Origin of the sequence: Streptomyces sp. NPDC020983 (assembly GCF_044333485.1) — a bacterium.
Taxonomy (GTDB): Bacteria; Actinomycetota; Actinomycetes; order Streptomycetales; family Streptomycetaceae; genus Actinacidiphila.
Genome location: NZ_JBIRRA010000010.1, coordinates 199,325 through 312,371, shown reverse-complemented (window position 1 = coordinate 312,371; position 113,047 = coordinate 199,325). Strand labels below are relative to the sequence as shown.

Below are 113,047 nucleotides of genomic sequence, written 5' to 3'. Positions count from 1 at the left end.
GCGCTTCCTGCAGACCAAAGAGGGCTTCTGCATCCACTTCGCCTTCACCATGGCGGCGATGGCCCGCACCCTCCACATCCCCGCGCGCGTCGCCGTCGGCTTCACCCCCGGCACGCTGACCACCAACGGCAGCATGTCGGTCGGCATCAAGGACGCCCACGCCTGGCCCGAGCTGTACTTCGAGGGCATCGGCTGGACACGCTTCGAGCCCACCCCCTACCGCGGCACCGCGCCCGACTACACCCTGCCCACCAGCCCCAGCAGCGGCGGCGAGACCGCCGACCCGGGCCAGCACGGCCAGGGCAGCACGGCGCAGCCGCGGCCCTCCGCCTCCTCCGACTGCGGCCCCGGCTCCGCCTCCGGCGGCACCTGCGCCCCGGCGGCAGCCGCCGGCGGCGGAGGCTCCGGCGGCAGCTCGGACGCCTTCCGCTACGCCGGGCTCGCCCTGCTCGCCCTGCTGCTGCTCGCCCTGCCGGCCCTGCCGATGCTGTGGCGCGGCCGGGTACGCGCCCGGCGCCTCGGCGGCGGCCGCGAGACCCGTGAGGAGTACGGCGGGCCCGTGCTCGCCGCGTGGCGCGAGGTGCTCGACACCGGCTGGGACTACGGCATCGCGCCGGACGAGTCCGAGACGCCCCGCCGGGCGATGGCCCGGCTCGTGGCCGAGGGCGGCCTCGGCGGCCCCGCCGCGGAAGGGGCGACACGGCTGGGCGGCGCCGTGGAGCGCACGCTGTACGCGCCGCAGGCGCCGCCCGCCGCCGGGCTCGCCGCGGACGTCCACGCCGTACGCGCCGGGCTGCACGCGGGAGCCGGGCGGGGCGGGCGCTTCCGGGCGCGCTTCCTGCCGCGCTCCTTCGCGCGCGTGCTGTGGGGGGCCTCCGCGCGCAGCGCGGCGCTCTCCGCCCGCCTCTCCGCGGCCACGGACCGCCTGGCGGCCCCCCTGCGCCGCCGCCTTTCCCGCGGCGCGGGGTGAATGAGCCGCCGACACCCCGCCGGACGAGCGTTTCCCGCCGCCCGGCGGGGGTCGGCGTTCTCCCGCCCCCGGCGGGGGTGGGTGTTCTTCCGCCGCCCGGCGGGGGTGGGTGTTCTTCCGCCCCCGGCGGGGGTGGGTGTTCTTCCGCCCCCGACGGGGATCGGCGTTTCTTCCGCCGCCCGGTGCGGCTGGGCGCTCGCGCCGCCGCGGGGCGGGGCCAGGGTGCGCCCGCCGGGCCGGGCGGCCCTCAGGGGCGCGGGGAACCGCGCGACCGGCCCACCACCGGCCGATGGCCCGGGAACGACGGCAACTGCCCCTTGCGGCCGGGGGCGACCGCGGGTGACGGGTGGCTGAGCGCGCCCCCCGAGAAGGCTCCCCGCCCCGCGGGCACGCGCGGCCCCGCGAACGCCCGCTCGGCCGCCGGGGGGGAACGGGCCCGGCCGTCAAGAAACCCCGCCGGGATCGCGTGCCCGGCGGGGCGGAAGTTCGGTGGCAGGTGGTCCGACCGGGGCTAACGCCCGCCCTGCTGTTCGTCGCGGCGCCGCTGCCACCGCTCCTCGATGCGGTCCATGACCGTCCCCCGGCGCGGCTCACGCCGCCCGACACGGCCTCGACGGCCGCCGGGGCCGAGCGCGGGAGGCTGCTCCAGCGGCCTGCCCGACTTGCGCCAGCCGGTCACCGCGAGCACCGCGAAGACCAGCATCACGACGAAGCCCGCCACTCCGAGCACGGTCAGCTCGGCGATCATGCCGCCGACGAGCAGCGCCACACCGGCCAGGAAGCCCGCGACCGACAGATACACGCGGCGCCGGGTGAAGGTGTGCAGCCCGGTACCCTCGAGCGCCGACGCGAACTTGGGATCTTCGGCGTAGAGCGCTCGCTCCATCTGCTCGAGCATGCGCTGCTCGTGCTCCGAGAGCGGCACGGAGACCTCCTCTTCGACGGCCGCGGAGGCGACCGGTCCGACCCTTTCAGGATAGGCAGGGAATCGCCCCCGTGACACCCGCCCCTGTGCGCCAACCCGACGGGTCCTTCATTCCCCGTCCGCTGCCGCGTCATGCCAGCATACGGTGAGGAAACGCGCCGTGGGCGGGGCTGTGACCGACTCCCCCTGTGCCGTCCCGCACGCGCGAGGGGGCGCGGGCCTCGGAGCCGCCGGGCGGTGGCCGCCAGGCGGACGTCCGCGCGGCGGCCGCGTGGCCGTCAGGCCCGCTCGGCGAGAACGTGCAGCTGGGTCGCGACGGCGTGGAAGCCCGGGTCCTCGGCCGCGGCGAGCTCCAGCCGCAGCAGCGCCTCGGCGGCGCCCGGCTCGGTGTCGACGAGCACCCCGGGGACGAGGTCGGCGAAGATCCGCACGCCGTGCACGGAGGCGGTGCGCAGACCGGCCTCGGCGACCAGGCGGGTCAGCTCCTGGGCGGTGAAGCGGCGGGGCAGCGAGTCGCCGGCGCCCCAGCGGCCGTCCGGGTCGCCGAGGGCGTGCTGCGCCTCGGCGAAGTGCCCGGCGAGCGCCCTGGCGAGGACGGCGCCGCCGCGGCCCGCGGCGAGCAGGCTGAGCGCACCGCCCGGGCGCAGGGCGGCGGCGACATGGCGGACGCCCTCGGCCGGGTCGTCGACGTACTCGAGCACGCCGTGGCACAGGACCATGTCGTAGCCGTCCGGGGTGACGACGTCCGGCAGGCCCTGGGCGTCGCCCTGGACGCCGCTGACGCGGTCGGTGACGCCCGCCTCCGCGGCGCGCCGCTCCAGTGCGAACAGGGCGTCGGGGCTGGGGTCGACGACGGTGACCCGGTGGCCGAGGCGGGCCACCGGCACCGCGAAGTTGCCCGTGCCGCCGCCGGTGTCCAGGACGTCGAGGACGGGGCTGTCCGCGGCCTTGGCGCGCCGCTCGAGCGCCTCGCGCAGCACCTCCCAGACCACGGCGGTGCGCAGGGCGGCTCGGGGGCGCAGCGGGTCCACCCCTGCTTGACGGGACATGGCGGACGGCTCCTTGCGGCGCGGGCGACGGTGGCGTCGGCATTGGCGTGGGCAGCCCAGGCGACGTTGGCGTTCCGGGCCTGCGCACCCCACTGTAGGCCCTGCACGCCGCCCGCAGCGGGGCGCGCGCCCGTCACTCGGCCCCGGGCGGCTCCGGGGCGACGACCGGCGGGGCGGAGCCGTCCAGCGCGGGGCGCAGCAGCAGCATGCGCTCCACCAGGCGCAGGAACATCGTCACGGCACGGACCAGGTCGTCCGCCTCGCGGGGCCCGGCCGCGGTGGCTATACCGGCCTCGGCCCTCGCCCGGCGGTCGGCGCCGCCGGCGAAGAAGGCGCTCCATTCGGACAGCTCCGGGGCGATCTCCGGGAGCACCTCCCACACGCTGCGGATCCTGCGGCGGCGGCGCGGGTCGGCCTCGGGGCGGCCGCGGGCGGCGAGCACCGCGGCCGCGGTGCGCAGGGCGGCGAGATGAGCGGTGGCGTACCGCTCGTGCGGGGCGTCGAGCCCGGCGGCCTCCGTGAGTCCGAGGTGGGCCTGGGTGAGCAGGTCGAGGGCGGCGGGTGATGCGGTGGCGCGGCGCAGCACAGGGTGGACGTCGCTGACCGGAAGTGCCATGGCGAGCCTCACTTTCTCCGTACGTGTGTCCGTACGCCCCATAGTGGGGCCCACCACTGACAATGCGTGTTGACCTGCGGATATCGCCGCCCCCGTGGGGATTTCACTGCTGTTGCCGGGGGTTTTCCGGCAAGATCACCCCACGCCGCCCCCGTTGCTGCGGGCAGAATCGGGCCATGACCACCGCACGACGCCAGGCCACCCGCCGCAAGCTCTACGCGGCGGCCGTCACGCTCATCGCCGAGCAGGGCTTCTCCGCCACGACCGTCGACGAGATCGCCGAGCGCGCGGGCGTGGCGAAGGGCACCGTCTACTACAACTTCGCGAGCAAGAACGACCTGTTCGAGGAGCTGCTGCGGGACGGCGTGGGGCGCCTGCGGGACGCGCTGCGGCAGGCCGCCGGTGCGGCGCGGGAGCGCGGCGGCAGCGGGGTGGACGCGCTGGACGCGATGATCCTGGCCGGGCTGACCTTCATCGTCCGCCACCCGTCCTTCACGCAGCTGTACGTGGCCGAGCTGTGGCGTACGAACAGGGCCTGGCAGGACACGCTGGCGCTGGTGCGCACCGAGGCGGTGTCGGTGGTCGAGGAGGTGCTGGCCGCGGCGGTCGCGGACGGGGAGCTGAGCGACGAGATCGACGTGCCGCTCACGGCGTCCGCGCTGTTCGGCATGGTGCTGGTGGCGGCACTGGACTGGCAGGCCTTCCAGCCCGAGCGCAGTGTCGAGGACGTGCACGCGGCGCTGTCGCGGCTGCTCCAGGGCCGGGTCGGCGGGGCGCTGGGCGGGCCGTCCCGCCGCGCCTGAGGCCGGGGCCGTCCGCCGGGGCCGCCGCTGCGCCGTTCCGGCCCGGTCCGCCCCCCAGCGCGGACCGGGCCGGAACGGCGCCCCCCATGACAACCCCCGTTGCCGGCGGGCGCCCGTCCCTACCGCCGCCCCGTGCCGGCGGTGTGTCTGGGGTGCCTGCCCGCCGCCCACTCTTCCGCGCCGCGCGCCCGGCGCCATCCGTACGGCTACTCATCCCGGCGCCTAGGTAGCCGTACTCACCCGGGGCCTCCCCCGTCCGCGGCCGGGTCCGGCCAACTCCGGGCGGGCGGCGGCCGGTCTGGTTAGAGTCCCGGTCATGTCCGCACTTCCGCTGATCTTCACCAGCGGCTGGGCGAGCGGGATCAACGCCTACGCCGTCGTCCTGCTGCTCGGCCTGATGGGTGCCACCGGGGCCACCGACGAGGTGCCGCTGTCACTGCAGCGCACCGACGTGCTGGTGGTCGCCGCCGTGCTGTTCCTGTGCGAGGCGGTGGCCGACAAGGTGCCGTACCTCGACTCGGTGTGGGACGTGGTGCACACCGTGATCCGTCCGGTGGCGGGGGCGGTGGTGGCCGCGCTGCTCGCGGGGCACGACGGCTCGCTGCCGCAGCTCGCGGCGGCCGCGGTGGGCGGCACCACGGCGCTGCTGACGCATCTGGTCAAGGCCGGCACGCGGATGGCCGTCAACACCTCGCCGGAGCCGGTGAGCAACATCGTGCTGAGCCTCACCGAGGACGTGGGGGTGGCGGCGCTGGTGGTCCTCGCGCTCTTCCACCCGGTGGCGGCCGCGGTCGTCGCGGGCACGGCGCTGGCCGTGGGGATCGCCACGGTGCTCTTCCTCCTCTCCCGCATCCGGCGCTACTGGCTGCGCCGCAAGGAGCTGCGCGCGGGCCGCCGCAAGGGCACCCCGGCGCCGGTCTGAGTCCGCGGCCGCCGCTACAGTCCACGGCATGGCACGGATTGCGGTGATCGGCGCGGGTATGGCGTCGCTGGCGGCGGCGGCACGGCTGGCGGTCGGCGGCCACCGGGTGGTGGTGCTGGAGCGCACCGGCGGCTACGGCGGCGCGGTGGGGCGGCTGGCGCGGGAGGGCTTCACCTTCGACACCGGGCCCGGCCTGCTGACGCTGCCCGCGGTCTACCGCGACCTGTTCGTCAAGACCGGCAAGGCCGCGCTGGAGGACGTCGTCGGCCTGGCCGAGGTCGATCCGGCGGCCCGTCACGTCTTCGCGGACGGCACGGAGGTGACGCTCCCCAACGCCTCGCGCTCCGGCACGGTCGCGGCCCTGGACGCCGCCTGCGGCCCGGGCAGCGGCGAGCGCTGGGCGGAGCTGCTGGTGCGGGGACGCGAGACGTGGGAGGTGATGCGGCGGCCGATGCTGGAGGAGGCACTGCCGGCCGACCCGCGGGTCTTCGCACGCGACCCGTACCCGGTGCTCAGACGAGGTTTCGGGCCGGGCCGCCACCGGCCGTCGCTGGCCCGGGTCGCCGCCGCCGAGCTGCGCGACCCGCGTCTGGTGGCGCTGCTGGAGAGCCAGTTGCTGGCGCAGGGCGTCGACCCGCGCGAGGGACCGGCCTCCGCGGCCGTGCTGCCGTACCTGGAGGCGACCTTCGGCGTCTGGTACGTCCGCGGGGGCGTGCGCGCGCTGGCCGAGGCGGTGTACGACCGGTGCCGCGAGCGGCGGGTGGAATTCCGCTTCGAGACGCCCGTGGCCGGGCTGCTGGCCGACGGCGGGCGCGTCACCGGGGTGCGGCTGGCCGACGGGGGCGAGGTGCCGGCCGACATCGTGGTGGCCGGGGCGCCGCTGCCCTCGCTCGCCGCCGCGGCCGACGGCGGGCAGGGCGCGTCCTGGTCCTTCACCGGCCCGCGCGGCGAGCCCGGGCGCTTCAGCGTCCACCTGGCACTGCGCGGCTCGCGCCCGTCGGGCTGCGCGCACCGCACGGTGGTGCACGCGGCGGACCGGCAGGGGGCGCTGGACTGGCTCTTCGCCCGCCGCCCCGCACCGCTGCCGCCGCCTGGCGCCCTGACCGTGACCGTGCTGCGGCCCGACGACCCGGCGACCCGGCCGGACGGCGCCCACGAGGCGGTGACGCTGACCGTGCCGGTGCCCGCGCACGGCGCGCCGGGCGCGCCGCGGGCGGTGGACTGGAACGCGCCGGGGGCGGCGGAGGGCTTCGCGGAGCGGGTGGTGGCGGCCGCCGAGGCGGCCGTGCCGGGGCTGCGGGAGCGGGAGCTGTGGCGCGAGGTGCGCACCCCGGCGGACGTCGAGCGGGAGACCGGGGCCGCGGGCGGCGCGGTGCCGGCCCCGTCGCTGGCCGGGGCGGGCGGGGCGCTGCTGCGGGCGGCGAACCGCTCGCCGCTGCCGGGGCTGTACGCGGTCGGCGGCTGGGCGCATCCGGGGGGCGGGCTGCCCCACGCGGGCATGTCGGCGGCGATCACCGCGGACCTGGTGGCGGGCGGGCCGGGCGGCAGCCGCTGAGCCGCGGCGGTGCGCGAGGCCCTGCGGACGGCTGCCGGGCGCGCCCGGCGGCGGTGCACATGACCGCCCCGCAAGATCGTTAATCGGGCCCCGGGCCGAATTCAGCTCATCGAGGGGTTGTGCCCGCGGCCCCTCACGGCGCGACCGGTCGATCACTTAGCGTGATCTCAGGCTCTGTGATCGCCGACCGGAAGGCCCTTCCGACATGTCCCAGCCCTTCGAACTCCCGGATTTCTACGTCCCGTATCCGGCCCGCCTCAACCCCCGTCTGGAGCGGGCGCGTGCGCACACCAAGGAGTGGGCGCGCGGGATGGGCATGCTGGAGGGGTCCGGCATCTGGGAGGAGTCGGATCTCGACGCGCACGACTACGCGCTGCTGTGCGCGTACACCCATCCCGACGCCTCGGGACCGGAGCTGGACCTCGTCACCGACTGGTACGTCTGGGTGTTCTTCTTCGACGACCACTTCCTGGACGTCTTCAAGCGCACGCAGGACATGGCGGGCGCGAAGGCCTATCTGGACCGGCTGCCCGGCTTCATGCCGCTCGGCCCCGGCGAGACGGCGCCGGAGCCCGCCAACCAGGTGGAGGCGGGCCTCGCGGACCTGTGGGCGCGTACGGTGCCGGCGATGTCGGACGACTGGCGGCGGCGCTTCCGGCAGAGCACCCGCGCCCTGCTGGAGGAGTCCCTGTGGGAGCTCGGCAACATCAGCGCGGGCCGGATCTCCAACCCCGTCGAGTACATCGAGATGCGCCGCAAGGTGGGCGGTGCTCCCTGGTCGGCGAATCTCGTCGAGCACGCGGCGGCGGCCGAGGTGCCCGCGGCGATCGCCGCGAGCCGCCCGTTGCGGGTGCTGCGCGACACCTTCGCCGACGGCGTCCACCTGCGCAACGACCTGTTCTCCTACCAGCGCGAGACCGAGCAGGAGGGCGAGCTGGCCAACGCGGTGCTGGTGCTGGAACGCTTCCTCGGCGTCGCCCCCCAGGAGGCCGCCGACCTGGTCAACGAGCTGCTGACGTCACGCCTCCAGCAGTTCGAGCACACCGCCCTCACCGAGGTGGGCCCGCTGGCGGACCAGTACGGCCTGGGCCCCGCCGAGCGGCGGGACGTGCTCGCGTACGTCAAGGGCCTCCAGGACTGGCAGTCCGGCGGCCACGAGTGGCACATGCGCTCCAGCCGCTACATGAACGGCGCCGGGGAGGGCGCCGCGGGCGCCGTGAGCGGCCCCGCGGCCGCGGGGGGCGGGCTCGGCGGCCCGACGGGGCTGGGCACGGCGGCGGCGGTGCTCGGCTCGCTCACGGCGACGATGCCGCAGCGGCTGCGCTCCTTCAGCCACGTCCGGTACGAGCGGGTGGGCCCGGTGCCGCCGCCGGAGATCCCGATGCCCTTCGCACTGCGGCTGAGCCCGCACCTGGACGCCGCCCGCGAGCACTGCGCCACGTGGTGCGAGCGGATGGGCCTGCTGGGCCCGGCGCCCGGCGTCCCGGTGCCGGGCGGGGTGTGGGACGCGCAGCAGCTCGCCGACTACGACCTCGCGCTGTGCGCGGCGGGCATCCACCCGGAGGCGACCGAGCAGGCGCTCGACCTGACGACCCAGTGGCTGGCGTGGGGCACCTACGGCGACGACTACTACACGCAGGTCTTCGGCCGCGCCGGCGACCTGCCGGCCGCCCGGCTGACCACCGACCGGCTGCGGCTGTTCATGCCGCTGGAGGCCGGGCTCGTGCCGCCGCCGCTCACCGCGCTGGAACGCGGTCTGGCCGACCTGTGGCGCCGCACGGCGGACCCGATGAGCCGGGAGGCCCGCTGCGCCTTCCGCACCGCGGTCGAGGACATGACCGCGAGCTGGCTGTGGGAGCTGGTGAACCTCCGGCAGAACCGGATCCCCGACCCGGTGGACTACATCGAGATGCGCCGCGACACCTTCGGCTCCGGGCTGACGATGAGCCTGTCCCGGATCGGCCACGGCGGCGTGCTGCCGCCCGAGGTCTACCGCTCCCGGCCGGTCCGGGCCATGGAGTCCGCCGCGGCGGACTTCGCGTGCCTGCTCAACGACGTGTTCTCGTACCAGAAGGAGATCCAGTTCGAGGGCGATATCCACAACGCGGTGCTGGTGGTGCAGAAGTTCCTGGAATGCGGCCCGCCCGAGGCGATGCGGGTGGTGGGCCGCCTCATGGCCGCACGGATGGAGGAGTTCCAGCACATCACCGAATCCCAGCTGCCCGCGCTCTACGGGGAGTTCCGGCTCGGCCGGGCGGCCCGGCAGGCACTGGACGGCTACGCCCAGGAACTGCGGGACTGGATGGCCGGGATCCTGAACTGGCACCGCGGCTGCCGCCGCTACGACGAGGAGTCGCTGCTGCGCCACTTCCCGGCGGCCGCCGCCCCGTCGCCCGCCGCCCCGTCCGCGCCGCAGCCCTGGCGCATCCCCTCCGGGCTCGGCACGGCGGCGGCCCGCCTGCCCGCGCTGCTGGGCGAAGGGGGCCGGTAGCGGGCGGTCCTCAGTAGCGGTAGGGGTCGTACGGATCCGCGGGCTGCGGCTGGTAGGGCTGGGGCTGCTGGTCGCCGTACGGCTGCTGCTGGGGGATGTACGGCGGCTCCTCCTGCTGCGGGTACTGCTCCTGGTAGGGGTAGCCGTAGGCGTACGGGTCGGCGGGCTGCGGGGGCTGCGGTGCCCAGTCGCCGGGGGCGTACGGGTAGTGCTCGTAGCCCGCGGCGGGCTGTTGCGGGTAGCCCTGCCCGTAGCCGTGGTCCTGCTGCTGCCCCGGCGCCTGGTCGTAGCCGTAGCCGCCGGGGGCCGGCTGCTGCCCGGGGTGGCCGTGCCCGGCGGCCGCGGCCTGGTCGCCGCCCCAGCCGTAGCCGTCCGCACCCGCGCCCGGCCCGTCGCCGTAGCCGTACGAGGTCGCCGCGGGCTGCGGGGCCCAGCCGCTGTCGTCGCCGTAGCCGTAGCCGTAGCCGCGGGTCGCGTAGGGGTCGGCGGTGTGGGCCGGGCTGCCGTAGAGCGGGTACTCGCCGCTGTCCTCGTGCATCGGCACCGGCTGGTAGACGTCCTCCCGCTCGCTGCCGGGGTCGGCGATCTGCTCCGGCCCGCCCTCGTCGGCGTCCTGCTGCCCGGTGCCGCCGAAGCCGTCCGCCTCGACCGGCCCGACCTCCAGCCTGGGCCCGCTGCGCGGAGCCGGGCGTCCGCCGCCGCGCAGCCGGTCGGCCAGCGGGCCGCCGCGCAGCGCCCAGCCCGCGGCGAAGCCCCGCTTGTACGACAGCGTGACCTGGGCCTGCCCGATGCCGAACGCGATCGCGCCCGCCATGATCAGCAGCGGCTCCCGCATCGCGACCCCGGCGACGACCCCCGTGAAACCGGCGAAGGCCAGCGCACGCCAGCGCAGCCGCGCCTTGTACTGGAGCAGCACCTCGCCCAGCAGCCACAGCGCGACGATGCCGAAGGCGACGTAGAGCACCGAGAAGCCCATGGGGCCCACTTCCTCACCGGGGAGCCGCCGCGGGCGTGGCTACGCCCGCTGGTGCAGTCCCAGATTCTCGTAGATCTCCAGCGATGCGGTGGAGTGGTTAAGAGTAATGAAGTGGAGCCCCGGGATGTCCTCGGCCATCAGCCGGTGGCACATCTCGGTGGCGAACTCGATGCCGATCGCCCGCACCGCCGCCGGGTCGTCCTGCACCGCAAGGATGCGGTCGGCGACGCGGGAGGGGAAGGGGGCGTTGCCGAGCTGTGCGAAGCGCGCGATCTGCCGCGCGTTCGTCACCGGCATGATCTCGGGGATGATCGGGGTGCTGCACCCCGCCGCGTCGACCCGGTCGCGCAGCCTCAGGTAGTCGTCGGCGTCGAAGAACATCTGGGTGATGGCGAAGTCCGCGCCCGCGCGGCACTTGTCGAGGAAGTGCCGGGTGTCGGCGGCCTGGTCCGTCGAGCGCGGGTGCTTCTCGGTGAAGGCGGCGACGCCCACGCAGAAGTCGCCGGATTCCTTGATGAGCCGCACCAGCTCGGCCGCGTACGTCAGGCCCTGCGGGTGCGGGACCCACTCGCCCATCGGGTCGCCGGGCGGGTCGCCGCGCACGGCGAGGATGTTGCGGATCCCGGCGTCGGCGTACTGGCCGATGATGTTGCGCAGCTCGGCGACCGAGTGGTTCACCGCGGTCAGGTGCGCGCACGGGGTCAGCGTGGTGTCGGAGACGATCCGGTCGGTGGCGCGGACCGTGCCCTCGCGGGAGGAGCCGCCGGCGCCGTAGGTGACCGACACGAAGGTCGGCTGCACCGCCTCGATGCGCCGGATCGCGTTCCACAGCGTCCGCTCGCCCTTCTCCGTCTTGGGCGCGGCGAACTCGAAGGAGTACGAGCGGTGTCCGGACGCGAGCAGCTCACGGATGGTGGTCGCTCGGTCCGTGCGCGTGGACGGGGTTCCCAGGGCCATGAGTGCAGGCTAACCGCGGTCGGCGACCGAGCGTCACCAGAACGGGTAATATGTCCGCATAAGACCGTTTCCCGTCCACCCTGTGGACAGCCCCCCAGGACCGGCGCTGACGCGGCCCCCGCCGTCAGGCCCCCACCGCCGCGCGTACCGCTCCCGCGAGCCCCCGGGCGGCCTCGTACGGATCCGCGGCCTCGGTGATCGCCCGGACCACCACGATCCGCCGCGCGCCCGCCGCCAGCACCTCGCCGACGTTGCCCGCGTCGATGCCCCCGATCGCGAACCACGGCCGGTCCGTACCGAGCCCCGCGGCGTACCGCACCAGGTCCAGGCCGGGGGCCGGGCGGCCCGGCTTGGTCGGCGTCGGCCACACCGGGCCGGTGCAGAAGTAGTCCGCGCCCGGCTGCACGGCCGCCGCGGCCGCCTCCGCCTCGGCATGGCAGGAGCGGCCGATCAGCACGCCCTCGCCGAGCAGGGCGCGCGCGGCGGGCACCGGCAGATCGCCCTGCCCCAGGTGCAGGACGTCCGCCCCCGCCGCGTGCGCCACGTCGGCCCGGTCGTTGACGGCGAGCAGCCGCCCGTGCCGCCGGCACGCGTCCGCGAGGACCGCGAGGGCCGCCAGCTCCTCGCGGGCCTCGATGCCCTTCTGCCGCAGCTGGATCACGTCCACCCCGCCCGCCAGCGCGGCGTCGGCGAACTCCGCGAGATCGCCGCGCTCCTGCCGGGCGTCGGTGCACAGGTACAGCCGGGCGTCCGCCAGCCGTTCGCGTGCCGTGCTGCTGGTCATACGGGCGGCTCCCCCGGGGCGGGCGGCGGACGGTCGCCGCGGGTCTACACGGCGAGCGCCTGGGCGCGGCGCTTCACCTCGGTCCCGCGATTCTCCCGCAGTGCCTGCGCGGGGGTGCCGGGCAGGGTCTCATCGGGCGTGAAGAGCCATTCCAGGGCCTCCTCGTCGGAGAACCCGTCGTCCTTCAGGACGGTCAGGGTGCCGAACAGGCCCTTGATGATCTTGCCCTCGCCGATGAAGGCGGCAGGCACCATCAGCACCCTGTTCTCCCCGCGGCGGACCGCGAGCAATTGCCCTTCCTTGATGAGCGGGCGGATACGGGTCACGTCGAGCCCCAGCCGGTCGGCGACCTCGGGGAGGGTGAGCCAATCGGGGACGAGCGCGTCGATATGTGCGTCAACTGACGAGAAAACAGTCACGGGACAAGCCTGCCACCTGCCACCGACAAGCGCTGCGGGGCGCCCCCGCCGCATGGGCCGTTCCGCCTACCGCGCCGCCGCCGTCAGCGGGACCGCCGGATCCGCGGCCAGCGCGGGATCCACCGACGCCGAGCGGGCGATCAGCTTGCGCGCCTGGGCCAGATCCCGCGGCCGGCCCACCGTGAGCACCGCCGCGAGCCGCTCCCCGCGCAACCAGCACGCCGACCACGCCTCCGACGCCGGGTCGCCGCGCAGCAGCAGCGTGTCGGCCGCGTCGTCGTGGTGCCCGGCGTACTGCACGAAGCGCCCGAACTGCTCCGACCAGAAGTACGGCACCGGGTCGTACACCTCGTCGCCGCCCAGCATGTTCGCCGCGGTCGTCCGCGGGCCCTGCAGGGCGTTGTCCCAGTGGTGGATCAGCAGCCGCTCCCCGTAACGCGCCGAGGGGAAGGACGCGCAGTCGCCCACCGCGAACACGCCGGGCGCGGTCGTCCGCAGCCGGTCGTCGGCCACCACCGCGCCGTCCGCCCCCAGTTCGACCCCCGCGCCGGCCAGCCAGCCCGTCTGCGGACGCGCCCCGATCCCCACCACCACGGCCTCCGCCGGAATCCGGCTGCCGTCCGCGAGCACCACCGCGCCCGGCTCCAGCTGCGCCACCGGCGTCCCCGTCCGCAGCTCCACCCCCGCCGCCTCGTACCAGGTCCGCATGTGCGCCGTCACCACCGCCGGCAGCGCCCCCGCCAGCGGGCGGTCCGCCGCCTCCACCACCGTCACCGTGCACCCCGCCTGGCGGGCCGCCGTCGCGAACTCCGCGCCGATCCAGCCCGCCCCCACCACCACCACGTCCTGCCCCGCCTCCAGCACCGGCCGCAACTCCGCGGCGTCGTCCAGCGTCCGCAGCAGGTGCACCCCGGGCAGCCCCGCCGTCCCCGGCAGCGCCACCGGGTACGCCCCCGTCGCCACGACCAGCCGGTCGTACGGCACCGCGCCCGCGTCCGTCACCACCTCGCGCTGCGCCACCCGCAGCGCCTGCGCCCGCACCCCCAGCCGCAGATCCACCCCCAGGGCGTCGAAATCCACGTCGAAGGTGACATCACCCCCCGCCGGACCCCCCAGCAGCACCGCCTTCGACAGCGGCGGACGGTCGTACGGCGGGTGCGGTTCGTCGCCGATCAGCGTGATCCCGTCCGCCGAGCCGAGCTCTCTGAGGGCCACGGCGGTCTGCACGCCGGCCATGCCGGCCCCGACGATCACGAATCTCCCGGTGCGGTCGCTCACCACCTCACCGTAGCGCCCCCCGGCCGCCGCCGGTGGCGTGCCGCCGGCAACGGGGCTTGCCGCTTCCCCGCCGGAGGGCCCGCACCTGCGGGCGCCGCGTTCGGGCGGTGCCCGCCTGCCGGTGCGTTGGCGGCTCCCCCGCCGCCGCGGGGGTGCCCGCGCCTGGCGGCGCCGCTCCGGGCGGTGCCCGCCTGCCCGTGCGTGGGCGGCTGTCCCGCCGCGGGGGGTGCCCGCGCCTGGCGGCGCTGCGTTCGGGCGGTGGCCGCCCGGGGTGCGTGGGCGGCTGACCCGCCGCGGGGGTTTCCCGCGCCTGGCGGCGCGGGGTGTTCCCACCCCCACCACCCGTGCAGGTGATTGCGACAACTTCTGTCCACCTGTGGGGCGCACTCGCCGTCGGGGGCGAACCGCAGTCCCTCAAAGACTTCACCCCCACCGGCAGGCAGCCGCCCACGAGTCCCCGGGAGGGGGACGATCCGGGGGTGCCCCCGCAGGAATGCGCACCCACTCCCCCACCGGACAAGGGAGAGGTCAGACGCGCATTCCGAGGAGGTACCCCCGGAGTGGCACCCGACCCACCCCCGCACAGACAGCGCGATGCCCCGCCGGGCAACCCAGGGGCGCGAGGAACTGCGCGACCAGCCCCCACCGGCAGAACGGCGAACCACCCACCGCAAGCGGCACCCCCTCAGGGGCGCGAGGAACTGCGCGAGCAACCCACCACCGGCGGAACGGCGAACCGCCCACCCCAAGCCGCACCCCCCAGGGACGCGAGGAACCGCGCGAGCAACCCACCACCGGCGGAACGGCGAACCCCCACCGCAAGCAGCCCCCCAGGGGCGCGGGGTGCGCCGCGAACACCCCACCGCCATGGGGCCCGCGGCCCCCCCCGCACCGTGCACCCCCGGCGCGCCCCCCGGTGCGCCTCCGGCGCGAGATAGGGTGAACCCCGAGTGGACTCGCGGGAGCCCGGTGGACCGGGCTGAGAGGGCGGCTGGTCGCCGCCGACCGTAGGAACCTGATCCGGGTCATTCCGGCGAAGGGAGGAGCTGACGTCCATGCGGACGCAAACCGACGTACTGGTGATCGGCGGCGGCATCATCGGCCTCGCCACCGCCTGGCGCGCGGCCCAGCGCGGCCTGCGGACGGCCGTCGCCGACCCCGCCCCCGGCGGCGGAGCCGCCCACGTGGCAGCGGGCATGCTCGCGGCCGTCACGGAACTGCAGTACGGGGAGCAGGCGCTGCTCGAGCTGAACCTCGCCTCCGCCGCCCGCTACGCGGACTTCGCCGAGGAGCTGACGGAGGCGACGGGGCTGGACACCGGCTACCGCCGCTGCGGCACTCTCGCGGTGGCGCTGGACGCCGACGACCGCGCCCAGTTGCGCGACCTGCACGCCTTCCAGACGGCGCTGGGCCTGGACTCGCGCTGGCTGACGGGCCGTGAGTGCCGCCGTCTGGAGCCGATGCTCGCGCCCGGTGTGCGCGGCGGCCTGCGGGTGGACGGTGACCACCAGGTCGATCCGCGGCGGCTGGCGGCGGCCCTGCTGCGGGCGGCGGAGCTGGCGGGCGTGGTGTTCCTGCGGTCGCGCGCCGCGCGGGTCGAGTCGGCGGCGGGCCGGGTGACGGGTGCGGTGCTGGCGGACGGCACGGCGGTGGCCGCCGGCCAGACCGTGCTGGCCGCGGGCAGCGAGAGCGGCCGGATCGACGGCATACCGGCGGAGCTGCTGCCGCCCGTGCGCCCGGTGAAGGGCCAGATCCTGCGGCTGCGCATCCCGGCGTCGCACGCGCCGTTCCTGTCGCGTACGGTCCGCGCGGTGGTCCGCGGCAGCCATGTGTACCTGGTGCCACGCGACAACGGGGAGCTGGTGCTCGGTGCGACGAGCGAGGAGTTCGGCTGGGACACCACGGTGACGGCCGGCGGGGTCTACGAGCTCCTACGGGACGCGCACGAGCTGGTGCCCGGCATCACGGAGCTGCCGCTCACCGAGACGCTCGCGGGCCTGCGCCCCGGCTCGCCGGACAACGCCCCGCTGCTGGGCCGCACCGCGCTGGACGGGCTGCTGTTCGCGACCGGCCACCACAGGAACGGGGTGCTGCTCACGCCGGTCACCGGCGATGCCATGGCGGCGGTACTGACCTCGCAGGACGGGGAACTCCCGCCGTACGCGGCGGCGTTCGGGGCGCAGCGGTTCACCGCCCGGGAGCCGCGGACCTACCAGGAGCTGAACGTATGAGCGCCACGCGTACGCCGGACGGCGCGCGGATCACCGTGCACGTCAACGGCCGGGCCCGCGAGCTGGAGGCTCCCGTCGCCCTGGACGCCCTGGTCGCGGCGCTGACCACCGCGCCCTCGGGTGTGGCCGCGGCGCTCAACGAGACGGTCGTCCCGCGGACCCGCTGGTCGTCGACCCCGCTGTCCGACGGCGACCGCGTCGAGGTGCTCACCGCGGTCCAGGGAGGCTGAGCCATGACGACGACGGCACCCGCGGCGGCGGCACCCCCGGCAGCCGACCCGCTGCTCATCGGCGGCGTCGCGTTCGGCTCGCGGCTGATCATGGGGACGGGCGGGGCGCCCAGCCTCGACGTGCTGGAGCACGCGCTCGTCGCGTCCGGCACGGAGCTGACCACGGTGGCGATGCGCCGCCTGGACCCGACCACGCAGGGCTCCGTGCTGTCGGTGCTCGCCCGGCTCGGCATCCGGGTGCTGCCCAACACCGCGGGCTGCTTCACGGCCGGCGAGGCGGTCCTGACCGCGCGGCTCGCGCGGGAGGCGCTGGGCACGGACTGGATCAAGCTCGAAGTCATCGCGGACGAGCGGACGTTGCTGCCCGACCCGGTCGAGCTGCTGGACGCCGCCGAGGTGCTGGTCGACGACGGCTTCACGGTGCTGCCGTACACCAGCGACGACCCGGTGCTGGCGCGGAAGCTGGAGGACGTCGGCTGCGCGGCGGTCATGCCGCTGGGCTCCCCCATCGGCTCGGGTCTGGGCATCCGCAACCCGCACAACTTCCGGCTGATCACCGAGCGCGCGGGCGTCCCCGTCATCCTGGACGCGGGCGCGGGCACCGCCTCCGACGTCGCCCTCGCGATGGAACTCGGCTGCGCCGCCGTGATGCTGGCCTCCGCCGTGACCCGGGCCCAGCACCCCGCGGTCATGGCCGAGGCGATGCGCCACGCGGTCACCGCCGGCCGCCTCGCCCACCACGCCGGCCGCATCCCGCGCCGCCACCACGCCCTGGCCTCCTCCCCCACGGAGGGCGTCGCCGACCTGGATCCGGAGCGGCCGGCGTTCTGATCACGCCGCGCCGCCGGACGCCGGTCCGGCAGCGCGCCCCCGGGGGGCGCGGCGGCCGCTCCCGGGTGGCGCCGATGGTCACGGTTTGGCGGCGTTCGCCACGGCATCGCCACAGTGCCGCGGCGAACGGGGACCGGCGTCGTACCCGGCTCGTAGAATCGGGCGTCGTGGACACCACCGTGCAGGATCCGCTGGTCGGGCAGACGCTGGACGGGCGTTACCGGGTCGAGGCCCGGATCGCCGTCGGCGGGATGGCCACGGTCTACCGCGCCCTGGACACCCGGCTCGACCGGGTACTGGCACTGAAGGTCATGCACCCCGGGCTGGCGGCGGACGGCGGCTTCGTGGAGCGGTTCATCCGCGAGGCGAAGGCCGTGGCACGGCTGTCGCACCCGAACGTCGTGGGCGTCTTCGACCAGGGCACGGACGGCACGTACGTGTACCTGGCCATGGAGTACGTCGCGGGCTGCACGCTGCGGGACGTGCTGCGCGAGCGCGGCGCGCTCACCCCGCGGGCGGCGCTGGACGTGCTGGAGCCGGTGCTCGCGGCGCTGGGGGCGGCGCACCGCGCCGGGCTCGTGCACCGCGACGCCAAGCCGGAGAACGTCCTGATCGGCGACGCGGGCCGGGTCAAGGTCGCCGACTTCGGCCTGGTCAGGGGTGTGGACGCGCAGACGAGCAGCTCGGGCGCGCTGCTCGGCACGGTGTCGTACCTGGCGCCCGAGCAGATCGGCCACGGCCACGTGGACGAGCGGACGGATGTGTACGCGTGCGGCGTGATGCTGTACGAGATGCTGACCGGCGCGAAGCCGTACGAGGGCGACACCGCGATGGAGGTCATCGTCCAGCGGCTCAACGAGGATGTGCCGCCGCCCTCCGCCGCCGTGCCGGGGCTCGCGCCGTCACTGGACGCGCTGGTGGCCAGGGCGACCGACCGGGATCCGGCGGGCCGCCCGGCGGACGCCGTGGCGCTGCTCGCGGAAGTGCGGGCGGTGCGCGCGGAGCTGACGGACGGGGAGCTGGACCACCGCGCGGCCTCCGGGGAGGTGCGGGACGCCGTGCCGGCCGGGTCGGAGGACCCGACGAGCGTCGCGCACCCGGCGTCGGTCCTCGCGATGCCCGCCCCTCCCACGGGCCGCGGCCGGGAGGACGACGAGCTGCACCGCACGACCCGGCTGCTGCCGCGGCGGCCCGCGGACGAGGAGGCGTACGGCGTCGACGACACGCCCGCCGCTCCGCCGCGCGGTCCCCGCGGGAGCGGACGGGCGGGGCGCGGCCCGGCCCGGCGCGGCCGGCGCGGGGTGCTGACGCTGCTGGCCGCGCTGCTGGTGGTGCTCGGTGTCGCGGGCGGTGTCTGGTACATCAACGACGGGCAGTTCACGCACGTGCCGGGCGTGCTGGCGCTGCCGCAGGCCGAGGCGCAGCACAAGCTGGACGCCGCGGGCCTGGACACGAAGGTGCGCAAGGACTACTCGCTCACGGTGCCGCGCGGCAGCGTGATCTCGACCGACCCGGCGCCCGGCAGGCGCATCCGCAGCAACGGGACGGTGACGCTCACGGTCTCCGAGGGCCCGCGCCAGGTGAAGGTGCCGGACCTGGCGGGGCGCACGCTCTCCGACGCGCGGCGGGAGCTGAAGGACGCGGGGCTGGTGCCGGGCACGGTGGCGAAGTCGTTCAACGACGCGGTGCCGCAGGGTTCGGTCATCGTGACCGACCCGCCCGCGGGCCGGGAGATCGCCCCGGGCACACCCGTGGCCCTCACCGTCTCCCGCGGCTCGCCCGTGGACGTCCCGGACGTGATCGGCTCGTCGGTCACGGAGGCGCAGCAGACGCTCCAGGACGCGGGCTTCCAGGTCGTGCTGTCGCCGGACAAGGCGTTCTCGGACGAGGCGGACAAGGACACCGTCGCCCTGGAGACCCCGGACCGCAACACGCAGGCGGCCAAGGGCGACACCGTGACGATCACGGTGTCCAAGGGCCAGCAGCTCTTCCCCGTGCCGGACGTCAAGGGCCAGAAGCAGGACGAGGCGGAGAAGACGCTCAAGGCCGCGGGTTTTGACGTGCGGGTGATCAGCCTCTTCTTCGGCGACACCGTCTTCAGCGAGTCCCCGGGCGGCGGCAGCCAGGCTCCCAAGGGCGCCACGGTCACCCTCTGGGTGCGCTGAGGCGCCCGCTCCCGGGGCCCGGGACGCAGGCCTTCGCCGGCCTAGAGCTCCGGCCCGTCGCCCGGCTCCTCCTGGTAGGAGTAGCGCTGCTCCCGCCAGGGGTCGCCGAGGTTGTGGTAGCCGCGCTCCTCCCAGAAGCCGCGGCGGTCCGCGGTCATGTACTCGATGCCGCGGACCCACTTGGGGCCCTTCCAGGCGTAGAGCCGGGGGACGACGAGCCGGACGGGGAAGCCGTGCTCCGCGGTGAGGGGTTCTCCGCCCTTGTGGGTGGCGAATATCGACTGGTCGTCGAGGAAGTCCTCGATCCGCAGGTTGGAGCTGAATCCGTACTCGGCCCACACCATCACGTGGGTGACGTCGTCGGCGGGCGGCGCGAGCTTCACGACGGTGGAGGTGGCGACGCCGCCCCATTCGAGGCCGAGCATCGAGAACTTCGTGACGCAGTGGAAGTCGGCGACCACGGTGTCGTAGGGGAGCGCGGAGAACTCCGGGTGGTTCCAGGACGTCGTCCCGCCGTCCGCGGTGGCGCCGAAGACGCGGAATTCCCAGCGGTCCGGCTTGAACCGCGGAACGGGCCCGTAGTGGGTGACCGGCCAGCCCCGCTGGATCCGCTGGCCCGGCGGCAGCTCCCCCGCGCGACCCTCGTACCGACCCATGCCTCCATGGTGACAGACCCGGCCCGGTGCTCGTGACCGCCCGCCCACGGCGGACAAGGCGGGACAAAAGCCACCACAGTACGTAAGTGTGCACTTACTGGAACGGATGCCCGCGTAGTGCGAGGATGCGCCCGACCCCCACTTGTCCGGACGGGAAGGACGGCGCTGCCATGCAGGGCGACCCCGAGGTCATCGAGTTCCTCAACGAACAGCTGACCGCCGAGCTGACCGCGATCAACCAGTACTTCCTGCACGCGAAGATGCAGGAGAACTACGGCTGGCTGAGACTCGCGAAGCACACCAGGGCGGAGTCCTTCGACGAGATGCGGCACGCCGAGATCCTCACCGACCGGATCATCTTCCTGGAGGGCCTGCCGAACTACCAGCGGCTCTTCCACGTCCGGGTCGGGCAGACGGTCACCGAGATGTTCGAGGCCGACAAGCAGGTGGAGGTCGAGGCGATCGACCGGCTGCGGCGCGGTGTCGAGCTGATGCACGCGAAGGGCGACTACACGTCCAAGAACATCTTCGAGTCGATCCTCTCCGACGAGGAGGAGCACATCGACTACCTGGACACCCAGCTGGAGCTGATCGAGAAACTGGGCGAGCCGCTCTACCTCGCGCAGGTGGTCAAGCAGCCAGACGCCTGAGCGGCGCCGGGACCGGCGGAGCGGCCTGCGGGGCATCCGCGGGAGCCGCGGGTGCGGCCGGGGCCTGGGCGGCCCGCCCCTCCGGCGCGAGCCTGCCCCGGGTCACGCAGCCGTCACCGCGGCCCAGCAGGGCCTGGATGCGCTTGACGCAGGAGCCGCAGTCGGTGCCGGCCTTGCACGCGGAGGCTATCTGCCGCGGCGTGCAGCGCCCCTCGGCGGCGTGCTGCCGGACCTGGCCCTCGGTGATGCCGAAGCAGGAGCAGACGTACACGCGGTTCACCGCCGATCAGGGCCCGGGGACTGAGGTAACCCTTACCTTACCTGCCGTGCGCGGGGGAGAAAAGCCGCAAGGGACGCGGATCGCTGTGATCCGCGTCCCTTGCGGGAATACGTCCGCTACTGCCCGCGGTACATCTCGGCCACGAGGAAGGCCAGGTCGAGCGACTGGCTGCGGTTGAGCCGCGGGTCGCACGCCGTCTCGTAGCGCTGGTGCAGGTCGTCGACGAAGATCTCGTCGCCGCCGCCGACGCACTCGGTCACGTCGTCACCGGTCAGCTCGACGTGGATGCCGCCGGGGTGGGTGCCGAGGCCGTGGTGGACCTCGAAGAAGCCCTTGACCTCGTCGAGCACGTCGTCGAAGCGCCGGGTCTTGTGGCCGGAGGCCGCCTCGAAGGTGTTGCCGTGCATCGGGTCGCAGATCCAGGCGACCTGTGCGCCGGACGCGGAGACCTTCTCCACGAGCTCCGGCAGCCGGTCGCGGACCTTGTCGGCGCCCATCCGCACGATGAAGGTCAGCCGGCCCGGCTCCCGGTCGGGGTCCAGCCGGTCGATGTAGGTGAGGGCCTCCTCCGGCGTGGTGCCGGGGCCGAGCTTCACACCGATCGGGTTGCTGATCCGCGACGCGAACTCGATGTGCGCGCCGTCCAGCTGCCGGGTGCGCTCGCCGATCCACACCATGTGGCCGGAGACGTCGTAGAGCCGGCCCGTCCGCGAGTCGGTGCGGGTCAGCGCCGTCTCGTAGTCCAGCAGCAGCGCCTCGTGCGAGGAGAAGAACTCGACGGTGCGGAACTCGGCCGGGTCGGTGCCGCACGCGGCCATGAAGCTGAGCGCGTTGTCGATCTCGCGGGCGAGCGCCTCGTAGCGCTGGCCGGACGGCGAGGACTTCACGAAGTCCTGGTTCCAGGCGTGCACCTGGCGCAGGTCGGCGTAGCCGCCGGTGGTGAAGGCGCGCACCAGGTTCAGCGTGGACGCCGAGGCGTGGTACATCCGCTTGAGCCGCTGCGGGTCCGGGGTGCGGGACTCGGGCGTGAACTCGAAGCCGTTGACGGAGTCGCCGCGGTAGACGGGCAGCGTCACGCCGTCGCGGGTCTCGGTCGGCTTGGAGCGCGGCTTGCTGTACTGCCCGGCGATCCGGCCGACCTTGACGACGGGCACGGACGCGGCGTACGTCAGGACGGCTCCCATCTGGAGCAGCGTCTTGAGCTTGTTGCGGATCTGGTCGGCGCCGACCCCGTCGAACGCCTCGGCGCAGTCCCCGCCCTGGAGGAGGAACGCCTCGCCCCGGGCGACAGCGCCGAGCCGGGAGCGCAGCTGGTCGCACTCCCCGGCGAAGACGAGCGGCGGATACGAGGCGAGCTCGGCGATCACGTCGCGCAGAGCCTCGGGGTCGGGCCACTCGGGCTGCTGCGCCGCGGGAAGAGCATGCCAGGTGTTGTCCCCGGCGTGGATGTCTGCGTTCACGGTCACGGGACCACAGTACGGGGTCGGGTCCACTCGTTTTCCGCGCGCTCAGTGGGTGAGACATGCCGTCCCGGGTCCGCCGCGGAAACCGAACGGGCGGCTGATAGCGTCGTCCCGTTTCAGAGCCGCCGCCGCCCGGCGCGGGCTCCTCGGGAGGGCGCGCCTCCGATCGCGCGCGGGAAAGCCGAGAGGGCAGCAGGTTGACCAGCAGACACCGCAGACGCAGGTCGTGGATCGCCTACGGGGCGGGCGCGGCCGCGCTCGCGACCGTCGCCACGTACGGAACGATCGCACTCGCCAACCCCTCGTCCGGAGGCTCCGGCGACGCCAAGGCCGGCCACGGGGCACCCTCGCTGCAGGCGGACTTCGCCGCCGCGGCCGAGGAGTTTCACGTCCCGCAGAGCGTCCTGATGGCCGTCTCCTACCGCATGACGCTGTGGGAGTCGCACGAGGGGCGGCCGAGCACCACCGGCAACTACAACGTGATGGGGCTGACCCAGGTCACGGCCGCAGACGTCGAGCAGCCGTCGGACGCCGAGCGGCTGTCCCACCTGGACCAGAGCGGCGACCCGGCGGTCTCCCGGCACTTCAGCGCCTCCCGGGCGCTGCGCAAGAACCACTCCGCGATCGACACCTCCGCCGCGACGCTGCACACCGTGGACGCCGCGGCGAAGCTGATCGGCGTCCCCGCCGCCGACGTGCGCTCCGACCCGCGGCAGAGCATCCGGGCCGGCGCCGCGCTGCTGGCGAAGTACGAGAAGGCCGCGGAGGGCTCGCTGCCGGACGACCCGGGCCGCTGGTGGGCGGGCGTCGCGCGCTACAGCCAGTCGCCGGACAAGAAGGCCGCCCGGCAGTTCGTGCAGCGCGTCTTCGACACGGTGCGCTCCGGCGCGAGCCGGGTCACCGCGGACGGCCAGGCGGTCACCCTCGCGGCCGTCTCCGACGTGCAGCCGGTGGAGCCCGCGGTGGTGCCCCTGGCCGCCGCGACGGCGGACACCGCCACCACGGACACGACCGCCGCCGCGACCGCGGAGTGCCCCTCCGGGCTGGCGTGCACCTTCGTCTCCGCCGCCTACGCCAAGGCCGGCACGGCCGCGGACGACTTCGGCAACTACAACGTGTCCAGTCGCCCCGGCAACGGCGAGGACATCCGCTATGTCGTCATCCACGACATGGAGGGCACCTTCCAGGGCAGCATCGACCACTTCAAGGACCCGACGGCCTACGCGAGCGCCCACTACATGGTCGCCGACGACGGCCGGGTCACGCAGATGGTGCAGCTCAAGGACGAGGCGTGGCACGCGGCGAACAAGACCGTGAACATGCACTCGGTCGGCGTCGAGCACGAGGGCTACGCGATCAAGAACGGTGACTGGTTCACCGAGCAGGAGTACGACTCCTCGGCCGTCCTGGTGAAATACGTGGCCCAGAAATTCGGCATCCCGCTGGACCGCGAGCACATCATCGGCCACGACGAGGTGCCCGGCGTGCTCGACACGAAGGTCGCCGCGCAGCACTGGGACCCGGGCCCCTTCTGGGACTGGAACCACTACATGGCGCTGCTGGGCGCCCCGGACGGGGCGGGCGGCGCGGGCGGTCTGCTGAAGGTGGGCCAGCTGGTCCGCGTCGTCCCGCCGTACACGGCCGACAACGAGCCGAAGCTCACCAACGCCGGCGCCGCGGTGTCCGCGCACCCGGCGAACTTCGTCTACCTCTACAAGACGCCCAGCACCAGCGGCACACTGCCGACCGACCCGTACCTGGGCAGCGTGACGTGGAGTGAGGGCTCGAACTGGGCGAACAAGGTCCCGGCGGGCGGCGCGTACGTCGTCGCGGGTGTCCAGGGCGACTGGACGGCGATCTGGTACCAGAACCAGAAGCTGTGGTTCCACAACCCCGGCGGGCAGTGGACGTCCGTGCTGCCGCCGACGCAGGTGATCACCCCGAAGTCCGGCACCGTCCCCGTCTACGGCCGGGCGTACCCGGAGAACGCCGCCTACACCGGCACCAACGTGCCGGTGCAGGACAACAACACGGACTCGCTCACCAAGTACACGATCGCCGCGGGCCAGGCGTACGCGCAGGCAGGCCCGGAGAAGGCGGGCGACTACTGGTACGCGGGGACGTTCACGGGCACCGCGACCGGTGACCGCACGCTGGTGACGGGGACGAACCTCTTCTACCCGATCCGCTACAACCACCGCATCGCGTGGGTGCGCGCCTCCGACGTCACCCTCACCACCAGCGTCGGGCCGGTCTCCGCCGCCGGACGCCACAACCTGGTGGCCCGCGACACGGCCGGCGTGCTGTGGCAGTACCAGGGCACCGGCAGCGCCACGGCACCCTTCCTGACGCGCTACCGGGTCGGGGGCGGCTGGCAGGCGTACAACACGCTCGCCGCCATGTCCGTCCTCGGCGCGGACGGCACGGGCGACCTGGTGGCCCGCGACACCACCGGCACGCTCTGGTACTACAAGGGCAGCGGCAAGCCCGCCGGGCCCTTCCTCGCCAGGACGAAGGTCGGGACCGGCTGGGGCGCGTACAACAGCCTCGTGGGCTCCGGCGACCTCACCGGCGACGGCACGACGGACCTGGTCGCGCGCGACTCCGGCGGCAAGCTGTGGCTCTACCAGGGCACCGGCAACGCCACCGCGCCCTTCGCGGCCCGGACGGTGATAGGGCCGGGCTGGAACGCCTACAACGGCCTGGCCGCCGACGGCGACCTCAACGGCGACGGGAAGTCCGACCTGGTGGCCCGCGACACCACCGGCACGCTGTGGCTCTACCAGGGCACCGGCAACGCCGCGGCCCCCTACGCCGCCCGCACCAAGGTCGGGACCGGCTGGCAGATCTACAGCAACCTCGTCGGCACCGGCGACCTCAACGGCGACGGGAAGTCCGACCTGGTGGCCCGCGACAAGTCCGGTGTGCTCTGGTACTACCAGGGCACCGGCGACGCCGCGGCCCCCTACGCCGCCCGCACCAAGGTCGGGACCGGCTGGCAGGTCTACAACGTGCTCGCCTGACGGAACGGTCCCCGGTGCGCTAGGGTCGGGGACCGTGAACGCGATTCAGACGGCTCCGATGTCCCGCCAGTCCTGGTGGTGGACCGCTTCTCCGGCGGCCCAGCTGAATCACGCGTAGGCAAGCACTTCGCGAAGGCCGCCCGCAGGGGCGGCCTTCGGCGTTCTCCCGGCCGGTCGCCGCCCCTCCTCCCCCGTCAAGGAAGGACCACCGACCGTGCCGCACATCCCTGAGAGCCCCACCGCCGCCGCCCTCGTCGCGCGCCTGCTCACCCCGGGCCACCCGCCGTTCGCGCTGCTGCACCGCCGCACCCCCGGCCGCCCCGAGGACGTCGTGGAGGTGCTGACCGGGCCCGTCACCGCCGTGGACACGCTGGCCGGCATCCCGCTGCCGGACGGCAGCCCCGAGGGCGGCGCCCGGACCGACGCGCTCGCGCTCGTGCCCTTCCGGCAGATCCGCGAGCGCGGCTTCGACGTCCGCGACGACGGCACCCCGCTGGCCGTGATGCTCCCCGACGCCGCGTACGAACTGCCGCTCCCCGAACTGCTGGCGGCGCTGCCCGACACCCCCGTGGAGGTCGACGGCGGCGCCTTCGACACCTCCGACGAGGACTACGCGGCGATCGTGCGGCGGGTCATCGAGGAGGAGATCGGCCGCGGCGAGGGCGCCAACTTCGTCATCCGCCGCACCTTCCGCGGCCGCGTCCCGGACTACGGCCCGGCCACCGCGCTGGCGCTCTTCGCCCGGCTGCTGCGCGGCGAGCGCGGCGCCTACTGGACGTACGTCGTGCACACGCCCGAGCGCACCCTCGTCGGCGCGAGCCCCGAGGTGCACGTGCGGATGTCCGGGCACACCGTCGTGATGAACCCGATCAGCGGCACCTACCGCTACCCCGCGCAGGGCCCGAGCGCGGGCGGGCTGCTGGACTTCCTCGCCGACCCCAAGGAGGCCGAGGAGCTGACGATGGTCGTCGACGAGGAACTCAAGATGATGTGCACCGTCTGCGACCTGGGCGGCGTGGTGGTCGGTCCGCGGCTGAAGGAGATGGCGCACCTCGCGCACACCGAGTACGAGCTGCGCGGGCGCTCCACCCGGGACGTCCGCGAGGTGCTGCGCGAGACGATGTTCGCCGCGACCGTGACCGGCTCGCCCGTGCAGAACGCCTGCCGGGTCATCGAGCGCCACGAGGAGGGCGGCCGCGGCTACTACGCCGGGGCGCTCGCCCTCATCGGCCGCGACGCGGGCGGCGCGCAGACGCTGGACTCCCCCATCCTCATCCGCACCGCCGACATCTCCCCGGCCGGCGAGCTGCGGGTGCCGGTCGGGGCGACGCTGGTGCGGCACTCCCGCCCGGAGTCGGAGGTCGCCGAGACGCACGCCAAGGCGGCGGGAGTGCTCACCGCGCTGGGCGTGCGCCCGGCCCCGGCCCGCACCGCGGGGCCGCCCCGGCCGCGGCTGGCCGACGACATCCGGGTGCGGGCCGCGCTGGACGCCCGCCGGGCGCACCTGGCGCCGTTCTGGCTGCGGATGCAGGAGCAGCACCCCGCGGCCGCCGCGCACGCCCTGGTCGTCGACGCCGAGGACACCTTCACCTCGATGCTGGCCCACCTGCTGCGCTCCACCGGCCACGCGGTGACCGTACGCCGCTACGACGAGCCGGGGCTGCGGGAGGCGGCCCTCGCGCACCCCGGCCCGGTCGTGCTCGGCCCCGGTCCCGGGGACCCGGCCGACACCGCCGACCCGAAGATGCGCTTCCTGCGCGCCCTGACGGCCGAGCTGGTGCGCGACCACCCGCACGGACTGCTCGGGGTGTGCCTGGGCCACGAGCTGCTCGCCGCCGAACTGGGCCTCGACCTGGTGCGCAAGGCCGAGCCGTTCCAGGGCGCGCAGCTCACCGTGGATCTCTTCGGGCGCCGCGAGACGGTCGGCTTCTACAACTCCTTCACCGCGCGCTGCGACGACACCGCCGCCGAGGAGCTGGCGATGCACCGCGTCGAGCTGAGCCGCGACCCGGCGACAGGCGACGTCCACGCGATGCGCGGGCCGGGCTTCGCCGGGGTGCAGTTCCACCCGGAGTCGGTGCTGACGCTGAACGGCGTGGAGATCGCCGCCGGACTGCTCGCGGGGGTGCTGGCGCCGGTGCGGTGAGCGGCGCGCCCTACGCGGTCTCCCCGTAGCAGCTGGCGTCCACGGCCGAGTCGGCGAGCACCGGCTCGGCCAGCACCGGGCCGATCAGGGTGAGCACCTCGGCGATCATGGTGTACTCGTCGCCGGTGCCGTCCACCACCAGGTCGGCGAGCGTGCGGGACGGCGCGACGTGCGCGGCGTGCCGCTCGCGGCCCGTCGTCAGGTAGTTGAGCAGCGACACCCGGGGATCCTGCCGCTGGACCTCGATCTTGCGCAGGATCTTCCGGGCCAGCCGGATGTCGTCGGGCGTGTCCACGTAGACGCGCCAGGCGGCCCGGGCGGACACCGCGGGCAGCGTGAGCGCGAACAGGCCCTCGACCACGAGCAGGCGGTACCGCCCGGAGCCCGCGGCGGCGTCGAGGGCGGCCGTGACGGCGTCCTCGTCGATGGACCCCGGATGGTTCCAGTCCAGGGTCTCCGCGCCGGTCGCGCTGAGCGTCCGGACCCCGCGCCGCGGATCGTGGGCGGGTACGTAGAAGTCGTCGAGATGGATCAGGCCGACGCTGTCGGGGTGGTGCCGCGCCAGCGCTTCGGCAAGGGTGGACTTGCCGGATGCGGTGCCGCCTGCGACCGCCAGTACGGGCGTCATGAGCCCGCTCGTCACACCCGTCATACCGGGCGCTCCTCAAATGCTCAAAGGGGGGAACGAAGCGGCCGGACTAGCCGGGTGCAGGGAGGATAGGTCGGGCGGATCACTTGCGGCAAGCGGTGACCGGGTGCGTGTTCACGGCGGGGCCCGCGCTGGGCTGCCGCGGGCGGGACGCCGGGCGGGATTCCCGGTCCGGCGGTCAGCCGAAGAAGACGCCCGCCTCGGCGTAGAGGGCGGGGTCGACGGTCTTGATGCGGGCGATCGCGTCGCCGATCGGCACCCGCACGATGTCGGTGGCGCGCAGCGCGACCATGGTCCCGAAGTCGCCGTCCCGGACGGCGTCGACGGCGTGCAGCCCGAAGCGGGTGGCGAGCCAGCGGTCGAAGGCGCTGGGGGTGCCGCCGCGCTGGACGTGCCCGAGGACCGTGGTCCTGGCCTCCTTGCCCGTGCGCTTCTCGATCTGGGCGGCGAGCCACTCGCCGATGCCGGACAGCCGGACGTGGCCGAAGGAGTCGAGGGTGCCGTCCTTGAGGACCATGTCGCCGTCCCGCGGCATGGCGCCCTCCGCGACGACCACGACGGGCGCGTAGCGGATCTTGAAGCGGCTCTCGACCCAGCCGCACACCTCGTCGAGGTCGAAGCGGTGCTCGGGGATCAGGATCGCGCTGGCGCCGCCGGCCAGGCCCGAGTGCAGCGCGATCCATCCGGCGTGCCGGCCCATGACCTCGACCACCAGCGCCCGCATGTGCGACTCCGCGGTCGTGTGCAGCCGGTCGATGGCCTCGGTGGCGATGTTGACGGCGGTGTCGAAGCCGAAGGTGTAGTCGGTGGCCGACAGGTCGTTGTCGATGGTCTTGGGCACGCCGACGACCTTCAGCCCGGTGTCGGCGTGCAACCGGGCGGCGACGCCGAGGGTGTCCTCGCCGCCGATGGCGATGAGCGCGTCCACCTGCTCGGCCGCCAGGGTCTCCCGGACCCGCCGCGCCCCGCCGTCGACCGTGAGCGGGTTGGTGCGCGAGGAGCCGAGTATGGTGCCGCCGCGGGGCAGTATGCCGCGGACGGCCGGTATGTCGAGCCGTACGGTGTCCCCCTCCAGGGGGCCGCGCCAGCCGTCCCGGAAGCCGGTGAAGTCGTACCCGTACTCCTGGACGCCCTTGCGGACGATGCCGCGGATGACCGCGTTGAGGCCGGGGCAGTCTCCGCCGCCGGTCAGGACTCCGACTCGCATGGACTTTTCCCTTCGTCGCAGGCCAGCTGTGCCGGAAGTGCAACTCCCGCCAAGCTAGCGCGACTCGGGTCACATGTCGCCGTCCGCGCAAGTCCCCCGATCGTCGTCGAGACCGGCTTCGATCGCATACCGGACAAGCTCCACACGGTTGTGCAACTGGAGCTTTCCGAGGGTGTTCTGGACGTGGTTCTGCACCGTACGGTGCGAAATGACCAGGCGGGCGGCGATCTGCTTGTAGCTCAGCCCCTTCGCGACCAGCCGCAGCACCTCCGTCTCGCGGTCGGTCAGCCGCGGGGCCGCCGTGCCGTCCGCGGCGGGCGGCGGCGGCTCGGTGGCCAGCCGCCGGTACTCCCCCAGCACCAGCCCGGCCAGGCCCGGAGTGAAGACCGGGTCGCCCACCGCGGTCCTGCGCACCGCGTCCACCAGCTCGTCGCGGCCGGCCGACTTGAGCAGGTAGCCGGTCGCCCCGGATTTGACCGCTTCCAGTACGTCCGCGTGCTCGCCGCTCGCCGACAGCACGAGCACCCGCACCGCCGGGTCGACCGCCAGCACCTCCTTGCAGACCCGCACCCCGGATGCGCCCGGCAGGTTCAGGTCCAGCACCAGCACCTGCGGGCGGGCCGCCCGGGCACGGCGGATCGCCTCGGGCCCGTCGCCCGCGGTCGCCACCACCCGCAGGCCCGCCTCGCCCAGGTCGCGGGCCACCGCGTCCCGCCACATCGGGTGGTCGTCCACCACCATCACCGTGACCGGCGGCTGCTGCTCCGCCCCGTCCGCGCCCGTCATACCGCTCCCCCTCCGCTCGTACCGGCCACCCCGGCCTCCTGCCGCGCCTTCGGCAGCCGGAGCTCCACCTCCGTGCCCTCGCCGGGCAGCGACAGCCACTGCGCGCTGCCGCCCAGGTCGCGCAGCCGGCCGCGGATCGACTGGGCCGCGCCGAGCCGGCCCTCCGCCGCGGCCGCCTCCAGCCGCCCCTCCGGGATGCCCGGCCCGTCGTCCCTGACGGTCACCAGCACCGCGTCCGGCTCGTCCTCCACCAGAATCCACGCCCGGGCCCCGTCGCCCGCGTGCACCGCCACGTTGTCCAGCGCGGCCGCCACCGCCGCCGCCAGCTCCGCGCCCGCCGCGGGCTCCACCGTGACCGGGGTGCCCGGCGCGGACAGCGTCACCCGGGCCGACGCGTACGGCGCGAGCAGCGCCCGCAGGTCCGCCGGCCCGGACGGCTCCTCCCCCGCGCGCGGCGCCGGCACCGGGGCGCCGCTGATCAGGCTGCGCAGCGCCGCCTCCTGCTCGCCCGCCATCCGGCCCAGCTCCGCGGCCTCGCCGCCGGCCTGGTCACCGCGCCGCTGCACCATCGCCAGCACCTGGAGCACCCCGTCGTGGATGTCCCGCGCGAGCCGCTCCCGCTCCCGGGTCGCCGCCTCGATCTGGAGCGCGCGGGCGAGCGTGCGCTCGCTGATCCGGGCCACCTCCACGACGTAGCCGATGCCGATGCTGGCGACCCACACCAGCAGCACGTTGCGCAGCGTGTCCCGCCCCGCGCCGCTGCCGCGCTCCACCAGGTCGGCGACCGCCACCAGCGACGACGCGACGGCCGCCCACCGCCATCCGCCCTTGACCGCGAAGGCGAGCACGGAGCCGGCCGTCCAGATCGACGGCAGCGTGAAGGCGCCCTCCTCGATACGGGCGTGGGTGTCCACGACCGTCGTGAGGAGTATCCCGCTGAGCGCGAGCGCGAGGTCGGCCGCGAGGAAGCGGCGGGTGCAGCGCTCGGCCGACATCACGCGGCCCAGCGTGGACAGGGTCCACACCCCCAGCACGGCCAGGTAGATCCCCCCGACCAGCGGGTGCTTCAGGTCGCCGTAGGCGTAGCAGAAGACGGCGATCGCATAACCGCACGTCAGTACCCGGTACGCCACCAGGGCCCGCCACAGCGGGCCCTCCACCGACATGCGCACGCCGCCCCCCTTTTCCGGGGACGAGCCTAGCCCGTGCCGGGAAAGGCCTGCGCGCCCGGCGCGGACGGCGCCGCACTCCGCGACCGCGGCGCGGCCGCACCCGCGGAGCCGCTCACCCGGCGGAGGGTTTGGCGGACTCGGCGAGCAGCCGCTTGGCGGCCGTGGCGTAGATGTCGACGTACTCCTGGCCGGAGAGCTTCATGATCTCGTACATGACCTCGTCCGTGATCGACCGCAGGATGAAGCGGTCGGCCTCCATCCCCGCGTAGCGGGAGAAGTCCAGCGGCTTGCCGATCCGGATCCCCGGCCGCACCGACAGCTTCGGCACGACCTTCCCGACGGGCTGCACCTTCTCCGTGTCGATCATCGCCACCGGGATCACCGGCGCCCCGCTGGCGAGCGCGACCCGTGCCAGGCCGCCCGGCTTGCCCCGGTAGAGGCGGCCGTCCGGGGAGCGCGTGCCCTCGGGGTAGATGCCGAACAGCTCGCCGCGGGCCAGCACGGCGACGCCGCTCCTGACGGCGGCCTCGCCCGCGCCGCGGGCGCCGGAGCGGTCGACGGGGAGCTGGCCGACGCCCTTGAAGAACGCGGCGGTGAGCCTGCCCTTGACGCCCGGGGAGTTGAAGTACTCCTCCTTCGCGATGAAGGTGACCTTCCGGTCGAGCACCGCGGGGAGGAAGAAGGAGTCCGAGAAGGACAGGTGGTTGCTCGCCAGGATCGCCGGACCCTCGGCGGGGACGTGCTCCAGGCCCTCGACCCAGGGCCGGAAGGCCGCCTTGAGCGGGGAACCGATGGCGATCTTCATCGCGCCGTAGAACAACCGGACCTCCTGTAGCCGTCGCACCGACCATAGCGCCACGGGGCGGGTACGGCTGGTCCCGGCGGGGCTTACCGCCAGGTATCGCGGCCGCGTACGCTGAACGTCCGACCTCCGTGTACCTCGTGTACCCGGGTTCGCGGTTTCACGCCCGCGGATCCCCCCGGAAACACCCTCGGATCCCTTCAGAACAGGAGCCCAGCGGTGCCGCTGCTGCCAGGAGCCGAACCGTACCGCCATGACGGCGGAGGGACCGGCGTGCTGCTCTGTCACGGTTTCACCGGCACGCCGCAGTCCATGCGCCCGTGGGCCGGGTATCTGGCCGACCGCGGTCTGACGGTGTCGGTGCCGCTGCTGCCGGGGCACGGCACGCGGTGGCAGGACATGGCGATGACCGGCTGGCAGGACTGGTACGCCGAGGTGGAGCGTGAGCTGCTCGCGCTGGGCGACCGGTGCTCGCGGGTCTTCGTCGGCGGCCTGTCGATGGGCGGCACGCTCGCCCTGCGGCTCGCGGCCAAGCACGGTACGGCGATCAGCGGTGTGGTGCTGGTCAACCCGTCGGTGAAGGCCGACAGCCCGAAGCTGCGGGCGGCGGGGATGCTGCGGCACGCGGTGCCGTCGGTCCGGGGCATCGCGAGCGACATCGCGCGCGCGGGCGTCACCGAGACGGGCTACGACCGTACGCCGCTGGACGCCGTGCACTCGCTGACGAAGCTGTGGCCGCTGGTACGGGCCGGTCTGCCGCAGGTGACGCAGCCGCTGCTGCTCCTGCACAGCCGGGTCGACCACGTCGTGGACCCGTCGAACTCCGCGGTGGTGCTGGGCGCGGTGTCGTCCAGGGACGTCACGGAGGTCGTCCTGGAACACAGCTTCCACGTGGCCACCCTCGACAACGACGCGGAGCGGATCTTCGCGGAGTCGTACGCCTTCGTCGAGCGCCTGTCCGCGGGACGGGCGGCGGGCGGCGCGGGCGGCGCACTGAAGGAGGGCACCGCCGGTGGCTGACCGCGAGGACGAGGGCACCGCCCCGCAGGAGGAGGAACCGCCGCGTCCGGGCACCCCGCTGGACGAGGAGGCGGCCTGGGCCGCGCTCGTCGCGGGCTGGGACGAGGAGCCGGAGCCCGGCACCGTGGCCTGGCCGGAGGCGGAGAACGTCACGCCCGCGAAGGCCGCGGCCGCGGACGCCCAGCCGGAGCAGGGCCCCGACCCGACCGACCCGGCGGCGGTGAGCACCGCGCCGCCGCCGTCCGACCGGACGATCGTGATCCACCCGGTGATCCGCGGGCCGCGCGACTACGAACCGGCCGAGGACGAGGACGACGGGCACTTCGTGCCGCCCGAGCCGCCGCCGCTGCCGGAGGCGGACGTCACGACGAAGTTCGCCTGGATCGCGGTGCTGGGCGGCCCGCTGCTGCTGCTCGCGTTCGTGCTCTTCCAGTTCGAGATGACCTGGTGGGCGGTGACGGTGGGCGTCGGCGGCTTCCTGGGCGGCTTCGCGACACTGGTCGCGCGGATGCGCACCGGTGACGACGAGGACGACGACGACCCGGGGCGCGGCGCGGTGGTGTGACGCCCGGCGGGGGCGCCACACCCGGCGCCGCTCAGCGGGTGTACAGCGCCTCGACCTCGTCGGCGTAGTCGGCGAGCACCACCGAGCGCTTGAGCTTCAGCGACGGCGTCAGGTGCCCGGACTCCTCGGTGAACTGCCCCGGCAGGATGCGGAACCTGCGCACCGACTCGGCGCGCGAGACCGCGGCGTTGCCGTCGTCGACGGCCTGCTGCACGGCGGCCAGCAGGTCGGGGTCGGCGGCGAGTTCGGCGGCCGTGCGGCCGGCCTTGCCGTGCTGCTCGGCCCAGCGCGGCAGGAACTCCTCGTCGAGGGTGACGAGGGCGCCGACGAAGGGGCGGGCGTCGCCGACGACCATGCACTCGGCCACGAGCGCGTGCGCCCGGATGCGGTCCTCGATCACCGCGGGGGCGACGTTCTTGCCGCCCGCGGTGACGATGATCTCCTTTTTGCGGCCGGTGATCGTGAGGTAGCCGTCCTCGTCGAGGGTGCCGAGGTCGCCGGTGTGGAACCATCCGTCGCCGATCGCCTCGGCGGTGGCCGGCTCGTTGTTCCAGTAGCCGGCGAAGAGGTGCTCGCCGTACAGCAGCACCTCGCCGTCGTCGGAGATGCGGATGGTGGAGCCGGGCAGCGGCTGGCCGACGGTGCCCATCTTCGGGCGGTCCCACGGGTTGAAGGCGGTGGCCGCGCAGGACTCCGTGAGGCCGTAGCCCTCCAGCACCGTGAAGCCGATGCCGCGGTAGAAGTGCCCGAGCCGCTCGCCGAGCGGGGCGCCGCCGGAGATGGCGTGCGTGGCGCGGCCGCCGAGCACCGCGCGGAGCCTGGCGTAGACGAGCCGGTCGAAGACCTTGTGGGCCATCCGCAGCCGCAGCGACGGGCCGGCCGGGGTGTCCAGGGCGCGGCTGTACTCGACGGCCGTGGCGGCGGCGCGGTCGAAGATCCTCCCCTTGCCGCCGGCCTGCGCGGTGGCGCGGGCGGTGTTGTAGACCTTCTCGAAGACCCGCGGCACCCCGAGGATCAGGGTGGGCCGGAAGCCCTGGAGGTCGTCGGTGAGGTTCTTGACGTCGGGGACGTGGCCGAGACGGATCGGCGCCATGACGGCGGCGACCTCGGCGAGCCGTCCCAGCACGTGCGCGAGCGGCAGGAAGAGCAGGATCGAGGACTCGCCGGTGCGGAAGAGCGGGGCGAGGCGCTCCAGGACGTTGCCGCACTCGGCGAAGAAGCTGCGGTGGCTGAGCACGCAGCCCTTGGGGCGGCCGGTGGTGCCGGAGGTGTAGACGACGGTCGCGGGCGAATCGGCGTTGGCGCTCGCGCCGCGCTCGTCCAGCACCGCGTCCGAGACGCCGCCGCCCGCCGCCGTGAGGGCCTCGACGGCGCCGGTGTCGATCCGCCACACGTGCTTGAGCAGCGGCAGCCGCTCGCGTACGGATTCCACGGCGCGCTCGTGCGCGCCGGACTCGACGACGACGGCCACGGCGCCGGAGTCGGCGAGGATCCACTCGATCTGCTCGGGCGAGGAGGTCTCGTAGACCGGCACGGTGACCGCGCCGGCGCTCCACACCGCGAAGTCCAGCAGCGTCCACTCGTAGCGGGTGCGGGACATCAGGGCGACCCGGTCGCCGGGCTGCACGCCCTCCGCGACCAGGCCGCGGGCGGCGGACCGCACCTCGGCCAGGAACTCCCCCGCGGTGACGTCCTGCCAGTGGCCGGCGGGATCCTTGCGGCCGAGGACGGGGGTGTCCGGGTGCTGGGCGGCGTTGCGGCGGATCAGATCCGTCAGGTTGCCGTCGGCGGGGACCTCGTACAGGGCCGGAAGGCTGAACTCACGCAAGGCGGCTGCTCCTCATCGGTGCCACGGCGCACCCGGAGGGAAGGCGGGGGGACCTACTGGACGTTACCCATCGGTAAAGCTCCGGCGGTAGGGGGCGCACGGGAGATGTTCCCAGCGTCACACGCGCCGGCCGGCGCGGGTGGGCCGACGCCGGAAGAGTAGTCCAGCCGGTCACGGATCCGCAGGTGGACGGCGGTCTGGGGGCGTACGGCGCCGCGCTATAAGGTGAGGTCATGCGGGTGCATGTGGTGAGCGACGTCCATGGCGCGGCGCAGGCGCTGGCCGGCGCCGGGGAGGGCGCCGACGCGCTGGTGTGCCTCGGCGACCTGATCCTCTTCCTCGACTACGCCGACCACTCGCGGGGCATCTTCCCCGACCTCTTCGGCGTCGAGAACGCCGACCGCATGGTCGCGCTGCGCACCGCCCGCCGCTTCGACGAGGCCCGGCTGCTGGACGCGGAGCTGTGGGCGGGCATCGACCGCCGGGCCGCCATCGAGAGCGCCGTGCGCAGGCAGTACACCGAGCTCTTCGCCGCCTTCCCCACCCCGACCTACGCCACGTACGGAAACGTCGACATCCCCGGCCTGTGGGCGGAGTACGCCGGCCCGGGCACGACGGTGCTGGACGGCGCGACGGTGGAGCTCGGCGGACTCGTCTTCGGCTTCGTCGGCGGCGGCCTGCGCACCCCGATGCGCACCCCGTACGAGATCGGCGAGGAGGAGTACGCGGCCAAGGTCGCCGCGCTCGGCAAGGTCGACGTGCTGTGCTCGCACATCCCGCCCGCGCTGCCCGAGCTGTGCTACGACACCGTCGCGCGGCGCTTCGAGCGCGGCAGCGAGGCGCTGCTCGACGCGGTGCGCAGCGTGCAGCCGAAATACGCGCTGTTCGGGCACGTCCACCAGCCGCTGCTGGCCCGCACCCGGATCGGGCGCACCGAGTGCGTCAACGTCGGCCACTTCAACCACACCCGCAGGCCCTGGGTCCTGGAGTGGTGAGCCGGGCCCCGCGGCCCGGGCGGCGCGCGCGACCCGCTCCCATCTGGGCGCGGTAGCCTTCGGGGGCATCCTGCACCAGTAGTCCTGGAGGGCCACGGCGATGGCGGAACACACACGGTCGAGCATCACGATCGAGGCGGCTCCGGCCGCTGTCATGGGCGTCATCGCCGACTTCGACCGCTACCCGGAGTGGACCGGCGAGGTCAAGGAGGCCCAGGTCCTCGCGCGCGACGCCGAAGGGCGCGCCGAGCAGGTGCGGCTGCTGCTCGACGCCGGCGCCATCAAGGACGACCACACCCTCGCCTACACCTGGGTGAGCGCCGACGAGGTGCACTGGTCGCTGGTGAAGTCGCAGATGCTGCGCACCCTCGACGGCTCCTACGCGCTCGTGCCGCTCGACGGCGGACGCCGCACCGAGGTGACCTACCAGCTCACCGTGGACGTCAAGATCCCCATGCTGGGCATGATCAAGCGCAAGGCCGAGAAGGTCATCATCGACCGGGCGCTGGCCGGGCTGAAGAAGCGGGTCGAGTCGGGCGGCTCCGCACCGGCCGGGCTCGGCAAGGGTGCCGCCGGCACCGAGACCGCGGGCTGATGCCCCCGGAGACCGTACGCACCCTGCTGGTCACCGGCGGCGGAGGGGCGGGCCGCACCGCGGTCGCCGCCGCCACGGCCGCCGCGGCCGCCCGCCGCGGGACCCGCACGCTGCTGCTCACCGGCGACCGCACCGCGGCCGCCGCCCTCGACGGGGCGGTGCCGGGCCTGGCGGTGCGCCGCACCGACCCCGGCGGCGCCTTCCAGGACGCGCTGCTCGACCTGCAGTCCCGCGGCGGCACCCTGCTCGCGCTGCTCGGCGCCGCTCCGCTGGACCCGGAGGAGCTGACACCGCTGCCCGGCGCGGAGGCGCTGGCACTGCTGCGGGCCGTACGGGCGGCGCAGGACGCGGGCTGGGGGCTCGTCGTCGTCGACCTGCCGCCGGTGCGGGAGGCCGTGACGCTGCTCGCGCTGCCCGGCCAGCTGCGCCGCTACCTCGCCCGGCTGCTGCCCGCCGACCGGCAGGCCGCCCGCGCGCTGCGCCCGGTGCTGGCCCAGCTCGCCGGGGTGCCGATGCCCGCGGAGTGGGCGTACGACGCGGCCGCCCGCGCGGACCGCGAACTCGCCGCCGTCCAGGCCGTCATCGACGCCCCCGGCACCTCCGTGGCGGTCGTCGTCGAGCCCTCCGGCCACGGCGCGGAGACGCTGCGCACCGCCCGCACCGGCCTCGCCCTGCACGGCCTGGGCCCCGCCGCGGTGGCCGTCAACCGGCTGCTGCCCGCGGACGCCGCCGACCCCTTCACGGCCGCCCTCGCCGCCGCGCAGCACGAGCGGCTCAAGTCCTTCGCGGAGGCGTGCGCGGCCGACGCCGCGCCGCTGCACGAACTGCCGCACCTGGGGCGGGAGGCAGGGCCGGCGGAAGAGGCGCTGGCGCTGGCGTCCGCGGTCGGGGCCCGCCCCTCCGGGGCGGACGCCGGCGGTTCCGGCGAGCCCTGGACGGTCGTGGACCGGCTCGCCGGGGACGGGTACCTGGAGTGGTCGCTGCCGCTGCCGGGTGCGGGCAAGGAGGGCCTGGACCTCGTGCGGCGCGGGGACGAACTCGTCGTCGACGCCGAGGGCTTCCGCCGCATCATGCCGCTGCCGTCCGCGCTGCGGCGCTGCACCGTGCAGGGCGCGGCGCTGCGGGACGGCGTCCTGCGGGTGCGCTTCACGCCCGACCCCGGGCTCTGGCCGCAGCCGCGCTGACCGCGGGCCCGCGCCGCCCCGGCGCCCTCCCGGTGCCCGCCGTGGCCCCGCCATGACCCCGCCGTCGCCCCGCCGCACAGGCCCGTGCCGACACCGGCCGTCCGGGCGGGCGTTCGGGTACCGTCGAGAAGGGAGGCGCCCCGACCGCGGCGCCCCGTTGGGAGACCGTCATGAGCGAAGCCACCGACCGTCCGGACCCCGACGCGTGGGCGAAGGCCAGCGCGGAGGACATCGCGGCCGAGCACGCCAGGCGCCGCGAGGAGTCGGGCCAGGGCAGCGCGGCGGAGGAGCTGCGGCGTCTGGCCGATGCGGTCGGCGACGCGCTGGGTGAGCGGCTGGCGGCGCTGCGCAACCCCGCGGTGCAGCTCGCGGCGCAGGGGATGCTCTCCCAGGTGCGTTCTGTTGTCGAACCCATCAAGGAGCGGAATCCCGACGTCTTCGACCACCTCGCGGCCGCAGGGGCCGAATTGCTGGCGGCGTACCGGTCCGCGGTGGCCGGAGCGGAATCCCGCTGGACCTCGGGTGCGGGGTCCGCGCGTTCAACCGCTGAACACATCGACCTCGACTGACCCCCTCTCCGGTACGGTTCTCTTAGCGGGGAACGACCGAAAACTGAGGGACACATGGGACTCACCATCGGCGTCGACATCGGCGGCACGAAGATCGCGGCCGGCGTGGTCGACGAGGAAGGCTCGATCCTTGAGACCGTCAAGGTGCCGACGCCGCCGACTCCCGAAGGCGTCGTCGACGCGATCGTCGAGGCGGTACGCCAGGTCAGCACCGGTCACTCGATCGAGGCCGTCGGCATCGGCGCCGCCGGCTACGTCGACGACAAGCGGGCCACCGTGCTCTTCGCGCCGAACATCAACTGGCGGCACGAGGCACTCAAGGACAAGGTCGAGCAGCGCGTAGGACTCCCGGTCGTCGTGGAGAACGACGCGAACGCGGCCGCGTGGGGCGAGTACCGCTTCGGCGCGGGCCAGGGCCACTCCGACGTGATCTGCATCACACTCGGTACGGGCCTGGGCGGCGGCATCATCATCGGCAACAAGCTGCGCCGCGGCCGGTTCGGCGTCGCCGCCGAGTTCGGCCACATCCGCGTGGTGCCGGACGGGCTGCTGTGCGGCTGCGGCAGCCAGGGCTGCTGGGAGCAGTACGCGTCCGGCCGTGCCCTCGTCCGCTACGCCAAGCAGCGCGCCAACGCGACCCCGGAGAACGCCACCGCCCTGCTCGCGCTGGGCGACGGCACCGTCGAGGGCATCGAGGGACGGCACATCAGCGCCGCCGCCCGGCAGGGCGACCCGGTCGCCGTCGACTCCTTCCGCGAGCTGGCCCGCTGGGCGGGCGCGGGCCTGGCCGACCTGGCCTCGCTCTTCGACCCCTCCGCCTTCATCGTCGGCGGCGGCGTGTCGGACGAGGGCGAACTGGTCCTCGACCCGATCCGCAAGTCCTTCCGGCGTTGGCTCATCGGGGGCGACTGGCGCCCGCACGCCCAGGTGCTCGCCGCGCAACTCGGCGGCACGGCGGGGCTGGTCGGCGCCGCCGACCTCGCGCGGCAGGGCTGAAACCGGGCTAGGTTGATCACATGACCGTGGAGGATCTGCCGAGTTCCGCAACCGAGCACGACTCGGCGATCGTCCGCGTGCTCAGCTACAACGTCCGCTCGATGCGGGACGACACGGCGGCGCTGGCCCGGGTCATCCGAGCCTGCGCCCCCGATCTCGTCCTCATCCAGGAGGCCCCGCGGTTCTTCCGATGGCGGAAGGCCGCGGCCCGCCTCGCACGCACGACCGGGCTGGTGCACGTCACCGGGGGCGCGACAGCCGCAGGGCCGATGATCCTGTCGTCCCTGCGCGCGCACGTCGAACGCACCGAGGACGTGCTGCTGCCGCACAACCCGCCGCTGCACCAGCGCGGCTTCGCCACGGCGGTGCTGCGGATCGGCGGCGCGCGGCTCGCCGCCGTCAGCACCCACCTGAGCCTGGACCCGGCCGAACGCCACGAGCAGGCGGGCCTGCTGCTGGAACGCGTCGCCGCGATGGGCGAGCCCCACACCGTCGTCGGCGGCGACTTCAACGAACCCCCCGAGCGGGCGGGCTTCGCCCGGGTCGCGGCCGAGCTCCAGGACGCTTTCGCCGTCGCGCCCTGGGGCGGCGAGGTCACCAACGTCCGCGCCCCCTACCAGCGGATCGACGCGATCTTCGCGACCAAGGCGGTGCAGGTCCTCGGCTGCGGCGTCCCCCACTCCGTCCCCGGCGTCACCCACGCCGACCTCCACGCCGCGACGGACCACCTCCCCGTCCTGGCCGCGCTCCGCGTACCGCGCGGCTGAGACGCAGCGCCGCTCCGCGCCGGCACGGCGCGGAGCGGGCGGTCACAGGAGGGTGCGGAGGCGTTCCGCCAGCAGGTCCCAGCGCCAGGCCTCGTGGACCCAGGCGCGGCCGCGTTCTCCCATCGTGCGGCGCAGGTCCGGGTCACGGAGGAGGGCCAGGATGCGTTCCGCGGCCAGTTCCGGGGAGCCGCCGGGCACGACCCAGCCCGTCTCGCCGGGCAGCACCGCGTCGGGAGCACCGCCCGAGTCGCCCGCCACGACCGGCAGCCCGGTCGCCGACGCCTCCAGGTAGACGATGCCGAGCCCTTCCACGTCCAGGCCCCCGCGCCGCGTCCGGCACGGCATCGCGAAGACGTCACCCGCCCCGAAGTGCGCGGGCAGCTCCGCCTCCGGCACCGGCCCGGTGAACCGCACCGCTCCCGCGACCCCGGTCCGCTCCGCCAGCGCCTCCAGCTCGCTGCGGTACGGGCCGCCGCCCACGATCAGCAGCGCCGCATCCGGCTGCTCCCGCAGGATGCGCGGCAGCGCGAGGATCAGGGTGTCCTGCCCCTTGCGCGGCACCAGCCGCGACACACACACGACGACCGGCCGGTCCGAGAGCCCCAGCCGCGCCCGCACCACCGCACCGCCCGACCCCGGGTGGAACGTCTTCTCGTCCACCCCCGGCGGCAGGTGCACCATGCGGGCCGCCGCCCGCTCCGTGAGCGCCGAGGCGATCCGCGAGCGCGTGTACTCGCCGAGATACGTGAGCGTGTCGGTGCCCTCGCCGATCCGGCGCAGCAGTGTGCGGCTGCCCGGCAACTGGGCCCACGCCGCCTCGTGGCCGTGCGTCGTACCCACCAGGCGGGCCGCGCCGGCCCTGCGCAGGGCCGGGGCCATCAGGCCCAGCGGGGCCGCCGCGCCGAACCACACGGACGAGCAGCCGTGTGCCTGCAGCAGCTTCACGGCGGTACGGGTGACGCGGGACGTCGGGAGCAGCATCTTCGTGCGGTCCCGCACCACGGGGAAGGGCTGCTCGGCGTCGAAGCGGGCGGCTTCGGTGCCGTCGCGCCACGTGGAGGCGTAGACGACGACCTTCGCCGGGTCGAGGCGCAGGGCCATGCTGTGCACGAAGGACTGGATCCCGCCCTGCCGGGGCGGGAAGTCGTTCGTGACGATCAGGGTCTTCTCCATCCCGCCCGACCTTACCCTCCACGCGGGTTCGCTCCGCTCTGCTCGTTGCGGCCTGCTCGCGCCGCTCCGGGGGGGCGGCGGCTTGCGGTGGGCGGTTCGCGGTTCCGCCGGTGGGGGGTTGCTCGCGCAGTTCCTCGCGCCCCTGGGGGGAGTGCCGCTTGCGGTGGGCGGTTCGCCTTTCCCCCGGTGGGGGCTGGTCCGCGCCGTTCCCCGCGCCCCTGAGGGGGTGCCACTTGCGGTGGGCGGTTCGCCGTTCGCCCGGTGGTGGGTTGCTCGCGCAGTTCCTCGCGCCCCTGGGGTCATCCGGCGGGGCATCGCGCACTCCGTGCGGGGGTGGGGTCGGGTGCCACTCCGGGGGTACCTCCTCGGAATGCGCGTCTGACCTCTTCCTTGTCCGGTGAGCGGCGGGGTGCGCATTCCTGCGGGGGCACCCCCGGATCGTCCCCCTCCCGGTGTCTCGTGGGCGGCTGCCTGCCGGTGGGGGTGAATGTGGTTCGGGGACTGCGGTTCGCCCCCGACGGCGATGCACCCCCACGAGAAGGCCGTCAGCCGACATCGAATCTGCACGGGTGGTGGGGGTGGGAACACCCCGCGCCGCCAGGCGCGGGAAACCCCCCACGGCGGGGGAGCCGCCAACGCACGGGCAAGCGGGCACCGCCCGAAGGAGCACCGCCCGAGCGCGGTGGGGTAGCCGCGAGCCCCGCCCCAATCGGGCACCGCCCGAAGCGGCGCCGCCAGGCGTGGGCGCTGCCGGGGCGGGGTGGCCGCGCCTGCCGCGGAAGGCCCCCCGTCAGGGAGTGGCGCGGGCGGCGGCGATGCGGGCGGCGGGGGTGGGGTGCGTGCCCCAGAGGAGGTGGAGGAGGCGCGGGGGTGAGGGCTCGGCGACGTTCACCGCCGTGAGGCGGCGCTGCATGGCGATGAAGCCGGCGGCGTCGCCGGTGAGGGCGAGCGCGTGCCGGTCGGCGCGGCGTTCCACCCGGCGGGAGAGGGCGCAGCCGGGGGGCCCGGCGAGTGCGCCCCCGGTGGCGGCGGTGGCGGCGAGCAGCCACGCGGACCGGGGGTCGGCGAAGTGGGCGGTGTTCGCGGCGGCGAGGAGGGGGGACCAGGTGACGACGAGGGCGAGGGCGCACATCCCGAGGGCGGCTCCGGCCGCGCCGAGCGCGGTGCCGCGGGCGACGTCGCGGTGGACGACGTGCCCCAGCTCGTGAGCCACGACGAGTTCGACCTCGCGCGGCTCCGCGGTGTCGAGGAGCGTGTCGTAGGCGACGATCCTCCGGGTCCGCCCGAAGCCGGAGACGTAGGCGTTGAGGGCCGTGGTGCGGCGCGAGGCGTCGGCGACGAGGACGTCGCGCACGGCGACGCCGTCGCGGGCGGCGAGGGAGAGCAGCGCGTCCCGCAGCGGCCCTGCGGGCATGGGCGTGAAGCGGTTGAAGAGCGGTTCGAAGAGCACCGGCGCCGCCCAGGAGAGGACGACGGTGGCGCCCGCGGCGCCGAGGGCGGCCCACGCCCACCACCAGCGGGTGACCCCGGCGAGCGCGTACACGGCGAAGAGCGCCGCGGTGACGAGCGGCAGCGAGACGAGCAGGCCGCGCAGCTGGTCCGCCGCCCAGCCGCGCCAGCCCTGGGTCACCAGGCCGAAGCGGGCCCGTACGACGCGGCCGCGGGCGGCGAAGGGCAGGGCGAGGAGCTGGGGCAGCAGGACGAGGGTGAGTGCGGCGCCCGCGACGCGCCCGGCCCAGGTGCCGCCGAACGCGGCGACGAGGCGGGCGCCCGCGGGGGTGAGGCCGAGGACGAGGAGCAGCGCGAGGCCGGCGGCGCGGCCGGCGAGGGCGACGGGCCACACCCCCTGGCGCAGCGCCCGCGCGCGGGCGACGTGTTCGGGGCTGAAGTCCGCTTCCGCGGGGTCGTCCGGTTCGCTCATCGCGCCTCCTCCTGCGCTTCGGGCTGTTCCGGTCCCCCACCGTGGCCGCGCGGGCCCGGCGGGGGCGTGGGCCGCCTCATCCCAGCTCCTGCTGGACGTAGGTGCGCCAGCGGGCGGTGAAGGCCGCCAGGCTCAGGTGCAGGTGGGACCTGAGGACCGTGTCCAGGGGTGTGCCGGTGCCGGCGGCGCGGTAGACGGCCGTGAGGGCCGCCGGGGACCACTGGTCCGCGATCATGCGGTTGGCGAGCCAGCCGCCCTCGTACGCCTGCGGGAGCGCGGGTGCGGTGGGGCGGAAGTCGGCGTTCGCCGGGAGGGCGGCGGGGACGTGGCCGGCGGCGACGTCCTGGGCGAGTTCGGGGGCGATCTCGGGGGCGCTGCGGCCCGACTCGCGGTAGGCGACCCAGTCGGCGAATCCCTCGGAGATCCACAGCGGGGTGCGGGAGGTGGTGGCGAGCCGGGTCGCCACGTGCGTCGTCTCGTGGGTGAGCACGACCTGCCGGCCGAAGGCGGAGAGGCGACCGAAGGCGGCGGGGTTGAGGAGGACGCGGTCGGCGGGGGCGGCGGCGCGGCCGCCCAGTTCGCCGGTGGTGACGGCGGCGATGTCGCGGTAGTCGCCGGGGTCGGCGGCGAGCAGCGCGCCGAGCTGGTCGAGGGTCTTCGGCGCCTCGACGACGACGGTGCCGGGCCAGCCCGCCCTGCCCCAGGCCCGCTGCACCCGCGGCACCGCGCGGTCGGCGTCGGCGGCGTGGCCGCGCAGCGCGGTGGTGCCGGCGAGGCCGAGGACGAGGCTGTGCGTCCCGCGGACGACCGTGACCTTGCCCTGGTCCCACAGCTGCACGGCGGTGCGCTTTCCGGCGGCGTTCCCGTCGTCGTCCGCGGCGACGTACCAGTGCCCGGCGCGGTGGGTGAACGTCAGGTACGCGGTGGCGACGACGGGCTTGGCGTCGTAGCCGCGCAGCCGGTAGCTCAGCTCGACCTCGGCGGCCGTGCGGGCGGTGCCGGCGGCGCCGGCCGAGGCCGGGAGGGGGAAGGCGCCGGTGCGCACGAGGCGGTAGGACCACGCGGCGAGCGGGACGTCCGCGATGTCGTCGAACATGCGCTGCTGGGCCGCGTGGTAGCGGGTCGCCCGCGGGTCGACGTCCGCGAGGAAGGCCTGCCGGTCGCGCCGCAGCAGCGCCGCCGCGTGCCGGGTGAGGAGCTTCTGGAGGGCGGGGTCGGCGGTGGCCGCCGTCTCCCGGGGGCCCGCGCTGCCCTTCCCGCCGGTGCACCCGGCCAGTACCGGCGCGAGGGCGCCCGCGAGGACACCGGCTGCGGCACGTCTGGTGAGCGGCGCGGTCATGGGGGTGATCGTACGGGGCGGCGCCCGGCGCCGGGGTCAGGGGCGTACCACCGCCGTGACCGGCATCATCGACACCGGGTCGTAGCGGACGCGGGCGCCGGGGTAGGGAGCGTGGATGACGCGGCCGTTGCCGACGTACATCGCCACGTGGCTGGCGTCGCCGCGGTAGATGACCAGGTCGCCGGGGCGGGCCTGGGACAGGGGGACGCGGGGGCCGGCGTGCGCCTGCTCCTGGGAGGTGCGCGGGAGGGAGACGCCGGCGCGTGCGTAGGCGTACTGCATGAGGCCCGAGCAGTCGAAGGAGTGCGGGCCGGTCGCGCCCCACACGTAGGGGGCGCCGAGGACCTGGCGGGCGGCGGCCACGGCGAGGGCGGCGCGGCCGGAGGCGGCGGGCAGGCCGGCGAACGGCGGGAGGGGCGGGAAGGAGCGGGAGGCGCGGCCGCCCGCGCCGGGGGCGTAGCGGGCCCGCTGGTCGGCGGGGAGGGTGCGCAGCAGGCGCTGGGCCTCGGCGAGGGCGTGCTGCACGGCGGCCTTGCGGCGGGCCAGGTCGGCGGTGGCCTGGGAGAGTTCGGCGAGCTTGCCGGTGGCCTGGGCGCGCCGGCCGTCCACGGACTGCTGGGCGGAGCGCAGTTCGTCCAGCCGGGCGGCCTGCCGGGCGCCGAGGCGGTTGAGGGTCGCGGCCTGGTCGAGGAAGCCGCGCGGGTCGTCGGACAGCAGCAGCGCGAGGGTGGGGTCGAGGGCGCCGCCCCGGTACTGCGCGGCGGCGAGCAGGCCGAGTCCGGTGCGGATCTCGTTGACCCTCTGCTGGCTCTGCGCGGCGCGCTGCTGGAGGGCGGCGAGGTCCGCGCCGAGCTGCCGGGTGCGTTCGGTGGCGGCGTCGTAGGCCTGGGTGGCCGCTTCGGCCTGCTCGTAGAGCCGGTCGAGGCGGGCGGTGGTGCCGGCGGCGGTCGCGGCGGGGTCCGCGGCGGCGGTCTGGGCGGTGCCGCCGGTGAGCGCCGCGGTGGCCGCCGCGGCGGCGGTGAGCACGGTGAGCCGGGTGGCCCGGACTGCCGGGCCCGGCTGCGGTGCGCGTCGATGGGATGCCACGGCAGCCGACAGTAGCCATCCGGGCACGCACCGTACAAACACGGTGTGCGGCGCAGCGATCCGCACAGGTGCGCGAGGGCGGCAGCGCCGCAGGTCAGCGGGCTCGCGGACGGAAGGCGCCGGAAACGGCACCACCCGAACGCCGTAGCGCCCGGGCGGTGGTGGCGGGGGTCAGCCCCTCGGGGGACCGCTCAGATGCGGACGCCGAACTGGAAGGGCATGTTGCTCATGGCCTCGTAGCGCACGACAGTGCCCGGCTTGGGGGCGTGCAGCACCATGCCGTCGCCGGCGTAGAGGCCGACGTGGTGGTGGTCGCCGTAGAAGATGACGAGGTCGCCGACCTTGAGGTCGGACTTGGAGTAGATGCGCGTGCCGGCACTGGCCTGCTCGGCGGCGGTGCGCGGGAGGGACACGCCGGCCTGGCGGTAGGCCCAGGAGGTGAGGCCGGAGCAGTCGAAGGTGTTGGGGCCGGAGCCGCCGTAGACGTAGGCCTTGCCGATCTTGGTCTGCGCGTAGGAGAAGGCGCTGGCGGCGTACTTGCTGGCGGACGTGCCGCCGAGCGGGGCGCGGCCGGTGTCGCGGTTGGCGCGGGCCTGGTCGTTGGCTATCTGCTGGCGCTGGGCGGCGGTGAGCCCGTTGAGGATGGACTGCGCCTTCGCGAGTTTGTCCTTGGCCTCGGTCTTGCGCTTGGCCAGCTCGGTCTTGGTCGACTCCAGCTCGGCGAGCTTCGCCGTGGCCTGCGCGCGCTCCTGGTCCAGGGTCCGCTTGGCGTCCTGGAGTTGCTGGAGGGCGCCGGTCTGGATCGAGCTGACCTGGTCCAGGGCGGAGGCCTGCTCCAGGTAGGAGTCCGGGTTGGACGAGAGGAAGAGCTGCAGCGACGGGTCGATGCCGCCGGTGCGGTACTGCGAGGCCGCGATCACGCCGAGGCTGTCGCGCAGCGTGTTGAGGTGCGCCTGCTGCCGGGCCACCTGGTCCTGGAGCGCACTCGCCTCGCCCTGGAGCGACTTGAGCTTCTCGTTGGCCGCGTCGTACTTCTCGGTGGCCTGCTCCGCCTGCGTGTAGAGCGCGTCCACCTGGGCCTTGGCGTCCTTGACCGTGGTGGGCTTGCTGGGCTTGGCAGGAGCGGCGTTGGCAGCCTGGGCGGACAGCGCGACGGCCGCCGCGGCGGTCGCGGTCAGCACGGTCACACGCGTGCGGCTTGCCGGCTTGGGTCGACGGTGGGACGCCACGAAGGCGAGCTCCTTCTTCCTTCAGCCGCCTACCGGTTGACGACTGGCGGGCGGCCTCCGAGCGCCATCCGGATTGGATGATCGACTGCGCGGAGGTACGAGGCCTGACCCTAGTGACCTTTCCGTGATCGGTTCAAATCCCTGAAGGCAAAATTTCGACCGGTTCAAGTTTTCTTCACACGCCTTCGACACAGCGTGATGACCGGCTGACACAGGGTGCGCACTGGTGAACTGGTGAACACCCGCACGTGCGTACGGGGTTCGTCAAGGGCCCCGCGGACGCGCCCGCTTCAGACCCGGGCGAGGCGGCGCAGCAGCAGCGTGGACGCGACGGGACGGGCCCCGGCCTTGGCGACGCCGTCGGCGACCTCCCGGTCCGCGGAGACGACGACGATCTGCCGGCCGGGCGGTTCGGCCCGCACCAGCCGCCGGATCAGCTCGTCCGCGGTCTCCCCTGCCTTGCTGAACAGCACCCGCACCCCGCGCGGCGGCGCGAGCAGCACCGGCATGTCCAGGTCGGCGCCGTCGAAGACGCACGTGACCTCGGCGCCGCTCTGCGCGGCGAGCGCCGCGAGCCCGCCGAGCAGCCGCAGCCGCTGCTTCTCCAGCGGCAGCGCGGGATAGCCGGTCTTCGTCACGTTGTAGCCGTCGACGACCAGATGCGCCTGCGGCAGCGCCAGCAGCTGGTCGAGCAGCGCCGGATCGTCGGCGGACAGCGCCCGGGTGGCGATGTCCCGCGCGCTGAACGCCCCGGGCGCGACCGCGTCCACGGTGTCCGCGGGCCGTACGCCCATCGTGTCCCGCGGCGGGAGGGCCAGCTCGCGGCGCAGCCCGGACGCCGCGTCGAGGACGGTGTCGAGCAGCAGCCGCAGCCGTACGTCCTCCACGCTGCGCCCCTCCCGGGCGGCCCGGCGGCCGGCCTCGACCGCCGCCTCGGCCTCCGCGAGCCGGTTGCGCAGCCGCCGGGCCTCGCTGTCGGCGGCGGCCCGCTCCTGCGCGGCGGCCGCCCGCAGCTCGTCGAGCTCGGCCTGCAGCCGGCGCTGAGCGGCCTCGGCGCGCTTGACGTCACTGAGGGCGCTGCGCAGCTTGCGGTGCAGCGCGTCGCCCTCCCTGCGCACGGACTCCAGCTCGGCCCGCGCGCGGGCCGCCTCGACCCTGCCGTGCTCGTGCAGCGCCTCGACCTCGATGCGCAGCGCGGCCAGCTCGCGCAGCGCCTCCTCGTCGGCCCGCTCGGCGTCCGCCCGCTGGGCCTCCTCCCCCGCGGTGGCCACCAGCTTCGCCCAGCCCGGCGGGCGCAGCAGGTACGCGGCGGCCGCGACGTCCAGCGGATCGGCGGCGGGCGGCGGGGTGCCGTCCTCCAGCGCCCCCGCGAGCTCCGCCTGCGACTCGCGCAGCCGCCCGGCGACGCGCTGCCGGAAGGCAGGGTCGTGCTCCAGGGCGGCGGCCAGCGCGGTGCCGGCGTACTTCACCCGGCGGCTGGGCGTGAAGCGGGCGTAGGGGCGGAGCGAGACGGGGAGCTCCTGGTAGGTGAATCCGCCGAAGGCGTCGGCGGCGATGGCCACGACCCGGTGGCGTACACCCTCGGGCAGCGGCCGGTCGAGCGCGGGCTCGTCGGAGCCGGCGTCCGCGGCCTCCGGGCGCCCGGGATCCCCGGGGCCGGAACCGGCCCGCTCACCGGCCGACGGCCCGGCAGGCTCCACCGCGGCCCCGTCCGTCCCGGGGCGCGGAAAACCGCCGCTTCCGTCCACCAGTCACTCCCGTCCGAATCTGCCGACGACCCTCGGCGTCCTCCCGGCCCCCTTCGATCCCTCGACCCCGTCGACGACACCGCCTGCTTCCATTGTCCCCGCCCGGGGCTCAGCCAGACGCGGAACCGCCCCCGGCGGCACTTTCCGCACTGCCGTTCCCGTCGTCACCGCCCGCACCCGCACCCGGCCGGTCGACGAGCTCGATCCGGTCCACCGCGTTGCACCAGCGGCAGCGCACCGACTCCACGGTCTCCGCCAGCACCTCGGTCTCCTCGACGGACGGCTCGCCCGCGAGGTCCAGGTGCACGTACTCCACCACCCGCGAGGAACGGGTGACGTCGAAACGGGTCAGGTTTCCGCACAGCGTGCAGCGCCACCGCGTGGTCGCGGTCGGCAGGGGAACCGGCATGCCAGGTACCTCTTCCTGTCGGGAGCGTGCGTCCCGGTCACCCTACGGCCTTTCGTGTACGGCGCGCTGCGGCGAGGCGGCGTATGTCCGTTACGACCGCTGCGTCATGATCGGTGCATGGTCATCCCGGTACACGACAAGAACCCGGTCCGCCGTACGCCGGTCGTCACGTACGGACTGATCGCCCTGTGCACCGCGCTCTTCCTGCTCGGCCCGCTGTCCGGTTTCCTCCCCGCCTACGGCACCGGCCACACCCTCGCGTGCCGGCAGGCGCTCTACTTCGACCGCTGGGGGGTCGTCCCCGCCGAGCTGTTCCACGCCCGCCCCACCGCGGCCGCCCTCGGCCTGCCCGCGGGCTGCGGGGCCGCCGACCCCTACCCGTTCTCGCCCCACCTGTCCGTGCTCACGTCGATGTTCCTGCACGGCGGCTGGCTGCACCTGATCGGCAACATGCTCTTCCTCTACGTCTTCGGCGACAACGTCGAGAACCGCATGGGCCGGGTCCGCTTCGCCCTCTTCTACCTCGCCGCCGGCTACCTGGCCGCCTACGGCTTCGCCCTCGCCCACACCACGGACACCCAGAGCCTCGTCGGGGCGTCCGGCGCGATCTCCGGCGCCCTCGGGGCGTACCTCTACCTCTATCCGCGGGCCCGGGTCACCAGCCTCTTCCCCTTCCTCTTCTTCGTCCCGCTGCGCTTCCCCGCCTGGGTGGTGCTCGGCTTCTGGTTCGTCCTCCAGTGGTTCGCCGCCCAGTCCGCCGCCGCGGGCCCGGGCGTGGCCTACCTCGCCCACGTCGTGGGCTTCGCCTTCGGCTTCTGCTGGGCGTGGGCCTGCTACCGGCCCCGGTCTAAGCTGAGCGTCATCGCCGGGACGACCCAAGGAGACGCGCAGCCGTGATCACCGCGATCGTGCTCATCAAGACCACCGTGGACCGGATCCCCGAGATCGCCGAGTCGATCGCCGCGCTCGACAACGTCAGCGAGGTCTACTCGGTGACCGGGACGTACGACCTGGTCGCCCTCGTCCGCGTGGCCAAGCACGACGAGCTGGCCGACATCATCCCCGGCCGCATCAGCAAGATCCCCGGCGTCGAGGCCACCGACACGCACGTGGCCTTCCGTACGTACTCCCAGCACGACCTGGAAGCCGCCTTCGCCATCGGCCTCGACGCCTGAGCCGCCCTACGCGACAGGGGTCCCCGGGGCGACCGGCACACAGCGGCCGGCCTCGGTGGCGTAGGTCCACGCCGCCCCCTCGCGGACGAGGGCGGACAGCGCGGCCACGAAACGCGAGATGTCCTCGTCGGGCGTGCCGGCGCCGAAGCTCACCCGGATCGCGTTGCCGTTGAAGCCCGCACCCGGATCGGGGGAACCGCACGCGCCGAGGTCCTCGGTGTCCGTGCCGAGGAGGTGCCGGACGAGCGGGTGGGCGCAGAAGAGGCCGTCCCGCACACCGATCCCGTACTCGGCGGACAGCGCCGCCGCGAGGTGCGAGCTGTTCCACCCGCGGACGACGAAGCTGAGCACGCCCACCCGGGCGGAGTCCTCGCCGAAGAGCGACAGCACCCGGACCTCGGGGATCGCGGCGAGCCCGTCCCGCAGCAGCTTCAGCAGCCGCTGCTCGCGCGCTTCGAGCCGGCCGAAGCCGGCCTCGGTGAGCGCGCGGCAGGCGGAGGCGATGGCGTAGGCGCCGATGACGTTGGGCGATCCGGCCTCGTGCCGGGCGACGGTGGTGTGCCACTCGGTCTCCACGTGCCCGTCCGCCCGCCGGGCGACGGTACGGGTGGCGCCGCCGCCGGCGAGGTAGGGCTCGGCCTGGCGCAGCCAGTCGGCGCGGCCGGCGAGGACGCCGGAGCCGAAGGGCGCGTAGAGCTTGTGGCCGGAGAAGGCGACCCAGTCGACGTCGAGGGCGGTGATGTCGACGGCCTGGTGCGGCACCAGCTGCGCGGCGTCCAGCACGATACGGGCGCCGTGCCGGTGCGCGGCGGCGGCCAGTTCGCGTACCGGCCACAGCTCGCCGGTCACGTTGGAGGCCCCGGTGACGCACACCAGCTTGGGGCCCTTGGGCGCGCCGTGCAGGGCGACGTCGAGCACGGCGACGGCCTCTTCGGGGGTGTGCGGCGCGGCGAGGCAGACGACCTCCGCGCCGGTCGCGCGCTGCCAGGGCAGCAGGGCCGCGTGGTGCTCGGTCTCGAAGACGAAGACCCGGGTCCCGGCGGGCAGCGCGGAGGCCAGCAGGTTGAGCGAGTCGGTGGTGGAGCGGGTGAAGACGACCTGGTCGGCGGGGCGGCAGCCGAGGAAGTCCGCGACGGTGGCGCGGCTCTGCTCGAAGAGGTCCGTGGACAGCTGGGAGAGGTAGCCCGCGCCGCGGTGCACGCTGCCGTAGTAGGGGGCGTACGCGGCCACGTCGTCCCACACCCGCTGGAGGGCGGGGGCGCTCGCGGCGTAGTCGAGGGCGGCGTAGGTGACGTCGCCGCCGGTCACGAGCGGGACGGTGACGTCCCGGCCGAGGACGGGCAGCGGCTCGCAACAGGCGGGGTCGGCGGGACCGGTGGCTTCGGTGGCGGCGGGCACGGCGGTTGCGGTCATGGCGATCTCCTGGCACGTGTGCGGCGGACGTCGGCGCACCCCCGCGGAGCAGGCGGCTGGCCTGCGCGGGCGGCGGAGGACGTCGGGCGGCGTGGGATGGGCAGCGGACGAGGTGGTACCGGTGCACTGGCGGCACCGCTGGAGGGCGGAACCGGGGCCGAAAGGCCCTATCGCATTCGCTTGCGCATGAGAGAACTCCCCTGTCCGGCTTGCTGTGAGCCCTGCTGCTCACAGCCTGGTCATCACCCGGGGCACCCCGCCTCGGACGGAGGGTTGCCGGACAGCGAGCCGGGGCCTTTGCGCTGTCACTCGTGACCTGGGAGGGATTCTGCCACAGCCCCGCCCGCGCGCAAGGCGCCGTCCGCAGTGCGGACGGCGCCTTGCGCGTACGGCGGGTCAGGCGTTGCTGGCCGCGGCCCAGCGTTCGAGCGACGCGGCGGCGGCGCCGGAGTCCAGCGACCGCGCGGCCCGCTCGACACCCGCGGCGAGCTGCTCCTCCAGCGTCCCGTTGCCGGGTGCCAGCGCGACGAGCGCGGCCGCGGAGTTGAGCAGCACCGCGTCCCGGACGGGGCCGGTCTCGCCGGCCAGGACGCGCCGGGCGATGTCCGCGTTGTGCGCCGGCGAGCCGCCGCGCAGCGCCTCGACGGGCGCCAGGGCGATGCCGATGTCGCGCGGGTCGAAGGTCTGCTGGGTGACCTTGCCGTCGCGGACCCACCACACCTGCGAGGTCCCGGTGACGGTCAGCTCGTCCAGGCCGTCGTCGCCGCGGAAGACCAGCGCGGACGAGCCGCGCTCGGCCAGCACCCCGGCCATGATCGGTGCGACCCGGGCGTTCGCGACCCCGGTGGCCTGCGCCCGCACCCGCGCGGGGTTGGTGAGCGGGCCGAGGAAGTTGAAGGTCGTGGCGACCCCCAGCTCGCCGCGCGCGGTCGCCACGTGGCGCAGCGCGGGGTGGAACTTGACGGCGAAGCAGAAGGTGATGCCCGCCTCCTCGGCGACCTCGACGACCCGGTGCGGGGGCAGGTCGAGATTCACCCCGAGGTGGCCGAGCACGTCACTGGCCCCGCTCGCGGAGGACGCGGCGCGGTTGCCGTGCTTGACGACCTTGGCGCCGGTGCCGGCCACGGTTATGGCCGACATCGTGGAGATGTTGACCGTCTTGGCCCGGTCGCCGCCGGTGCCGACGATGTCGACGGTGGGCCCGGGCACCTCGATGGTGTTGGCGTGCGCGTACATCGCCCGCACCATGCCGGTGACCTCGTCGACCGTCTCCCCCTTGGCGCGCAGGGCGACAGCGAAGCCGGCGATCTGCACGTCGGTGGCACTGCCGGTCATGATCTGGTCCATGGCCCACGCCGTGTCCTCGGCGTCCAGGTCCTGCCCGGCGATCAGTGCCGTCAGCACATCGGGCCAGGACCGGTGCGTCCCGGTGCCGCCGCCTGCCGGGTTCACAACGCTCATGGTCCACGCTCCTACTTCGCCCTCTGGCCGAGGGGGCCTACCTTATCGGCAGGCGGCACCCCCCAGGGGCGCGGGGAACCGCGCGGCAGGCCCGCCGCCGGCGGGGGACGGCGCGCCCCCGGGAACGGAGAAGGCCGGGCGGGCGCCCCGTGAAGGGCACCCACCCGGCCGGGTGGATCAGGCGGCGGACCGCAGTCCGGTCAGTGGTGACCGTGGCCGCTCGTGATCTCCTCGTACTCCTCGACCGTCGGCTTCGGGATCTGGCTGTGCTCGCCGTAGTAGCTGCGCGACAGCTTGGCCCGGAGCTTGGTGACGGGGCTGGTCTTGCGCTCGACACCGTTCTCGTCGACCGCGGGACCGATCTCCAGCGGCTGCGGCTGCTCGTGCGCGGTGAGCTTGTGCAGCTGCTCCTGCGGCAGCGGCTCGTGGACCTCGATGAACTCGCCGTGCGGGAGCCGCTTGATGATGCCGGTCTCGCGACCGTGCAGCACCTTCTCGCGGTCCCGGCGCTGGAGGCCGAGGCAGATCCGCTTGGTGACCCAGAACGCGATCACCGGCAGGACGAAGAAGCCGATGCGCACGAACCAGGTGATCGTCTCGATCGACAGGTGGAAGTGCGTGGCCCACAGGTCGTTGCCGCCACCGATGAGGAGCGTGAAGTACAGCGTCAGCCAGGCGACACCCAGACCCGTGCGCACCGGACGGTTGCGCGGGCGGTCCAGCAGGTGGTGCTCGCGCTTGTCACCGGTGATCCAGGACTCGATGAACGGGTAGACGCCGATGGCGACCAGGACCAGCGGGAAGATTATCAACGGGATGAACACACCCAGGACGAGCGTGTGGCCCCATGCGTTGATCTCCCAGCCGGGCATCACCCGGATCAGGCCTTCGGGGAAGCCCATGTACCAGTCGGGCTGGGCACCCGTCGACACCTGGTCCGGTTGGTAGGGGCCGATCGTCCAGATCGGGTTGACCGTCGCGATGGCCGCGAGGGCCGCGATGACACCGAAGACCAGGAAGAAGAAGCCGCCCGCCTTGGCCGTGTAGATCGGCAGCAGCGGCATGCCGACGACGTTCTTCTCGGTCTTGCCGGCACCCGGGAACTGCGTGTGCTTGTGGTACACGACGAGGATCATGTGCGCGGTCACGAGGGCCGCCATGATGCCCGGGAACAGCAGGATGTGCACCGAGTAGAAGATCGGCACGAAGTTGTGGCCGGGGAACTCGCCGCCGAAGATGAACATCGACAGGTACGTTCCGATGACCGGCGTGGAGAGGATCGCGCCGTCGACGAACCGGACACCGGTGCCGGACAGCAGGTCGTCGGGCAGCGAGTAGCCGGTGAAGCCCTCGAAGCAGCCGATGAACAGCAGCGTCCAGCCGAAGAGCCAGTTCAGCTCGCGCGGCTTGCGGAACGCACCCGTGAAGAAGATGCGCATCATGTGCACGAGCATGCCCGCGAGGAAGATCAGAGCCGCCCAGTGGTGGATCTGACGGATCAGCAGGCCGCCGCGCACCTCGAAGCTGATGTGCATGGTGGAGGCGTACGCCTCCGACATCCGCTGGCCCTGGAGCGGGGCGTACGGGCCGTGGTAGATCGTCTCGGCCATGCTCGGGTGGAAGAACAGCGTCAGGTACACACCCGTGAGGATGAGGATGATGAAGCTGTAGAGGCAGATCTCACCCAGCATGAACGACCAGTGGTCGGGGAAGATCTTCCGGAGGTTGGCCTTGCCGACCTTGTAGAGCCCGAGCCGCGCGTCAGTCCACTCCGCGACTCGCTGCCCTGCAGGCTTCGGACCCCGGCGAGTGCTCGTCGAGGCGGTCTCAGTCGATGTACTCATCCGCGCTCCCAGAAGGCCGGACCGACGGGAACCTCGAAGTCGCCCATGGCGACCAGATTACCCTCACCATTGACGCTGATACGCAGCTGGGGCAGCCGGTGCCCGGCCGGACCGAAGAGCACGCGCGCACCGTCCGACAGGTCGAACGTCGACTGGTGGCACGGGCACAGCACGTGGTGCGTCTGCTGCTCGTAGAGGCTGACGGGGCAGCCGACGTGCGTGCAGATCTTCGAGAAGGCGACGATCCCCTCGTGGGACCAGTCGAGCTCCTTCTTGTCCTTGATGTCCTCGGGCTTGATCCGGACGACCATCAGCGCGGCCTTGGCCAGCTGCTCCTGGTAGTCCTCGTCGTCCTCGCTGAGGCCCTCGGGGTTGGCGAAGGTGAGCGAACCGACCGCAATGTCCTCGGGACGCAGCGGCTTGTTGGTGTTCGGGTTGATCAGCGCCTTGCCCTTGGACCACGCGGTGTGGCGGAGCTTGTCCTCCGGCAGCGGGCCGAGGTCGCGCAGGATCACCACGGCGGAGAGCGGGACCAGCGTGAGCGCGCCGAGCATGGTGTTGCGCACCAGCTTGCGGCGGCCGAAGCCGCTCTCCTGCACGCCCTGCTTCCACTGCGCCTCCATCGTGGCGCGCAGCTCCTCGTCGGCACCCGCGGGGTGCCGCTCGTCGGCCATCTCCTCGTCGGACATCAGGGTGCGGGCCCAGTGGACCGCTCCCGCGCCGAGTCCCAGCAGGGCGACGGCGAGCGTCAGGCCCAGGGAGAAGTTCAGCGCGCTGACGTGGCCGAACGGGAAGATGTAGACGTACTTGCCGACCGGGAAGATCACGAAGCTCGCGATGAAGGCGATGGTGCCGATCATCGAGAGGGTGAACAGCCCGGCGACGACGCGCTCGGAGTGCTTCGCGGCCTTCTCGTCGATGTCCTGGCGGCGGTACTCGTGCTCGGGGTGGCCCGGGTCGCCGAACGGGTCGCGGTGGACCTCCGTCTCGGCTCCGTGGTCGCCGCCGGCGGCCGGCAGGTGCTCGTGTGGCTCTGACACGTCGTTGGATCCGGTTTCGCTCATGACTTCTTGGCCTTAGTCGTCCGGGCCGCGATCCAGGCGGCGATGGCGATCAGCGTGCCGAGGCCGAAGACGTAGGCGAACAGACCCTCGGGCACGGGGCCGAAGCCGCCGAGCGTGAAGCCGCCCGGGTTCTTGGACTGTGCGGTGTCGACCTCGTTCAGGTACGCGATGATGTCCTGCTTCTGCTGCTGCGGCATCGTCGTGTCCGGGAAGGACGGCATGTTCTGCGGGCCGGTCTGCATGGCCTCGTAGATGTGCTTGGGCTCGACACCCTTCAGCGTGGGGGCGTACTTGCCGTCGGTGAGGGCGCCACCCCTGCCGACGAAGTTGTGGCACTGCGCGCAGTTGGTGCGGAACAGCTGGCCGCCCTTGGCGACGTCACCGCCGGCCGGGTCGTACTGGTCCGTCGTCGGGGCCACCGGACCGGGGCCGAGCGAGGCGATGTACGCGGCCAGCTGGTCGATTTCCTTCTGCGTGTACTGCTTCGGCTTCTTCTGGACCTGCGGGCCGGGCTGCTGCGCGGGCATCCGGCCGCTGCCGACCTGGAAGTCCACCGCCGCGGAGCCGACGCCGACCAGGCTCGGGCCGTCGGAGCTGCCCTGCCCGTGCGCGCCGTGGCAGCTCGCGCAGCCCACCGAGAACAGCCTCTGGCCCTCGGTGATCGCGATGGACTGGGAGGAGTCGTCGGCCTGCGCCTTCGGTGCCGGAGAGAGCGCGGCGTACAGCCCCCCGGTGACCGCTAGCGCGAAGAGTAGGACGACGAGCGCCGCCAGCGGGTGGCGCCGTCGTGCGGAGAGCTTTTTCACGGATTACCCCGGTGTCAGGATCTCTTGTCTCGATGCTTCGGGTTGTGCCTAGTCCGGCACCGTGCTGTGGTACGCGACCGACTACTTGATCAGGTAGATCGTGGCGAAGAGGCCGATCCAGACGACATCGACGAAGTGCCAGTAGTAGGAGACGACGATCGCAGCGGTGGCCTGCTGGTGGGTGAAGCGCTTGGCCGCGTACGTGCGGCCCAGTACCAGCAGGAAGGCGATCAGACCACCCGTCACGTGCAGCCCGTGGAAGCCGGTGGTCAGGTAGAACACCGAGCCGTACGGATCCGAGCTGAGGGAGATCCCGTCCTTCTTGACCAGGTTCGTGTACTCGAAGATCTGCCCGCCGATGAACACCGCGCCCATGACGAAGGTCACGATGAACCAGGAGCGCAGCTTCTTCACGTCACCGCGCTCGGCGGCGAACACGCCCATCTGGCAGGTGAAGGAGGAGAGCACCAGGATCGTGGTGTTCGTCGCGGAGAACGGCACGTTCAACGCATGCGCGTGTTCCTTCCAGAAGTCGGCACCCGTGACCGACCGAAGGGTGAAGTACATCGCGAAGAGGGCCGCGAAGAACATCAGCTCGGAACTCAGCCAGATGATGGTTCCGACGCTGGTGAGGTTCGGCCGGTTGACCGACGGGTGCGCGTGCCCGGTTTCTACTGCTGTTGCTGTCGCCACGTCCGTCATTATGTCGGTCGCTTATCTGGCGCTCACTCCGGGGGTCCCCTTCGGTGTGTCAAGGTCCTTCGGGGGACCGTGTCCAGCGGCGTTGAGGTCACCCGGACGGGGGACGGCCGGACGCGCCCGCGGATCCGGGGGCGCCCCGGCCCCTCCACGGACGGCCCTCGCGGGAGTAGCATCCGGAAGCACTTGAGAAAGCGTTCACGAGCTTCGAGGAGCCAGGATGCAGGCGACTGCCACGGTGCTGGTCTACAGCGACGACGCCAACACCCGGGAACAGGTCCGGCTCGCCGTCGGCCGCCGGCCCGCCGCGGACCTGCCCCCGGTGGAGTTCGTGGAGTGCGCGACGCTGCCCGCGGTCCTGACCGAGCTGGGCAACGGCGGGATCGACGCCTGCATCCTGGACGGTGAGACGGCCCCGGCGGGCGGGATGGGCGTGTGCCGCCAGATCAAGGACGAGATCTTCCGCTGCCCGCCGGTGCTGGTGCTGATCGGGCGCCCGCAGGACGCCTGGCTGGCCACCTGGAGCCGCGCCGACGCGGCCGTCACGCACCCGGTCGACCCGGTGGCGCTCAACGACACGCTCGCCGTGCTGCTGCGCCGCAGCGTGGACGGGGCGGACGGTCACTCGACGGCCGTCGCGGCCCGCTAGGCCCGCTCAGGCCGTCTCGGGGCGCAGCCGGGCAGGGTTGGACATCGGGTTGCGCCCGGAGGTCGCAGAGCCCTGCTGCGCGCTCGGCGCGGTGGCCTTGCCCAGGGCGCTGCCCTTGAGCCACTGGGCCTCGTCGAGGTTCCAGTCGCCGAAGCCGTTGTCGAAGGGCGTCATCGTGGCGCCCTGGCTGTTGACGACCTGGACGATGTCGCCGGGGCGCACGTGGTCGAAGAACCAGTGCGCGTTCTCGGTGCTCATGCCCGTGCAGCCGTGACTGACGTTGGCGTACCCCTGCGAGCCCTCGGACCAGGGCGCCGCGTGCACGTACTCGCCGCTCCACGTCACCCGGGTGGCCCAGTAGACGGGCAGGTCGTACGAGTCGGAGCTGCCCGCGGCGATGCCGACGGTGGAGCTCTTCATCTGCACGAAGCTCTCCTTGGCCAGCACGACCTTGATGCCGTTGCGGGTGTCGAAGCCGGGCTTGCCGGTCGTGACGGGCAGGGTGCGGACGACCTTGCCGTCGTCCTTGAAGGTCATCTGGTCGGTCGCGGCGTCCGTGATCGCCTCGACGCGGTCGCCGGTCTGCATCGTGAGCGGCTTGTCGGCGCCGCCGAAGAGCTTGCCCTGCACCCTGACGCCGCTCAGCGTGCTGGTGGCCGTGATCCGGGCGTGCGCCGGCCAGTACCGGCTGGGGCGGTAGTGCAGGGTGCGGTCGTCGACCCAGTACCAGGAGCCGGGCGCCGCGGCCGGGGCGCTGCTCACCTGGAGGTGGGCCTCCACGACGGCGCGTGCCGCCGGGTCCTTGACCGGCACACTGAGGGCCGCGGTGACGGGCTGGCCGACGCCGTACGTGCCCGCGTCGGGGCCGAAGGTGACGTGCAGGCCGGCGTCCGCCGGGGTGGTGTCGAAGGTCAGCGTCTTGCGGCCGGGGTGGCCGTCGGAGTCCTCGGTGCTGACCCGGACCGTGTAGTGGGCACCTGCCGCCAGCGCGGTGGTGGACTGCCAGCTGAGACCGTCCTGGCTGAGCTTGCCCGCCACGTAGCGGCCCGCGGCGTCCGTGGCCGTGACGTCGGTGATCCGGCTGCCGTCGTCCTTGACCGTGACCTTGAGCGGCTTGCTGGGGTCGGCCTTGCCGCCGTCCGCGATGGAGTACGCGACCTTGGCCGCGGATTCGTGCGGAGGGGCCGCCAGCGGGTTGCCGTCGCCGCTGCATGCGGTGAGCCCCACCGCGAGGGGAGCCGCGAGCAGGGCGCAGCTCAGCGCTATCCGGTGTCGTGAGTTGTGGCTCATGGGCTCAACGTATGAACGCCGGGGCCGTTCCGCACGGCGGAGGGGTGCAAAAGGGGCGGGCCGCGGCACCTGAGGTGGTGCCGCGGCCCGCCCGGGGCAGCGGTGCGGTCAGACCGCGGTCACTGCGTGCGGTCCACGCCGCGGTAGTACTCGAACACCCAACCGAAGACGCCCATCAGGATGACCGGCATCGAGAAGAACAGCAGCCACCAGCCGAAGATGATGCCCATGAAGGCCAGGGCGCCACCGGCGGCCAGCATCAGCGGCTGCCAGCTGTGCGGGCTGAAGAAGCCCAGCTCGCCGGCGTCGTCCGCGACGTCGGCCTCCTCGCGGTCCATCGCCCCGGTGTCCGCCCGGTTGGCGGTGAAGCCCAGGTAGAAGGCGATCATCGTGGACAGGCCGAACGCCAGGAACAGCGCGGTCGTGCCGGCCGGCTCCTTCGACCACAGGCCGTAGACGACGGCCACCGCAAGGATGAAGACCGCGAAGCCGGCGAACATCCACGCTTGAATCTTCACTGGTCCGCCCCCTTGCTGTTGCCCTCACTGCCGGACAGCGCCGCGTTGCCCGCGGTGTGGCCCGCCAGGGCGTCGATGGCCGAGATCTCCGGGTGGTGCAGGTCGAACGCCGGGGATTCGGAGCGGATGCGCGGCAGCGAGGTGAAGTTGTGCCGCGGCGGCGGGCAGGACGTCGCCCATTCGAGCGAACGGCCGTAGCCCCACGGGTCGTCGACCTCGACCTTCTTGCCGTACTTCGCCGTCTTCCACACGTTGTAGAGGAACGGCAGTATCGACAGGCCGAGCAGGAACGAGCTGATCGTCGACACCGTGTTCAGCGTGGTGAAGCCGTCGGCCGCCAGGTAGTCGGCGTAGCGGCGCGGCATGCCCTCGACACCGAGCCAGTGCTGCACCAGGAAGGTGCCGTGGAAGCCGAAGAAGAGCGTCCAGAAGGTGATCTTGCCGAGCCGCTCGTCGAGCATCTTGCCGGTCATCTTCGGCCACCAGAAGTGGAAGCCCGCGAACATCGCGAAGACGACGGTGCCGAAGACGACGTAGTGGAAGTGCGCCACCACGAAGTACGAGTCCGACACGTGGAAGTCCAGCGGCGGGGCGGCCAGGATGACACCGGTCAGACCACCGAAGGCGAAGGTGATCAGGAAGCCGATCGACCAGAGCATCGGTGTCTCGAAGCTCAGCGAGCCCTTCCACATGGTGCCGATCCAGTTGAAGAACTTCACACCGGTCGGTACCGCGATCAGGAAGGTCATGAAGGAGAAGAACGGCAGCAGCACACCGCCGGTCACGTACATGTGGTGCGCCCACACCGTCACGGACAGGCCCGCGATGGAGATGGTCGCGGCCACCAGGCCGATGTAACCGAACATCGGCTTGCGCGAGAAGACCGGGATGACCTCGGAGACGATTCCGAAGAACGGCAGCGCGATGATGTACACCTCTGGATGGCCGAAGAACCAGAAGAGGTGTTGCCACAGCAGTGCGCCGCCGTTGGCCGAGTCGAAGACGTGCGCCCCGAATTTCCGGTCGGCCTCCAGGGCGAGCAGCGCCGCGGCCAGCACGGGGAAGGCGAGCAGGACCAGGACGGCGGTCAGCAGCACGTTCCACACGAAGATCGGCATGCGGAACATCGTCATGCCCGGTGCGCGCATGCAGATGATCGTGGTGATGAAGTTGACCGCGCCGAGGATGGTGCCGAAGCCGGAGAAGGCCAGACCCATGATCCACATGTCGGCGCCGACGCCCGGCGAGTTGACCGCGCTGGACAGCGGCGAGTACGCGAACCAGCCGAAGTCCGCCGCGCCCTGCGGCGTCAGGAAGCCGCCGACCGCGATGAGCGAGCCGAACAGGTACAGCCAGTAGGCGAACATGTTCAGCCGCGGGAAGGCGACGTCCGGGGCGCCGATCTGGAGCGGCATGATCCAGTTCGTGAAGCCCGCGAACAGCGGAGTCGCGAACATCAGCAGCATCACGGTGCCGTGCATCGTGAACGCCTGGTTGAACTGCTCGTTCGACATGAACTGGTTGCCCGGCCGCGCGAGCTCCGCGCGCATCAGCAGCGCCATCACGCCGCCGATGAGGAAGAACGCGAACGACGTGACCAGGTACAGCGTGCCGATGGTCTTGTGGTCGGTGGTGGTGAGCCACTTCACGGCCACAGAGCCGGGGCTCTTGGTGCGGGCCGGGATCTCGTCCTCGTAGGAGTCGTCGGCCGGCGCCGCCCCGTGCGGTTCGTTGAGAATGCTCATGTGGTCTTGGGCTCCGAGTTCTTCGCGTTGCCCGTCGTGGCGATTCCGGACGGGAGATACCCCGTCTTGCCCGCCTTGGCGAGGTCCTTCAGGTGCTGCTGGTACTGCTCGGGCGTCACGACCTTCACGTTGAAGAGCATCCGCGAGTGGTCGACGCCGCACAGTTCGGCGCACTTGCCCATGAACGTGCCCAGCTTGTTCGGGGTCACCTCGAAGACGTTGGTGTGGCCCGGGATGACGTCCTGCTTCATCAGGAAGGGCACGATCCAGAAGGAGTGGATGACGTCCCGCGAGGTCAGCACGAAGCGGACCGTCTCACCCTTGGCCAGCCACAGCGTCGGGCCCGGGTTGCCGGTGTCGGGGTCCACGCTCGCGGGGGTGCCGACGTCGTAGACGCCCTCGGCGCCCTTCGGGAAGAGCAGCTTGTTCGCCGGGATCTCGGACAGCTCCGGCGGGACCGTGGCGCCGGTCGACGGGTCCCCGTCGACGTTCTCCAGGTAGTTGAAGCCCCAGCTCCACTGGAAGCCCACCACGTTGACGACGTGGTCGGGCTTCTTCGACGTCGACAGAAGCTTGTTCTCGTCGCGCGCGGTGAAGTAGAAGAGGACCGCGATCACGACGATCGGGACGATCGTGTAGAGCGCCTCGATGGGCAGGTTGTAGCGGGTCTGCGGCGGAACCTCGACCTTGGTCCGGCTGCGCCGGTGGAAGATCACGCTCCACAGGATCAGACCCCAGACCAGGCAGCCGGTCGCCAGCGCCGCGGCCCAGGAGCCCTGCCACAGGGCGAGGATCCGCGGAGCCTGTTCGGTGGCCGGGCTCGGCATGCCGAGGCGGGGATAGTCCTTGTAGGAGCAACCGGTGGCCATAGCAAGGACCAGGCCCGCAGCCAGCGCCTGCGGGAGCCTCCGCCGCAACCCGCGCCGTGACGTGGAGGAACCTCCCACGCCCTTGGGGCTGTGGGCGGGGGTACCTCCCATGCCCTCCGGGCTGGGGGGGAGGTCGGAGCCGTTGGGACTCACGTAGCGCCTTCCCGAGAGTCTCGCCCGCTCGTCCGGGTGTTCCGGCCGTGTGCTGGTCGGTCGGCCCGAGCTGCAGGCATTGAGGTGTGGATGTTTATGCGGACCAAACCCTACTGGACGCTATTTGGGGCCGCGCGGGGAGGGGGTCCAACGCGCCGGGGCGCACCCCGAAGGGGTGGAATCCCGCGCTCAGGGCACCTTTCTGACGCCCGCTGACCGGCCGCCGGCCGCCCCGGGCGTCACCGCGGTGGCGGTACGCCCGCGGTGCGCGGCACGGCCGGGGGTAGCGTGCGGGGGTGCCCTACTTCGACACGGCCTCCGCCGCTCCGCTGCACCCCGTCGCGCGCGAGGCGCTGCTCGCCGCGCTCGACGAGGGGTGGGCGGACCCGATGCGCCTGTACCGGGAGGGGCGGCGCGCGCGGCTGCTGCTGGACGCCGCGCGGGAGACCGCCGCCGAGGCGGTCGGCTGCCGCCCGGACGAGCTGGTCTTCACTCCTTCGGGGACGGTCGCGCTGCACTCCGCACTCGCCGGGGTGACGGCCGGGCGGCGCAGGACGGGGCGGCACGTGGTCGTCTCCGCCGTCGAGCACTCCGCCGTCCTGCACGCCGCCGAGGCGTACGACGCCACCACCGTGGGTGTCGACCGCACCGGCCGGCTCTCCCCCGCCGACCTGGCCGCGGCGCTGCGCCCCGACACGGCGCTGGCCTGCGTCCAGTCCGCCAACCACGAGGTGGGCACGCTCCAGCCGGTCGGCGAGGTGGCCGAACTCTGCCGGGCCGCGGGGGTGCCGCTGCTCGTGGACGCGGCCCAGTCGCTGGCCTGGGGCCCGGTGGCGGAGGGCTGGTCGGTGCTCGCCGGCAGCGCGCACAAGTGGGGCGGGCCGCCCGGGGTGGGGCTGCTCGCCGTCCGCAAGGGCACCCGCTTCGCGCCCGTGCACCCGGCCGACGAGCGCGAGTCGGGCCGCTCCCCCGGCTTCCCCAACCTCCCGGCCGTCGTCGCGGCCGCCGCGTCGCTGCGGGCGGTGCGCGCGCAGGCCGCGCAGGAGGCCGCCCGCCTCTCCGCGCTCGTCGACCTCATCCGCACCCGGGTGCCCCTGCTCGTCCCCGACACCGAGGTCGTCGGCCACCCCACCGAGCGGCTGCCGCACCTGGTGACCTTCTCCTGCCTCTACGTCGACGGGGAGGCGCTGCTCGGCGCCCTCGACCGTGAGGGCTTCTCCGTGTCCTCCGGCTCCTCCTGCACCTCCAGCACGCTCACCCCGAGCCATGTCCTCAAGGCGATGGGCGTGCTGTCCGAGGGCAACATCCGCGTCTCCCTCCCGCCGGGCACCTCCCGTGCGGACGTCGAGCGCTTCCTCGGCGTACTGCCGTCGGTGGTCGCCGAGGTCCGCGCCCATCTCGGGGCGCCGGCGGACGCCGCCACGGCTGCGGGCCCGGCCCCGGAACCCGCCGGGGAGTCTGCGGGGCTCGTCGTCGACTCGCTGGGCAAGCGGTGCCCGATCCCGGTGATCGAGCTGGCGAAGGTCATCGACCGGGTACCTGTCGGGGGGACGGTGACCGTGCTCTCCGACGACGAGGCCGCCGCGCTCGACATCCCCGCGTGGTGCGAGATGCGGGCCCAGGACTACCTGGGCCCGCGCCCCGCCCCCCGGGGGACGGCCTACGTGGTCCGCCGCCGGACCTGAGCGTGCTGCTGCACAGGGGAGATCAGCTCAGGTGGGCGCGGACTTCCTCGGCGGCGGCGTCACCGTAGGCCTTGGTGAAGCGCTCCATGAAGTTCGTGCGCTTGAGCTCGTACTCCTGCGTGCCCAGCGTCTCGATGACCAGGGTCGCCAGCATGCAGCCCACCTGCGCGGCGCGCTCCAGGCTGACGCCCCACGCCAGGCCGGACAGGAAGCCGGCGCGGAAGCCGTCGCCGACGCCGGTCGGGTCGACCTTCGCCTGCTCCTGTGCGCAGCCGACCTCGATCGGCTCCTCGCCCTTGCGGTCGATCCGGACACCGCGCGCGCCGAGGGTCGTGACGCGGACGCCGACCCGGCCGAGGATGTCCTCCTCGGTCCAGCCGGTCTTGGACTCGATGAGGCCCTTTTCGTACTCGTTGTTGAAGAGGTACGCGGCGCCGTCGACGAGGACGCGGATGTCGTCGCCGTTCATGCGGGCGATCTGCTGGGAGAAGTCCGCGGCGAAGGGGATGCCGCGCGAACGGCACTCCTCGGTGTGGCGGATCATCGCCTCGGGGTCGTCCGCGCCGATGGAGACCAGGTCGAGGCCGCCGACGCGGTCGGCGACGTGCTGCAGCTCGATGAGCCGGGCCTCGCTCATGGCACCGGTGTAGAAGGAGCCGATCTGGTTGTGGTCGGCGTCGGTGGTGCAGATGAAGCGGGCGGTGTGCAGCACCTCGGAGATGCGTACGGAGGCGGTGTCGACGCCGTGCCGCTGGAGCCAGGCGCGGTATTCGCCGAAGTCGTTGCCCGCGGCGCCGACCAGGACGGGCTGGGTGCCGAGCAGGCCCATGCCGTAGCAGATGTTCGCGGCCACCCCGCCGCGGCGGACGTCCAGCGAGTCGACCAGGAAGGACAGCGACACGGTGTGCAGCTGGTCGGCGACCAGCTGGTCGGAGAAGCGGCCGGGGAAGGTCATCAGATGGTCGGTGGCGATGGATCCGGTGACGGCGATGCGCACGGCGGCGGGCTCCTGGTGACGGGGGAATGGGATCCGGGGGTTGCGTGGGTCCGGGCAGTCCTCCACGCTACCGGCAATCCGCCGGGCGGCCGGGAGATCCGCCGTTCGCCCGGGGTCATGTGTGCCGGGACCGGGCGCCCGGCGGAACTACCCGATAGTAGGGCTTTCTCCCCCGGCCGGGGCGTGCCAGTGTCGGAGGTATGAGCGCTACGCCACACCGCACGGCCACCACGTCCCCGATCGCCCCCGCCCCGCTCGCCGGGCCCGATTCGATGGAGGAGCTGATCGGCGACTGCCGGAAGATGGCCGCGCACTGGCACACCGCCCCCGCCGCCGTCCCGGCCGAGCGGGCCGCGGGGCCGCGCGGCATCACCGTCCCGGACGCGACCGCCCACGTGGTGGCGGGCATGGCGGACTACGGGGACTGAACCGCCCCCCGCCGCGGAACCGCCGCACGGTCCGCCGCGTCCCATCGGCACCTGACGGTGACGGAGCCGAGGAGGGCGCGCGATGAGCGGCGAGCACGAACACGCGGAGGTGGCCGGCCGGGCGGCCGGCCGGGCGGCCGGCCGCGGGGACGGCATGCGGCGGCTGGTGATCGGCGCGGCCGTGGCAGCGGTGCTGGCTGCCGGTGCGGGCGCGGCCCGCCTGGCGGTGAGCGCGGTCGGCGGCGGCCCCGTCCACCCGGTCGCGCCGGTCGAGCACACGCCCTACGCGCGTTCGGACCCCGGCGTCACGTTCCCCGCGCCCGCACTGCCCGCCCGCTCCGGCCCCTACCGGCTGACGGGCACGCTGCCCGACGACGTCCCGGGCCCGACGCCCCTCTACCGCCCCGCGGCGGCCGGCCCCGACCGCGCGGCGGTCGTCCGGCTCGCCACCGCGCTCGGCCTGACCGGGCCCGCCGTCGAGGACCACGGCTCCTGGTGGGTCGGCGCGCGGGACGGTACGGGCCCGGCGCTGATGGTCGCCGCGGACGCGCCGGGCACCTGGTCCTACGCCCGCAACGGGCAGAGCCTCCCCGGGCCCGGCACGATCGCGCCGCCGGCGAAGCCGAAGGTGCCGCCGCCCGCGAGGGACGGCAGCGGCAGCTACCGCGCCACGCCCGTGGCCCCCGGCACGGTGATCATCCCCTCGGACCGCCACGAGCCGGTCGGTGAGCGGCAGGCGAAGGCGGCGGCCGCACCCGTCCTCGACGCGCTCGGCCTGTCCGGGGCGGAGGTCGATGCGTCGCGCACCGCCGGGGCGTCCCGGACGGTGACCGCGGACCCGGTCGTCGGCGGCCTGCCCACGAGCGGCTGGGAGACCGGCTTCAGCGTCGCGATGGACGGGCACCTCGTCAGCGCGCACGGGCACCTCGCGCGGCTCGTCGCGGGCGGCCCGCAGCAGGTGACCGGCGCGCGGCGGGCGTTCGACGAGCTGCCGGAACCCCAGGCCGTGCATCCCGGCGGCTCGGCGTGCCGCAGCGAGCCGGTCACGGACGCGGGCGCCGCGGGGACCGCCTGCCCCGCCACGCCGGGGGCGCCGGGCGTGCCGGTGGACGTCAGCGGGGCCCGTTTCGGGCTCTCCCCGCAGTTCCTCCCCGGCGGGGGCCAGGCCCTCGTCCCGTCGTGGCTCTTCACCGCCACGGCTGAGGGCTCGCACACCCCGTACGTGATCGCCCGGCCCGCGCTGGGCTAGCGGTTCCCCGCGGGGGGTGGGCAGGGACGCGGGGGGGGCTTGCGCCTCCCCCGCGGGGTGAGCGTGTGCGGTGGCGCGGGGGTGCGGTTGCTTCGCGGCCGGCGCCGCGGGGGCGTGATGGGGCCGCCGGGCAACAGGCAGGGGCGCGGGGAACTCCGCGAGCAGCCACCCGCCGGCCGGTGGCCCGGCTCCGCCGGACCGCCCTTTCGGGCCGGTGACGACGTGACAGCACGTCGTGGCTGGTCGCGCGGTTCCCCGCGCCCCTGGAAAAGCTCACCCGGCGCGGAGCGCCATGGGCTCAGCTGAAGGAGTCGCCGCAGGCGCAGGAGCCCGTGGCGTTCGGGTTGTCGATGGTGAAGCCCTGCTTCTCGATCGTGTCGACGAAGTCGATCGACGCCCCGCCGAGGTACGGCGCGCTCATGCGGTCGGTGACGACCTTGACGCCGCCGAAGTCCTTGACCACGTCGCCGTCGAGCGAGCGCTCGTCGAAGAAGAGCTGGTAGCGCAGGCCGGAGCAGCCGCCGGGCTGGACGGCGACCCGCAGCGCGAGGTCCTCACGGCCCTCCTGCTCCAGCAGGCTCTTGACCTTGGCGGCCGCGGCGTCGGACAGGATGATGCCGTCCGTGGTGGTGGTCTCGTCCTGAACCGTCATCTGCTTCACTCCCGGGTTGTACGGACTACTGGCTTACCGACTGCTAACCGGCGCCCTTCCGGATTCATTCCGGCGCCCGCGGCGGGGCCGCGGGGGTGTTCGTCCCCCCATGCTCGCACAGAGCGCCACCGGAGCGGCAGCACCGCTGCCCGCGGTGACGGGCGGAGGCGCGTGCCGGTCGAATGCGTCACACTGACGCGTCCGGGCATCGTCAATGTGACGCGAACGGGCTATGATAGATAGCGTCAAGTAGACGAAAAGGTCTGCGCTGTCGAAGAAAGGGCGTCGAGCCCGTGACCACCACCACCGAAACCCTGGACGTACAGCCCACGCCGCTCGCGCTGCTGCTCCTCGGCCGCGAGTCCGACCCACGCAGCGAGCGCGGCGTGGAGTGCCCGGGCGACCTTCCGGCTCCGTCCGACCCGGATCTGGTGGAGCGCGCCCGCGCCGCGAAGGCCCGCCTCGGCGACAGGGTCTTCGTCCTGGGGCACCACTACCAGCGGGACGAGGTCATCGAGTTCGCGGACGTCACCGGCGACTCGTTCAAGCTCGCCCGGGACGCGGCCGCGCGGCCCGAGGCGGAGTACATCGTCTTCTGCGGCGTCCACTTCATGGCGGAGTCGGCCGACATCCTGACCTCCGACCGCCAGCAGGTGATCCTGCCGGACCTGGCCGCGGGCTGCTCGATGGCCGACATGGCCACCGCCGAGCAGGTCGCCGAGTGCTGGGACGTGCTGGCCGACGCCGGGGTGGACGGCGTGACCGTGCCCGTCTCGTACATGAACTCCTCGGCCGACATCAAGGCCTTCACCGGGCGGCACGGCGGCACCATCTGCACCTCCTCCAACGCCCGGCGGGCCCTGGAGTGGGCCTTCGCGCAGGGTGAGAAGGTGCTCTTCCTGCCCGACCAGCACCTGGGCCGCAACACCGCCGTACGGGACATGGGCCTGTCGCTCGACGACTGCGTCGTCTACAACCCGCACAAGCCGAACGGCGGGCTGACCACCGAGCAGCTGCGCGCCGCGAAGATGATCCTGTGGCGCGGCCACTGCTCCGTGCACGGCCGCTTCTCGCTGGAGTCGGTCGAGGACGTCCGCGCCCGCATCCCCGGCGTCAACGTGCTGGTGCACCCCGAGTGCCGGCACGAGGTCGTCGCGGCCGCCGACCACGTGGGCTCCACCGAGCACATCATCGCCATGCTGGACGCCGCCCCCGCGGGCTCGGCGTGGGCGATCGGCACCGAGCTGAACCTCGTCCGCAGGCTGGCCAAGGCGCACCCGGACAAGCAGATCGTCTTCCTGGACAGGACGGTGTGCTTCTGCTCGACCATGAACCGCATCGACCTGCCCCACCTGGTGTGGGCGCTGGAGTCGCTGGCCGACGGCAAGCCGGTCAACCGCATCCAGGTCGACGCCGAGACCGAGCACTACGCCAAGCTCGCCCTGGAGCAGATGCTCGCGCTGCCGTAAAGGGAGCCTCGGCCCCCTGGAGCGGGCGGCGGAGCGGCGCGATGATGGGGCGGTGATCCTTCGACCGGTACGCGACGACGACGCGGACGCCGAACTCGTACGGGAGATCACCGCCGCGGCCTCCGCCGCCCCGCACGCCCTCCCGGCCGCGTCGGCCGTGCCTCCCCGCCCGGCCGACGAGCGCGAGCGCGACCGCACCCGGCACCTGGCCCGTACCGACCCGGGCGGCTGCTGGATCGCCGAGGACGAGACGGCCGGCCCGGTCGGTGCGGTGCTCTCCTCCCGCCGGGAGGGCACCTGGGGGCTGTCGCTGCTGGTGGTGACGCCGGGCGCGCAGGGCAAGGGCGTCGGCAAGGCCCTGATGGCGCGGGCCCTGGTGCACGGCCGGGCGTGCCTGCGCGGTGTCGTCTGCGGCTCCCGCAGCCCCGTCGCGGCCCGTACGTACCGCAGGGCGGGCTTCACGCTGCACCCGGCGATGCGGCTGAGCGGCGTGGTGGACCCCTCCCGGCTGCCGCCGCCGGACGGCGCGGTCCACGAGGGCACGGAGCGGCACCGCGACCTCATGGACTCCGTCGACCGCCGTACCCGCGGCGGCGCCCGCGGCCCCGACCACGAGCAGCTCCTGCGCCACTTCCGGCTCCTCGTCGTCGACGACCTCGCGGGCAGCGGCTACTGCTACGCCGACGACCGCGGCGTCCAGGCCCTCGCCGCGACCTCCCGCCGCCTCGCGACCCGCCTGCTGACCGCCGCGCTCCTCACGATGCCCGAGGGCCACCCCGTCCGCGTCACCGAGCTCACCGCCGAGCAGGAATGGGCCGTCGACGTCGGCCTCGCCGCGGGCCTGGAGGTCACCACCGCCGGCTACCTCTGCCTGCGCGGCATGCGCCCGCCGAACCCGTTCATCCCCTCACGCCTCTTCGCGTGAGCCGCGGGCCCGTTCTGCGCTTCGGGGTGCCACGTGCGGTGCGGTGCGCGATCTTCCCGCCGCAGGCCCCCGCGCCCCGGAAAAACGCTCACCTGCGCGGTAGGAGCGCGCTCACGCCGCGCGGGGCGGCGACGAGGGGCGCGGGTAACCGCGCGCGCAACCACCCACCGGCGGACGGTCCCGTCGCACCAGGCACCCCCGTGGGCAACCCCGCGACCGGGGCTACGCCCCCTCCGCGGGAGCCCCGACGCACGTCCGCCGCGCCAGGGGCAACCGCACCCACACCCGGAAGCCCCCGCCGGGCCGCGCGCCCGCCCGGCACACGCCCCCGAGCGCGCTGGCCCGCTCGTACATGCCCAGCAGCCCGTGCCCGCCCGCGTCGGCGGGCGGCGCCGCGGACCGTTCCCGCGCGGGCGCCTGCGCGGCAGCCGTCTGCGGGCACCTGCCGTCGTCGTCCACGACGACCTCCAGCGCGCCGGAGTCGCGGCGGATCCGGACCACCGCCCCGGCACCGGGCCCGGCGTGCTTGCGGACGTTGGTCAGGGACTCCTGGATGACCCGGTAGGCGGTGAGGTCGACGCTGACCGGCAGCGGCGGCCCGCACGTGTCCGCCGCGGGCTCCCCCGCCTGCGACGACAGGCACTCCACCGTGACCTGGAGGCCCTCGCGGCGGAAGCCGTCGAGGAGCTGGTCGAGCAGGCCGAGGCCGGGCGCGGGCTCCATGGGCACGTCGGGCTCGCCGCGCAGCCGGAGCAGTCCGACCGTGGCGCGCAGCTCGTCGAGCGCCGAGCGGCTCGCCTCGCGGACGTGCGCGAGCGCCTGCCGGGCCTGGTCGGGACGGCGGTCCATGACGTGCGCGGCGACCGAGGCCTGCACGTTGGCCAGCGCGATCTGGTGGGCCACCACGTCGTGCAGCTCACGGGCGATCCGCAGCCGCTCCTCCGCGACCCGGCGCCTGGCCTCCTCCTCGCGGGCGAGGGCGGCGCGGCGCTCCCGCTCGGCGGCGGAGGCGGCGTAGGCGCGGCGGCTGCGCAGGGCGTCGCCGAAGGCGGCGGCGGCACCGCCCCAGGCCACGAGGGCGACGATCCAGCCCTCGACGGCACCCAGCAGGGCGAGCAGCACGGACAGGGCGCAGCACAGCAGCAGCCCCGCCCACAGCGCCCGGCGCGGGAGCCGCGCGGGCGACCGCAGCGACCGGGAGGTCCTAGCCAGGGATCAGCCCGTCGTCGTGCAGCATCTCCCGGACCTCGTCGAGCGTGGCGTCCGGCGCGGGGAGGATGAGCTGCGAGGGCTCCAGCGCGTCGTCGGGAAGCGGTGCGCCGAGCCGGCGGACGGAGTCGAGCAGGGCGCCCAGCGTGCGCCGGAAGCCCTCCTCGTCGCCGGCCTCGACGGCGGCGAGCAGCTCGTCGTCCAGCGTGTTGAGCTCGGTGAGATCGGCATCCGCCAACCTCACCTGACCCTCCCCCATGATCCGCGCGATCATGACGGCCTCCTCGTTGCGGCTCCACTGCGGCTGATGGGCGGTACGACTGCGGGAGAAGTGCGGGAACAGCGGCGCGGCCCTGGCGGGCGTACGGGGACCGGGCGGGTCGAGAGGTACCGGAGCCTGCGGGCGTACGTACCCGGAAGGGGCCGGCCGCGCCGGTGCGGTGTCCGCCGCCGGGCGTACCCGGCGCTGCGGTCACCGCCCGCCGTCACTGCTTGTCGAACCTCGGGGTGTCCTGCGGCCGGCCCTGGGCGTCGCTGCCCTGCCGGCCGCCCTCGATCGCCTGCGGGGTGCCCGTGCCGCCGGCCAGCTCCGCCTTCATGCGCTGGAGCTCCAGCTCGACGTCGCTGCCGCCGGACAGCCGGTCCAGCTCGGCCTGGATGTCGTCCTTGGCCAGGCCCGACGGGTCGTCGAGGGCGCCGGAGGCGATCAGCTCGTCCAAGGCGCCGGCCCGGGCGCGCAGCTGCTCCGTCTTGTCCTCCGCGCGCTGGATCGCCATGCCGACGTCGCCCATCTCCTCGGAGATGCCCGAGAAGGCCTCGCCGATCTGGGTCTGCGCCTGCGCGGCGGTGTAGGTGGCCTTGATGGTCTCCTTCTTCGTGCGGAAGGCGTCCACCTTGGCCTGGAGGCGCTGGGAGGCGAGCGTGAGCTTCTCCTCCTCGCCCTGGAGCTGGGTGTGCTGCGTCTCCAGGTCGGTGACCTGCTGCTGGAGAGCAGCGCGCCGCGACAGCGCCTCGCGCGCCAGGTCCTCGCGGCCCAGCGCCAGCGCCTTGCGGCCCTGGTCCTCGTAGGTCGCCGACTTCTTCTGCAGTTCGGTGAGCTGCAGTTCCAGCCGCTTGCGGGAGGTGGCGACGTCCGCCACGCCCCGGCGCACCTTCTGCAGCAGCTCCAGCTGCTTCTGGTACGAGTAGTCAAGCGTCTCGCGCGGGTCCTCGGCCCTGTCCAGAGCCTTGTTGGCCTTCGCGCGGAAGATCAGTCCCATCCGCTTCATGACACCGCTCATGGGCCTCGCGCGCCCCCTTCTCCGGCAACTGCTCCAGCACCTCTACAGACCCCAGCCTACGGGCCCTGGTTCCATTACCGCACTGTTCGGGACCGGATGCGCTCCTCCCCAAGGACGATCACGGTTCGGTGTCCCCCGCCCCGAGGAGTAGGTGAAGGGCTGGGGTAGCGCGGCCGGACCACGTAACCTGGGAGATGTGTTCCGACGTCGTACCCCAGATGAGCAGGCCCAAGCAGTAGCCACCGTGCTTGAGGCCCAGATCCGCGACCCGCAGGCTCCCAAGGGTCGCCCCACGCCCAAGCGCAGCGAGGCCCAGAGCGGCCGCCGCAAGGCGCTCAACACGCCGAGCGACCGCAAGTCGCAGGTCCGCGCCGCCCGCGAGGCGCGCCGCCAGGACCTCGCGAAGCGCCGCGAGGCCCTCGCCAACGGTGACGAGCGCAACCTCCCGGCCGCTCACCAGGGACCCGTGCGCAAATTCACCCGCGACTACGTCGACTCGCGTTACCGCGTCGCGGAGTTCTTCCTGCCGATGGCGATCGTCATCCTCATCGGCAGCCTGCTGCCCGCTCTCCAGAGCCTCTCGCTCATCCTGTGGCTGCTGGTCATCGTGCTCATCGTGATCGACTCGGTGGTCACCGCGATCGCGCTGCGCCGCCGGCTCGCCGAGCGCTTCCCCGACCAGAACACCAAGCGGGCGGTCAGCTACGGCCTGATGCGTACGCTCCAGATGCGCCGGATGCGGCTGCCGAAGCCGCAGGTCGCGCGCGGCGCCAAGCTCTGAACGCCGGGCTGGACGCCGGGCCGCCCGGCGCCGCCGGCTTCCACGGCGGCTCCGGCACGTGGCTGGGCAGCCTCGGCGGGCTGCGGAACACCGTCCGCCAGGAGCTCGTCTCCCGGCAGCTCGACGAACAGCTCGCCCTGCACTTCCCGCCGCCCGCCGGCGCGCACGCCGCGCGCCGGCGGCTGCGCGTCCTCGACGTCGGCCCCGGGCAGGGCACCCAGGCGATACGCCTGGCCCGCGCCGGGCACCTCGTCACCGGCCTCGAACCCGACCCGGCGATGATCGGCGTGCTGCGCTCCGCCGTCACGGCCGAGCCCGCCGACGTGCAGGCGCGCATCGTCGTCCTCCAGGGCGACGGCCGCGAGACCGGCCGGCACTTCGGGCCGGCGTGCTTCGACGTCGTCCTGTGCCACGGCGTGCTCATGTACGTGGCCGACCCGGAGCCGCTGCTCGCCGCGCTCGCCCGGGTCCTCGCCCCCGGCGGGCTGCTGTCGCTGCTCGTCCGCAACGGCGACGCGCTGGCCATGCGGCCGGGGCTGCTCGGCGACTTCCCCTCCGCGCTGCACGCGTTCACCTCCGAGGGGTACGTCAACCGGCTCGGGCTCACCACCCGGGCGGACCGGCTCGCGCCGCTCAGCTCGACGCTCACCGGCATCAACGTGCCGCTGCACACCTGGTACGGCGTGCGGGTCTTCACCGACACCGCCCCCGACCACGCGACGGCGCCTTCCGCGCCGGGTGCGCTCGCCGCCCTCCTCGACGCCGAGGAGACCGCGGGGCGGACCGACCCCTACCGCGCGGTCGCCGCGCTCCTGCACGTCTGCGGAATCCGGGCGTAGCCCGCCCCGCCCGCACACCGGGCCGATCCCCCTCCCCCGGTGGGGCCCGCGCCCCGCGCTGCCCGGCGCGGTGGGCCGCGCGGTCTTCCGCGGGCGGCGGCCCGGGGCGTGCCCCCGGGACACGGATGGACGCTGCGGGCGGGTGCGCGCGCAGCGGAAGGGCGAGGCTCTTCCCATGAGCGCATTCCGGAGCCCCCGCGTCCTGGCCGGCGCAGCCTGCGCCCTGCTCGTCGGAACGGTGACGGCCTGCTCGGGCGGCGGCGGGGCCGAGGACACGGCGAGCGCGGCCCCCGGCGCGACGGCCGCGGCGGTCGCGGCCTCCGGAGGCGGCGGCGAGCTCCAGTCGGCCTACGAGAGCACCGTCAAGGAGGTGCTGCCCTCGGTCGTGCAGATCACCACCGACGAGGAGCTGGGCTCCGGCGTGGTCTACGACGACAAGGGCGACATCGTCACGAACGCCCACGTCATCGGCAACGCCACCGACTTCCGGGTGTCGCTCGCCACGGGCGGCAGCCCCCTCGCCGCGAAGCTCGTCTCGTCCTTCCCGGCGAACGACCTCGCCGTCATCCGGCTGGACTCGCCCCCGAAGGGGCTCAGGCCCGCACGGTTCGGCGACTCGTCGAAGGTCGCGGTGGGCCAGATCGTGCTGGCGATGGGCAATCCGCTGGGCCTGTCCAGCAGCGTCACGCAGGGCATCGTGTCGGCGACGGACCGTACGGTGAGCGAGAGCGGGTCCGGCGGCGGGACGGGCGCGACGATCCCCGCCATGGTGCAGACGTCCGCGGCGATCAACCCCGGCAACAGCGGCGGCGCGCTGGTCAACCTGGACAACCAGGTCATCGGCATCCCGACGCTCGCCGCGACGGACCCGCAGCTCGGCAGCGGGGCGGCACCCGGCATCGGCTTCGCGATCCCGGCGTCGGCGGTCAAGCGGATCGCCGACCAGATCATCAAGAACGGCAAGGTGACCGACTCCGGCCGGGCGGCGCTCGGCGTGACGGTCCGCGGGGTCATCGGCCCGGACCAGCAGCCCGCCGGTGTGGCGGTCGTGTCCGTCACGAAGGACGGGGCGGCCGCGAAGGCGGGGCTGGAGGCCGGGGACGTCATCACCGGGCTGGGCAGCACGCGGATCACGACCGTCCAGTCGCTGACCGCGGCCCTCGCCGGACTCGAGCCGGGCCAGAAGGTGAAGGTCACCTACGACCGGGACGGTTCGACGAAGACCGCGGAGGCCACGCTGTCGTCGCTGGACCAGTAGGGCCCGCCGCCCGGTTCAGGCCTCGGCGCGCAGGCTCATCGGGCCGTAGATCTTCGTGTCACCGTCGCTGAGGACGACCTGCTCCGCCCCGCCCTCCAGCAGTTCCTTCCAGTACAGGCCGAGCCAGGACTCGGCGTCCCCCTGTGTGGTGAACTCCTCGGGCTGCACCGCGGGCTCCACCGCGGTGCCGTCGGCCGTCTCGAACCGCCACGTCCACGCCATGTAGGTCTCCTCGTACGTCTGCTGACGGGGCCTGCCCCGGCAGCGTAGCCGCACTACGGGCGGGTGTGGGCGGTCGCCACATGGCGGACCCCGCGCGCCCGGGCCGGCCGGACGCGAGACGATCGTGTCCGTGGAAGCGACTCTGCTCGGCACCGGGGGGCCCGCGGGCCTGCCCGTCCCCGACTGCCCCTGCGCGGCGTGCGCACTCGCGACGGGAGACGGCGGCCGCGCGCCCAGCGCCGTACTCGTCGACGACGTGGTGCTGCTCGACCTCACCCCCGGGGCGGCGCTGGCCGCCGCGCGGGCCGGGCACAGCCTCGCCGGGCTGCGGCTCGTGCTGCTCTCCCACCCGCACGACGGGCCCGCCGTGGAGATCCCGGCGGGCCTGCCCGCACCCGCCCGCGTGCCCGACGGGCAGCGGCTCACCCTCATCACCGGCCACAAGGTGCGGGCGCTGGCCATGGACGCGCCCGGCACCGGCTACGGCGTCGAGTCGCCCGCGGGTCTGCGGCTGCTCTACCTGCCGCCCGGCTGCGCGCCCGCGGGCCTCGCGGAGGGCCCGGGCGAACCGCCGTACGACCTCGTGCTGCTCGACGCGGTCGGGCGGCCGGACGCGCTCGCCCGGCTGCGGGCGGCCGGCGCGGTCACCGGCACGACCGACGTCGTCGCCCTGCACATCGGCCACGACGCGCCCCCGCAGCCGGAACTCGGCCGCCGGCTCGCCGCGTACGGGGCGCGGGCCGTCCCCGACGGGACGACGCTCGTCGCAGGCGACTACCACGAGGTGCCGGACGTGCCGCGCCGCACCCTCGTCACCGGCGGCGCCCGCTCCGGCAAGTCCGCCGAGGCGGAACGGCGCCTCGGCGCCTTCCCGGAGGTCGTGTACGTCGCGACGGGCGGCACCCGCGAGGGCGACGCGGAGTGGGCCGACCGCGTCGCCCGCCACCGCGAACGCCGCCCCGCGGGCTGGCGCACCCTGGAGACCCGCGACCTCGTCCCCCTCCTCGCCGACGCCGGCGGCCCGCCGCTCCTCATCGACTGCCTGGCGCTGTGGCTCACGCACGTCCTCGACGAGGAGGGCGCCTGGGACGACGCCACCTGGCGCGGGGGCGCCGCGCGCCGCGTCCGCACGCGGGTCGACGAGCTCGTCACCGCATGGCGCGCGACCCGTCGCACCGCCGTGGCGGTCACCAACGAGGTGGGCGCGGGCGTCGTCCCCGCCACGTCCTCGGGCCGACGCTTCCGCGACGAGCTCGGTCTGCTGAACGCGGCGGTCGCCGCGGAGTCCGAACACGTCCTCCTGACCGTCTCGGGCCTCCCCCTCCCCCTCCGCTGACCCCGCCCGGCCGGTCACGGCCGCGCCGCCGGGACGGCCCAGGGAGCGCGGGGAACGGCGCGACCAACCCACCACCGACCGCCCGCCCGGAAACGACCGCAACCCCTCCGGCGCCGCCGACCACGCGGCTGCCCCTCCGCTGACCCCTGCCGGGGACGGCACCACTGGGCCGGGGGACGGCCCAGGGAGCGCGGGAAACGGCGCGACCAACCCACCACCGACCGTCCGCCCGGAAACGACCGCAACCCCTCCGGCGCCGCCGGGCAGACGGCTGCCCCCGCCCCGGGGGGGAACCGGCGGCGTGGCCGCATCCGCTCCCCGCGCAGGGGGAAGGTCCTTCCGCCGGACGGGGGCGGTAACGTTCGGCGGGTGAGTGGGATTGAACTCGACGACTTCGGCTCCCTCGTGGAGCGACCCGACGCGCGGGCCCGGCGCGACTCCCAGGAGCGGTGGGGCTCGCTCGTGCGGCCCGCGACCGGGCTCGGGAAGGCCGCGGAGATCGCGGACTGGCTGACCGCCGTGCAGGGAGTGGTCCCGGCGCGGCCGATCAGCTCGCCCCGAGTGCTGCTCTTCGCCGCGGACCACGGCGTGGCCGCGCTCGACGTGTCCGCGCGGCCCGCGGGGACGGCGAGCACGCTGGTGCGGGGGGTGCTCGACGGTACGGCCCCGGTGAGCGTGGTCGCGCGGCAGTTGGGCGGTGTGCCCGTCGAGGTCGTCGACATGGCGCTGGACTGCGATCCGGCGGAGCTGCCCGCCGAGGTGACGGCGCATCGGGTGCGGCGCGGCTCGGGCCGTATCGACGTCGAGGACGCCCTCACCCGCGAGGAGGCCGAGGAGGCCTTCCGGCGCGGTATGGCCATCGCCGACCGGCACGCGGACAGCGGCACCGACCTCGTCCTGCTGGGCGATCTGAGCGTCGGCGGCACGACGGTGGCCGGCGTGCTGATCGCCGCGCTGTGCGGCACGGACGCCTCCGTGGTGACCGGCCGCGGCTCGGGCGTCGACGACCTGGGGTGGATGCGCAAGTGCGCCGCGATCCGTGACGCGCTGCGCCGGGCCCGCCCTGTGCTGGGCGACCAGATCGCGCTGCTGGCGGCCGTCGGCGGCGCCGACTACGCCGCGATGACGGGCTTCCTGCTCCAGGCGGCGGTCCGCAAGATGCCCGTGGTCCTCGACGGGGTCGTCGGCGCGGCCTGCGCGCTGGTGGGCCAGCGGGTCGCCTTCCGGGCCCCCGACTGGTGGCTGGCGTCGCACGCGACGGGCGAGCCGGGCCAGGCGAAGGCGCTCGACCGGGTGTCGCTCGACCCGCTGTTCGACCACGGCCTCCATGTGGGCGGCGGCGTCGGCGCCCTCCTCGCCCTGCCCCTGGTGCAGTCCGCCGCGGCGCTCTCCGCCGAGCTTCCCGCGGAGGAGGCTCCCGCGGAGCCGGTGGAGGAGGACGCGACGGCGTAGACGCGCCGCACTCCCCGCGTAATGCCATAAATAGGACATTACGCCTTATGCTCCCCAGTCATGGGACGTGCGCTGCCGGCGGACCCGCGCCCCCGCGGCCCGGTCGCGGAGGCGCGGCGGCTCCTCCCCGCCGTGTGGGCGCGGGTGCGCGCGGGCGGCCTGCGCGGCCTGCCGGTCACGCTCGCCGCCTGCGCCGGCGTCCTCGCCCTCCAGCTCCTCCAGCACCGCCCCGCCACGACCGCCCTGGTGGAGCACCTCGGCGGGGTCTACGCGAGCCTGCCGTGGTGGCAGGCGCTGCTGCGCACGCCGGTGTCGCTCCTCCTTCCGGACCCGGAGCTGCCGGTGTGGGGCCTGGTCCTCCAGGTCGTCGTGGTCTTCGGCGCCGCCGAGGCGACGGTCGGCCCGCGCCGTACGCTCGCGGTCGCGCTGCTGGCCACGCTCGCCGGCACCGGCTTCGCCCGCTGCTGCCTGTGGGCGGGCCCGCCCTGGCCGCTCGCCCTGCCGCACGCCGAGCTGCTGGTGCGCGACACGGGGCCGTCCGCGGCGGTCGTCGCGCTCGGGGTGTACGTCGCGCTGCGCCACCGCGCGTGGTGGACGGCGGGTGCGATCGTCGCCGCGATGGTGCTGGAGGCCGTGTCCGTCCCGAATCTCGCCGGGTACGAGCACCTGGCCGGCATCGTCCTGGTGCTGCTGCTCGCCGCGGCCCGGGCGGCGGGGCGGGGAGGCGGGGCGGATACCCTCGCGCGGTGACCGACGACTCCCGCCCCACCGCCGCGGACGCCCTGCGGTTCGCCTTCGGCACCCTCACCGTGCTGCCCGTGCGGGTGCGCCGGTGGGACCGGCGCGCGGCCCGCGGCGGCATGCTGGCCGCGCCGCTCGCGGGCGCCGTCGTGGGACTCGCCGCCGCGGGCTGCGGCGGCCTGCTGTGGGCGCTCAGCGCGGGTCCGCCGCTCGCGGCGGTGGGCGCGGTGGCCGCCCCCGCCGTCCTCACCCGCGGGCTGCACCTCGACGGGCTCGCCGACACCGCGGACGGCCTCGGCTCCGGCAAGCCGGCACCGGACGCGCTGCGCGTCATGAAGCAGTCCGACGTCGGGCCCTTCGGTGTCGTCGTGCTCGTCCTCGTCCTGCTCGCCCAGGCCGCCGCGGTCGCCGGGTGCTACGGGCACGGGTGGGTCTACGGGTGCGCCGCCGCCGTGACCGCCGCCGTCACCGCGCGCACGGCCCTGACGCTCGCGTGCCGCGCCGGTGTCCCGGCGGCCCGCCCGGAGGGCCTCGGGGCGGCCGTCGCCGGTACGGTCCCGGTGCCCGCGGCCCTCGCCGTCCCCGTGGCCTGCACGGCCCTCGCCGCCGCGGCGTACATCCCCTTCGGCGGCCTCACCCCCCTGCGCGCCGCCCTCGCCGTCGCCCTCGCCCTCCTCACCGCCGAGGCCCTCCTGCGCCGTTGCGTGCGCCGCTTCGGCGGCGTGACCGGCGACGTCTTCGGCGCCCTCGCCGAATCCGCGGCGACGGCGGCCCTCCTCCCCCTCGCCCTGCGCTGAGCCCGTCCCCGCGGAGGGCGGTGCCCGTCGGGGGCGCGGGCCGTCACCGTGCCGCAGGGGCGGCCGCCGCCGTCCCGGGAGCACCGGCCGGCGAGCGGAGCGGGAGGGGGCGTCCCGGGCGGGGCCGCGGGGAGGATCGCCCGCGCGGTGGCCCCTCTCCCCTGCCGGCTGCCCGGCGCGCGGCCGCACCCCCGTGGCGAGGGCGCGGCGGAGGACGTCAACTCGCCGCGGAGCGGCGTACGCTCGGTTGGTCGCCCGCGAAATGCCCCGATGGTGCGGCGGAATACCATGCGGAGACGGCCCGGCCGGGCCACCCACCGGCCACCGATGCGGACCTCGACCGAATAGGACCCTACCGACCGTGACAGCTCTGACACTCAGTACCTCCGCCGCCGCAGCGTTGCGCGCGGACGCCGTCGTCGTGGGGGTGAGCAAGGCCGCCAAGCGCGGCCCCGTGCTCGCGCCCGGCGCGGAGTCGGTGGACACCGCCTTCGGCGGCAAGCTCGCCGCGACCCTGGAGAAGCTCGGCGCGTCCGGCGCGGAGGGGGAGCTGACGAAGCTCCCCGCGCCGGACGGCGTGAAGGCTGCGGTCGTGGTGGCGGTGGGGCTGGGCGAGCCGCCCGCCGCAGGCGAGGGCTTCGACCCCGAGGCGCTGCGCAAGGCCGCCGGCACGGCGGCGCGGGCGCTGGCGGGTGCCAAGAAGGCCGCTTTCGCGCTGCCGGCGGACGAGCCGTCGCAGGTGGAGGCGGTGGGGATCGGCGCCCTGCTGGGCGCGTACAAGTTCACCGCCTACCAGGCGGACGCCGGCAAGGCCCCGCTGGGCGAGGTCGCCGTGGTGGGCGCCAAGCCGCGGGACAAGGCGTTCAAGGCCGCGGTGGAGCGCGCGGCCGCGGTGGCGGCGGAGGTGAACCGGGCGCGTGACCTGGTGAACACCCCGCCGAACGACCTGACCCCGAAGGCGTTCGCCGCCGAGGTGCAGGCCGCGGCCAAGGAATTCGGCCTGAAGGTCGAGGTGCTGGACGAGAAGGCGCTGCTCAAGGGCGGCTACGGCGGCATCATGGGCGTCGGGCAGGGCTCGGCGACGCCGCCGCGGCTGGTGCGGGTGGCGTACACGCACCCCAAGGCCAACCGTTCGCTCGCCTTCGTCGGCAAGGGCATCACCTACGACTCGGGCGGCATCTCGCTGAAGCCGCCGGGCCACAACGAGACGATGAAGTGCGACATGAGCGGCGCGGCCGCCGTCTTCGCGGCGGTCGTGGCGAGCGCCAAGCTCGGCCTGGAGGTCAACGTGACCGGCTGGCTCGCGCTGGCCGAGAACATGCCGGGCGGCGGCGCGACGCGTCCGGGCGACGTGCTGCGGATGTACGGCGGCAAGACGGTCGAGGTGCTGAACACCGACGCCGAGGGCCGCCTGGTGCTCGCGGACGCGCTGGTCCGCGCCTCGGAGGAGACGCCGGACGCGATCGTGGACGTCGCGACGCTGACCGGTGCGATGGTGCTGGCGCTGGGCGACGGCCGCTTCGGCATCATGGCGAACGACGACGGCTTCCGTACCGCCGTGCACGCCGCCGCGCTCGCCGAGGGCGAGGACTCGTGGCCGATGCCGCTGCCGCAGGCGCTGCGCAAGACCTTCGACTCCCCGACCGCGGACATCGCCAACATGGGTGTGCGCCAGGGCGGCGGCCTGGTCGCCGGGCTGTTCCTGCGCGAGTTCGTCGGCGAGGGCATCACGTGGGCGCACCTGGACATCGCGGGCCCAGCCTTCAACGAGGGCGGTGCCTCCGGCTACACCCCGAAGGGCGGCACCGGTTCGGCCGTACGGACGCTGGTCGCGCTGGCCCGGCGGACCGCGGAGGGCGAGCTGCTCTGAGCGCGGCCCGTCACCTTCCCCGTACGCCCCGCGCAGGCCGCGGTACGGGAGGGTTCTGACAACAGCGGGCAGCAGGTGAGATGTGTCACGCGTACGGCCCCCGGCGGCATGTCGGGGGCCGTACGGCATGTTCCGTCCGGCAGGCCCGGTGCCCCGCGGGGCCGCGAGAAGTGCGAAGATGTTGTCTCGGCACGACAGGGCCCCCCTTTGAGACAAAGCGGCCGAACCAAAGCCGCCGTCCGGTCATGGTGGACCGGCTCCGGCGAACCCATGCATGGAGGACGTGACGTGGCGAACGACGCCAGCACTGTTTACGACCTAGTGATCCTCGGCGGCGGCAGTGGCGGCTACGCGGCCGCTCTGCGTGCCGCGCAGCTGGGACTGGACGTCGCCCTGATCGAGAAGAACAAGCTCGGGGGCACCTGTCTGCACAACGGCTGCATTCCCACCAAGGCGCTGCTGCACGCCGGTGAGATCGCGGACCAGGCTCGCGAGAGCGAGCAGTTCGGTGTGAAGGCCACCTTCGAGGGCATCGACATCGCGGCCGTCCACAAGTACAAGGACGACGTGATCTCGGGCCTGTACAAGGGCCTGCAGGGCCTGGTCGCCTCGCGCAAGGTGGCCTACATCGAGGGCGAGGGCCGGCTGTCGTCGCCGACCTCGGTGGATGTCAACGGGCAGCGGATCCAGGGCCGGCACGTGGTGCTGGCGACCGGTTCCGTACCGCGTTCGCTGCCGGGGCTGACGATCGACGGCGACCGGATCATCTCGTCCGACCACGCGCTGACCCTGGACCGGGTGCCGAAGTCGGCGATCGTCCTGGGCGGCGGCGTGATCGGCGTCGAGTTCGCCTCGGCGTGGAAGTCCTTCGGCACCGACGTGACGATCGTCGAGGGCCTGCCGCACCTGGTCCCGGTCGAGGACGAGAACAGCTCGAAGCTGCTGGAGCGGGCCTTCCGCAAGCGCGGCATCAAGTTCAACCTGGGCACCTTCTTCCAGAGCGCGGAGTACACCGCGGACGGCGTGCGGGTGACGCTGGCCGACGGCAAGACCTTCGAGGCCGAGATCCTGCTGGTGGCCATCGGCCGCGGCCCGGTCTCGCAGAACCTGGGCTACGAGGAGCAGGGCGTCGCGATGGACCGCGGCTACGTCCTGGTCGACGAGTACATGCGGACGAACGTGCCGACGATCTCGGCGGTCGGCGACCTGGTGCCGACGCTCCAGCTCGCGCACGTCGGCTTCGCCGAGGGCATCCTGGTGGCCGAGCGGCTGGCGGGCCTGAAGGCCGTGCCGATCGACTACGACGGCGTGCCGCGCGTGACGTACTGCCACCCCGAGGTCGCCTCCGTCGGCATCACCGAGGCGAAGGCCAAGGAGATCTACGGCGCGGACAAGGTCGTGTCGCTCAAGTACAACCTGGCGGGCAACGGCAAGAGCAAGATCCTGAAGACCTCGGGCGAGATCAAGCTCGTCCAGGTCCGCGACGGTGCCGTCGTGGGCGTCCACATGGTGGGCGACCGGATGGGCGAGCAGGTCGGCGAGGCCCAGCTCATCTACAACTGGGAGGCGCTGCCCGCCGAGGTCGCGCAGCTCATCCACGCGCACCCGACGCAGAACGAGGCCATGGGCGAGGCCCACCTGGCTCTCGCGGGCAAGCCGCTGCACTCGCACGACTGACCCTCAGCACGCCACCCATCCGCACAGATCGCAGAGGAGTAACCGCAACCATGGCGGTTTCCGTAACCCTGCCGGCGCTCGGCGAGAGCGTGACCGAGGGCACCGTCACCCGCTGGCTCAAGGCCGAAGGTGAGCACGTCGAGGCCGACGAGCCGCTGCTCGAGGTGTCGACGGACAAGGTCGACACCGAGATCCCCTCGCCCGCGTCCGGCGTCCTGGCGTCCATCAAGGTCGCCGAGGACGAGACGGTCGAGGTCGGCGCCGAGCTGGCGGTGATCGACGACGGCAGCGGCGCGCCCGCCGCCGCTCCCGCCCCGGCCGCCGAGCCCGCCCCCGAGCAGCCCGCCCCCGAGCAGCCCGCGCAGGCGACGCCGTCCACCGAGGCCGCCGCCCCGGCCCCGGCCCCCACGGCGCAGGCCGCCGAGGGCTCCTCCGGCGCTTCCGGCACCGACGTGGTGCTGCCCGCGCTCGGCGAGTCGGTCACCGAGGGCACGGTGACGCGCTGGCTGAAGGCCGTCGGCGAGACGGTCGAGGCCGACGAGCCGCTGCTGGAGGTGTCGACGGACAAGGTCGACACCGAGATCCCGTCGCCGGTGTCCGGCACGGTGCTGGAGATCCTGGTCCAGGAGGACGAGACGGCCGAGGTCGGCGCCCGGCTCGCGGTGGTCGGCGAGGCCGGTGCCGCGCCCGCCGCCGCCCCGGCGCCCGCCGCTCCCGCCCCGGCTCCGGCCGCCCCGGCTCCGGCTCCCGCCCCGGCCGCCCCGGCTCCGGCTCCCGCCCCGGCCGCCCCGGCTCCGGCTGCTCCGGCTCCCGCCCCGGCCCAGGCGGCCCCGGCCCCGGCGGCCCCGGCTCCCGCGCCGGCTCCCGCCCAGCCGCAGGCCGCCCCCGCCGCTCCCGCGGCCACCGCCCCGGTGGACGAGGGCGCGTACGTGACCCCGCTGGTGCGCAAGCTCGCCGCCGAGAACGGCGTGAGCCTGGGCTCGGTGCGCGGCACGGGCGTCGGCGGCCGGATCCGCAAGCAGGACGTGCTCGCCGCCGCGGAGGCCGCCAGGGCCGCCGCGAGCACCGCCGCCGCCCCGGCCGCGCCCGCCGCCGCGCCGAAGGCCGCCCCGGCGGCCTCGCCGCTGCGCGGCCAGACGGTCAAGATGACCCGGATGCGCAAGGTCATCGGCGACAACATGATGAAGGCCCTGCACTCGCAGGCGCAGCTCACCAGCGTCGTCGAGGTCGACGTCACGCGGCTGATGCGGCTGCGCGCGCAGGCCAAGGAGGCGTTCGCGGCCCGCGAGGGCGTCAAGCTCTCGCCGATGCCGTTCTACGTCAAGGCCGCGGCCCAGGCGCTCAAGGCGCACCCGGTGATCAACGCCCGGATCAACGAGGACGAGGGCACGATCACCTACTTCGACAGCGAGAACATCGGCATCGCCGTGGACTCCGAGAAGGGCCTGATGACCCCGGTCATCAAGGGTGCGGGCGACCTGAACATCGCGGGTATCGCCAAGAAGACCGCGGAGCTCGCGGCCAACGTCCGGGCCAGCAGGATCACCCCGGACGACCTGGCGGGCGCGACCTTCACGATCAGCAACACCGGCTCGCGCGGCGCGCTCTTCGACACCGTGATCGTGCCGCCGAACCAGGCCGCCATCCTGGGCATCGGCGCCACCGTCAAGCGCCCGGTGGTCCTGGAGACCCCGGACGGCACGACGATCGGCGTCCGCGACATGACGTACCTGTCGCTGTCCTACGACCACCGGCTGGTGGACGGTGCCGACGCGGCCCGCTACCTGACGGCGGTCAAGGAGATCCTGGAGGCCGGCGAGTTCGAGGTCGAGCTCGGCCTGTAGGGGTCCCGCACGGCCGCCTGCCACCGGCTGCGCCCCCGTCCCGGCTTCCGGGGCGGGGGCGCAGCCGTCTGACATGCGGTCCGGTGGGCGGCAGCGCCGCCTGCGCGTCGTATCGTCTAAAGCACGCCACCCGTGAAGGAGCGCGCCCCATGACCCATGCCGCAGTCCCCCACCTGGTCGTGCACAGCCTCCGCGACCAGATCCGCGAGCACATCCTGGAGGGGATCGTCAGCGGCCGCTGGAAGCCGGGCGAGCGGATCGTCGAGCGGCGGATCGCCACCGAGCTGGAGGTCAGCCAGACGCCCGTACGGGAGGCGCTGCGCGAGCTGGAGACGCTGCGGCTCATCGAGTCCGCGCCGAACAAGGGCGTGCGGGTGCGCAGGCTCACCGCGGCCGAGCTGCGCGAGAGCTACCCCGTGCGCGCGGGCCTGGAGCAGGTCGCGGCCGAGCTGGCGGCCCCGCGGCTGGCGGCGGACCCCTCGGCGCTGGAGCGGGAGGTCGAGGCGCTGCGGCTGGCGGACGCGGATCTGGACGGCGAGGCGCAGGCCCGGCACACGGTGGCCTTCCACCACGAGATCGTCCGGGCGACGCACAACAAGGTGCTGCTGCACGCGTGGGAGGCGCTGGGCATCGAGGTGTGGACGACGCTGTCGATCCGCTGGCTGAGCCCCGCCCCGCGGGCGTACGCGGCCGAGCACCAGGAGATCGTGGACGCCTTCACCCGGCGCGATCCGGACATCTGCGCGCTCATCAAGTCGCACGTGCTGAGCTGCGCTCCGCAGGTATAGGCATGCCGCTCACCGCATGATCCTCCGGGACGGACGGGGCGCGCGCGGGATTCGAAGGTGAAGCCATCGAGGCACGGCGTGCCTCGAAGGCTGGCACCCCGTGCCGACTTTGAATTCACCCCTTGAGCAGCATTGATCGATCATCGATCGCAGAGGTATCGTCGTGCGCAGAGGGCGAGCCCTGTCTGCCGACGAATCCATCGCTCCTCATCACCTCCCTCCGTCCGGAAGGCGGCACCCCATGCCTGACGCCGTTGGCCGTACCCGGCCAGGTCAGCTCGATCAGATCCCGGATCGGGACCCGGAAGAGACCGCGGAATGGCTCGCGTCGTACGACGCGGTCACCCAGGCCGCCGGCCCGCACCGGGCCGCGTACCTGATGCGGCGCGTCCTCGACCACGCCTCGGCCGGCGACACCACCGGCCCCGGCGGCGGCCCCGCCCTGCCCGCCCTCCTGGAGACGGAGTACATCAACACCATCCCCACCGCCGCCGAGCCCGCCTACCCGGGCGACGAGGCACTGGAGGCCCGGATCACCGCCTGGACGCGGTGGAACGCCGCGGCCATGGTCACCCGCGGCAGCAAGCTCGGCCTCGGCGGCCACATCGCCACCTTCGCCTCGGCGGCGTGGCTGTACGAGACGGGCTTCCAGCACTTCTTCCGCGGCAAGGAGGGCGCCGGCTCCGGCGACCAGCTCTACATCCAGGGCCACGCCTCCCCCGGCGTCTACGCCCGGGCCTTCCTCGACGGCCGGCTCTCCGAGGCGCAGCTCGACCACTTCCGGCAGGAGGCCGGCGGCGACGGCCTGCCCTCGTACCCGCACCCGCGGCGGCTGCCGTGGCTGTGGGAGTTCCCCACCGTCTCGATGGGCCTCGGCCCGCTGTCCGCGATCTACCAGGCGCGCTTCAACCGCTACCTGGAGCACCGCGGCATCAAGGACACCTCCGGCTCGCACGTGTGGGCCTTCCTCGGCGACGGCGAGATGGACGAGCCCGAGTCGACCGCCGCCCTGGCGCTCGCCGGGCGCGAGGGCCTGGACAACCTGACCTTCGTCGTCAACTGCAACCTGCAGCGCCTCGACGGCCCGGTCCGCCCCAACTTCAAGATCGTGCAGGAGCTGGAGGCGCAGTTCCGCGCCGCCGGCTGGAACGTCGTGAAGGCCCTGTGGGGCTCGGCGTGGGACGCCGTCATCGCCCAGGACACCGAGGGCGCGCTGCTGCGGCGGCTGCGCGAGGTGCCGGACGCGCAGTTCCAGACGTACGCCACGCGCGACGCCGCCTACATCCGCGAGCACTTCTTCGGCGCCGACCCGGCGCTGCGCGCGCTCGGCGGCACCCTGGCCGACGCCAAGCTGCTGGAGCTCTTCCAGACCTCGCGCGCCGGGCACGAGCCGCGCAAGGTCTACGCGGCCTACCGCGCGGCGGTCGAGCACAAGGGCGCCCCCACGGTGATCCTGGCCCAGACGGTCAAGGGCCACACCCTCGGCGCGGGCTTCGAGTCGCGCAACGCCAACCACCAGATGAAGAAGCTCACGCTCGCGCAGTTCCGCACGATGCGCGACCTGCTGGAGCTTCCGATCCCGGACAGCGCGCTGGCCGGGGACACCGTCCCGTACTGGCACCCGGGCGAGGACTCCGCCGAGATGCGCTACCTGCGCGAGCGGCGCGCCGCGCTCGGCGGCCCGGCCCCGGCCCGCCGGGTCACCCCGAAGCCGCTGCCGCTGCCGGCCGCGGACAACAAGGCGTACAAGGCGCTGGAGCAGGGCTCGGGCAGCCAGGAGATCGCCACCACCATGGCGTTCGTCCGGCTGGTCAAGGACCTGATGCGGGAGAAGGAGACCGGCCGCCGCTGGGTGCCGGTCGTCCCGGACGAGGCGCGCACCTTCGGCATGGAGTCGCTCTTCCCGTCCGCGGGCCTGTACTCGCCCCGGGGCCAGACGTACGACCCGGTCGACCGCGACCAGCTGCTGTACTACAAGGAGGCGAAGGACGGCCAGATCCTCAACGAGGGGATCACCGAGGCCGGTTCGCTCGCCGACTTCACCGCGGCGGCCACCTCGTACGCCACGCACGGCGAGCCGATGATCCCGTTCTACATCTTCTACTCGATGTTCGGGTTCCAGCGCACCGCCGACCAGTTCTGGGCGCTCGCCGACCAGCTGGGCCGCGGCTTCGTCATCGGCGCGACCGCCGGCCGCACCACCATGACCGGCGAGGGGCTCCAGCACGCCGACGGCCACTCCCACCTGCTCGCCTCCACCAACCCGGCGGCGATCTCCTACGACCCGGCGTTCGCCTACGAGGTCGCGGTGATCGTCCGCGAGGGCCTGCGGCGGATGTACGGGCCGGGCCGTCCGGAGGAGGACGCGGACGTCTTCTACTACCTGACGGTCTACAACGAGCCGAAGGTGCAGCCCGCGATGCCCGCGGGCGTCGAGGAGGGCATCCTCAAGGGCCTCTACCGCTACCAGGAGGCCGCCGGCGCCGCGGCCGGTGCGCCGCGGCTCCAGCTGCTGGCCTCCGGCACCGCGATCCACTGGGCGCTCGACGCGCAGCGGCTGCTCGCCGAGGACTGGGGCGTGGCCGCCGACGTGTGGTCGGCCCCGTCCTGGACCGAGCTGCGGCGCGAGGCGCTGGAGTGCGACGCGGCGCGGCTGCGCGGCGAGGAGCGCATCCCGTACGTGACGCGGGCCCTGGAGGGCGCGCCGGGCCCGGTCGTCGCGGTCAGCGACTGGATGCGGGCGGTGCCCGACCAGATCGCGCCGTGGGTCGAGCAGGACTGGACGTCGGTCGGCACCGACGGCTTCGGTCTGTCCGACACGCGCGACGCCGCGCGCCGGCACTTCGGTGTCGACCCGCAGTCGGTGACCGTGCAGGCGCTCGCGGCGCTCGCGCGGCGCGGCGACATCGAGCCGGCGAAGGTCAAGGAGGCCGCCGAGCGGTACGGCCTGTGAGCGCGGCGGGTGCGGGGCCGCGTGCCCCGCACCCGCCGTCCGCCCACGTGCCGCCGCCGCTCCGGGCGGTCCCGGGCGACCGGAGCCGTCCGGAGCCGCCCGGAGCGCCGCAAGTGGCCCGCGGCTGCGGGGAATTGGGCAACATTGGTGGCCCGAAAGGGATTGCGGGCGCTTACACGTACCCGCTAGCTTGCCCCGGATGCCTGCCAACCCCAGCCCGCTGAGCGCTCCCACGGCGGAGGACCTGCACGCGTGGTACCGCGTGCAGTCGGCCGCGTTCGCGCACGACCGGCCCGGTGAGCCGGTGCCCTCGCACGCCGCCGTCCAGGCCCGGCTGACCGCACCCGGCGGCCGCCGGCAGGTGCTGTGGCTGCTGCGCAGCCCGGCGTCCGACCCGGTGGCCACCGCGTCACTGCGCCTGCCGGCGGGCGGCGCCGCCGGCAGCACTCCCGGGGACGCCCCCACGGACCGGAACGGCGGGGTCGCCGGCGAGATCCGGATGACCGTGCACCCGGCGCACCGGCGGCTCGGGACGGGCTCCCGGCTGCTCGCGACCGTCACCGAGGCCGCGGCCGCCGAGGGCTGCGGCACCCTCGTCGGCGAGGTCACGTCCGGCACGTCCGGCGAGGGCTTCCTCGCCACCCGCGGCTTCGTCCCCGTCCTGCGCCGCACCTGGCAGCGGCTGGCCCTGGAGGACGTCCCCGCGCCCGTCGCCGAACTCCCCGGCGTGCCGCACCCCGGCTACCGGCTCACCGCCTGGGAGGGCGCGGCCCCCGGCGCCCTCGCCGAGGGCTTCACCGCGGCCCTGCGCTCCCTCCCGCCGCTCCCCCCGGAGGCCGGGCTCGCCCCCGGTGCGACCCGCTGGGACGCCTCGTGCGTCCACGAGACGGCCGAGCTGGCCGCCCGCCGCGGCGACCGGCTCCTCACCGTCGCCGCGCTGCACGACACCGGCGACCTCGTCGGCTACGCCACCGTGCTGCTCCCCGGCGACGGTGCCCGGCGCGCCCGCCAGTACGACACCGCCGTCGTCCCCGGCCACCGCGGCCACGGCCTCGCCCTGTGGATGACCGCCGAGCTGCTCCGCCGGCTCACCGCCGCGCACCCCGGCCTGACGGAGCTGCACACCGCCGTCCCCGACGACAACCGCCACCTGCTCACCGTCAACGCCGCGCTGGGCTTCCGCCCGCTGCGCCGCACCGTCCGCTACCGGCACCGGCTGCGGACGCGCTGAGCGGTGCCCTCCGGGCGCGGCGGCCGGGCGCGGGAGCGCGCTCGCGCGCCGTGCCGCGCTCCGGTGTGCGCAACGACACGGTCCCGTCCGGCGGAGAGCGCGTGCATGCGCCCGCGGCAACCGGGAAGCTGGAGCGGTGATGGACGAGACGGAGTTCTGGCAGATCGTCGACAGCACGCGCGAGGCGGCGGGCGGCGATCCGGACGAGCACGCCGACCTGCTCGTCGACCACCTCACCCGGCTCGACCCGGAGGCCGTGCTCGACTTCGCCCGGCACTTCGAGACCCGCTTCCTGAGGGCCTTCACCTGGGACCTGTGGGCCGCCGCCGACATCATGCTCGGAGGCGCCGACGAGGAGTCCTTCGACTACTTCCGCTGCTGGCTCATCGCCCAGGGCCGGCACGTCTTCGAAGGCGCCCTGGCCGCCCCGGACGACCTCGCCGAGCTGGTGCCGGGCTTCGACCCGGACACCGACGGCGACGCCGAGGACGTCGGCTACGCCGCCGACGAGGCCTACGAGCGCCTCACCGCGCTCCCCCTCCCCGACCTGGGGCTGCCGCCCCAGGACACCCCCGGGGGCGAGGCCCTCGACTTCGACGACTCCGCCGCGATGTCCGCACGGCTGCCGCGCCTGTGGGACGCGTACGCCTGAGCCTCCCGCGGCGCCGCGGCAGGCGTTCCCGGTGGGGGCCGGGCCCCCGCCGGGGCCCCCTCGGCACACGTGCCCGGAACCCGCGCGCCGCGGCCGCGCCGCCGCGGGCCCCGGGAGAGGATGGGGCCATGCGAATTGCCGTCACAGGTGCGTCGGGGCTCATCGGGGGTGCGCTGCGGGCGGAGTTGGCCCGCGACGGGCACGACGTCGTGACGCTGGTCCGGCGGGAGCCCGCGGCGCCGGGCGAGGTGCGGTGGGACCCGGCGGCGGGCCGGCTCGACCCGCGGGACCTCACCGGCTGCGAGGCCGTCGTCCACCTCGCGGGCGCCGGCGTCGGCGACCGCCGCTGGACCGCGGCCCGCAAGGAGGTGCTCTACGACAGCCGGGTACGCGGCACGCGGACGCTCGCCGACGCGCTCGCGGCGATGGACGCCCCGCCGGCGGTCCTGGTGTGCGGTTCGGCGATCGGCTACTACGGCGACACCGGCGACCGTGCCGTCGACGAGACCGCCCCCGCGGGGCACGGCTTCCTCGCGGAGCTGGTCCGCGACTGGGAGGCCGCGGCGCAGTCCGCGGCGGCGGCCGGGATCCGTACCGTCCTCGCCCGTACCGGACTGGTCGTGGCGCGCGAGGGCGGCGCGTGGGGACGGCTCTTCCCGCTCTTCAGGGCGGGCCTCGGCGGCCGGCTCGGCAGCGGCCGGCAGTTCTGGAGCTTCATCTCGCTGCACGACGAGCTCGCGGCGCTGCGCTACGCCCTCGACACACCCGCGCTGTCCGGCCCCGTCAACCTGACCGCGCCGGAGCCGCTGACGAACCGCGAGGTCACCGCCGCGATGGGCCGCGTACTGCACCGTCCGACGCTCGCGGCCGTGCCCGCCCCGGTGCTGCGGGCGGCGCTCGGCGAATTCGCCGGGGACGTGCTGGGCAGCCAGCGGGTGCGGCCCGCGCGGCTGCTGGAGTCCGGTTTCACCTTCGCCCACCCCGGGATCGACGACGCGATCCGGGCCGCGTTGCGTAACGGATAAGGCCGGATCAGGGCTGTTGCGCCCGCATCAAGGGCCTTTGATGGGGGCATGACCCTTACCAGCGTTCCGCGCCGGGCGCGCCCCACCGACCGAGCCGCACCGGTCGTACGCCCCGCGCCGGGCGCACACGAGCGGGGAGTCGGCCCGAACCTCGGGGAGGGACATCGTGCTGTCAGCACGCGGCAACACCACGGCGCCTGTGGACGTCATCGTGATCGGAGCGGGCCTCGCGGGCCTCGCCGCAGCGCACCACCTGCTGGACGCGGGCCTGACCGTCCGCGTGCTGGAGGCCGCGGACCGGGTCGGCGGCCGGATGGCCACCGACACCGTGGACGGCTTCCGGCTGGACCGCAGGCCGCAACTGCTCAACACCTCCTACCCGGAGTTCCACCGGGTGCCCGGACTGCGCGGGCTGCCGCTCGCCCCGCTCGCGCCCGGCGCGCTCGTACGGTCCGGCGGGCGCGGCTACCGCATCGGCGACCCGCGCGGCATACGCTCCGCGGGCCTCGGCTCCGCGCTGGAACGCGCGCGGCTCGCCGCGACCCTCGGGCGGCTCGCCTCCGCACCCGACGGGCGGCTCGCGGCCCGCCCGGAGACGACCGCCGCGCAGGCGCTCACCCGGCGCGGTTTCGCGCCGCGCAGCATCGAGGGCTTCCTGCGGCCGCTGCTGGCCGCGCTGCTGTGCGATCCCGAGCTCCAGACGTCCAGCCGGGTCGCCGACCTGGTGCTGCGCGGCTTCGCCCGGGGCCGCGCCTGCGTGCCGGCCGGGGGCGCGGCGAAGCTGCCCGAACGGCTCGCCGCGGCGCTGCCGCCCGGGGTGCTACGGCTGGGTACGCGGGCGGAGCGGGTCGCGGTGCACAGCGTGCGCACCGTCGAGGGCACCGAACTGCCCTGCCGGGCGGTCCTCGTGGCGACGGGCGCGCGGGCCGCGGCGGAGCTGCTGCCGGGGTTGCGGGTGCCCGGCTTCCACCAGGTGACGGTCTACCACCACACCGCGCCGGTGCCGCCGCTGCGGGAGCCCGTGCTCGTCCTGGACGCGGACCGGCTCGGGCCCGTCTCGCACTCGCTGCCCGCCTCCGCGATCGACCCCACCCGGGCACCCGCCGGGCGCCCCCTCGTCACCTCGGTCGTCCTCGGCCCGCCGCCGGACGGCGACTCCGACAAGACCGTGCGGGCCCATCTCGCCGAGCTGTACGACACCGCGACGGACGAGTGGGAACTCCTCGGGGTCCACACCGACCCCGAAGCGGTCGCCGCGATGCCGGCGCCGCACGACCTCCGCCGTCCCGTCCGCCTCCTCGACGGCCTCTACGTCTGCGGCTCCCACCGCACCTCCAGCACCGTGCAGGGCACGCTGATCTCGGCACGCCGCGCCGCTTCCACGCTGATCCGCGACACCCTCCCGTCCCGCTCCTCCCAGCAGGCCGCGGCCTGACCCCACCCCGAGGACGCGGCTGCACCGAGGGGAGGCCCCCAGGGGCGCGACGGCACCACCGGCCGAATGGGGCCGTTCGCTCCTGGCCCACCGGCCGGCCGCCCCGGCAGGCCGCGGCCTGACCCCACCCCGAGCGCGGCTGCACCGAGGGGACGTCCCCAGGGCGCGCGGTACCGCGCCACCGGCCGGAAGGGGCCCACCGGCCGGTGGCCGGCGTCGTTCCCCGCGCGCCCCGCGCGGACCGGCGCCCCGGGGGGTCAGAGGGGCAGCCCCGCCGGGGAGGTGCGGGTGAAGAAGGCCCGGGCGGCGGCGGTGTCGCGGTAGGGGTCGAGCCGCCGCGCGAAATCCCGCGCGTAGTCCGCCGCGCGGGCGGACCGCATGTCGGCGGCCCCCCGCACGACCTCCGCGCCGAGGGCGCACGCCGCGTCCACCTCGCCGAGGGCGAGCCGCGCTGAGGCGAGGACGGCGCGGCAGAAGAGCCGGCTGCGCGCGTACCCGGGGGCCCGCAGCTGGAGGGAGCGTTCGGCCTGCGCGACCGCGGCCCGGTACTGGCCGAGGTCGCGGTGGCAGTGCCCGAACTCGTCGGCGAGCTGCGCCTCGTCGAAGAAGCGCGCCCATGCGGGGAGCTCGTCGCCCGGCCGGGCGGCGGCGTAGGCGCGTTCGGCGCGGGCGAGCGCGGCGGTGCAGGCGCGGGTCTCGCCGAGCACGCCGTGCCCGCGCGCCTCCGCCGCGTGCAGCAGCGCCCGTACGGCGGGCGGCGCCGACGTCCCGACGCCCTGCTGCGCGACCCGCGCGAGCTGCACGGCCTCCCGTCCGTGCCCGAGGTAGACCGCCTGGCGGCTCATGGTGACCAGGACGTATCCGCCGTAGAGGCGGTCGCCCGCGGCCTGGGTGAGGCGCAGTGCCTGGACGAAGTAGCGCTGGGCGAGCCCGTGCGCCCCGATGTCGTAGGAGGTCCAGCCGGCGAGCCGGGTGAGGTCGGCGACGGCGCCGAAGAGCCGGCGGCCCTGCGTCTCGCCGTAGCTGCCCCGCAGCATGGGCTCGGCCTCGTGCTCCAGGTAGCGGACGAGGGCCTGGCGGGCGTGGCCGCCGCCGTAGGCGTGGTCGAGGGTGCGGAAGAGGTCGCCGACGGCGCGCAGCGCGGCGATGTCCCCGGCTCCGACCCGGCCCGCGGCGGCGGGCGGGAGGACGCGCGCGTCCTGCCCGGTGCCGCGGTGCGTGCCGCGGCTCTGCGCGGGCACCCGCATGCCGCCGGCGGCGTCCCCGTCGCGCCCGGCGCCCGCCGCGGCCGGGCCGCGGGGGCCCGTCACCGGACCGTACGCGGCGCCGTACCCGCGCGCGGGGACGCCGTACGCCCCGCCCGGAGCACGCGGGGCGGTGCCCGCGCCGTGCGGCGCGGTGCGCGGGGCGGCGGTGGGGCGGGGCGGCGCCGTGGGCGTGGACAGGCGGCTCACGGAGTCGTCGGCGGCGCCGATGAGCCAGTCGCGGCTGGGCACGACGAGGCCCGCCGGGGAGAAGGCGATCTTGCGCAGCTCGGCCTGGTTGCCGGTGTCCTTGCGCCACAGGCCGCTCACGATGTCGACGGCCTCGGCCGCGCCGGCGGCGTATTCGAGCCCGGCGTAGACGGGCGCGCACGCGTCGAGCCCGAGGTCCTGCGCGGACAGGCGGCGTCCGAGGCGCTGGGTGAAGACCTCGGCGATGAGCGCGGGCGTGGTGCCGCGCGGCTGCTGGCCGCGCAGCCAGCGCGTGACGGAGGTCTTGTCGTAGCGCAGGTCGAGCCCGTGCTCCTGGCCGAGCCGGTCGACCCGGCGGGCGAGCCCGGCGTGGGAGAAGCCGGCTTCGGCGATGAGCGCGGCGAGCCGCGCGTTGCGGTGCTGGGTGCGGCCACCCCGGCCCGTGCCGCCGGGTGCGGCGGCGTCGCCGTCGGTCCCGGGGCCGGGGTCCGCCGCTCGCGCCTCCCCGTCCGGTGCGAACTGCGCGGGCGGGGGGTGGTGACCGGAGGCGGTGGGGCGCCCGGGCCCGGGGGCCGGGACGGCGGAGGGTCCGTTCGGGATGCGCTGCGTGACACGGTCGGCCATCGGCGGTACGGCCCTCTTCCTCTGCGGGAACGTCGGATCGGCGCGAATGTAACGGCCGGCGCCGTCCGCCTCGCCACAAGCGCCCCGTATTCGTCCGATTGAGCGACAACGGTCCGCATTGCCGGGTGGGGCGCCCCCGCCCGTAGTAGCCCCGTGGCAGGGGTCACGCCGTTTCCCGCCGTGCGGGGCCGCCCCGCGCAGGGCGGCCTCGCACGGCCGCCGTACAGTTGACGGGGCGCCTCACGACAACCAGCGTCGGCCGCGCCGCCGCACCGCAGAGGAGTCGCCGTGAGTGAGCTGAAGTTCGTTCACCTGGGTTTCGGACCCGACGCCGTGGAGTACGAGGAGGCGTGGCAGCGGCAGCGGACCGTGCACGCCGCGCGGTTCGCCGACGAGATCCCGGACACCTGCCTGCTGCTGGAGCACCCGCCGGTCTACACCGCGGGGCGCCGTACGGAGGACAGCGAGCGCCCGCTCGACGGCACCCCGGTGGTCGACGTCGACCGCGGCGGCAAGATCACCTGGCACGGCCCCGGCCAGCTGGTGGGCTACCCGATCCTGAAGCTGCCGCGCCCGGTGGACGTCGTCGCGCACGTCCGCCGTATCGAGGAGGCCCTGATCCGCGTCGCCGCCGACTTCGGCGTCGAGACCTCCCGGGTGGAGGGGCGGTCGGGGGTGTGGGTGCTGGGTGACCCGGTCCGGCAGCAGACGGGCGGCCTGACGCTGGACTTCGACCCGCGGCTGACGGACGACGAGTTCGACCCGCGGCTCAGCGGTCCGGAGTACGCGCCCTCGAACGCCGGCCAGCGGCGCGAGGACCGCAAGCTCGCGGCGATCGGCATCCGCGTCGCCAAGGGCGTGACCATGCACGGCTTCGCCTTCAACTGCAACCCCGACACCACCTGGTACGACCGCATCGTGCCGTGCGGCATCCGGGACGCGGGGGTCACCTCGCTGGCGGAGGAGCTGGGGCGGGACGTCACCGTCGCCGAGGTGCTGCCGGTCGTCGAGAAGCACCTCGCGGAGGTCCTGGCCACGGCCGTCCCGCTGCCCCGCACCATCGACACGCCTTCCAGGAATTCCGCGGCGTAAGCTGGCGTTCACCGAAGAATCAAAGCCTCAGGCACAATCTCAGCTTTAGGGAGCCGGTCGTGTCCGCAGTCTCACCCGACGGACGCAAGATGCTGCGCCTGGAGGTCCGCAACAGCGAGACCCCCATCGAGCGCAAGCCCGAGTGGATCAAGACCCGGGCGAAGATGGGCCCCGAGTACACCCGGATGCAGTCGCTCGTGAAGCGCGAGGGCCTGCACACGGTGTGCCAGGAGGCCGGCTGTCCCAACATCTACGAATGCTGGGAGGACCGCGAGGCGACCTTCCTGATCGGCGGCGACCAGTGCACCCGGCGCTGCGACTTCTGCCAGATCGACACCGGCAAGCCGCAGGCGCTGGACCGCGACGAGCCGCGCCGGGTCGGCGAGTCCGTCGTCACGATGGACCTCAACTACGCCACGGTCACCGGTGTCGCGCGTGACGACCTGGAGGACGGCGGCGCGTGGCTGTACGCCGAGACGGTGCGGCAGATCCACGCCATGACCGCCGGCCGGGCCGACGGCCGCACCAAGGTCGAGCTGCTCGTCCCGGACTTCAACGCGGTGCCCGAGCAGCTCGCCGAGGTCTTCGGGGCGCGCCCCGAGGTGCTGGCGCACAACGTCGAGACCGTGCCGCGGATCTTCCGCCGCATCCGCCCCGGCTTCCGCTACGAGCGCTCCCTCGAGGTCATCACCCGGGCGCGCGAGGCGGGCCTGGTGACCAAGTCGAACCTGATCCTGGGCATGGGCGAGGAGCGCGCCGAGATCAGCCAGGCCCTGCAGGACCTGCACGACGCCGGCTGCGAGCTGATCACCATCACGCAGTATCTGCGCCCGTCCGTGCGGCACCACCCGGTGGAGCGCTGGGTGAAGCCCGCGGAGTTCGTGGAGCTGCAGGAGGAGGCCGAGGAGATCGGCTTCGCCGGCGTGATGTCCGGTCCGCTGGTCCGCTCGTCCTACCGCGCCGGGCGCCTCTTCCAGCAGGCCGTCGACCGCCGCGAGCAGCTGGGCGCGGTCCGCGCGGGCTGAGCCGCGGGGGGCTCCGTGTGAGTCCCCTCACCTGGCCCTGCCCGGCTGCCGGAAGAGTGACCTGGCCGGGCGGGGTGCGGGCCGCGGTGGGGGTTTCATGTGAGATTGACCCGGTGGTCACCGGCTGGTAACACCTTGTGGCGAGCCTGGTTCTCACGGCCGGTGAGGGAATCCCGCCCACCCCGTCCGCGCCATGCACGCCACAGCACTGCGCACTCCGGTTCGTCCGTTGCTCCTGAGGGGGACGCCATGCCGTCCGAGTCGGTCCACGCCCGTCCGCATCTGCACCTGCCCACGCACACGCCGGTGGCCGGCGCGCTGCGCGCTGTCGAATCGTTTCTGCTGCGGGGCGGCCAGCAGACCGCCCGGCGCAACGCCTGGGCCTCCGTCGTCGCCGACCGGCAGCGCGCCAAGGACCGCCGGGAGGCCGAGCACGAGATGGCGGCCCTGACGGCCGGCGCCGTCCGGGACCCCGCGGCCGCCCTGGCCACGGCCGCGCGCGAGGACGCCGTACGCGACTGAGCGGCCCCGCGCGCAACAGGTGGTCGCCGTGACGGGCGCGCTCGCGGCCACGTATCCTTTGCCCCATGGCGAGGAAGACATCCGAGAACCCTGGGCGACTGGCACAGATCGCTCAGACGTACAAGATGACCCGGCAGGCCGACCCCAGGGTCGGGCTGATCGTGGCGGCTGTGGGAATCGTCACCTTCGGTGTCATCCTCGCGCTCGGATTCCTGATCGATCATCCGATCTGGGCCGGGATCCTGGGCTTCCTGCTGGCCTTCCTCGCGATGGCGGTGGTCTTCGGCCGCCGCGCCGAGAAGGCCGCCTTCGGCCAGCTGGAGGGCAAGCCCGGCGCGGCCGCGGCGGTGCTCCAGAACGTGGGCCGCGGCTGGACCGTGACACCGGCGGTGGCCATGAACAAGAGCCAGGACGTCGTGCACCGGGCGGTCGGCAAGGCCGGCGTCGTGCTGATCGGCGAGGGCAACCCGAACCGGGTCAAGGGCCTGCTGGCCAACGAGAAGAAGAAGGTCTCCCGGATCGTCTACGACGTGCCCGTGCACGACTACGTCGTGGGCACGGCGGAGGGCGAGCTGTCCCTCAAGAAGCTCCGCACGACACTGCTGCGCCTCCCCCGCACCCTGACCGGCCCGCAGACCACGCAGGTCAACGACCGGCTGCGGGCGCTGGGCGACCCGATGTCGAAGCTCCCCATCCCGAAGGGCCCGCTCCCCAAGGGCATGCGCATGCCGAAGGGCCGCTGACCTCTTCCCTCTCCTGACCCGAAAAGGGCGCTCCCGCTACGGGGGCGCCCTTTCCCGTGTCCGCGGCGGGGGCGCCCGCGCGCGCAGGACTCAGACGCGGATCTGCACGGTCTTGACGGCCTTGTCGTGGAGACCGCGGGTGTCGCGGTCGAAGACGACGGCCGGGACGACCAGCAGCACCAGCAGGGTGCGCAGCACGGCGCCCAGCAGGGTCATCCGCGTGCCGTCGACCTGGACCACCCGCGTCCGCATGACCAGCTTGCCCGGTGTCGCACCGACGAGTCCGAGACCGATCATGCTCACCGCGCCGAACACCAGGAGTGCCCAGTTGTTCGCCAGATGTACGTCACGGTGCGCGAGCAGACCGTATGCGATCAGCACGCTGAGGAACCAGTCGATGAACAGCGCGGCGATGCGCCGGCCGACCGGCGCGATGGAGCCGGGTCCGCTCTCCGGGAGCCCGAGCCGCTCACCGCGGTACCCGAACTCCACGCCCATCTTCTCGGCTGCCGCACGGGGCCCCGAGAGCCACGATCCGATGACTTCCCTGTTGTCCACCCGACCACGGTAACCCCCGGACGGCCCAGCGCCGCGCGCCGGGGACCCGGCGCGCCACCACCTGGTTAACGCCCACGAAACAAATGGGTCATGCTTGAGAAATGCCAGGTCCTTATGGTCAGGACAGTGTGGGCCGCCGCAGCGGCCGCACCTCGATCGCCACCCCCGGCCGGCCGGCCGGGCCTAGGAGGAGTGGGATGTTCCAGAACGCCGACGAGGTCAACAAGTTCATCTCGGACGAGGGCGTCAAGTTCGTCGACGTCCGCTTCTGCGACCTGCCAGGTGTCATGCAGCACTTCACGGTCCCGGCGTCGGCGTTCGACCCGGCCGAGGAACTCGCCTTCGACGGCTCGTCCATCCGCGGCTTCCAGGCGATCCACGAGTCGGACATGGCGCTGCGCGCCGACCTGTCCACGGCGCGTGTCGACCCCTTCCGCCGGGACAAGACCCTCAACATCAACTTCTTCATCCACGACCCGATCACCGGCGAGCAGTACAGCCGCGACCCGCGGAACGTGGCGAAGAAGGCCGAGGCCTACCTCGCGTCGACCGGCATCGCCGACACCGCGTACTTCGGCCCGGAGGCGGAGTTCTACGTCTTCGACAGCGTGCGCTTCCAGACGTCGTCGAACGAGTCCTTCTACCACATCGACTCCGAGGCCGGCGCCTGGAACACCGGTGCGCTGGAGAACAACCGCGGCTACAAGGTCCGCTACAAGGGCGGCTACTTCCCGACCCCGCCGGTCGACCACTTCGCCGACCTGCGCGCCGAGATCAGCCTGGTGCTGGCGGAGTCCGGCCTCCAGGTCGAGCGCCAGCACCACGAGGTCGGCACCGCGGGCCAGGCCGAGATCAACTACAGGTTCAACACGCTGCTGGCCGCGGCCGACGACCTGATGCTCTTCAAGTACATCGTGAAGAACGTCGCCTGGCGCAACGGCAAGACGGCGACCTTCATGCCCAAGCCGATCTTCGGTGACAACGGCTCCGGCATGCACGTCCACCAGTCGCTGTGGCAGGGCGGCAACCCGCTCTTCTACGACGAGCAGGGCTACGCGGGCCTGTCCGACACCGCCCGCTACTACATCGGCGGCATCCTCAAGCACGCCCCGTCGCTGCTGGCCTTCACCAACCCGACGGTGAACTCCTACCACCGCCTGGTCCCCGGCTTCGAGGCCCCGGTCAACCTGGTGTACTCGCAGCGCAACCGCTCGGCGGCGATGCGTATCCCGATCACCGGCTCGAACCCGAAGGCCAAGCGCGTCGAGTTCCGCGCCCCCGACCCGTCCTCCAACCCGTACCTGGCCTTCGCCGCCCTCCTCCTGGCGGGCCTGGACGGCGTGAAGAACAAGATCGAGCCGGCCGAGCCGATCGACAAGGACCTCTACGAGCTGGCCCCCGAGGAGCACGCCGGCGTCCCGCAGGTCCCCACCTCCCTCCCCGCGGTCCTCACCGCCCTGGAGGAGGACAACGACTACCTGCAGGCCGGCGGGGTCTTCACCGCCGACCTGATCGAGACCTGGATCGACTTCAAGCGCACCCACGAGATCGCCCCGATCCAGCTCCGGCCGCACCCGCACGAGTTCGAGCTCTACTTCGACCTTTAAATCGGGTCCTCGGCCCCTCTGCCCGAGGGGCCGCCACAGAGCCTCTGAGCTGCGAAAACGCCGCTCAGAGGCTCTCGTCGCCGCTCGTCCGCCCTCACCCTCGTGCGAGATGGATGCGCACGGCAGGGCCAACTGCCGTCGCATGGCGTGACGGCCGGCGGCCCTGCCCGTCTCCCGGGTGACGCAGACGTCGGCCCGGGCCTCAACCGGGAATCCCCCGTCGTCACCCCCAGCGGCCTTTCCAGGCATCCTGCTCGTCCTGCACCCCGGGATCTCCTGGGACACCTGCCGCGGGAACCCGGCCTAGGGTCGGGCATGACCTGCCGGCGCCGCCCGGCCGAGTGGACCGAGGCAGGCGTGGCCCCGGCCGCAGGCCGATGTCGATGGCCTGGGGCCGGCCTCAGGCCGGCTTGCGCCATACGGAGATGTGCTTCGCGGAGTCTTCGGTGAACGGGGAACCGTCCCAGTCCGCGACGCGACGTTCCAGTTCGAGCCCTGCGATCCGCGCCATCAAGTCGAGCTCCGCCGGCCACGCGTACCGGTGCCGGGAGGCGCCGCGGCGGTAGCGGCCGTCTTCGCCGTCGCGGGTGAGATGGTGCGAGACGAGGATCTGTTCGACCAGGTCGAAGGTGTCGAAGCCGAGATGCCGGTCGGAGACGTCGAACGGCACCGCGACCTGCCCGGGCGGCAGGAACCGCAGCGGCGGCACGCCCAGCTCGATGACGAATCGGCCGCCAGGGGTCAGGTGACGTGCGGCGTTGCAGAAGCACTCGACCTGCTCGTCCTGCGTGAGGAGGTTCGTGATCGTGTTGTAGACGAGATAGACCAGGGTGAACCCGCCGGGGACGACGGTCGTGGCCATGTCTCCGATGGCGACGGGGAGCGTGTCCTTGTCGATCTTGCGCCGCAGGACCGCTGCCATGTGCTCGGACAGTTCGATGCCCACGACGGGCACGCCGCGTTCCCGGAGCGGGACGCCCACTCGTCCGGTTCCGATGGCGAACTCCAGTGCCCGACCGTCTCCGGCGAGTTCGGCGAGGAAGGCCAGCGTGGGTCCGAGAACGGCAGCCGAGGACGATTCGGCTTCCTCGGCGTCGTAGCGGTCGGCGGTCGCGCGGGTCCACAGTTCACTGCTCGTCACGGGTGGCCACTGTGCCGGGTGCCGAGGGGCGCTGTCGACGCATTTAGGGCCTCCGCGGTACGGGTGTTCAAGGGCTGCTCGCCGGGTGCCGGGCCGGCTACGCCGTCGTCGTCATCGCCCCGGGGGCCCGGCCCGCCAGCCGTTCGCCTCCGCGATGACCGCGCCGGCGAGCTGCGCGGACCGGGTGGCGATCTCCCGGGGCGGGACCGGGCGTCCGCCCTCCAGCCACCAGGTGATGGAGGCCGCGAACACCGACGACAGCACCGACGGTACCAGACCGGGGGCGACGGAGTTCTCCGGCGGCGGGAAGTGCGGGGCGACCATGTCCGCGAGTGCGGCGCGCATCCGCTGGGCGAACCACGGGCTGCCCCTGCGGCCGAGCAGCGCGCCGTACATCCGGTGGTAGGCGTCGAGGTGCTCGAAGAAGGCCACCCACCGCTCCAGCGGCGGCTGTTCGTCGGCCTCCACCGTCCCCCGGACCTGCGCCATCGCCTCGTCGAAGATCTGCTCGACGAGGTGGTACTTGTCGCGGTAGTTGCGGTAGAAGGAAGCCCGGCTGACCATGGCGCGCGCGGTGATCTCGCCCACCGTGACCTGGTCGAAGCCGCGTTCCTCGATCAGGTCCACCAGGGCCTCGCGCAGCAGCTTCCGCGTGCGCCGCACCCGCAGGTTCTCCGTCGGCGAAGACACTTCGCGCTCCCTGTCTCGTTCGGGACGATCCGGCGGAACCGACGCTTGTCCGCCGTCTCCGTGACCGGAAAGACTCCTGATGAGGCAACCGGCCCGGTCGGGACACGCTGTCCCGTTCGAGAGCCGATGTCAATCCTGCCGAGGAGCCGATGATGAGGGTCGTACAGGTCCGCAGGACCGGGGCGCCGGACGTGATGCGCGTGGAAGAGGCCGCCGAGCCGCGGCCGGGGCCGGGCGAGGTGCTCGTCGCCGTGGAGCGGGCGGGGGTGCTGTACGGCGACGTGCTGCTGCGCTCGGGCGCGTACCCCAGGCCGTTGCCGTACGTGCCGGGACTGGAGGTCGGCGGCCGGGTGGTGGCGCTCGGCCCGCGGGTGGACCCCGCGCTGCTGGGCACGCGGGTGGTGGCGACCACGGTGGGCAGCGCCGGCGGGTACGCCGAGCGGGCGGTGGCGCGCGCCGCCGACGTGTACCCCGTCCCCGCGGGGCTGGCGCTCGACCACGCCGTCGCCGTGTTCCAGGCGGGCGCGGTCGCGGTGGGGCTGCTGTCGGCGATGCGGGTCGCCGCGGGCGAGTCCGTTCTGGTCACCGCCGCCGCCGGGCGTATCGGATCGCTGCTGGTCCAGCTCGCGCGGGCGGCCGGTGCGGAGCCGGTCGTCGGTGCGGCGGGGGGCCCGGCGAAGACGGCCGCGGCTCGGGAGCTGGGCGCGCACGCGGCCGTCGACTACGACCGGCAGGACTGGCCCGAGCAGGTGCGGAAGGCGACGGGCGGCCGGGGCGCGGCCGTCGTGCTCGACGCCGTCGGCGGCACGATCGGCGCGCAGGCCCTGGAGGCGGCGGCGGACGCCGGCGGACGCGTCGGCATCTACGGCTTCACCTCCGGCACCTGGACGGCGCTGGACACCATGACGCTGGCCCGCCGCGGGCTGACCGTCACCGGCCCGCTCGGCATCACCTTCGCCAAGCCCGCCGCCCAGCAGCGGGCCGACGCCGAACAGGCGCTGGCGGCCGCCGCGGCGGGCCGGCTGGTGCCCCGCATCCACGCCGTGCGCCCGCTGGAGGAGGCGGCCGGGGCGCACGCCGAACTGGCCGCCCGGCACTCCGTCGGCGCCCTCCTGCTCGCGCCCTGACGGCCCTCCGGGGCCGCCGGTCGGGCATGTTCCAGGGCCGTGACCCGGGCTGCCGCGGCAGCAGGCGCGGGGCACCCGCCGGCGCCCGCGCACCGCTGCGGCAGATGTCAGGGGGGTGGTGCCGCAGGGGGCACTGACGCATCATCAGCGTCAGGTTGTCGGACGGCATGACAGGAGGCACGGGATGGGCGTGGGCGGACGGGGTGTCGGGCGGCGCGGGTTACTGGCCGGAGCGGTGGCCGGGGTCACCGGGCTGGCGGTGGCGCCGGCCCGGGCGGCGGACACGGTGGGGGTGCGGCAGTACGCTTCGGGCCGGCACACGGTCCTGGCGCGGCCGCTGGCGAACGAGGACGGGTCGAACCCGCTGGTCCAGATCAGGGACGTCAACCGGCCCGGTCAGGTGCTGGGGATGCTCGACGCGGGCGAGGGCGCGACCCCGCGGTGGCCCAGCGCGATCTGGGCGGAGGGCCGGGTCACCGTGCTGCCGCCGCCGGTGGAGGACGCCGCGGACTGCGGGGCGACCCGCCTCAACGACGGCGGGCAGGCGGCCGGCTACTACACCGTGGGGGGCCGGGAGCACGCCACGCTGTGGACCGGCGGGGTGCCGCGCGTGCTGGACATCGGCACCGCCCACAGCAGGGCCTTCGCGCTGAACAACGCCGGGCAGGTGGGCGTGCGCGGCTACGACCAGCCGAGCGGGGACACCGCCACCTGGAACACCGTCTGCCTGGTCGACGGGACCACCGTCACCACCGTCGAGGCGCTGAGCGGCAAGGGGCTGTCGGTGGTGGACGTCAACGACCGGGGCGAGGTCCTGGTGGGCACCTTCGTGCCGCAGGGCGGTCCGGGCGGCGCGTTCCTGTGGCGGGACGGGGCCGTCGTGGCCGACTTCAGCAACGTGGACGGCGATCCGGGCTTCCTCGGCTTCCAGGGCGTCGCGGGCCTCAATGTCTGCGGGGACGTCGTCGGGAACTACTACTCGCCGCTCGGCGCCCCCAACCCGCGCGTCTTCCGCTGGTCGAACGGCACGCTCACCACCGTGACCGGCCCGGACGGCAGCGGAATCTGGGTGGCCGACGGCCTCGTGCGGCAGGCCCTCAACGACTGCGGCGACTTCGTCGGCTTCGTCAACGGCCCGGCCGGCAACCGCCCCTTCCTGTGGAGCAGCGGCACGTTCACCGACCTCGGCTCCCTCGGCGGCTTGGTCGCCTACCCGGTCGACGTCAACAACGCCCGGCAGGTCGTGGGCGCCTCCCAGCACACGGACGGCTCCTCCGGGGCTTTCCTGTGGCGCGCGGGCGAGTTGATCGACCTCACCCCGCCGCCCGGCTTCGACGGCATCTCCGTCGACGCGGTCACCGAGCAGGGCGACGTCCTGGGCAGCGCGTGGCGCACCGGGTCCGCGCGCGTGTACTTCCGCTTCACGGTGCTCTGAGGCGGTTGCCGCCAACCCCCGTGCCGTCACCGGATGTTGTACGCATCGCAACGTTCCTGAGCTAGTCGGACCGATGCGTAGCGGCGCCGGTGGCGGCCCCACTATCCCAGTGCTTGACCGCGTGGGTCGGTCCCCGCGGACGAGCCGCCGAAGGGATAGGTCAATGGGGCTTTCGCACCAGCCGTTCCACCGCACGGTGCTGTCGATCCTGTGCAGGGTCCTCGCCGTACTCGCTCTCGCGGCGGGGACCCTGAGCCTGGGGTCCTCGCAGGCGCACGCGTCCACCAGCCAGTTCAAGGGCGTGAACTGGGCGGACCAGCGCGACAACTTCGTCAACGGTGTGCTGTACGTCTCCGGGCTGTCGGCGTCGGACACCTACGCCTCCGCGAGCGCCACGGCCGACCAGGTGGTCGGCCAGCTGTACTCGGCCACCGGTGCCAACACCGTGCGGATGCCGGTGAACGAGCCCACGGTGTCGAGCTACTGGGGGACGTACACCGGCGCGATCGACACGGCGCTCGGCAAGGGCAAGGTGATCCTGGCCTACTGGGCGTACAGCAACGGCAAGCCGGCGTCCACGACGGCCTTCTACCAGATGTGGGACACCATCGTCGCGAAGTACGGCGGCAACCCGAACGCCTACTTCGAGGTCATCAACGAGCCCTACGCCTACGGCACCTCCGACCTCGACAACTTCTACAACGACTGGCTGAACAGGTACCCGGGCGTGCCGCGCGGCCGCGTGATCCTCGACGGCGCCGGATACGCGCAGAACGTCGCGGCCGTCGGCGGCGACAGCCGGCTGGGCAGCACGCTGCTCGCCGTGCACGACTACTCGTTCTTCGCGGGCTACGAGGACGAGACGAGCTGGGCCAACCACCTCGCCGGCTACGTCGGCAGCTACGCGAGCCGGACCGTCGCCACCGAGTGGGGCGGGCCGATGGGCCCGGGCAGCAAGAACGGCGTGCAGTACGACGCCATCGACTACAGCATCCCGAGCGGGTCGTTCTTCGCCGACTACGTCCGCGGGGTCAGCAGCGAGCTGCGCGCCCTCGGCATGGGCAGCGTGTACTGGCCGGGTCTGCGGGACGGCGACTGGTACAGCCTGACCACCCGCTCCGGGAGCGGCTCGGCGACCAGGCTGTCCCTGGTCAACGCCTCGGGCCTGACGCGGCTGCAGTACGCGTGGGGTGTCGGCAGCGGCGGGGGCACGTACGTCAGGATCGCCAACGCCGCCACGGGGCTGTACCTCGACGGGGCGGGCCGCACGTCCGACGGGTCCGCCGCGGACCAGTGGAGCAGCAGCACCAGCCGCGCCGAGGAGCAGTGGACCGTCGAGAACGACGGCACCTACGTGCGGATCAGGAACCGCGCCACCGGGCTCTACCTGGACGGCATGGGCCGCACCTCCAGCGGCTCGGCGGTGGGCCAGTACAGCGGCTCCAACAGCACCAACCAGCAGTGGAGCGTGCTGACGGACGGGAACAACGTGCGGATCAAGAACCGGGCCACCGGGCTGTACGTCGACGGCATGGGCCGCACGGCCTCCGGCGCGGACCTCGGGCAGTACGCCGACAGCACCTCCGCCAACCAGCGGTGGCGGATCACCGCCGCGAGCTGAGCGGAAGCGGCCGGGCAGGCACGGGCCGGGACCCCGTCACACGGGTCCCGGCCCGGTCCGCACGGCCTCGAAGCGGATCCGGCCGTCGCACCCCGGCCCGCCCGCGGTGCCGCGCGTCACGAGCGTGAGGCGGGTCAGCGAGTGGCCCCAGGAGGCGCGCAGTTGCGGGTCGTCCAGGACGCGGTGCTCGACGCGGGCGGTGAACAGCCCCGGCTCCCAGCTCATCCGCAGCACCCTGCCCCCGGCGGCCACCAGCGCGGTGCCCGCGTCGCCGTCCACCGTGACCTCGCCGGCCAGGACGTGCCGCAGCAGCGCACCGCCCGCGGGCAGGTGCGGGGCCCGGTCGTGCACCTCCACGTACCCGGCGGCGCCACCGGCGGCCCGGACCAGGCGCACCGTACGGCGCCAGGAGCGCACGAGCCCGGCGGGGTAGGCGGCCGCCAGGTCCACCGTGCAGCGGACGCCCTCCCCGGTGACGCGGACGTCGGCGCCCTCCGCCCGGTACCGGGCACCGGGCAGCTGGCCCCGGCCACCCGGCTCGGGCACGTTGTGCCAGTCGGAGCGCAGCGGCCAGGCCCGGTAGCGGTCGGGTCCGAAGCTGGCGGCGGTGTACGTGGGCTTGCCGACGTCCACGACCAGCGGCCGGCCGTCGAGGGCGACGGTGTACGAGCCGACGTCGAGGTGGTTGTGCCGCTCGCCGTTGTGGCCGCCCTTGAACGCCAGCACCAGGCCCTCCGCGTCGCTGTCCGTCTCCCTCGCCACCAGCACCTCGACCCGCGGGAGCCACACGACGGTTTCCGGCCGCCCGGCCCGCGCGCCCGGCGCGGCACGCCGGGCCGCGCGCCAGCGCGGGTCGGCCAGGCCGGTGAGGGCGCGGCCGAGGCCCTGCGCGGGGTGGGCGTCGACGGCGTCGGCCCTGCCCTGCGCCACCGCGTGCGCGGCCACGTCGGGGGCGCCGAGCAGCAGGCCCCAGCGGTGGAGCAACTGCCAGGGCTGCGGGCCCGGCTGCCGCGCGGGGGCGTCGCCGACGTTCACGTACCAGGGCCCGCCGAGGTGCATCCGGCGCGGGTAGCGGACGAGCGGGGCGAGCACCGGCAGGTCGCGCGCGTCCAGGGCGGGGCCGCCGGCGGCGGCGAGCAGGTCGAGGCACTCCAGCAGCTGGCCCGCGCCGAGCCACCAGTAGGCGACGCCCTCGTCGATGCCGCCGTCGTCCGGCAGCACGGCGAGGTAGAGGTCCAGGCCCGCCACGACCAGCCGTACGAGCTCGGCGCGTTCGCCGTCGTCGTCGACGAGCAGCAGCGCGCAGCTGAGGACGGCGTGGTGGATCCAGGCGTTCCAGTTGTGCGCGTCGCCCGCGAGCCCGAGCCAGTGCCAGTCGCGCACCTCCCGGAAGGGGCCGAGGACGCGCTGCCGGACCTCGCGCCTGATCCGCCGGCGCAGGCCCGGGAGCCGGGCGTCCAGCCGGTTGCCGAGCGCGTGGTCGGCCCAGGCCAGCAGCAGTGCGGCCTCGGCGGCGCCGAGGTCGAGGAAGGGCCGGTCGGGGTCGGGGAGCTGCTCGCCCTGCCGCGCGGTGAAGCGGTCGTGCGGCGCCCAGCACCAGGTGCTCGCTTCGAGCAGCGCCACGAGGCCGTCCGCGGCGGCGTCGAGGTACGGGGCCGCGCCCGGCGGCGCCGTGGCCGGTGCGGACTCGTCGCGGAGCACGGCCGCGACGGCGAACAGGGCGGTCCGCCCGTACAGGGCGCCGATCCGGTCCTCGTACGCGGTGCGTACCCCGTCGCGGAAGGTGCGCGCCCAGTCCGAGGCGCGCAACTGCGGTGCGGGCCGGGCGAGTTCCTCCTGCGCGTCGTGCAGGATCCGCTCCCGCGTCACCCGGTCCACGGCGTCCCAGACGGCGCGGTCCTCCACGGTGGGCACGGCCGGCCTACCAGTGCGGGGGTATCCGGCCAGGCGCGAGCCGGGCGCGAGGACGGAGGCGAAGCGGCGGCTCAGGACGCCGTCCGGCGCGGGCGGGGAGGTCACCGGGACTCCTGGCGGGGACCCGGCAGGGTCACGGCCGTCCGCACGCCGTCCGGCCACACCACCGTGACCTCGTGCGCCCCCTCCCCCGCGTCCCGCACCAGCACGGCGGGCTCCTCCGCCTCCCCGGCGCCCCGGTCGAGGCGTACGGACGCGGCCAGCACCTCGCCGAGCGGCAGCGGCCCCTCCGTGGCCAGCCACGGGGTCGCCGTCCAGGCCGCCAGCGGGCTCGTACCGGGCTCCGGCGTGACGCCGGCCCGGGTGAAGCCGCGCAGCCCGGTCACCCGGCTGCGCACCCGCGAGCCGCTCGCCACGGCCCGGACCCCTTCCCCGTCCTGGTGCGGCGCGGGTTCGGCGCCGGCGGGGACGGGCCAGCCGCCCAGCCGGACCGCATGCCACGACGGCGCCGCGCCGCCCTCGGCGTCGACGCGTACGAGCCGGACCTCCGTTCCGTCGCGCAGCACGGAGGCGACGGTGACGAGCGGTCCGGGGACGTACGCGCCCGTACGGCCCGAGCCGTGGTCGGGCGTGGTGTCCTGGCCGGTGTCGACCCAGCGCACCGGGCCGCGTGAGGCGCCCACCAGGACGCCGCCGGGGCGCCGGTCGGTGAGGAGGGTGGTGAAGCCGCTGCGGTGGGTGGCCCGGCCCGCGCCGTCCAGGACGACGACGCTGTTGTCGAGCGGGTCGCCGGTCGTGGGGCCGGTGAGCGGCGGCAGGGTGGCGGTGGAGTACCCGAGGCGGGCGTAGAGGGGGCTGTCGCCGGAGGTGTCGCCGGGGCGGGCGTGGTCGGTGCCGTGGTTGACGGCGACGGCGATGCCGTCCGCCCTCCGGGCGGAGACGAGCCAGCCGGGGGCGGTCACCGCACGGGCCACGTCGCCGCGCTCGACGGGCAGCGGCTCCTCGGTGGCCGTCCACACCGGGTGGCCGGCGCCGAGCAGGAGGCCGAGCATGCCCTTCGCGGCCCAGTACGGGGAGCCGGGGCCCGAGTACGCCTGCCGGATCGGCGGCCACGCGCCGAACCAGCCCAGCCGCAGCAGCCCGTCCGGGCGGAAGGACCCGGCGTCGTGGAAGTGGCGCAGCATGCCGCTGGCCGCCCGCCGCACCAGGCCGGGCCCGAGACGGCCGGTCCCGGTGAGCGCGGCCGTCCACAGCGGGGCCGCGGCGGCGAAGCGGTAGGTGAGGCTGCGGCCCTGGAGCAGCGGTGAGCCGTCGGCGCCGATCAGGCACACCGCGTCGTCCAGGTACGCGGCGAGGTCGTCGGCCCACCGGCGGCGCAGCGCGGGCGGGCAGAGCGTCCCGGTCACGTCGAAGAAGCGCGTCCACAGCAGCGGGTAGAGGTGCAGCGCCCAGCCGGTGTAGTGGTCGTAGGCCCGCTCCTGGCCGTCGCTGAGCCAGCCGCCGGGGCGGCGCAGCGAGGCGTGGACGGCGAGGTCGGCCTCGATGTCGGCGGCGCTCCAGGAACCGCCCGCCTCGCGCAGGAAGGACTCCACCACGATCCGGAACCACACCCAGTTGATGGGCGGGTAGGGCTGCCCGACGACGGCGCCCAGCCAGCCGGCGACGCGCTCGCGCACGGCGCCGTCCAGCCGGTCCCACAGCCAGGGCCGGGTGATCTGGAGGACCAGGGCGATCGACGCGGCCTCGACCTTGGCCTGGTCCAGCACGTCCGGGCGCGGCCAGGCCTCCGGCCCGTACGGGTCGGTGCCGGCCGCGAGGCCTTCGGCGTAGCGCTCCAGCAGTCCCGCCGGATCGGCGCCGCCCTCGCCCGCGACGCGGAAACCGGCGAGCAGGAAGGTGCGGGCGAAGCCTTCGAGACCGTCCGAGCGGCGGCCGTTGCGGCTGGCCGGTCCCGGCAGGTCGACGTACGCGCCCTTCGGGGAGCGGTAGGGCCCGACCGCGGCGAGGCAGTCGTCGGCGAGCGACGTCCAGTGCTCCCGCGTCCAGCCGGTGAAGGGCGACCGGCTGCGGTCTTCTGGCGGCAGGGCGGCCGGCATGGCGGACTCCGTACGGGAAGGGGCCGGGGAGGGGTGCGCCCACCCAAGCCGCCGGGCACCGCGGCGTCAACAACCCCGAACGGTTGCGCAACCATTCGTTCACGACCGAACACGCCCGCAACCGTGGGCCTCACGCGTACGGCGCCGCGTCCCCCGTGGGCGCCGACCAGATCTGCGCCGCGGAATTCACCGAGGAGTTGCGGATGACCAGTTCGGGCAGGATGAGGACGCGCTGTGGCGGGCGGCGCCGGCCCTCGATGAGGCGGGCGACCATCATCTCCACCGCGACCCGGCCGACCCGCGCCTTCGAGGGGCGGATGGCGGTCATGGCCGGTTCGGCGAGCTGCGCGACCTCGTCGTCGTAGCTGACCATGGCGATGTCGCCGGGGATCGACACCCCCTGCTCGGCGAGGTACTGCGCGATCGAGATCGCGTCCGGGTCGCTGTGCACGATGAGCGCGGTGGTGCGGTGCCGCCGGCAGCGTTCGAGGATGCCGGCGATGATCTCGCGGTGCCCGGGGACGTCGAGGGCGACGCTCTCGCGCACGACGAACTCCGCGGGCAGTCCCAGCGCCGCGCAGGCCCGCCGCCATCCGACGCTCAGGTGCGCGGAGGTCGGGCTGCCCTTGGACAGCACCAGGCCCATCCGCTGGTGGCCGTGCTCGTACAGGTGCCGCACGGCGGTCTCCAGCCCGAGGGCGTGGTCGCTGCGCACCCACTCCAGCTGGCGCGGGGTGGGCGTCCAGTCCGGGGTCTGCCGCTCCACGAGGATCGTCGGGACGGGGAGGTTGCCGATCCAGTCGATCAGCTCGTCGGCGCCCTCCCCCTCCAGGTTCGGGGCCAGCAGCAGGCCCTGGACCTGCTGGGCGGCGATCAGCCGGGATATCTGGCGGCGGTCCTCCGCCTGGTCGTAGCTGGACCCGCGCAGCTGGATCTGCACCCCGAGGGCGGCGGCCGAGGCGCGGGCCCCGGCCACGATCGGCGGCCAGTAGAAGTCCAGCGAGGGCACGACCATGCCGATCGTGAACGCCGCCGCGGGCCCGCGCGGGCGGCGTGCGGGCACGGCGGCGGCGGGCGGCTCCAGTTCGGTGGGCAGTGTCGCGCCGCCGTGCACCCGGGTGAGCAGCCCGCGGGCGGCGAGCGCGGCGATGTCGCGCCGGGCGGTCAGCTCGCTGACGCCGAGCAGCCGGGCCAGGTCGCGTACCCGGACCGCGCCGTGCCTGCGCAGTTCGTCCATCACCCGCTCGCGCCGCTGGAGTGCGAAGAGCCGGTCGTCGCCCATGGAGGCGCCTTTCGCCGTGTTCGGTTCCGAACGTTTGACGTCGGGTCTGTTCGGAGTCTGGTGACCGTCGATCGAACACCACTATCCCTGTTCCAACGTATTTGGAACGGACCTCATCGGAAACACCGGTGCAGCAGCCGCTCCGAGGAAAAGGATCCGACGCCCCATGCAGACC

Annotated in this window: 99 protein-coding genes, 1 pseudogene and 2 riboswitches (2 of these 102 cut by a window edge); of the genes and pseudogenes, 53 read left to right on the top strand and 47 right to left on the bottom strand. The window is 74.2% G+C overall.

What is annotated here, in order from left to right:
• Window positions 1–970 carry the 3' portion of a DUF3488 and DUF4129 domain-containing transglutaminase family protein gene (locus ACH4SE_RS24080; protein ID WP_398545511.1) on the top strand. 1,451 nt of this gene lie to the left of the window's left edge, so 970 of the gene's 2,421 nt are visible here — the last part of the coding sequence; its start codon lies off the left edge, out of view; it ends in the stop codon at window positions 968–970.
• A 511-nt stretch (window positions 971–1,481) separates the two neighbouring features.
• Here the strand turns inward: ACH4SE_RS24080 and ACH4SE_RS24075 are convergent.
• The 3 genes from ACH4SE_RS24075 to ACH4SE_RS24065 form a co-directional block, all read right to left on the bottom strand.
• A complete protein-coding gene (locus tag ACH4SE_RS24075; protein WP_398545510.1) occupies window positions 1,482–1,895 on the bottom strand; it encodes a DUF3040 domain-containing protein in 414 nt (137 codons plus the stop codon).
• Window positions 1,896–2,173: 278 nt separating this feature from the next.
• Entirely contained in the window at window positions 2,174–2,944 is a 771-nt protein-coding gene (locus ACH4SE_RS24070) for a methyltransferase (protein ID WP_398545509.1), read from the bottom strand.
• 133 nt (window positions 2,945–3,077) lie between these two features.
• A complete protein-coding gene (locus ACH4SE_RS24065; protein ID WP_398545508.1) occupies window positions 3,078–3,560 on the bottom strand; it encodes an SAV_6107 family HEPN domain-containing protein in 483 nt (160 codons plus the stop codon).
• A 176-nt stretch (window positions 3,561–3,736) separates the two neighbouring features.
• On the opposite strand from ACH4SE_RS24065, the gene ACH4SE_RS24060 reads away from it, so the two are divergent.
• The 4 genes from ACH4SE_RS24060 to ACH4SE_RS24045 all read left to right on the top strand — a co-directional run bounded on the left by ACH4SE_RS24060 (window position 3,737) and on the right by ACH4SE_RS24045 (window position 9,331).
• Window positions 3,737–4,363, top strand: a complete 627-nt coding sequence (locus ACH4SE_RS24060; protein WP_398545507.1) for a TetR/AcrR family transcriptional regulator — start codon at window positions 3,737–3,739, stop codon at window positions 4,361–4,363.
• Window positions 4,364–4,679: 316 nt separating this feature from the next.
• On the top strand, window positions 4,680–5,285 hold the full coding sequence (locus ACH4SE_RS24055; RefSeq protein ID WP_398545506.1) for a DUF4126 domain-containing protein: 606 nt from the start codon (window positions 4,680–4,682) through the stop codon (window positions 5,283–5,285).
• A 28-nt stretch (window positions 5,286–5,313) separates the two neighbouring features.
• A complete protein-coding gene (locus ACH4SE_RS24050) occupies window positions 5,314–6,840 on the top strand; it encodes a phytoene desaturase family protein (protein WP_398545505.1) in 1,527 nt (508 codons plus the stop codon).
• Window positions 6,841–7,045: 205 nt separating this feature from the next.
• Window positions 7,046–9,331, top strand: a complete 2,286-nt coding sequence (locus tag ACH4SE_RS24045) for a germacradienol/geosmin synthase (RefSeq protein ID WP_398545504.1) — start codon at window positions 7,046–7,048, stop codon at window positions 9,329–9,331.
• A 10-nt stretch (window positions 9,332–9,341) separates the two neighbouring features.
• Here ACH4SE_RS24045 and ACH4SE_RS24040 read toward each other — a convergent pair whose 3' ends face one another.
• The 5 genes from ACH4SE_RS24040 to ACH4SE_RS24020 form a co-directional block, all read right to left on the bottom strand.
• Window positions 9,342–10,307, bottom strand: coding sequence for a hypothetical protein (locus tag ACH4SE_RS24040; protein WP_398545503.1), 966 nt, complete (start codon window positions 10,305–10,307; stop codon window positions 9,342–9,344).
• Window positions 10,308–10,346: 39 nt separating this feature from the next.
• Window positions 10,347–11,264, bottom strand: a complete 918-nt coding sequence (gene metF, locus ACH4SE_RS24035; protein ID WP_398545502.1) for a methylenetetrahydrofolate reductase [NAD(P)H] — start codon at window positions 11,262–11,264, stop codon at window positions 10,347–10,349.
• 124 nt (window positions 11,265–11,388) lie between these two features.
• Window positions 11,389–12,048, bottom strand: a complete 660-nt coding sequence (gene thiE / locus ACH4SE_RS24030) for a thiamine phosphate synthase (RefSeq protein WP_398545501.1) — start codon at window positions 12,046–12,048, stop codon at window positions 11,389–11,391.
• Window positions 12,049–12,092: 44 nt separating this feature from the next.
• Window positions 12,093–12,467, bottom strand: a complete 375-nt coding sequence (locus tag ACH4SE_RS24025) for an Rv2175c family DNA-binding protein (RefSeq protein ID WP_398545500.1) — start codon at window positions 12,465–12,467, stop codon at window positions 12,093–12,095.
• A gap of 66 nt (window positions 12,468–12,533) precedes the next feature.
• Window positions 12,534–13,745: an NAD(P)/FAD-dependent oxidoreductase gene (locus ACH4SE_RS24020; protein ID WP_398545499.1), complete on the bottom strand. Its 1,212-nt coding sequence runs from the start codon at window positions 13,743–13,745 to the stop codon at window positions 12,534–12,536.
• Between the two features lie 948 nt (window positions 13,746–14,693).
• A riboswitch (TPP riboswitch) is annotated at window positions 14,694–14,804 on the top strand.
• Here ACH4SE_RS24020 and thiO point away from each other — a divergent pair.
• The 4 genes from thiO (at window position 14,801) to pknB (ending at window position 19,202) form a co-directional block, all read left to right on the top strand.
• Window positions 14,801–15,976: a glycine oxidase ThiO gene (gene thiO, locus ACH4SE_RS24015; RefSeq protein WP_398545498.1), complete on the top strand. Its 1,176-nt coding sequence runs from the start codon at window positions 14,801–14,803 to the stop codon at window positions 15,974–15,976. It overlaps the preceding riboswitch by 4 nt.
• A complete protein-coding gene (gene thiS, locus ACH4SE_RS24010) occupies window positions 15,973–16,206 on the top strand; it encodes a sulfur carrier protein ThiS (protein ID WP_398545497.1) in 234 nt (77 codons plus the stop codon). The genes thiO and thiS overlap by 4 nt, the downstream gene beginning before the upstream one ends.
• A gap of 3 nt (window positions 16,207–16,209) precedes the next feature.
• The gene (locus ACH4SE_RS24005; RefSeq protein ID WP_398545496.1) at window positions 16,210–17,037 is read left to right on the top strand and encodes a thiazole synthase; all 828 of its coding nucleotides are present in this window, start codon (window positions 16,210–16,212) and stop codon (window positions 17,035–17,037) included.
• A gap of 167 nt (window positions 17,038–17,204) precedes the next feature.
• Complete coding sequence (pknB, locus tag ACH4SE_RS24000; RefSeq protein ID WP_398545495.1) at window positions 17,205–19,202, top strand: Stk1 family PASTA domain-containing Ser/Thr kinase; 1,998 nt, start codon at window positions 17,205–17,207, stop codon at window positions 19,200–19,202.
• Between the two features lie 41 nt (window positions 19,203–19,243).
• On the opposite strand, the gene ACH4SE_RS23995 is transcribed toward pknB, so the two are convergent.
• On the bottom strand, window positions 19,244–19,858 hold the full coding sequence (locus ACH4SE_RS23995; protein WP_398545494.1) for a sulfite oxidase-like oxidoreductase: 615 nt from the start codon (window positions 19,856–19,858) through the stop codon (window positions 19,244–19,246).
• A 170-nt stretch (window positions 19,859–20,028) separates the two neighbouring features.
• On the opposite strand from ACH4SE_RS23995, the gene bfr reads away from it, so the two are divergent.
• Window positions 20,029–20,508 (top strand): bacterioferritin, encoded by a 480-nt coding sequence (gene bfr, locus ACH4SE_RS23990; RefSeq protein WP_398545493.1) that lies wholly within the window; start codon window positions 20,029–20,031, stop codon window positions 20,506–20,508.
• Here the strand turns inward: bfr and ACH4SE_RS23985 are convergent.
• Both ACH4SE_RS23985 and ACH4SE_RS23980 read right to left on the bottom strand, forming a co-directional pair.
• Window positions 20,489–20,779, bottom strand: coding sequence for a bacterioferritin-associated ferredoxin (locus ACH4SE_RS23985; protein WP_398545551.1), 291 nt, complete (start codon window positions 20,777–20,779; stop codon window positions 20,489–20,491). The genes bfr and ACH4SE_RS23985 overlap by 20 nt on opposite strands.
• 125 nt (window positions 20,780–20,904) lie before the next feature.
• On the bottom strand, window positions 20,905–22,254 hold the full coding sequence (locus ACH4SE_RS23980) for a class II 3-deoxy-7-phosphoheptulonate synthase (RefSeq protein ID WP_398545492.1): 1,350 nt from the start codon (window positions 22,252–22,254) through the stop codon (window positions 20,905–20,907).
• A 194-nt stretch (window positions 22,255–22,448) separates the two neighbouring features.
• On the opposite strand from ACH4SE_RS23980, the gene ACH4SE_RS23975 reads away from it, so the two are divergent.
• Together ACH4SE_RS23975 and ACH4SE_RS23970 are read left to right on the top strand one after the other, a co-directional pair.
• Entirely contained in the window at window positions 22,449–25,274 is a 2,826-nt protein-coding gene (locus tag ACH4SE_RS23975) for an N-acetylmuramoyl-L-alanine amidase (protein WP_398545491.1), read from the top strand.
• 214 nt (window positions 25,275–25,488) lie between these two features.
• Window positions 25,489–27,420, top strand: a complete 1,932-nt coding sequence (locus tag ACH4SE_RS23970) for an anthranilate synthase family protein (protein WP_398545490.1) — start codon at window positions 25,489–25,491, stop codon at window positions 27,418–27,420.
• 10 nt (window positions 27,421–27,430) lie between these two features.
• Here the strand turns inward: ACH4SE_RS23970 and ACH4SE_RS23965 are convergent, their stop codons facing one another.
• From ACH4SE_RS23965 to ACH4SE_RS23945, 5 genes are all read right to left on the bottom strand, one after another.
• Window positions 27,431–28,072, bottom strand: a complete 642-nt coding sequence (locus tag ACH4SE_RS23965; protein ID WP_398545489.1) for a uridine kinase — start codon at window positions 28,070–28,072, stop codon at window positions 27,431–27,433.
• Window positions 28,073–28,247: 175 nt separating this feature from the next.
• On the bottom strand, window positions 28,248–29,276 hold the full coding sequence (locus ACH4SE_RS23960; RefSeq protein ID WP_398545488.1) for a 6-phosphofructokinase: 1,029 nt from the start codon (window positions 29,274–29,276) through the stop codon (window positions 28,248–28,250).
• A gap of 69 nt (window positions 29,277–29,345) precedes the next feature.
• On the bottom strand, window positions 29,346–30,062 hold the full coding sequence (locus ACH4SE_RS23955) for a response regulator (protein WP_398545487.1): 717 nt from the start codon (window positions 30,060–30,062) through the stop codon (window positions 29,346–29,348).
• Window positions 30,059–31,228 (bottom strand): MacS family sensor histidine kinase, encoded by a 1,170-nt coding sequence (gene macS, locus ACH4SE_RS23950; RefSeq protein ID WP_398545550.1) that lies wholly within the window; start codon window positions 31,226–31,228, stop codon window positions 30,059–30,061. The genes ACH4SE_RS23955 and macS overlap by 4 nt, the downstream gene beginning before the upstream one ends.
• Window positions 31,229–31,346: 118 nt before the next feature.
• Window positions 31,347–32,054: a lysophospholipid acyltransferase family protein gene (locus ACH4SE_RS23945; protein WP_398545486.1), complete on the bottom strand. Its 708-nt coding sequence runs from the start codon at window positions 32,052–32,054 to the stop codon at window positions 31,347–31,349.
• A gap of 201 nt (window positions 32,055–32,255) precedes the next feature.
• On the opposite strand from ACH4SE_RS23945, the gene ACH4SE_RS23940 reads away from it, so the two are divergent.
• A complete protein-coding gene (locus ACH4SE_RS23940) occupies window positions 32,256–33,056 on the top strand; it encodes an alpha/beta hydrolase (RefSeq protein ID WP_398545485.1) in 801 nt (266 codons plus the stop codon).
• Window positions 33,049–33,621 (top strand): hypothetical protein, encoded by a 573-nt coding sequence (locus ACH4SE_RS23935; protein ID WP_398545484.1) that lies wholly within the window; start codon window positions 33,049–33,051, stop codon window positions 33,619–33,621. The genes ACH4SE_RS23940 and ACH4SE_RS23935 overlap by 8 nt, the downstream gene beginning before the upstream one ends.
• A 31-nt stretch (window positions 33,622–33,652) precedes the next feature.
• Here the strand turns inward: ACH4SE_RS23935 and ACH4SE_RS23930 are convergent, their stop codons facing one another.
• Window positions 33,653–35,449 carry an AMP-dependent synthetase/ligase gene (locus ACH4SE_RS23930; protein ID WP_398545483.1) on the bottom strand — a complete coding sequence of 599 codons (1,797 nt, stop codon included), beginning with the start codon at window positions 35,447–35,449 and terminating at the stop codon, window positions 33,653–33,655.
• A gap of 233 nt (window positions 35,450–35,682) precedes the next feature.
• Between ACH4SE_RS23930 and ACH4SE_RS23925 the strand changes: the two genes are divergently transcribed.
• The 6 genes from ACH4SE_RS23925 (at window position 35,683) to ACH4SE_RS23900 (ending at window position 40,555) form a co-directional block, all read left to right on the top strand.
• Window positions 35,683–36,444: a metallophosphoesterase gene (locus ACH4SE_RS23925; protein WP_398545482.1), complete on the top strand. Its 762-nt coding sequence runs from the start codon at window positions 35,683–35,685 to the stop codon at window positions 36,442–36,444.
• Between the two features lie 100 nt (window positions 36,445–36,544).
• Window positions 36,545–37,039, top strand: coding sequence for an SRPBCC family protein (locus ACH4SE_RS23920; protein ID WP_398545481.1), 495 nt, complete (start codon window positions 36,545–36,547; stop codon window positions 37,037–37,039).
• Window positions 37,039–38,223 (top strand): ArsA family ATPase, encoded by a 1,185-nt coding sequence (locus tag ACH4SE_RS23915; protein WP_398545480.1) that lies wholly within the window; start codon window positions 37,039–37,041, stop codon window positions 38,221–38,223. The genes ACH4SE_RS23920 and ACH4SE_RS23915 overlap by 1 nt, the downstream gene beginning before the upstream one ends.
• Before the next feature lie 170 nt (window positions 38,224–38,393).
• A complete protein-coding gene (locus ACH4SE_RS23910; RefSeq protein WP_398545479.1) occupies window positions 38,394–38,792 on the top strand; it encodes a DUF5304 family protein in 399 nt (132 codons plus the stop codon).
• A 54-nt stretch (window positions 38,793–38,846) separates the two neighbouring features.
• Window positions 38,847–39,788 (top strand): ROK family glucokinase, encoded by a 942-nt coding sequence (locus ACH4SE_RS23905; RefSeq protein WP_398545478.1) that lies wholly within the window; start codon window positions 38,847–38,849, stop codon window positions 39,786–39,788.
• A 20-nt stretch (window positions 39,789–39,808) separates the two neighbouring features.
• The gene (locus ACH4SE_RS23900) at window positions 39,809–40,555 is read left to right on the top strand and encodes an endonuclease/exonuclease/phosphatase family protein (protein ID WP_398545477.1); all 747 of its coding nucleotides are present in this window, start codon (window positions 39,809–39,811) and stop codon (window positions 40,553–40,555) included.
• A 42-nt stretch (window positions 40,556–40,597) separates the two neighbouring features.
• Here the strand turns inward: ACH4SE_RS23900 and ACH4SE_RS23895 are convergent, their stop codons facing one another.
• From ACH4SE_RS23895 to ACH4SE_RS23865, 7 genes are all read right to left on the bottom strand, one after another.
• Entirely contained in the window at window positions 40,598–41,728 is a 1,131-nt protein-coding gene (locus ACH4SE_RS23895) for a glycosyltransferase family 4 protein (protein ID WP_398545476.1), read from the bottom strand.
• Window positions 41,729–42,518: 790 nt separating this feature from the next.
• Window positions 42,519–43,649, bottom strand: coding sequence for a M48 family metalloprotease (locus ACH4SE_RS23890; RefSeq protein ID WP_398545475.1), 1,131 nt, complete (start codon window positions 43,647–43,649; stop codon window positions 42,519–42,521).
• 76 nt (window positions 43,650–43,725) lie between these two features.
• Entirely contained in the window at window positions 43,726–44,988 is a 1,263-nt protein-coding gene (locus tag ACH4SE_RS23885; protein ID WP_398545474.1) for a hypothetical protein, read from the bottom strand.
• Between the two features lie 36 nt (window positions 44,989–45,024).
• Window positions 45,025–46,074 carry an NlpC/P60 family protein gene (locus ACH4SE_RS23880; RefSeq protein ID WP_398545473.1) on the bottom strand — a complete coding sequence of 350 codons (1,050 nt, stop codon included), beginning with the start codon at window positions 46,072–46,074 and terminating at the stop codon, window positions 45,025–45,027.
• A 191-nt stretch (window positions 46,075–46,265) separates the two neighbouring features.
• A complete protein-coding gene (locus ACH4SE_RS23875) occupies window positions 46,266–47,303 on the bottom strand; it encodes an NlpC/P60 family protein (RefSeq protein ID WP_398545472.1) in 1,038 nt (345 codons plus the stop codon).
• 290 nt (window positions 47,304–47,593) lie between these two features.
• On the bottom strand, window positions 47,594–49,003 hold the full coding sequence (locus ACH4SE_RS23870; protein WP_398545471.1) for an NYN domain-containing protein: 1,410 nt from the start codon (window positions 49,001–49,003) through the stop codon (window positions 47,594–47,596).
• A gap of 157 nt (window positions 49,004–49,160) precedes the next feature.
• Complete coding sequence (locus ACH4SE_RS23865) at window positions 49,161–49,460, bottom strand: hypothetical protein (protein ID WP_398545470.1); 300 nt, start codon at window positions 49,458–49,460, stop codon at window positions 49,161–49,163.
• Between the two features lie 117 nt (window positions 49,461–49,577).
• Between ACH4SE_RS23865 and ACH4SE_RS23860 the strand changes: the two genes are divergently transcribed.
• On the top strand, window positions 49,578–50,357 hold the full coding sequence (locus tag ACH4SE_RS23860) for a rhomboid family intramembrane serine protease (protein ID WP_398545469.1): 780 nt from the start codon (window positions 49,578–49,580) through the stop codon (window positions 50,355–50,357).
• Window positions 50,354–50,635 (top strand): Lrp/AsnC family transcriptional regulator, encoded by a 282-nt coding sequence (locus tag ACH4SE_RS23855; RefSeq protein ID WP_398545468.1) that lies wholly within the window; start codon window positions 50,354–50,356, stop codon window positions 50,633–50,635. The genes ACH4SE_RS23860 and ACH4SE_RS23855 overlap by 4 nt, the downstream gene beginning before the upstream one ends.
• Window positions 50,636–50,641: 6 nt before the next feature.
• On the opposite strand, the gene ACH4SE_RS23850 is transcribed toward ACH4SE_RS23855, so the two are convergent.
• The 6 genes from ACH4SE_RS23850 to ACH4SE_RS23825 all read right to left on the bottom strand — a co-directional run bounded on the left by ACH4SE_RS23850 (window position 50,642) and on the right by ACH4SE_RS23825 (window position 57,925).
• Window positions 50,642–52,048, bottom strand: coding sequence for an aminotransferase class V-fold PLP-dependent enzyme (locus ACH4SE_RS23850; RefSeq protein ID WP_398545467.1), 1,407 nt, complete (start codon window positions 52,046–52,048; stop codon window positions 50,642–50,644).
• 200 nt (window positions 52,049–52,248) lie between these two features.
• Window positions 52,249–52,365, bottom strand: a riboswitch (SAM riboswitch).
• A 79-nt stretch (window positions 52,366–52,444) separates the two neighbouring features.
• Window positions 52,445–53,509: an anthranilate phosphoribosyltransferase gene (trpD, locus tag ACH4SE_RS23845; protein ID WP_398545466.1), complete on the bottom strand. Its 1,065-nt coding sequence runs from the start codon at window positions 53,507–53,509 to the stop codon at window positions 52,445–52,447.
• A 200-nt stretch (window positions 53,510–53,709) separates the two neighbouring features.
• Window positions 53,710–55,353: a cytochrome bc complex cytochrome b subunit gene (locus ACH4SE_RS23840; RefSeq protein WP_398545465.1), complete on the bottom strand. Its 1,644-nt coding sequence runs from the start codon at window positions 55,351–55,353 to the stop codon at window positions 53,710–53,712.
• Window positions 55,350–56,417, bottom strand: a complete 1,068-nt coding sequence (locus ACH4SE_RS23835; protein ID WP_398545464.1) for a Rieske 2Fe-2S domain-containing protein — start codon at window positions 56,415–56,417, stop codon at window positions 55,350–55,352. Before ACH4SE_RS23835 ends, ACH4SE_RS23840 begins: the two co-directional genes overlap by 4 nt.
• Entirely contained in the window at window positions 56,414–57,223 is an 810-nt protein-coding gene (locus ACH4SE_RS23830; protein WP_398545463.1) for a c-type cytochrome, read from the bottom strand. The genes ACH4SE_RS23835 and ACH4SE_RS23830 overlap by 4 nt, the downstream gene beginning before the upstream one ends.
• Before the next feature lie 81 nt (window positions 57,224–57,304).
• Entirely contained in the window at window positions 57,305–57,925 is a 621-nt protein-coding gene (locus tag ACH4SE_RS23825; protein WP_398449714.1) for a heme-copper oxidase subunit III, read from the bottom strand.
• A gap of 217 nt (window positions 57,926–58,142) precedes the next feature.
• Here ACH4SE_RS23825 and ACH4SE_RS23820 point away from each other — a divergent pair, with 217 nt between their 5' ends.
• Window positions 58,143–58,571 carry a hypothetical protein gene (locus ACH4SE_RS23820; RefSeq protein WP_398545462.1) on the top strand — a complete coding sequence of 143 codons (429 nt, stop codon included), beginning with the start codon at window positions 58,143–58,145 and terminating at the stop codon, window positions 58,569–58,571.
• A gap of 6 nt (window positions 58,572–58,577) precedes the next feature.
• Here the strand turns inward: ACH4SE_RS23820 and ACH4SE_RS23815 are convergent, their stop codons facing one another.
• The 4 genes from ACH4SE_RS23815 to ACH4SE_RS23800 all read right to left on the bottom strand — a co-directional run bounded on the left by ACH4SE_RS23815 (window position 58,578) and on the right by ACH4SE_RS23800 (window position 63,104).
• The gene (locus ACH4SE_RS23815) at window positions 58,578–59,861 is read right to left on the bottom strand and encodes an Ig-like domain-containing protein (RefSeq protein WP_398545461.1); all 1,284 of its coding nucleotides are present in this window, start codon (window positions 59,859–59,861) and stop codon (window positions 58,578–58,580) included.
• 119 nt (window positions 59,862–59,980) lie between these two features.
• A complete protein-coding gene (locus tag ACH4SE_RS23810; protein WP_398545460.1) occupies window positions 59,981–60,379 on the bottom strand; it encodes a cytochrome c oxidase subunit 4 in 399 nt (132 codons plus the stop codon).
• Window positions 60,376–62,124, bottom strand: coding sequence for a cytochrome c oxidase subunit I (gene ctaD, locus ACH4SE_RS23805; RefSeq protein WP_398545459.1), 1,749 nt, complete (start codon window positions 62,122–62,124; stop codon window positions 60,376–60,378). The genes ACH4SE_RS23810 and ctaD overlap by 4 nt, the downstream gene beginning before the upstream one ends.
• The gene (locus tag ACH4SE_RS23800) at window positions 62,121–63,104 is read right to left on the bottom strand and encodes a cytochrome c oxidase subunit II (protein ID WP_398545458.1); all 984 of its coding nucleotides are present in this window, start codon (window positions 63,102–63,104) and stop codon (window positions 62,121–62,123) included. Before ACH4SE_RS23800 ends, ctaD begins: the two co-directional genes overlap by 4 nt.
• A 338-nt stretch (window positions 63,105–63,442) precedes the next feature.
• Here ACH4SE_RS23800 and ACH4SE_RS23795 point away from each other — a divergent pair, with 338 nt between their 5' ends.
• Entirely contained in the window at window positions 63,443–64,831 is a 1,389-nt protein-coding gene (locus ACH4SE_RS23795; RefSeq protein ID WP_398545457.1) for a cysteine desulfurase/sulfurtransferase TusA family protein, read from the top strand.
• A gap of 22 nt (window positions 64,832–64,853) precedes the next feature.
• On the opposite strand, the gene ACH4SE_RS23790 is transcribed toward ACH4SE_RS23795, so the two are convergent.
• A complete protein-coding gene (locus tag ACH4SE_RS23790; RefSeq protein ID WP_398545456.1) occupies window positions 64,854–65,828 on the bottom strand; it encodes a carbohydrate kinase family protein in 975 nt (324 codons plus the stop codon).
• Window positions 65,829–66,028: 200 nt separating this feature from the next.
• On the opposite strand from ACH4SE_RS23790, the gene ACH4SE_RS23785 reads away from it, so the two are divergent.
• A complete protein-coding gene (locus ACH4SE_RS23785) occupies window positions 66,029–66,256 on the top strand; it encodes a hypothetical protein (RefSeq protein WP_398545455.1) in 228 nt (75 codons plus the stop codon).
• Window positions 66,257–66,338: 82 nt separating this feature from the next.
• Window positions 66,339–67,505 carry a hypothetical protein gene (locus ACH4SE_RS23780; RefSeq protein ID WP_398545454.1) on the top strand — a complete coding sequence of 389 codons (1,167 nt, stop codon included), beginning with the start codon at window positions 66,339–66,341 and terminating at the stop codon, window positions 67,503–67,505.
• Between the two features lie 298 nt (window positions 67,506–67,803).
• On the opposite strand, the gene ACH4SE_RS23775 is transcribed toward ACH4SE_RS23780, so the two are convergent.
• A complete protein-coding gene (locus tag ACH4SE_RS23775) occupies window positions 67,804–68,157 on the bottom strand; it encodes a HesB/IscA family protein (protein WP_398545549.1) in 354 nt (117 codons plus the stop codon).
• Between the two features lie 293 nt (window positions 68,158–68,450).
• Here ACH4SE_RS23775 and nadA point away from each other — a divergent pair, with 293 nt between their 5' ends.
• Both nadA and ACH4SE_RS23765 read left to right on the top strand, forming a co-directional pair.
• Window positions 68,451–69,626, top strand: a complete 1,176-nt coding sequence (gene nadA / locus ACH4SE_RS23770) for a quinolinate synthase NadA (protein WP_398545453.1) — start codon at window positions 68,451–68,453, stop codon at window positions 69,624–69,626.
• Window positions 69,627–69,678: 52 nt separating this feature from the next.
• The gene (locus tag ACH4SE_RS23765) at window positions 69,679–70,551 is read left to right on the top strand and encodes a GNAT family N-acetyltransferase (protein ID WP_398545452.1); all 873 of its coding nucleotides are present in this window, start codon (window positions 69,679–69,681) and stop codon (window positions 70,549–70,551) included.
• A gap of 222 nt (window positions 70,552–70,773) precedes the next feature.
• Here ACH4SE_RS23765 and ACH4SE_RS23760 read toward each other — a convergent pair.
• From ACH4SE_RS23760 to ACH4SE_RS23750, 3 genes and pseudogenes are all read right to left on the bottom strand, one after another.
• Window positions 70,774–71,730: pseudogene (locus ACH4SE_RS23760) on the bottom strand (sensor histidine kinase); the annotation flags it as partial.
• Between the two features lie 25 nt (window positions 71,731–71,755).
• Complete coding sequence (locus ACH4SE_RS23755) at window positions 71,756–72,034, bottom strand: hypothetical protein (protein WP_398545451.1); 279 nt, start codon at window positions 72,032–72,034, stop codon at window positions 71,756–71,758.
• A gap of 211 nt (window positions 72,035–72,245) precedes the next feature.
• Entirely contained in the window at window positions 72,246–73,040 is a 795-nt protein-coding gene (locus tag ACH4SE_RS23750; RefSeq protein ID WP_398545450.1) for a PspA/IM30 family protein, read from the bottom strand.
• Between the two features lie 244 nt (window positions 73,041–73,284).
• On the opposite strand from ACH4SE_RS23750, the gene ACH4SE_RS23745 reads away from it, so the two are divergent.
• The 3 genes from ACH4SE_RS23745 to ACH4SE_RS23735 all read left to right on the top strand — a co-directional run bounded on the left by ACH4SE_RS23745 (window position 73,285) and on the right by ACH4SE_RS23735 (window position 75,918).
• Window positions 73,285–73,821: a DUF3043 domain-containing protein gene (locus ACH4SE_RS23745; protein WP_398545449.1), complete on the top strand. Its 537-nt coding sequence runs from the start codon at window positions 73,285–73,287 to the stop codon at window positions 73,819–73,821.
• A 62-nt stretch (window positions 73,822–73,883) separates the two neighbouring features.
• Complete coding sequence (locus tag ACH4SE_RS23740; protein WP_398545548.1) at window positions 73,884–74,660, top strand: class I SAM-dependent methyltransferase; 777 nt, start codon at window positions 73,884–73,886, stop codon at window positions 74,658–74,660.
• A gap of 175 nt (window positions 74,661–74,835) precedes the next feature.
• Window positions 74,836–75,918, top strand: a complete 1,083-nt coding sequence (locus ACH4SE_RS23735) for a S1C family serine protease (protein WP_398545448.1) — start codon at window positions 74,836–74,838, stop codon at window positions 75,916–75,918.
• 15 nt (window positions 75,919–75,933) lie between these two features.
• Here ACH4SE_RS23735 and ACH4SE_RS23730 read toward each other — a convergent pair whose 3' ends face one another.
• On the bottom strand, window positions 75,934–76,140 hold the full coding sequence (locus ACH4SE_RS23730; protein WP_398545447.1) for a hypothetical protein: 207 nt from the start codon (window positions 76,138–76,140) through the stop codon (window positions 75,934–75,936).
• Window positions 76,141–76,270: 130 nt separating this feature from the next.
• On the opposite strand from ACH4SE_RS23730, the gene ACH4SE_RS23725 reads away from it, so the two are divergent.
• The 13 genes from ACH4SE_RS23725 (at window position 76,271) to ACH4SE_RS23665 (ending at window position 93,941) form a co-directional block, all read left to right on the top strand.
• A complete protein-coding gene (locus ACH4SE_RS23725; RefSeq protein WP_398545446.1) occupies window positions 76,271–77,476 on the top strand; it encodes a bifunctional adenosylcobinamide kinase/adenosylcobinamide-phosphate guanylyltransferase in 1,206 nt (401 codons plus the stop codon).
• 369 nt (window positions 77,477–77,845) lie between these two features.
• Entirely contained in the window at window positions 77,846–78,928 is a 1,083-nt protein-coding gene (gene cobT, locus ACH4SE_RS23720) for a nicotinate-nucleotide--dimethylbenzimidazole phosphoribosyltransferase (RefSeq protein ID WP_398545445.1), read from the top strand.
• Window positions 78,929–78,988: 60 nt separating this feature from the next.
• The gene (locus ACH4SE_RS23715; protein WP_398545444.1) at window positions 78,989–79,678 is read left to right on the top strand and encodes a hypothetical protein; all 690 of its coding nucleotides are present in this window, start codon (window positions 78,989–78,991) and stop codon (window positions 79,676–79,678) included.
• Window positions 79,675–80,466, top strand: a complete 792-nt coding sequence (locus ACH4SE_RS23710) for an adenosylcobinamide-GDP ribazoletransferase (RefSeq protein ID WP_398545443.1) — start codon at window positions 79,675–79,677, stop codon at window positions 80,464–80,466. Before ACH4SE_RS23715 ends, ACH4SE_RS23710 begins: the two co-directional genes overlap by 4 nt.
• Window positions 80,467–80,827: 361 nt before the next feature.
• Complete coding sequence (locus ACH4SE_RS23705; protein ID WP_398545442.1) at window positions 80,828–82,336, top strand: leucyl aminopeptidase; 1,509 nt, start codon at window positions 80,828–80,830, stop codon at window positions 82,334–82,336.
• A 288-nt stretch (window positions 82,337–82,624) separates the two neighbouring features.
• Complete coding sequence (gene lpdA, locus ACH4SE_RS23700) at window positions 82,625–84,013, top strand: dihydrolipoyl dehydrogenase (protein WP_398545441.1); 1,389 nt, start codon at window positions 82,625–82,627, stop codon at window positions 84,011–84,013.
• A 50-nt stretch (window positions 84,014–84,063) separates the two neighbouring features.
• Window positions 84,064–85,857 (top strand): 2-oxoglutarate dehydrogenase, E2 component, dihydrolipoamide succinyltransferase, encoded by a 1,794-nt coding sequence (gene sucB, locus ACH4SE_RS23695; RefSeq protein WP_398545440.1) that lies wholly within the window; start codon window positions 84,064–84,066, stop codon window positions 85,855–85,857.
• 149 nt (window positions 85,858–86,006) lie between these two features.
• Window positions 86,007–86,645: a GntR family transcriptional regulator gene (locus tag ACH4SE_RS23690; protein ID WP_398545439.1), complete on the top strand. Its 639-nt coding sequence runs from the start codon at window positions 86,007–86,009 to the stop codon at window positions 86,643–86,645.
• A gap of 241 nt (window positions 86,646–86,886) precedes the next feature.
• Window positions 86,887–89,598 carry a pyruvate dehydrogenase (acetyl-transferring), homodimeric type gene (gene aceE / locus ACH4SE_RS23685; RefSeq protein ID WP_398545438.1) on the top strand — a complete coding sequence of 904 codons (2,712 nt, stop codon included), beginning with the start codon at window positions 86,887–86,889 and terminating at the stop codon, window positions 89,596–89,598.
• 199 nt (window positions 89,599–89,797) lie between these two features.
• Window positions 89,798–90,829, top strand: coding sequence for a GNAT family N-acetyltransferase (locus tag ACH4SE_RS23680; RefSeq protein ID WP_398545437.1), 1,032 nt, complete (start codon window positions 89,798–89,800; stop codon window positions 90,827–90,829).
• 139 nt (window positions 90,830–90,968) lie between these two features.
• Window positions 90,969–91,481, top strand: a complete 513-nt coding sequence (locus ACH4SE_RS23675) for a DUF4240 domain-containing protein (RefSeq protein WP_398545436.1) — start codon at window positions 90,969–90,971, stop codon at window positions 91,479–91,481.
• Window positions 91,482–91,609: 128 nt separating this feature from the next.
• A complete protein-coding gene (locus ACH4SE_RS23670; protein WP_398545435.1) occupies window positions 91,610–92,506 on the top strand; it encodes a TIGR01777 family oxidoreductase in 897 nt (298 codons plus the stop codon).
• Between the two features lie 166 nt (window positions 92,507–92,672).
• Window positions 92,673–93,941, top strand: coding sequence for an NAD(P)/FAD-dependent oxidoreductase (locus ACH4SE_RS23665; RefSeq protein WP_398545434.1), 1,269 nt, complete (start codon window positions 92,673–92,675; stop codon window positions 93,939–93,941).
• A 257-nt stretch (window positions 93,942–94,198) separates the two neighbouring features.
• Here ACH4SE_RS23665 and ACH4SE_RS23660 read toward each other — a convergent pair whose 3' ends face one another.
• Window positions 94,199–96,019 carry a regulator gene (locus tag ACH4SE_RS23660; RefSeq protein ID WP_398545433.1) on the bottom strand — a complete coding sequence of 607 codons (1,821 nt, stop codon included), beginning with the start codon at window positions 96,017–96,019 and terminating at the stop codon, window positions 94,199–94,201.
• 288 nt (window positions 96,020–96,307) lie between these two features.
• On the opposite strand from ACH4SE_RS23660, the gene lipB reads away from it, so the two are divergent.
• From lipB to ACH4SE_RS23640, 4 genes are all read left to right on the top strand, one after another.
• Window positions 96,308–97,111: a lipoyl(octanoyl) transferase LipB gene (gene lipB, locus ACH4SE_RS23655; protein ID WP_398545432.1), complete on the top strand. Its 804-nt coding sequence runs from the start codon at window positions 96,308–96,310 to the stop codon at window positions 97,109–97,111.
• Window positions 97,112–97,170: 59 nt separating this feature from the next.
• On the top strand, window positions 97,171–98,136 hold the full coding sequence (gene lipA, locus ACH4SE_RS23650; RefSeq protein ID WP_398545431.1) for a lipoyl synthase: 966 nt from the start codon (window positions 97,171–97,173) through the stop codon (window positions 98,134–98,136).
• Between the two features lie 249 nt (window positions 98,137–98,385).
• Window positions 98,386–98,658 (top strand): hypothetical protein, encoded by a 273-nt coding sequence (locus ACH4SE_RS23645; protein ID WP_398545430.1) that lies wholly within the window; start codon window positions 98,386–98,388, stop codon window positions 98,656–98,658.
• Between the two features lie 65 nt (window positions 98,659–98,723).
• Complete coding sequence (locus tag ACH4SE_RS23640; protein WP_398545429.1) at window positions 98,724–99,401, top strand: DUF4191 domain-containing protein; 678 nt, start codon at window positions 98,724–98,726, stop codon at window positions 99,399–99,401.
• Between the two features lie 90 nt (window positions 99,402–99,491).
• Here the strand turns inward: ACH4SE_RS23640 and ACH4SE_RS23635 are convergent, their stop codons facing one another.
• Window positions 99,492–99,959: an RDD family protein gene (locus tag ACH4SE_RS23635; RefSeq protein WP_398545428.1), complete on the bottom strand. Its 468-nt coding sequence runs from the start codon at window positions 99,957–99,959 to the stop codon at window positions 99,492–99,494.
• 197 nt (window positions 99,960–100,156) lie between these two features.
• On the opposite strand from ACH4SE_RS23635, the gene glnA reads away from it, so the two are divergent.
• Window positions 100,157–101,566, top strand: a complete 1,410-nt coding sequence (gene glnA, locus ACH4SE_RS23630) for a type I glutamate--ammonia ligase (protein ID WP_398545427.1) — start codon at window positions 100,157–100,159, stop codon at window positions 101,564–101,566.
• 400 nt (window positions 101,567–101,966) lie between these two features.
• On the opposite strand, the gene ACH4SE_RS23625 is transcribed toward glnA, so the two are convergent.
• Together ACH4SE_RS23625 and ACH4SE_RS23620 are read right to left on the bottom strand one after the other, a co-directional pair.
• Window positions 101,967–102,707: a class I SAM-dependent DNA methyltransferase gene (locus ACH4SE_RS23625; RefSeq protein WP_398545426.1), complete on the bottom strand. Its 741-nt coding sequence runs from the start codon at window positions 102,705–102,707 to the stop codon at window positions 101,967–101,969.
• 111 nt (window positions 102,708–102,818) lie between these two features.
• Window positions 102,819–103,397 (bottom strand): TetR/AcrR family transcriptional regulator, encoded by a 579-nt coding sequence (locus ACH4SE_RS23620; protein WP_398545425.1) that lies wholly within the window; start codon window positions 103,395–103,397, stop codon window positions 102,819–102,821.
• A 152-nt stretch (window positions 103,398–103,549) separates the two neighbouring features.
• Here ACH4SE_RS23620 and ACH4SE_RS23615 point away from each other — a divergent pair, with 152 nt between their 5' ends.
• From ACH4SE_RS23615 to ACH4SE_RS23605, 3 genes are all read left to right on the top strand, one after another.
• Window positions 103,550–104,524, top strand: coding sequence for a zinc-binding dehydrogenase (locus ACH4SE_RS23615; protein ID WP_398545424.1), 975 nt, complete (start codon window positions 103,550–103,552; stop codon window positions 104,522–104,524).
• Between the two features lie 184 nt (window positions 104,525–104,708).
• Window positions 104,709–105,959 (top strand): hypothetical protein, encoded by a 1,251-nt coding sequence (locus ACH4SE_RS23610; protein ID WP_398545423.1) that lies wholly within the window; start codon window positions 104,709–104,711, stop codon window positions 105,957–105,959.
• 163 nt (window positions 105,960–106,122) lie between these two features.
• Window positions 106,123–107,580, top strand: coding sequence for an RICIN domain-containing protein (locus ACH4SE_RS23605; protein ID WP_398545422.1), 1,458 nt, complete (start codon window positions 106,123–106,125; stop codon window positions 107,578–107,580).
• A 36-nt stretch (window positions 107,581–107,616) separates the two neighbouring features.
• Here ACH4SE_RS23605 and ACH4SE_RS23600 read toward each other — a convergent pair whose 3' ends face one another.
• The 3 genes from ACH4SE_RS23600 to ACH4SE_RS23590 all read right to left on the bottom strand — a co-directional run bounded on the left by ACH4SE_RS23600 (window position 107,617) and on the right by ACH4SE_RS23590 (window position 112,872).
• Window positions 107,617–109,599 carry a heparinase II/III family protein gene (locus ACH4SE_RS23600; RefSeq protein ID WP_398545421.1) on the bottom strand — a complete coding sequence of 661 codons (1,983 nt, stop codon included), beginning with the start codon at window positions 109,597–109,599 and terminating at the stop codon, window positions 107,617–107,619.
• Window positions 109,596–111,590, bottom strand: a complete 1,995-nt coding sequence (locus ACH4SE_RS23595) for a DUF2264 domain-containing protein (protein WP_398545420.1) — start codon at window positions 111,588–111,590, stop codon at window positions 109,596–109,598. Before ACH4SE_RS23595 ends, ACH4SE_RS23600 begins: the two co-directional genes overlap by 4 nt.
• Window positions 111,591–111,720: 130 nt before the next feature.
• The gene (locus ACH4SE_RS23590; RefSeq protein ID WP_398545419.1) at window positions 111,721–112,872 is read right to left on the bottom strand and encodes a substrate-binding domain-containing protein; all 1,152 of its coding nucleotides are present in this window, start codon (window positions 112,870–112,872) and stop codon (window positions 111,721–111,723) included.
• 166 nt (window positions 112,873–113,038) lie between these two features.
• On the opposite strand from ACH4SE_RS23590, the gene ACH4SE_RS23585 reads away from it, so the two are divergent.
• Window positions 113,039–113,047, top strand: the start of a protein-coding gene (locus ACH4SE_RS23585; protein ID WP_398545418.1) for a hydroxyacid dehydrogenase. Its footprint extends 1,011 nt past the window's final position; only the first 9 of its 1,020 coding nucleotides appear in the window; its start codon is at window positions 113,039–113,041; its stop codon lies off the right edge, out of view.

What these genes read in the sequence shown, in the direction of transcription:
- glnA (WP_398545427.1), top strand. Translation starts at nt 100,157, where the DNA reads ATGTTCCAGAACGCCGACGAGGTCAACAAGTTCATCTCGGACGAGGGC.
- ACH4SE_RS23775 (WP_398545549.1), bottom strand. Translation starts at nt 68,157, where the DNA reads ATGACGGTTCAGGACGAGACCACCACCACGGACGGCATCATCCTGTCC.
- macS (WP_398545550.1), bottom strand. Translation starts at nt 31,228, where the DNA reads ATGTCGGTGGAGGGCCCGCTGTGGCGGGCCCTGGTGGCGTACCGGGTA.
- aceE (WP_398545438.1), top strand. Translation starts at nt 86,887, where the DNA reads ATGCCTGACGCCGTTGGCCGTACCCGGCCAGGTCAGCTCGATCAGATC.
- ACH4SE_RS23780 (WP_398545454.1), top strand. Translation starts at nt 66,339, where the DNA reads ATGAGCGGCGAGCACGAACACGCGGAGGTGGCCGGCCGGGCGGCCGGC.
- ACH4SE_RS23680 (WP_398545437.1), top strand. Translation starts at nt 89,798, where the DNA reads ATGCCTGCCAACCCCAGCCCGCTGAGCGCTCCCACGGCGGAGGACCTG.
- ACH4SE_RS23785 (WP_398545455.1), top strand. Translation starts at nt 66,029, where the DNA reads ATGAGCGCTACGCCACACCGCACGGCCACCACGTCCCCGATCGCCCCC.
- ACH4SE_RS24070 (WP_398545509.1), bottom strand. Translation starts at nt 2,944, where the DNA reads ATGTCCCGTCAAGCAGGGGTGGACCCGCTGCGCCCCCGAGCCGCCCTG.
- ACH4SE_RS23815 (WP_398545461.1), bottom strand. Translation starts at nt 59,861, where the DNA reads ATGAGCCACAACTCACGACACCGGATAGCGCTGAGCTGCGCCCTGCTC.
- ACH4SE_RS23835 (WP_398545464.1), bottom strand. Translation starts at nt 56,417, where the DNA reads ATGAGCGAAACCGGATCCAACGACGTGTCAGAGCCACACGAGCACCTG.
- ACH4SE_RS23645 (WP_398545430.1), top strand. Translation starts at nt 98,386, where the DNA reads ATGCCGTCCGAGTCGGTCCACGCCCGTCCGCATCTGCACCTGCCCACG.
- ACH4SE_RS23850 (WP_398545467.1), bottom strand. Translation starts at nt 52,048, where the DNA reads ATGACCGCAACCGCCGTGCCCGCCGCCACCGAAGCCACCGGTCCCGCC.
- thiS (WP_398545497.1), top strand. Translation starts at nt 15,973, where the DNA reads ATGAGCGCCACGCGTACGCCGGACGGCGCGCGGATCACCGTGCACGTC.
- ACH4SE_RS23605 (WP_398545422.1), top strand. Translation starts at nt 106,123, where the DNA reads ATGGGGCTTTCGCACCAGCCGTTCCACCGCACGGTGCTGTCGATCCTG.
- ACH4SE_RS23690 (WP_398545439.1), top strand. Translation starts at nt 86,007, where the DNA reads ATGACCCATGCCGCAGTCCCCCACCTGGTCGTGCACAGCCTCCGCGAC.
- ACH4SE_RS23910 (WP_398545479.1), top strand. Translation starts at nt 38,394, where the DNA reads ATGAGCGAAGCCACCGACCGTCCGGACCCCGACGCGTGGGCGAAGGCC.
- ACH4SE_RS23590 (WP_398545419.1), bottom strand. Translation starts at nt 112,872, where the DNA reads ATGGGCGACGACCGGCTCTTCGCACTCCAGCGGCGCGAGCGGGTGATG.
- ACH4SE_RS23675 (WP_398545436.1), top strand. Translation starts at nt 90,969, where the DNA reads ATGGACGAGACGGAGTTCTGGCAGATCGTCGACAGCACGCGCGAGGCG.
- ACH4SE_RS24040 (WP_398545503.1), bottom strand. Translation starts at nt 10,307, where the DNA reads ATGGGCTTCTCGGTGCTCTACGTCGCCTTCGGCATCGTCGCGCTGTGG.
- ACH4SE_RS23840 (WP_398545465.1), bottom strand. Translation starts at nt 55,353, where the DNA reads ATGAGTACATCGACTGAGACCGCCTCGACGAGCACTCGCCGGGGTCCG.
- ACH4SE_RS23800 (WP_398545458.1), bottom strand. Translation starts at nt 63,104, where the DNA reads ATGGGAGGTACCCCCGCCCACAGCCCCAAGGGCGTGGGAGGTTCCTCC.
- trpD (WP_398545466.1), bottom strand. Translation starts at nt 53,509, where the DNA reads ATGAGCGTTGTGAACCCGGCAGGCGGCGGCACCGGGACGCACCGGTCC.
- ACH4SE_RS23895 (WP_398545476.1), bottom strand. Translation starts at nt 41,728, where the DNA reads ATGGAGAAGACCCTGATCGTCACGAACGACTTCCCGCCCCGGCAGGGC.
- ACH4SE_RS24055 (WP_398545506.1), top strand. Translation starts at nt 4,680, where the DNA reads ATGTCCGCACTTCCGCTGATCTTCACCAGCGGCTGGGCGAGCGGGATC.
- ACH4SE_RS23640 (WP_398545429.1), top strand. Translation starts at nt 98,724, where the DNA reads ATGGCGAGGAAGACATCCGAGAACCCTGGGCGACTGGCACAGATCGCT.
- thiO (WP_398545498.1), top strand. Translation starts at nt 14,801, where the DNA reads ATGCGGACGCAAACCGACGTACTGGTGATCGGCGGCGGCATCATCGGC.
- ACH4SE_RS23885 (WP_398545474.1), bottom strand. Translation starts at nt 44,988, where the DNA reads ATGACCGCGCCGCTCACCAGACGTGCCGCAGCCGGTGTCCTCGCGGGC.
- ACH4SE_RS23865 (WP_398545470.1), bottom strand. Translation starts at nt 49,460, where the DNA reads ATGCCGGTTCCCCTGCCGACCGCGACCACGCGGTGGCGCTGCACGCTG.
- sucB (WP_398545440.1), top strand. Translation starts at nt 84,064, where the DNA reads ATGGCGGTTTCCGTAACCCTGCCGGCGCTCGGCGAGAGCGTGACCGAG.
- ACH4SE_RS23900 (WP_398545477.1), top strand. Translation starts at nt 39,809, where the DNA reads ATGACCGTGGAGGATCTGCCGAGTTCCGCAACCGAGCACGACTCGGCG.
- ACH4SE_RS23670 (WP_398545435.1), top strand. Translation starts at nt 91,610, where the DNA reads ATGCGAATTGCCGTCACAGGTGCGTCGGGGCTCATCGGGGGTGCGCTG.
- ACH4SE_RS23905 (WP_398545478.1), top strand. Translation starts at nt 38,847, where the DNA reads ATGGGACTCACCATCGGCGTCGACATCGGCGGCACGAAGATCGCGGCC.
- ACH4SE_RS23915 (WP_398545480.1), top strand. Translation starts at nt 37,039, where the DNA reads ATGCCCCCGGAGACCGTACGCACCCTGCTGGTCACCGGCGGCGGAGGG.
- ctaD (WP_398545459.1), bottom strand. Translation starts at nt 62,124, where the DNA reads ATGAGCATTCTCAACGAACCGCACGGGGCGGCGCCGGCCGACGACTCC.
- ACH4SE_RS23890 (WP_398545475.1), bottom strand. Translation starts at nt 43,649, where the DNA reads ATGAGCGAACCGGACGACCCCGCGGAAGCGGACTTCAGCCCCGAACAC.
- ACH4SE_RS23615 (WP_398545424.1), top strand. Translation starts at nt 103,550, where the DNA reads ATGAGGGTCGTACAGGTCCGCAGGACCGGGGCGCCGGACGTGATGCGC.
- ACH4SE_RS23610 (WP_398545423.1), top strand. Translation starts at nt 104,709, where the DNA reads ATGGGCGTGGGCGGACGGGGTGTCGGGCGGCGCGGGTTACTGGCCGGA.
- ACH4SE_RS23955 (WP_398545487.1), bottom strand. Translation starts at nt 30,062, where the DNA reads ATGACGGGCGCGGACGGGGCGGAGCAGCAGCCGCCGGTCACGGTGATG.
- ACH4SE_RS24045 (WP_398545504.1), top strand. Translation starts at nt 7,046, where the DNA reads ATGTCCCAGCCCTTCGAACTCCCGGATTTCTACGTCCCGTATCCGGCC.
- ACH4SE_RS23960 (WP_398545488.1), bottom strand. Translation starts at nt 29,276, where the DNA reads ATGCGAGTCGGAGTCCTGACCGGCGGCGGAGACTGCCCCGGCCTCAAC.
- ACH4SE_RS23920 (WP_398545481.1), top strand. Translation starts at nt 36,545, where the DNA reads ATGGCGGAACACACACGGTCGAGCATCACGATCGAGGCGGCTCCGGCC.
- ACH4SE_RS23660 (WP_398545433.1), bottom strand. Translation starts at nt 96,019, where the DNA reads ATGGCCGACCGTGTCACGCAGCGCATCCCGAACGGACCCTCCGCCGTC.
- ACH4SE_RS23995 (WP_398545494.1), bottom strand. Translation starts at nt 19,858, where the DNA reads ATGGGTCGGTACGAGGGTCGCGCGGGGGAGCTGCCGCCGGGCCAGCGG.
- ACH4SE_RS23925 (WP_398545482.1), top strand. Translation starts at nt 35,683, where the DNA reads ATGCGGGTGCATGTGGTGAGCGACGTCCATGGCGCGGCGCAGGCGCTG.
- ACH4SE_RS24065 (WP_398545508.1), bottom strand. Translation starts at nt 3,560, where the DNA reads ATGGCACTTCCGGTCAGCGACGTCCACCCTGTGCTGCGCCGCGCCACC.
- thiE (WP_398545501.1), bottom strand. Translation starts at nt 12,048, where the DNA reads ATGACCAGCAGCACGGCACGCGAACGGCTGGCGGACGCCCGGCTGTAC.
- bfr (WP_398545493.1), top strand. Translation starts at nt 20,029, where the DNA reads ATGCAGGGCGACCCCGAGGTCATCGAGTTCCTCAACGAACAGCTGACC.
- ACH4SE_RS23755 (WP_398545451.1), bottom strand. Translation starts at nt 72,034, where the DNA reads ATGATCGCGCGGATCATGGGGGAGGGTCAGGTGAGGTTGGCGGATGCC.
- ACH4SE_RS23860 (WP_398545469.1), top strand. Translation starts at nt 49,578, where the DNA reads ATGGTCATCCCGGTACACGACAAGAACCCGGTCCGCCGTACGCCGGTC.
- ACH4SE_RS24005 (WP_398545496.1), top strand. Translation starts at nt 16,210, where the DNA reads ATGACGACGACGGCACCCGCGGCGGCGGCACCCCCGGCAGCCGACCCG.
- ACH4SE_RS23595 (WP_398545420.1), bottom strand. Translation starts at nt 111,590, where the DNA reads ATGCCGGCCGCCCTGCCGCCAGAAGACCGCAGCCGGTCGCCCTTCACC.
- ACH4SE_RS23825 (WP_398449714.1), bottom strand. Translation starts at nt 57,925, where the DNA reads ATGACGGACGTGGCGACAGCAACAGCAGTAGAAACCGGGCACGCGCAC.
- ACH4SE_RS23750 (WP_398545450.1), bottom strand. Translation starts at nt 73,040, where the DNA reads ATGAGCGGTGTCATGAAGCGGATGGGACTGATCTTCCGCGCGAAGGCC.
- ACH4SE_RS23715 (WP_398545444.1), top strand. Translation starts at nt 78,989, where the DNA reads ATGGGACGTGCGCTGCCGGCGGACCCGCGCCCCCGCGGCCCGGTCGCG.
- metF (WP_398545502.1), bottom strand. Translation starts at nt 11,264, where the DNA reads ATGGCCCTGGGAACCCCGTCCACGCGCACGGACCGAGCGACCACCATC.
- ACH4SE_RS24060 (WP_398545507.1), top strand. Translation starts at nt 3,737, where the DNA reads ATGACCACCGCACGACGCCAGGCCACCCGCCGCAAGCTCTACGCGGCG.
- ACH4SE_RS23730 (WP_398545447.1), bottom strand. Translation starts at nt 76,140, where the DNA reads ATGGCGTGGACGTGGCGGTTCGAGACGGCCGACGGCACCGCGGTGGAG.
- ACH4SE_RS23965 (WP_398545489.1), bottom strand. Translation starts at nt 28,072, where the DNA reads ATGACGGGTGTGACGAGCGGGCTCATGACGCCCGTACTGGCGGTCGCA.
- ACH4SE_RS24050 (WP_398545505.1), top strand. Translation starts at nt 5,314, where the DNA reads ATGGCACGGATTGCGGTGATCGGCGCGGGTATGGCGTCGCTGGCGGCG.
- ACH4SE_RS23820 (WP_398545462.1), top strand. Translation starts at nt 58,143, where the DNA reads ATGCAGGCGACTGCCACGGTGCTGGTCTACAGCGACGACGCCAACACC.
- ACH4SE_RS23735 (WP_398545448.1), top strand. Translation starts at nt 74,836, where the DNA reads ATGAGCGCATTCCGGAGCCCCCGCGTCCTGGCCGGCGCAGCCTGCGCC.